Below are 111771 nucleotides of genomic sequence, written 5' to 3'. Positions count from 1 at the left end.
GCGGAACGTGCCGTCGCCCGCCGCCCCGGGGGCGATCCGTGCGCGCCATGCGGTGCCGTCCTCTCCGTGCAGCCAGAGGCTCAACGGGAGGTCGGACGCCGCACCCTCGATCCGGCCCGCGATGCCCCAGAGGTCGCCCGGCGCCGCCAAGAGGACGCCCCCCGCCTCGGGCAGGTTCTGACGCAGGTCGAGGAGGGCGGGGCCGGGGACGGCACCGGGCGGCGTGGCCTCGCGGGCGAACCGCACCAGCGCCCCCTCCGTCGCGCCCCCCGCGAAGACCTGGCCGAAGCCCTGCGCCACGAGCAGCCCGTCGCGCCCGGCCTGGACGAGGTCGAGGGTGTGCGGCCCGAACGCGAGGCCGTCGACGTCGATGGTCCCGGTGAAGCCGGAGCGCGCGGCGCCGGGATCGCCGAGGCTGTCGGCCACGTCGGGGCGGTCGTCGGGCTGAAGGACTGCGTAGGCGGTGCGCGATGGTCCGGTGAACCGCAGGTAGGTCCGCGCGGCGGGCGCGGCGTCGAGCCTGTGCAGCCAGCCCTTCACCGCGAGGTGGCGCAGCACGAGGTCGTGGCCGCCCGGGTTCGCGATCTCCCTGTCGTCGAGGCGCAGGCCGTCGCGGGCGAAGGCCAGGGTCGCGTGGGTCAGGGGGAGCACGACGGCCGGCAGGGCCCGGTCCGATGCGGGCAGATCGTCGAGGAGGGGCGTCGCGGGCCGCGCACGCCCGGTGGCACCGAGAGCGGCGGCATACGTTCCGTCCCAATGGATGTCGCGCGACACCCAGGACGGGGCGTTCACCCGCAGGCCCATCTCGGCGAGCGACAGGTCGAAGGTGACGCGCAGACGGTCCGGCACCCGATCGTGCGGGCATGGACGCGCGGCCACGAGCCCGTCGTAGACGCGGCGTACGGCCTCGAGATGCGCGGCCACGGTCGGAAAGCGCTTGGCCTGCACCGCGTTCCGCATCCGCGCGAGACGGGCAGGGTCGTAGTAGAGATCGAGGAGCCTTGCCCGCACCGCCCCCGGATCGTGGGGCGGGACGAGGAAGCCGTCGACCCCGTCCGTCACCCGCTCGGCGAGCGCGCCCAGGGCGGTCGCCACGGGGACGAGACCGGCCTGCCACGCCTCCATCAGGGCGATGACGTAGGTCTCGGGCCACGTCGAAAGATGGAGCGAGACATCGCAACCGCTCAGCAGGCCGTGGATGGCGTGCGGCTCGTAGGGACCCGAGAGGGTGATCCGGTCCGGCGCGATTCCGCGCAGGCGCCCGGCGTGGTGCGCCTCGACCCGGCCGAACACCTTGAAATGGATACGGTACTCCTCGCAGATCCGCATGAGCTCGACGATTTCGTCGCCGCCCTTGTGCGCGGCGAAGTTGCCGACCACCGCGACGGTGAGCCGGGGACCGTCGTCGCGCTCGGGCCGGAGCATGGGCACGATGGGTTTGGGCTCGACGGGGGCCAGCATCGCGATCTCGACGACGCGGTCGGCCTCGATCTCCGGGTAGAACGCCCGCAGGTAGGCCCCCGTCGCCGGAGTGCTGGTGATGAACCGGTCGACGGCGCGTACGAGGAGCGAGACGAACCCGTCGCGGCGCACCTTGGCGCCCGGCGGGTAGTTGCTGGATGCGATGAGGCAGGCATCGCACTGGTCGCGCCCGCGGTTCACCACGTCGCAGAAGCGGCCGGCATGATCGAGCAGGAGCCAGCGCTCGCAGATGAGGTGGTGGTCGTGGAGGTGGTAGACCACCGGCACGCCGCAGGCCCGCGCCACCAGGGGCAGGCTGAGCGGCAGGTGGAGCAGGTGGTGGATGTGGACGAGGTCCACGCGCTGCTCGAACAGGATGCGTTCGAACACGCCCTCGACATGGGGGTCGGTGAGCTTGGGCAGACCGATCTCGCCGCATTCGATGGTCTGGCCGAGACCACGCCCTTCGAGGCGCAGGGACCAGCGTCCATCGTGGAGCACGGGAAACAGGAACAGGATCGCGTAATCCGGCGCGAGACCCGCGAGGGCGTCCTGGTAGATCTCGACGCCGCCGCCGTCGCGATAGCCCGTGCGGTTGTGGCTGACCATCAGCACGGTGCGCGCAGCCGGCCGCTTGGCAGGCCGGGCCCGCCGGTGCGGGCCGCCCGCCGTTTCGAGGATCTCGGCGACGCGGTGATCGTAGAGATGTTCGGCCAGGGTTCGGGCGCGGGCGGCGCGTGCCGCCGCGATCCGCGCCGCAGGCCGGTCCAGCATCTCGGCGATGATCCGCGCGCCCGCCGCGTCGTCGGCGCAGAGGGCGATCTCGGCATCGGGCTCGTAATAGTCGCAGATCTCGGGCTCCGGCGAGATCACCACCTGGAACCCGCCGGCGAGCGCCGTCTCGAACAGTCGGGGCGGAGGTGTCGAGCCCTGCGCCTGGTTCGGGTCGGAGGCGGAGAACACCCGTGGCAGGGTGAGGACGACGCGGCTGCGATTGGCCAACCGCGCGAAGTCGCGGTTGCCGCAGCGCCAGTCGGTGACGAGGCCCGGATCGTCGAGTGCGGGCGGACCGATATAGGTGTTCCACGGGAGGGCGAGCTTGACCTTGAGATCGCGCGACAGGGTCGCCAGGATCGCGTTGAGGCTCGCGACCCGGTTCGGCCAGGCGGTGCCGATGAACAGCAGATCGTAGAGGTAGTCCCGGTCGTCGCCGAGGACGGGCAGGTCCTGGAACAGGCTCGCTGCCGCCAGCGGCAGGTGCCGGGCGCGCCCGCCATAGGCCGCGACGCTGGCCTTGTCGTTGGTGAAGACGAGGTCGAACCCCGTGGAGCAGCGTACGTTGTCGGCGAGCTCGTAGGGATCTTCCGTGGTCCACAGGATGCTGAGCTGCGCCCGAGCGGCGAGGCGACCGAGAACGGGCGCGTGCTTACGCGCGCCGCCGAAGGCGAGCACCGTGTCGAGCCCCTCGTCCGTGAGGGTGGCCAGGGCGTCGGCGTGCCCCGCCAGATGCACCCGCGCCACCCGCGGATGGCGCCGCAGGGCGTCGGCGATGGCGAGCACGATGTAATGATTGTGCGTGCCTGGCTCCGTGTCGAGGAGCAGGATCGAGAAATCCGCCATGGGGTGTGCGTGTTTCGTCAGCGCCGGGCCAGGGCCAGGCGCGGCCGCTCCGATCCGCCGGACAGGCCGAGGCCCGCCGTGTTGCGGCAGAGGGCGAGCATCCGGGCGGCACGCTGCGTGTAGGTGTGGTCGCGCAAGGCGCGGATCTGCGCCCGCATCGCGATGGCCTGGATCGCATCGGGGTCGTCCAGGGCCTGCTCGATGGCGCGGGCGATGTCGGCGACCCCGTCCACGAGGAGGATTTCCCGGCCCGGCGCGAAGGCGTCGCAGATCTCCAAGCCGGTGGCGAAGAACAGCTGCGCCGAACCGGCGAGCGCGACCTCGAAGGTGCGCGGCCCCGGCGTCGCTGGCGGCAGGGCGAAGCGCCGGTTGGCGATATCGAGATCGCGGCCGATGTTGAGGGTCAGGCGGGCGTCGGCGGCGTGATCCGCCATCTCGGCCGCGGTGAGGCGCCGGTTGGTGGCGCAGCGGATGTCGGAGGGCCAGCCGGTCCCGAGGATCGCCACGGGATGACGCGACAGCACCGCATCCGCACGGCGGATCAAGGCGACGCGGTTCGGGTAGGCGACACCGCAGAAGAGCACCATGGTCTCGCGCTCGGGCAGCGGCGTGAGATCACGGAGGTGCCGCGTCCGCGAGGCGGCCAGGGGCAGGTGGTGGACGTCGCCATGCCGGTAATGGTGCACCGCCCAGGAATCGTTCGAGAAGATGATGTCCGCGGTGAGTTCGGCCTTGAACGCGTAATCGAACTCGTACGGGTCGTCGTGAAGCCAGTAAGCCAGTTCAGCGCCTATACTGTCGGCGGCACGGCGAAGACCGCGCAAATCCGAAGCATCCGGTACGATACTGCCGACCGCAACCACGAGATCGGGGCAGAATACACGGATCGCTGCCGGCGCGAGGTCGAGGGGGACCGCCATCACGCGATCGGATCCAAGAACCTCAGCAAACCCTTCTGCCAGGCAGGGGCGAATCGAAGTATTCGTGTTCATTGCATCGTTGAACGTACTCGTCACGAGCACTTTCGGCCGACCAAAAATCCGGCCGTTGTAAAAATTCATCCTGCGACTCGGGCTGAACAACGGGGCCTGTCGGTTTGACTTTGTGAACGCTAGAACAATAAGTCCGGGCCCTTCGATTGTCCATGCAATCGCAAAAAAACCGCCTATTGGGCAAAAGTGGCAATAGACTATACTTCTGATCGGCAAATGAGTTGGGATATTCCGGCAGATCTTCGCGAGGCGACGCAGTCGGCGCGCACGGACATGTCCGGCACGGATCCGCGCGTGCTCCATCCCTTTCGGTCGCTCCTCACCGGTTCGGTCCTCGTCGCCGGGGGCGCGACCGCCGATCTCGTGGCGGCCCTCCGTGAGACCGCACGGTCGGTGACGATCCTGAAGGCGCGAGCGGACCAGTCTCGCTACGATGCCGTGGTGTTGCTCCATCCAACGACCTCGGCCTTGGACGGCCTCGGCGTCCCCCCCGGCGAAGGGGAAGCCGATCCAGCGCGTCGGTGTCCGCCGGATTCGGGGGCCGGGACCGACCGTCTCACCCAGGCCCTCGACCGAGCGGCCGGGCTCCTGCGGCCCGGTGGACGGCTCGTCGTGGTGGTGGCGAACGCGTCGAGCCTGCGCCACCTCACCGGCCGTTCGGAGGCGGATGCCACCCTCGACCCGGTCGGCTTCGCGGATCGCGCGCATCCCGACGGCTCGGCGCTGCCGACGCGGCGCGGCCTGCGGGACCGGCTCGCCCGCCTCGGCCTCACGCAGCAGGCATGGTGGTTTCCCTTTCCCGATCACCGCCGCGCCCTCAGCCTCGTCGGCGAACGCGGTCTCGACGCGGGTGGACCGTTCGAGCCCGGTCTCCTCGCCGCTGCCGCTGCGCCGTTCGATCCGGACGGCCCCGGACCGGGCGGGCGCTCGCTCCAGCGTGCCTGGGCGGCCGTGGCCCGCGCCGAACTCCTCGGCGATCTCGCCCCCGCCTTCGCGGTCGCGGCGTCGGTGTCGACCCTTCCGGAAGACCCGCGGCTCGCCCTGCATTTCGGCCATCGCCGCCGACCCGCCTTCGACAAGGTGGTCGGCTTCGTGCGCGTGGGCGATGCGATCCGCGTGACCCGTGCGCCGCTCCACGCGGATCTGCCGCGAACGGTGGATGGGGTGACCAACCGGTTCCCCGACGAGCCCTTCGTGCCCGGCGTGCCGTGGCAGGCGGGTCTGCAGGCCTTGCTCGCCCACGACGGCTGGACCGTGGCCGGGATCGTGGCCTGGGCCTTGGTCTGGCGGGATGCCGTGCGGGCGCACTATGCCGACGGCGCGGACCTCACCCTGGGAACGCCGCTTCCGGGCGAAGCCGTCGATGCGATCCCGCGCAATCTCCTGCACCGGGGCGGCGTCCCGGTCTTCATCGACGCCGAGTGGGAGGTCGAGGCCCTCTGCTTCGGTCATCTCCTCGTGCGGGGGCTGATCAACGCATTCACGGATGTCGAGGTCTGCGGGTCGCCCGCCCCCGGAATCGCCCCGACCTTGCTGCCGCTCGTGCTCGTCGTCGCCGAGGGCCTCGGCATCACCCTCGACGCGGCGGCCCTGGACGAGGCGCTCGCCCGGGAAAATCGGTTCCAGACGGCGGTGAGCGGGATCGAAACGCGCCGGAACCGGGCGTGGCTCGGAGCGACGTCGCTGCCGTTGCGCACGGGCCCGCCCGACCCCTTCGCCGAACGAGACCGTGCCCTCGCCCACCTGCATGGCGAGGTTGCGGCGCTCCGCGCGGACGGTGACCGCCGGGTCGCCGCGGTGACCGAGGACTTGGAGGAATCCCGCCGCCGGACCGACCGGGTGGTCCGCTACGCGGCGGAGCTCGACCGCGAGCGCGGGCGGCTGGCGCACGCCCTTGCCGCTGCGCAAAGCGCAATGCAAGGGCAAAGCCCGTCACCGGAGGAAGCGGGAGCACGGCGCGGTGCCTTCCATCGACGCGGCAGGCCGGCCCTTGCCGCCGTGGTGCGGACGGTGCTGGCGACGGGCCTCGGCCGCCTCGCATTCCGCAGGAGCGACGCCCGGCGATGACGCATCCCTATCGCGGGCTGCCCGACCGGGCGTTCTGGGGCCGTGCCTTCGCGGAGCGCTCCCCCCACGCCCTCGTCAATCCGGCCACCGACCCGCTGATTCCGCACGACGCCGCCATCATGTCCGTGGGCAGCTGCTTTGCCGCCAACCTGGTTCCGTTCCTGGAACGGGCCGGCCTGCACTACCTCCGCACCGAGCCCTTGGCCGACTGGCTGCGGATTCCCCCCGAAGCCATGGGCTACGGCCGCTACAGCGCCGCCTACGGCAACGTCTACACCGCCCGGCAACTGCTGCAGCTCCTGCGGCGGGCCTGTGGCACGTTCGCGCCGCAAGAGGATCGCTGGTGCGAACCCGACCGGATCGTCGATCCCTACCGGCCCGGCCTGCGCTACGCCGCCCGAACCGAAGCCGAGTTCGAAGCCTTGACCGCCCAGCACCTGCGGCTGACGCGGGATGCCTTCGCGCGGGCCGGCGTGCTCATCGTCACCCTCGGACTCACGGAGGCCTGGACGGCCCGGGACGGGGCGGTGTTTCCCGCCTGCCCCGGCACCGTGGCGGGGCGGTTCGATCCGGCCCGGCACCGGTTCGTCGAGTTTTCCTGCGCGGAGGTGACGGAGGACCTCGCTGCCTTCGTCGCGGACCTGCGCGCCTTCAACCCGGCGGTCAGGATCATCCTCACGGTCTCGCCGGTGCCCCTCGTCGCCATGGCGGGCGGGCGCCACGTGCTGGAAGCCTCCACCCACGCCAAGGCGGTGCTACGCGTGGCCGCCGAGAGCGTCGCCCGCGGCGCGACCGACGTGATCTACTTTCCGGCCTACGAGATCGTCACCGGGCCTCAGGCGCCGGACACCTTCTTCGCCCCCGACCGCCGCAACGTCAGCCGGGAGGGGATCGCGGCGGTGATGCGGGCGTTCCTCGCCGCGTGCGGCCGCGACCCGCCGGGCGAGACCGACCCAGCCCCATCGGCGACGCCCGTGAGCGCCGTCCTCTCCGGCGCCATCGCCGAGACCGAATGCGAGGAGGAGATGGCCGGGCATCCCGGCCCCACCGGACCACCCGCCCCCACTCACGGGTCACAGAGCCCCGAGACCGCCGCCATGCCCGACGATGCCCCCGATCCCGAGACAGCCGCAAGGATCGCCACGCTCGCGGCGGAGCACGGCCCCCTGCCGCCGGATTTCGAGGGCGCGGGCTATATCGGCCTTCACCCGGACCTCGCGGCCCTGTTCGCCCATCCGTGGCAGGGCGACCTGCACTACCTCGAACACGGACGCCGCGAGGGCCGGCTCTATCCCTCGAACGTGACGCGCGCCGAGACCAAGGTGGCACAGGCCCAGCGCATCGCCCTCGTGCTCGACGGGCTCGACGGGGCCGGCAAGTCGACGGTCGCCCGCCTCGTCGCCGAGGCCATCGGCGGCTGCGTGCTCCATCCCTACGACGGCAACGGGCCGCTCCTGGTCTGGCTCGCGCGCACGGGGCAGCACGCGCTCGCCGATGCCGTCGCTCACGCCGCCGTCGCCTGGCCATGGACCGGGTGCCCGAGGGCGTGCCCATCGTGTTCGACCGGCACTGGTTCACCGCCTCGCAGTTGCTCTCCTCGCTCTACCGCCCCGGCTGGGAGCCCCGGCCCTTCACCCTCCTGTGCTGGGCCGACCGCGAGACCACCGTCGCCCGCATGATCGCGCGCGGCGAGGACCGCGACGCCCTGGAGATGACGCAGGACCGGGTCGAGACCTACCGGCGGCTGGCCGCCGAACTCGACGTGCCGCTCCTCGACACCTCGCGCACCACGCCCGAGGCGGCGGCGGAACGGGCCCTGGCCCTGATGACCGAGCGCGGCATCCTGCCGTGGCGGGGCACGTCGTGAGCGCCATCGTCATCGCCGGCCACTCGCACCGCAAGGCACTCGGCGTGGTGAGGGGCGACCGAGCCGAGGCGCCCGCCCTCCTACCCCTCGACCCCGAGGACCGGCGCTTCGTCGGGCTCTCCGGGGGGCCGAAGCAGGCCGTGTACTGGGACCGTCTCTGCACGCACGCATCGGGGCGGCGCATCGCGCTGGCCTGGGAGGGCAACCGCTACAACGATGCCTTCCTTCTCCAGGGCAGCCCCGCCTTCGACCTCGTCGTCGCCGAACTCGCCCACCTGCCGTTGCGCGACAACGCCGTCGTCGTCCCCGAGCGGGCCGTGCGTGCGCGCTTCGCCGAGACCGGGGCGGGACTCGCGGCGTTCGTGGAGCGGCTCGCGGCCCATGGCCCCGCCCGCGTCGTTCTCGTCGGCGCGCCACCGCCGAAAGCCGATGCCGCGCGCCTCGCCGAACTCATCGGCATCGGGGCCTACGGCGCCAAGCTCGCCGCGGCTCACAGCCTCGATCCGCACGACCTCGCTCTGACGCCCGCAACGGTGCGGCTCAAGCTCTGGCAGGTGGAGCAAAACGTGCAGCGGGCGGTGGCGGACCGGTTCGGCATCGCTTTCGTACCGGCACCCGCGGCCTGCGCCGACGCCGACGGCTGTCTCCACCCGGATTACTGGGCGCACGACGTCACCCACGCCAACGCCTCCTACGGCGCCCTCATGCGTGACGAAATCGCTAACCATTTCACGTGAAAAAGGAGGCGGCGACGATGCGCCTGGTGATGACGCTGCTGATCCGCAACGAGATCGACATCTTCGCGGACTTCCTCACCTACCACCTCGCCCAAGGGGTGGATTTCATCGTCATCACCGACAACGGATCCACCGACGGCACCCTCGACGTGGTCGCGCGGTTCGTGCCGACGGGGCGGGTCTGCCTCCTCGTCGAGGAGGATCAGGATTACCGGCAATACGCCTGGGTCACCCGGATGGCGCGCCTCGCCCGCGATCTCCTGAAGGCCGACTGGATCATCAACAGCGACGCCGACGAATTCTGGCACGCCGCGGGCGGCAGCCTGAAACAGGTACTGGCGCAGGCCTCCGCCGATGTGCTCATGGTCCGCCGCCGCAACATGATCCCGCCAGAGGAAGGCAGCGGTCGCGACGTGCTCGCCGACGGGACCCTCGCCGTGCTGGCGCCGGTGGCGGATCGAAGCCGCTCCAAGCTCATCCGCACCGTCAGCGCCAAGGCGGTGTGCCGGGCGGACGGATTCGTCTCCATCGGCCAGGGCAACCACGAAGCGGCCTACGACCGCCCGGTGACGCAGGCGGCCGAACCGCGCCTCACCATCTACCACTATCCGATCCGGACCTACGCCCAGTTCGAGGCGAAGGTGATCCAGGGCGGGGCGGCCTATGCCCGCAACACCGAGTTCGACCGAAGCGTCGGCGGCCATTGGCGGCGGTGGTACGCGACCTGGGAAGCGGGCGGCCTGCGGGCCGCGTACGACGCCATCGTGCTCGATCCTGCGGCCCGCGCGGCGGCCGTGGCCGAGGGCATTCTCGGAGACGACGATACCCTGGCGCGTCATTTCCGGAGTCGGGTCCGGAGTCGGGCCGACGCCGCGCCCCCGGAGGAAGCCCGGCGCATGGCCGACCTCGTCTCCCTCGATGGTCCCCTGCCCGGGGATTTCGACGCGGGCGGCTACCTGCGCCTGCATCCCGACCTCGCCGATCTGTTCACCCTGCCCTGGCAGGGCGCGCTGCACTACCTCGAACACGGCCGGCGCGAGGGCCGGATCTACCCCTCAGCGCGTACGCGGGCGCAGGAGAAGGCGGACCAGGCCGGACGCATCGCCCTCGCCGTCGACGGGCTCGACGGCTCGGGCAAGTCGGCGGTGGCGCGCCACGTGGCGGCGGCTCTCGGCGCCACGGTGCTCGACCCGTTTGCCGGCCGGGTCGGCGCCCTGATGGTGCATCTCGCCCGCCTCGGCCAGCACGACCGCGCCGACGCCGTGGCGCACGACGCCGTCGCCCTGGCGCTGGCGGAGGCGCCCCCGGGGCCGGTGGTGTTCGACCGGCACTGGTTCACGGCGTCGCAATTGCTGTCGAAGGCCTACCGCGCCGGGTGGGAGCCGCGCCCGTTCAGCGTGATGACCTGGACCGACCGCCCCGCCACCCTGGCGCGGCTGGCCGCGCGCGGCATCGATGCCGCGGCGGAGATGCCGGAGGACCGGATCGACACCTACCGGCGCCTCGCGGCCGAGCTCGACGTGCCGCTCCTCGACACCACCTTCACAACTCCGGAAGAGGCGGCAACGCGGGTGCTGGCCCTGATGGCTCGGGGGACGCCGTCCTGAGGGAGGCCAGGGAAGACAGTCGGGCTCTGCCCGACACCCACCGAAGGGCTTGCCCTTCGGTATCCCGGGATCAGGCGGGCTGGGGGTCCACCGGTCCCTGTGGGATGCGCCGATCCCAGCCGATGTGGCGGACATAGCCGCCCCGATCGAGAATCACCGCCCGGAAGCCGAGCGCGTGGTAGTGCTGCGAGATCTGGCCCTCGTGCTTCAGCGGGCTCACGAGGATGCGGCTGAAGCTGCCGATCGCGGCATAGTCCGACAGGCGGCGCAGGCCGGGGTTGAACGTGAACCCGTGCCACTTGCCCCGGTAGCCGAAGGCGAGCACGCCGAAATCCCCCGCCGGGGAGACGAAGTGCAGGGGATGCCCGTTGGTGTCGTCCCAGGCCCGCAGCCACACGCAGATCGTCGAGGGATCGGCGGCGAGCAGGCGGCGGCTGCGCTCGATGAAACCGCCGCGATAGAATTCCCAATCGTCCTCGAGGTGGAAGATGTAGGGCGTGCGGACCTCGGCGTAGCCGGCCTCGATGGCGGCGATCTGCCCCCGCGACCGGCCGAGGCGAAGCAGGCGCGCACCGTGGCGCCGGCAGATCGCGGAGGGGTCGCCCCTCCCATCCTCGACCACGAGGATCTCGGCGATGCCTTGATCGGTGTTCCAGGCCCGGAAGCTCGCCAGCGTGCGTTCGAGAAGGTCGTGGCGCCCGCACGAGGTGAGCACGACGGTGACGTCGGGGGAGTTTGGCGCAGGCTTGCCACCCCGCAGCCACCGCCATCCGGCCTTCCACGGCATCGCGTCATCCTGTTCCAAAAAAGCAACAGGGGCCGGCTCGTGTCCGAGCCGGCCCCTGTCGTTCCGATGCGCCCGATCAGAACGTGTAGCGAACCCCGCCGCGCACCGCCTGGATCGTATCGGAGGAGGCGAGCTCGGCGTCGTAGCCGAGGAAGCCGGCCAGGCCCGGAGCCAGTTCCGTGCTCACGCCGAGGCCGACCAGAGCCCGGTCCCGGGCGAGGCGACGGCTGGAGACCGCGAACGGCACCGTCGGCACCGGGGTGAAGGACGCCCCGATGGTGCGGCTGATATCGGCGAAGTCGTGGACGTAGGCCGCCTTGACCCAGAACGAAACCGGACGCCCGTTCAGCACCGTCGTCGCCGTCTCCAAGCGGCCGCCGACCAGGGTGCGGGCCGAGAGGAAGTCCTTGGCGGCGATGGTGAGGCTGAGGGGGCCCACGCTGCCCTCGCGGACCCGGTCCTGATCGAAGGTGTTCACCTGGAACCCGACGAAGGGCGACAGCACCGTGGTGGGCGCAACCGCGAAGCGGTAGCCGAGCTCGCCCGCGGAGATGAACTGATCACCGCTGACCTTGCCCTGCGCGCCACCGGCCTGGATCTGCGCCAAGCCGAGGGACCGGTTCACGCGACCCTCCGCATGGGCGTAGCCCACGGTGGCGTTGGCGTAGAGGGCGCCGCTGGAGACGCCGCCGTAGAGACCGACCTGGGCGTTGTCGGTGTGCGCCCGCTCGCCGGTGCGGTTCAGGCCGACGTCGACGGAGCCGTAACCCGCCGCGATGCCCAGCACCGTGCCGACCTGCGGGTGGAAGTCGATGCCGCCCGCCATGCCGGCAACGGTCTCGGAGCGGCCGGCCGCGTTGGCGGTGGAGTCGACGCTTCCGAACTGGCCGTAGCCCGTGGCCCAGAGGCCGTAGCCGCGGCTCGTCTCGACGAAGCGGGGGGCGGGCACGGGGGCGCGGTTCGGCATGTCGGCGGCGTAGACCGTCGGCGGCAGGGTGAAGCCCGTCGGGCCGGCTTCCGTGCTGGCCGCATAGGCCCGCGACAGGAGCTGGCTGCCGAAGGCGCGACCCGAGCGGAGCTGCGGATCGGCCAGCGACGCGTAGCCCTGGCCGGCGACCCGGTCGAGGGTCGCGGCGATCCCGGCGTTGCTCTGGTTGTCGATGACGAGGAGCGCCTGCGGGTTGTTGGCGAGCGCCGCATCGAGGCCCCGGGCGACGTTGGCCTGGTTCGCCGTCTGCGCCATGAGGCCGAAGCTCTGCTGCACCAGGGTCACGTAGGCGTTGGTGGCGTCGGAGGAGGCGATCGCGCGGACGAGGAGCGGCAGCGTCCCGTTGTCGGTCAAGTTGGCGAAGCTGCCGTTCACGCCGCCGGCGGCGGAGAGCACGGTGTAGCGGGCGTTGGGCAGGTAGGTCCCGGCCGCCGCGATGAAGCTGGCGGTGCCGCCGAGGGTGGCGGTGCCGGTGGCGACCAGGCGGCTGGCCTGTCCATCGGCGGCGATGGCGCTCTGCAGCGTGCCGTTCGCCTGCTGGACGTAGTTGCCCGAAACGGTCAGCGTTCCGTAGGGCGCTGCGGCCGAGCCAGGAGCAACGACGCCGGCGTTGGTGAGGGTGCCGACGACGCTGCCAGTGCCGGCGAGGGCTCCAACTGTACCAACGCTTGTGTTGGCGTTGAGGGTCGAATTTACCGTGAGAACGCCGCCCGCCACGGTGGCCCCGCTCGAGAAGGTCTGGGTCGAGCCCGAGGCCAGGGTCCAGGCGCCATCGGACTGCTGCAGGGTGGTGAAGCCGCCGACGTTGCCAGCAAGCGTCCCGGTGCCCGAGAGGTTCAGGGCGTTGCTGCCGAGCCCCTGCGCGGTGATGCTGCCGCCGATGGTCGAGCCGGTGCCGAGGTTCACGGTGTTCCGGCTCGTCGCGATGTCCGCGAAGGCGATGCTGCCGGTGATCGTGCCGGTGTTGGTCAGGGTGTGGTTGCCCATGCCGTACTGGACGTTGCCACTGAGACGCCCGGCATTCGTCGTGGTGCTGTTGCGGCGGTTGGCCGTGGTGACCACCTGCGGGTCGGCGTCGGTGAAGCGCACGTCGCCGGTGATGACACCCGTGGCGGCGTTGGTGAGGAACCCATTGCCGGCACCGTAGACGACGATAGCCTGCCCGCCCGTCGGGCCGGTGATCGTTCCCGCATTGGCGATGGTGAAGGCCTGAGCCCGGCCCTGGATGGCGCGGACCCCGGTGCCGGTGCCGCTGATCGTGGCGCCGGCGCGGTTGGTGACGGTGAGCGCAGCGACATCGTCGTCGGAGTCGATGGCGGCGACCGCCGCCGTGCCGGTGCCGTTGCGGGTCGCCGAGATGGTGCCCGCGTTGGTGATCGCCATGGAGGCGATGTTCTCGCCCGCATAGATGCCACGCGAGATCCCAATCCCATTCTCCGTCACCGCGATGGTGCCGTTGTTGGTCACCGCCACGTTGGAAAAGTCGGCGCCCGTGGAATTGCTGAGCACGCCGTAGACGCGGGTAGACGCATCGTTGGCCCGGCCCGCCGCACCGGTGCCCGTGATTGTGCCGTTGTTGACGAGGCTCGTGTTTGAACCCAGAAGGTTCACGGCCTTGTTGGTCAGGGTGTTATTGACGGTGAGTTGCGCCCCTGCGCCCGTCACCTGGATCAGGCCGCCAACGGTCTGGGTCGAGCCGGCGCCAAGGGTGAGGTTGCCGCCCGCCACCGTGAGGTTACCGGACAGGGTTTGGACCGAGCCGCTTGCGGTGGTCCAGGCGCTGCCGGCGCCGGTCTGGTTGAGGCTGGTGAAGCCCGTGACCGAGCTCGTGAGGGTGCCGGTGCCCGACAGGTTGAGAGTGTTGATGCCTTGCCCCTGTGCAGTGATATTGCCGCCGATGCGGGAGCCGGTGCCAAGGTTTACCGTGTTCACGCTTGGATCCAAAACAGGCACGGGTCCAATAGCGATCGGAAGTCGCCGGTTTGACACATCCGAGAAAGAAATACCCCCAGAAATAAAGCTAGTATTATTTAGTACGTGATCACCTGCACCATACTGAATACTGCCGCTTATGATCCCCGTATTAATAGTTGTGCTGTTGCGGCGGCCGAATCTAGCAGCGACCGGCAGGTCGGTATCAATGAAGCGCACATCGCCAGTGATGATACTGCCTGAATTGTTGGTGAGCGTCGCGTTGCCGGCGCCCGAGATCACAATGGCTTGACCGCCCGCCAAGCCGGTGATCACCCCGTCGTTAACGATGGTGTAAGCCCGAGCCTGCCCCTGGATCGCGCGCACGCTCGTACCGGTGCCGATAATTTGGCCACCGGCTCGGTTGGTGACGGTGAGCGCCGCGACATCGTTGTCGGAATCGATGGCCGCGACGGCGGCGGTGCCGTTGCCGTTGCGCGTCGCCGAGATGGTGCCGACATTGGTGATCGCCATGGAGGCGATGTTCCCGCCCGCATAGATGCCACGCGAGATCCCAATCCCATTCTCCGTCACCGCGATGGTGCCGTTGTTGGTCACCGCCACATTGGCGAAGTCAGCGCCCGTGGAGTTGCTGAGCACGCCGTAGACGCGGCTGAAAACATTGTTGTCCCGGCCGGCAGCGCCGGTACCAGTGAGGGTACCGTTGTTGACCAAACTTGTGTTCGAGCCCGACAGGTTCACGGCTGTGTTGGTCAGTGTGTTGTTGACGGTGAGCTGGGCGCCCGAGCCCGTCACTTGGATCAGGCCACCAACGTTCTGGGTCGAGCCGGCGCCGAGGGTAAGATTGCCGCCCGCCACAGTGATGCTGCCAAGGTTCTGGACCGAGCCACTGGCGGTGGTCCAGGCGCTGGCGGCGCCGGTCTGGTTGAGGTTGGTGAAGCCAGTGACCGAACTCGTGAGGGTGCCAGTGCCTGTAAGGTTGAGGCTGTTGATGCCTCGCCCCTGCGCGATGATATTGCCGCCAATGCTGGATCCCGTACCGAGATTTACTGCGTTCAAACTTGGGTCAGGCGGCGTAAGCCCTATAGCAATTCCAAGGCGCCTGTCTCCCGTGTCTGAAAAGATGATATCCCCAGAAATGACACCACTATTATTTAGGGTGTTATTACCTATGCCATATAAAATACCGCCGTTAATAAGTCCTAAATTGTTAGTCAAACTGCTTCGAGCAGGTCCCTGGGTAAGAATATTTGCAGGTCGCGGCGGATCGGTCTCGGTGAACCAAATATCGCCAGCGATGACGCCGCCGGCATTGTTGGTGAGCCTCGCGGTATTGGAACGGCCATAAACGACAATGGCTTGGCCGCCCGCCGGGCCTGTGATCGCGCCATCGTTGACGATGGTAAAGCTCTGCGCTTGGCCCTGGATTGCGCGGACCCCGGCGCCCGTACCGGTGATCTGGCCACCGACCCGGTTGGTGACGGTGAGCGCCGCGACGGTGGGATCGGAATCGATGGCCGCAACCGCCGCGGTGCCGGCGCCGTTGCGCGTGGCCGAAATGGTGCCGCTGTTGGTGATCGCCATGGAGGCGGTGTTCTCGCCCGCATAGACGCCCCGCGCGATGCCGTTGCCGTTCTCGGTCACCGCGAGGGTGCCGGAATTGTTGACCGTGATGCCCTCGTACCGGGTGCCGTTCGGCGCACTCGAATTGGCGCCGTATATCCGCGTCGTGGTGTTGCCGGCGGGGGCGTTCAGGGTGATGATGCCGGAGTTGTTCAGGGTCGAGCGGTCGCCGGCCAGGTCGACACCGTAATTGTCGCGAACCTGCGTCGCACCGTTGTCGATGATGCCGGCGTTGTTGACCACGCTGGCGCCGTTCACCCGCACGTTGGCGAAGCTCGGGTTCGTGCCGGCGCTCGTCTGTTGCGAACCGATGGTGGCGCCGGATTGGATGTTGACCGTCAAGCCGGTCACGCCGGCCGGCGCGACGAAGCCCGTCGGCTGCGCATCGGTGCAGGTCACGGTCTGCCCACTCGTGGGGGTGGCGGGCTGGCACGCCCCCGAGGCTTCGGCGATCAACATGCTCCACACGGGAACGCTCACCATCAGTGAGCGGCGCAGCACTTGACCTTGCCTCGACATCGTATCCCCCAGGATTTTATGATTTTGATTGGTCGGCCACTCGCATGCGCTGCCAATGGAGCGACGATTACGGACAGCACGAGCAGAGTCAAAAAATAGTTCTGTGTTCGAGGGCCGGTGTCCGATCTTTGATTTTACGTGATGCAAATCAATCACACATTCTTTTTAAAACGCGGACTTTAGACACGAATATCACGGTATTCAGGCAGGATTTCTATTTAAAACAGGCATAACGGACAGGAAAAACTCGCAACTCGCGTCGAGAGCCCATGAATGCGAAAAGGGCCGGCCCCTGTTCGAGGCCGGCCCTTCGGGCGGAGACCCGGTCGTCACCGATGCTTGGTGATGACCGGGCGTGGGTGACTGATGACGGCTCAGTACTTGCGCACGATGGGCTCCGGCATCGGCGCGGGCGCCTCGCCGAAGGTGTAGCGGATGCCGCCGTAGACCGAGAGCGGCTGAGCGAGCGTCGTCGTGCGCACGTCATTGACGGGGTAGCGGTTGGCCACGAGGCCCGGCTCAAAGAAGGTGCCGAACGTCGTGTAGCGGTTGTTGGTCAGGTTGGTGACGTAGCCGAACAGCTCGAGGTTCCGGTTCACCCGGTAGCTCGTGTTGAGGTTGAGCACGTAGTACGCGGGCAGCTTGCGGTTCAGGTTCGACTCGTCGCCGCGATAGTAGGCGGACGAGAAGGCCTGCATTGCCATGCCGACGCGCCAGCGCGGCAGCACCTCGACGTCGAAGCCGACCTTGAACTGGTGGTCGGGGATCAGCGGGACCTTGTTGCCCGGGACCACATCGATCGCGCCGTCCACCGACAGGGGGTTGTTGGGCGAGGACAGCGTGCCGTTGAAGCGGAAGGTCGCGTCGATCAGGGCGTAGTTCGCGTAGACGGTGAGCCAGTCGGCGACGTATTCGAGGCCGACCTCGACGCCCTGGCGACGGGTCGCCGGCACGTTGACGAAGTAACCGCGTGCCGCGTTGCCCGGGGTGGCGAGCGACAGGATGTCGTTGGTCAGATCGGTGCGGAAGGCGCCGACCTTATAGTTGACCAGGCCGCCATCGTAGAAGTTCGGCAGCGCGCCGCGGAAGCCGACCTCGTAGGTCTGGCCCTCGACCTGCTTGAGCGGCGGATCGGCCACGAGGGAGTTCGGCAGCAGGCAGGGGCGGAGCGGGTTGGCGCAGGCGAGTTCGAGGGGCGTCGGCGCGCGGTTCGACTCGGAGTAGCCGCCGTAGAGGTTGAGGCCCGGGGCGAAGCGGTAGGTCAGACCCGCCACCGGGTTGATCTTGTTGAAGTAGTGCGTGCCCGTCACGTCGGGGGAGAAGCCCGTCTGGTCCTGGCTCGAGATGCGGGCGAAGTTGAGCCGCGCGCCCGCCGTCAGCGACAGGGCGTCGGTGATGTCGATGGTGTCGGTGGCGTAGAGGCCCATGTAGAGGTTCGAGCCCGTCACCGAGCTCGGCGCGATGCCGAGTGCGGCCGACGTGCGCAGGAAGTCGGTGCCGAGGCCCGGCACGGTGCCGTAGGCGGGCGTCAGCGGGTTCGTCGTCACCGACAGGTCGGGGTTGATGACGCCCAGCGTGCTCGACGACTTGTAGCCGTAATCCGCGACGTCGATGGAGCCGCCGACCACGAAGCTGTTGTTGAAGCCGAACACCCGGTCGCGGTTGGCCGCCTGGAGCGTGCCGCCGTAGCCCGTGGCCTCGGTCTTGGTGACGTCGAGGGTGCCGTAGGGAACGCCCGCCGTGAACGGGATGCCGTTCGGGGCGCCCCGGCCCACCATCAGGAACTGGTTACGGAAAGCGAGCTGCGACTGGCCGGCCGAGGGGCTGAAGCCGTCATCCTCGTAGCAGAGCCGGCCGCGGAAGCTCGAGCGCGTGCTGCAGTTCTCGAAATCGCTGTCGTTGCCGTCGATGTAGCGCTGGCTGAAGCGTCGGAAGTAGGCGGCACCGGAGATGTCCCAGGTCGGCGAGAGATCGACGCGGCCGGTGAGCTGGATGGTGCCGACTTCGGAGGTGGTAGTCTGCGGATAGGTGAAGATCGCCCGCGGCTCGATGTGGGTGAAGTCCGTGGGTGTCGCGGCGGCGGCGCCGAAATAGGTCCGCGCCATCTGGCCGATGAGGTGGAACTCCGAATCCAGCGTCCGGTAGCCGACGTCGCCGTAGACCCGGCCGATGGTGCTCGGGCTCTGGAAGCGCCAGCCGCGGTCGTTGAGGCCATCACCCGCGAAGTAGATGCTCCATGGGCCGATCATCTTGCCGTGCTGCAGGGAGCCGGCGATGCGCGCGTCCGAACCGCCGAGCGCGGTGATCTCGGTGCCCTGCCAGTTGAAGCCGTTCTTCATCTGGATGTTGATCGCGCCGCCCAGCGCGTTGAGGCCGAAGACCGGGTTGCCGGTGACGACGTCGATGCGGTTGATGGCGACCTGCGGGATGAGATCGAGGTTGACCGTATCGCCGAAGGCTTCGTTGATGCGCACGCCGTTCTGGTAGACGGCGAGGCCCTGCGGCACGCCCGTCACCGGCGAGGCCTGGAAGCCACGGTAGTTGATGTCGACGCGGTTGTTGTTGCCCTGGCTATCCGACAGGTTGAGACCGGGCACGCGGCGGGCCAGGGTCTCGACGGCGTTGAAGGTCGCGCGGTCGAAATTCAGATCAGCGGCCGTGACCGTCTCGACTGTGCTGGGAATCTTGTTGAGCGACAGAGCACCGCCACGCAGACGCGTGGTATCCGGAACCTGGAGAGCCGTTCCGCCCGGGGCCTGCAGTACCGGAATACTGGGCGCACCATTTCCGGCGGCGACGCCGATCGGTGTGGTTGCAACAACGCTGATCTCGCTGAGCGAAACCGTGCTCTGTGCCTGAGCAACGCACGGCAGCAGCGCGACTGAAGCAAATAGGCTGTACCGCAGCGAGCGCATGATTCTTTCCCGACCCAGGATTGTATTTGTAACCGTCACCTTCTGGCGACGTGTTGTTCACTCATGGGCGAGGATGCGTGGACAGGGCAAGTCCATCCCGCATCATCATCGGGAATCCTGGGCTCCCTGGCAGCGGAATGGCGGACCAAGTGGTGTTCATGCCACATTTTTCGCTTATTCGACAGAGACTTAGAGGCAACAATGGCAATCTTGTTCGGGATCATTCGGCAATCGCGGCCGGCCTAGCCACCCGAAGGCAATCGTCGTTCCGATGGAGAACCATTCATCCAGGATCCCCTGTCCGGACCGGTGGCGACCGCTCCGTCGAATCGAGGGCGATGGTGGACGAAACGGGCTCTGGACGTACGATCGTCCATTCGGCCGCTTCACCCGCGGCGTGCTATCCGTCCGTCGCCTCGGGTCACGAAACCGGAGGCATCGGATCAGCACTCGCGACGGTCTCCCATGACGCAAGACGCCGATGGACAACCGCTCAGCATCGCGCTCGGCATCGGCGGAACGATCCGCATCGGCGAGCAGCATCTCGGCGTCGCCGAAACCCTCGCCATCGTGGAGGCCATCGCGCGCACCGGCTCGGTCCAGGGCATCGCCACGGAACTCGGCTTGTCCTATCGCGCCGCCTGGGAGCGCCTGCGCACCCTCGAAAGCGCGCTCGGCCACCAGATCGTCCAGAAGACGCGCGGGCACGGCAGCACCCTGACGGAGACGGGGGTGGCGCTGCACGATGCCCTCGCGGAGGCCGCCGCGGCCCTGGCGGGGCCGTTGGCGCGCGAGGGCCGGTCGGTCCAGGCGCGCCTCGCCGGCCTCCTCGGCGACGCGGCCCCCACCCTTACCCTCGTCGCCAGCCACGACCTGCTGCTCATGACTGTGCTGGCCGATTGGCCGGGGATCGCCGTCGTCGTCGCCGGCAGCGCGGATGCCGTCGCCCGCCTCGCCGAGGGCCGCGCCGACGCTGCCGGATTCCATTGCGGTCCGGGCGGGCTCGCCCTCGCCGGCCCCGCCTTCGCCGACCTCGGCGACACGCCCGGGATCCGCGTCCGCCCCCTGTTCGAGCGGGAGCAGGGCGTGATGCTCGCCGCCGGCAATCCCCTCGGCATCCAGGGGTTCGCCGACCTCGCGCGCCTGCGGGCGCGGACCATCAACCGGCAGAGGGGGTCGGGGACGCGGGTGTGGTTCGATCGCCTCCTCGCCGAGCACGGGATCGAACCATCGGACATCCAGGGCTACGCCACGGAGGAGTTCACGCATCAGGCGGTGGCCGCGGTCATCGCCTCCGGGGCCGCCGATGCCGGCCTCGGGGCCCGAGCGGCGGCCGAGCGGTTCGGCCTTGCGTTCCTCTCCCTCGGCTGGGAATGCTACTACCTCGCCTGCAGCGCCTCGCTGCCCGACGCCCTCCTCGACCGGGTCGCCGAGGCCGTGGCGGAGGGTGCGGATCGGACGGTCGGCTACCGGCGTGCGAAGAGCGACTGAACCGATGAACGTTGTCAGACACTTGCGGACGCGGGTCCGTGTTCTCGCGGGTGCCCTCCTCATGGGCGGCCTCGCGGTTTTCCCCGCCTCGGCGCGCCCGTTCACCGACGCGGCGGGACGGGTCGTCGAGATTCCCGAACGGGTGGCCCGCATCCTCGCCGCCGGCCCGCCGGCCTCGGTGATGCTCTACAGCATCGCGCCGGGCCGGATGGTCGGCTGGGTGCGCGCGCCGACCCCGGCGGAGCGTCCGTTCCTGGCACCCGAGACGCGGGATCTGCCCGCCACCGGGCGCCTCACCGGGCGCGGCGGCACCGCCAACGTCGAGGCCGTGCTGGCGTTGAAGCCCGATCTCATCGTCGATGTCGGCAGCACGGGGCCGACCTACGCTTCCCTCGCTGACCGGGTGCAGGCGCAGACCGGCATTCCCTACGTGATCCTCGACGGCACCTTCGCGAAGACCGCCGCGACCTATCGGCAACTCGGCGACCTCATCGGCGACCCGTCCGCGGCCGAAGGTCTGGCCGCCTCTGCCGACGCGACCCTGAAGGCGGTGGCCGACACGGTCGCCACGCTTCCCGAAGCCCGGCGCCCCCGCGTCTACTACGCGCGCGGTCCCAGGGGCCTCGAGACGGCGCCGGCCGGAGCCCTCAACGCCGAACTGCTCGACGTCGTCGGCGCCCGCAACGTCGCCGTGGCGACGGGACAGACCGGCCTCGCCACCGTCTCGCCGGAGCAGGTCCTGGCCTGGAACCCGGACGTGATCGTGACTCAGGACCCGGCCTTCCGAAAGGCCATCGCCACCGATCCGCTCTGGTCCGGGGTGAAGGCCGTACGCGACGGCCGCGTCCTTCAGGCGCCGACCCTGCCCTTCGGCTGGTTCGACGCGCCGCCCGGGGCCAATCGCCTCATCGGCGTGCGCTGGCTCGCGGGCGCGCTCTATCCCGACCTGTTCCCGGAGCCCCTGACCGAGGTCACGCGCGACTTCTACCGGCGGTTCTATCATGTCGACCTCACGCCCGCGCAGGTCGATGCCCTCCTCGACGGCGCCGCGGCGCCGTGACGGCGGAGGCCATGGCCCTGCGGGGGACGCGACGACGGCGGGCCCTCGTCCTCGCCGGATGGGCACTGCCGGTCCTCGCCCTATCCGCCCTCGCCATCGTGGCGCTCGGGCTCGGCCGCTACGCCGTTCCGCCGGGCGACGTGTTCGCCGTGCTCGCCGCCAAGCTGTTCGGCTGGCCGTCCGGCGCCGACGCGACCGTCGAGACGGTGGTGCTGCGGGTGCGCCTGCCGCGTGTCGTCGCCGCCCTCGTGGTCGGATCGTCCCTCGCGGCGGCCGGGGCGACCTACCAGGGTCTGTTCCGCAATCCCCTGGTGTCGCCCGACATCCTCGGGGTCTCGGCCGGCGCCAGCCTCGGGGCGGTGCTCGGCATCTTCCTGTCGCTCCCCGTGGCGGCGATCCAGGGTCTCGCCTTCGCGGGCGGCCTCGGCGCCGTGGCCTGCGTCTATGCCGTCGGCGCCGCGGTGCGCCGGCACGATCCGGTGCTGACCCTGGTGCTCGCCGGCGTCGCCATCGGGGCGGTGCTGGGGGCGGCGATATCCCTCATCAAGGTCCTGGCCGACCCCTACAACCAGCTGCCGGCCATCACCTACTGGCTGCTCGGCAGCCTCGCGTCGGTGACGCTCGGCGATGTCGGCGCCATCCTGCCGGCCATCGTCCTCGGCCTCGTGCCCCTGGTGCTCCTGCGCTGGCGCATGAACCTGATGAGTCTCGGCGAGGAGGAGGCCCGGGCGCTGGGCGTCGAGACCCGGGCCCTGCGCCCGCTCCTCATCATGGCCGCGACCCTGGTGACGGCGGCGGCGGTCTCAATGACGGGGGTCATCGGCTGGATCGGGCTCCTCGTGCCCCACGTCGCCCGTCTCCTGGTGGGGCCGGATTTCCGGCGCCTGCTGCCGGCCTCCCTGATGCTCGGCGCCGGGTATCTGCTCGCCGTCGACATCGCCGCCCGCACCCTCGCCTCCGTGGAAGTGCCCCTCGGAATCCTCACGGCGCTCATCGGTGCGCCGTTCTTCCTCTGGCTCCTCGCCAGCGGCCGGCGGGGCTGGGCCTGACGATGTTCGGCGTCGAGAATCTCGCGTTCGGCTACGGAGCCCGGAGGATCGGGTCCGGCGTGACCTTCACCCTCGCGGCCGGCGAGGTGTTGTGCCTGCTCGGCCCAAACGGCGGCGGCAAGACCACCCTGTTCAAGACCCTCCTGGGGCTGCTGCCGAAGCAGGCCGGGCGAATCCTGCTCGACGGCGCCGACGTGGCGGGCTGGTCGCGGGCCCGGCTCGCCCGCAGCCTCGGCTACGTGCCCCAGGCGCACGGCGCGCTGTTCCCGTTCTCGGTCCGCGACGTCGTCCTCATGGGGCGCGCCAGCCGGCTCGGCGCCTTCGCCGGCCCGGGCCGGGTCGACCGCGAGCACGCCGAACGGGCGCTGGCGACGCTGGGCGTCACGCATCTTGCCGACCGCATCTACACGGATATCAGCGGCGGCGAGCGCCAGATGGTACTCATCGCCCGGGCGCTCGCCGGGGAGCCCCGCCTCCTCGTCATGGACGAGCCCACCGCGAGCCTCGATTTCGGCAATCAGACCCGCGTCCTCGATCAGGTCCGGCAGCTCGCACGCGGCGGGATCTCCGTGATCCTGTCGACCCACGACCCCGACCACGCCTTCCTCTGCGCCGACCGCGTCGCGCTCCTGCACGAAGGGCGCCTCGCCGCCCTCGGGGGCCCGGCCGAGACGATCACGCCCGCGAGCCTGGAGCGCCTCTACGGCGTCGCCGTCGCGGTGGTGCCGCTGCCCGGATACGGCCGCTCCGTCTGCGCCCCGATCCTATCCTGATTGCGAGAGGCCTTGCCGATGGTGCGCCTGAACGAGATCCGCCCCAACGAAATCGCCGTGGCCCCGCCCGCCGCCACCGATGCGGGCCTCGTCTATATCGGGCGGATCTCCACGCCCTGGACCGACCGCCTCGCCTGCCCGCGTCAGGGGCGGGCCGACGGCCCCCTGTGTCGGATCGAGGTGTTCGAGCCCTGGGTCGCCGCCCTCGACGGGCTGTCGGCCTACGCGCGGATCGAGGTGCTGTACTGGCTCGACGCCTCGCGGCGGGACCTCGTCCACCAGTGCCCGGAGAGCGACGGGGTCGCGCGCGGTACTTTCTCCCTGCGCTCGCCGGTGCGCCCCAATCCCATCGGGACATCCATCGCACAGTTGGTTTCCGTCGAGGGGCCGGTGCTGACCGTGCGCGGTCTCGACTGCCTCGATGGCACGCCGCTCCTCGACCTCAAGCCGGATCGCAGCCTGTTCACCCCCGTCGCCCCGCCGCAGCCGGGCGACTTCGAGTAGGGGCCGCGACCCGGATGCGCGCTCAGTCGACGGCGATCATCACATCCGACGCCTTGACCACGGCGTAAGCCTGGCCTCCGACCACGAGGCCCAGGGAGTCCACGGCCTCGTTGGTGATCGAGGATGTGATCACGGTGCCGTCGGCGACCTCGATCTTCACGTGGGCGGTGGTGGCGCCCTTCTCGACGGAAACGACCTTGCCCTTGAGGGTGTTGCGCGCGCTGATCTTCATCGATGGTCTCATTGGCGGGGTGGAGTGGGGCCGAGGATCTGGAAGCCCTGGGCCTCGAAATAGGGCCGGGCCGCCGCACTTCGGAGGAAGGTGAGGAAGCGGGCCGCGCCGTCCCCCTTTGCCTCGGCGGTGACGGCGAACGGATACACGACCGGCGGGTGCGAGTCCGCCGGAAACACACCCACCACCTTCACGCCGGGATCGGACCTCGCATCGCTTTCGTAGACGACGCCCAACGGAGCCTCGCCGCGCGAGACGAGCAGGAGGGCGGCGCGCACGTTGTCGGCCTGGGCCAGACGCGGCTGCAGGGCGCTCCAGAGGCCGAGCGTCTCGAAGGCCGCCTTGGCGTACTTGCCGATGGGTACGGAGGTCACCTCGCCCGTGGCGAGCCGCCCGTCGGGGCCCAGCGCCGCGTCGAAGCCCGCCGGGGTGAACGGCACGGCGGTGATCGTCGCGTCCTTCGGCGCGATGACCACGATGCGGTTGCCGAGCAGATTCACCCGGGTTCCGGGGCGCACGAGCGACTTCTTCTCGAGGTAGTCCATCCATTCGAGGTCGGCCGAGGCGAAGAGGTCTGCGGGCGCACCCTGCTCGATCTGCCGGGCCAGGGCCGACGACGCGGCGTAGCTCGTCTTCAGTGCGACGCCGTTCTCCGCCGTGAACGCCTTGCCGGCCGCGTCGAGGGCGTTCTTCAGGCTCGCGGCCGCGAAGATTGTGGCAGTCTCGGCGGCCCGCGCGGCGGGGGCCGCCACGATCAGGCCGGCGAAGACGAGGGCACGGAGGGTGGCGCGCATGCGGGCTCGGTCCTCGGGAAGGCACAGACGTTCGGGCTACGGGCCACCGGGAATATCATGCGTGGCCGCCCCCCGATATATACAGACGGACATAACGAAGGCGAGGGGCTTTCTTCCGAAGGGCTTCGTGTCGGAGCCGATCGGACGACGATGCTCTTGGAAGACGACGCTTTTGGAAAAAGAAAGACCCCGATGGCGCGCCTGAGCATCCGCATCGATCTCGGAGACGGTCACCGCATCGGGCCCGGCAAGGTCCGGCTCCTCGAGGCGATCGCGGAGCACGGGTCGATCTCGGCGGCGGGCCGGGCGCTGGGCATGTCGTATCGACGGGCGTGGGTGCTAGTGGAGGCCATGAACCACGGCTTCGGGCGGCCCGTCGTCGCGACACAGGCGGGCGGCAGGGCGGGCGGCGGCGCGCATCTCTCCGACCTCGGGGCCCATGTGGTCGCGCGCTACCGGGCCGTCGAGGACGCGGCGGAGGCGGCAGCGCGGCCGTTCCTCGACGGCTTCGCGAGTCCGGAGGATGGCGCCTGACTCTCCGTCGCAGGAACCGACATTCGGAAGCGCCGATTGATCCCGCATCAGCGAAACACGGGATCATCATGAAGCTGCAAGGCAAGCGTGCCCTCATCACCGGGGCCGATTCGGGCATCGGCCAAGCGACGGCGGAGTTGTTCGCCCGCGAAGGCGCGGACGTCGCCATCACGTACAACACGGATGCGGAGGGCGCGCGGGAGACCGCCCGTTGCGTAGAGGCGCAGGGGCGGCGCTGCCTCGTCATTCAGGACGATGTCGGCAACGCGGCCTCCGTCGAGGCGACCTTCGCGCAGGTGGCACGCGAACTTGGTGTCCTCGACATCCTCGTCAACAATGCCGGTCAGGCCATGAGCGGCATGCCCGTGGCGGAGATGGAGGAAGCGAAGCTGGAGCAGATCCTGCGGGTCAACCTGATGGGGCCGGTCTTCTGCGCCAAGGCTTTTATCGCGGTGCGCCGCGCCCAGGGCGGACGGGGCAAGATCGTGACCGTCTCGTCCGTGGCCCAGCACCTGCCGACGCCGGGGAGCGCGCCCTACGGCATGTCGAAGGCCGGCATCGGCTCCTTCTGCCGCAGCCTGTCGCGGGAGCTCGCCGAGGACAAGATCAACGTCAACAACGTCGCGCCCGGCCTGATCGAGACCCCGATGACGAGCGACCGGTTCGAGGATCCGAAGAAGCTGGAGGCATCCCTGGAGCGGATTCCGTGGCACCGCGCCGGCCAACCCGACGAGATCGCAAAGGCTGTCCTCTATCTGGCGTCCCACGACTCCGACTACGTCACGGGTCACACCCTCGTGGTCGATGGCGGACTGACCATGCAGTGGGGCGGCGCCTGATCGCCTCATGACGGGAAGCCGGCCCCCACGGCGGGCTTCCCACGACGCCGCGGCCTGAGCGCCGCAACGTCCGCGCCGGTCTACGGCGCGGCGAGCTGTCGGGCGACGTCCAGCAGCGTCTCGCCGGTCACGTCCGGCGCCCGCAGCACCGGCGAGAACGGACGCCCACGCGCGACGTATCCGCCGACGAGCCCGACGGCCTTCGCACCGTGGATGTCCCAGGGATGGGTCGCCACCAGGGCCATCTCACCCGGGGCGACACCGGCCTCCCGGACGGCATAGCGGTATACTTCCGGGCGGGGCTTCGCGAGACCGACCGCCTCGACGGACAGGACCCGTTCGACGAGCCCGGCCAGGCCCGCCGCATCGAGGAGCCCCTGGGTGGTCTCGGCGGCCCCGTTGCTGAGGGCGACGATACGCAGGCCGGCCCCGGCGAGCACTTCGAACGCCGCCCGTGCGTCGTCGTGCGGCGGCAGGGTCTTCATCAGGCCGAGCACCGCCTTCTTCTGCTCCACCGACGCCGTCACGCCCTGCATGGCGAGCAGTTCGTCGAGGCAGCCGGCCATGACGGACCGGAAGGGTGCGAAGGCCCCCGTCACACCCAAGGCGAACGTATCCCGCAAGGCGGCGGTGTAGAGGAAGTCGAGGGCGAGGGCGGGAAGCCCGAGTCCCGTCAGCGCGGTCCGCATCGGCGCCATGCTGAACACCGTGCCGATGATGTCGAACGCGACGACCTTTACGCGGGGCGGCAAGCCGGCTCCGGCTGGCTGAGCGTTGGCCATGGGTCAGACCACCCCGTCCCGGACTTGTCCGATCGGCCCTTGTCCGGTCGGTTCGTGGATGGGGCATCCGTTGAAACGCTGGCGGAAATCGGCCGAGTGCCGGTAGGGCGCGTTGCGCGCGCGGTTGATGTTGCCCAGCGGCCGATGCGCGGCGAGTCCGGTCCAGACGCCGAAGCGCATGCCTTCGTCGACCGCCGCGACACGGCCCGCGTCCCAGCTGTCCTGCGGGCGGACCGTGATGGTTGCGACGGTGTGGAACGGCGCCTCTTCCTCGTTCCAAACCACGGTCGGGTCCTCGACGGGCTGGCGTTCCAAGTCGCGGCAGAGCTGAACGCGGAACGCCCACACGGCCTCGATATCCCGCATCTCGGATCGGACGGTCTCGCGGATCGCGTCGGGGCGGCCGGAGGCATCGATCTCCCGGCCGGTCAGGGCCCGGAGCGCCGGGGCCACGGGGGCGAGGGAGAACTTGGCGATGTGGTCGCCGTACCGGAACGGCGTAACGCTGTAATAGGTCTCGCCCAGGGGATCGACGTTCGGCGCACCGCCCAGCGACCCGAGGGTCGTGCTCTCCACGCCCACCGCCTGCAGCGCCTTGTTGACGCCGCGCAGCACCGTCGAGGCCGCGACCTTCAGGGATTCCGCCCGGTCCGTCGTCTTGGCCAGCAGCTTGAGGCTGCCATGGAACGCCTCGGCGGTCTTGGCCTGGAAGCTCGGGGCGTTGACCATGATGAAGTCCTGGCTCGTCCCCTCGGCCCCTTCCAGACGCGCGCCGGGGGCATCCAGCACCTTGAGGGCGAGGCCGCGCGGCAGCGAGACGGCGTCGGGCAGGAGATCGCCGGCATTCGTGGACAGGCGCAGGTAGACCCGGTGCTCGCCCGGCACCGCGAACAGGCCCTGCGCCAGTTCCGGGGGCAACCCGGCCGCGATGGTCATCGTCCCCTCCAAGATGCCGTGCGCTTTGGCGTGCACGGACCGCACGGCGTGCCCGTAATCCTGGGCGGTCCGCTCCAGAATCGTATCGAAGGTCCGGCACAGCCCCTCGATCGTCTGCCCCTCATCGGGTTTCACGTCCTCGACATCGGCGCTGTAACGAACGGGGCTGTCGGGCATGCGAAGGTCTCCGGATGGTCTCTGCGCACAACCGGCTCAGTCGAGACCCGTTCCAGACTGGGTGGGTGGCGCGCGCTCACGATGGTGCCAGATGGAATCCCGCGCGATTTCTGAGACCGGACCGTGATCTTTCTCGTGAAAGCCCAAGTATTCGGAGCGCCTTCAGTATCTCTCACAAAACGCCCGTTGCGCCGTCGTGCTCGGAGTGCGAACCGACGATGAACGCGAGTTCTGTGAGGCAATCCAAGCCGGCGGCGCGCGGCGAGGGATGCCGGATCGCCGCCGCGATCAGGCGATTTCGGGGGCGGACAGGGCAGTGGCGGGCGGCTCCGATGCGCCCGGTCGTCCGGACCGGCCGTCGCCCCTGAGGGTCGTGCGCCGCACCGTCGAGCGGGCGGCGTCGATGGCGATGGCGGCGGCGCTCATGGTGCGGGCCTCCGTCGGGCGCTCGAGGGCGTGCCGGGCGATTTCCCCGGCGAGATCGTCGATCTCGGCCGCGAGGGCATCGAGGCCGGCGCGGTCGGTGGTCTCCCGCGCCTCGGCCCGGATGGCGAGGAGCCGGTCGGTGGCCTCCTCGACCCGCTCGCGGCGCACCCGCGACAGGCGCTGGCGGATCCAGGCCAGGGCCGAGCCGAAGCCGCCGCCCAGGAAGGCGACGAGGTAGATCCAGGTCTCGTAGCGCTCGATGAAGCCCTGCTGCTCGCGCTCGAAGAAATCGATGGCGCCGGGATGGATCGGCAGGCGGGCGCTGGTGGCGGCGGCCGTGGTCTCGTAGCTCGGCGCCAGCATGTAATCGGCCGCCGCCGTGGCGTTGGACAGGCCGCTGCGCAACTCGAACAGGTGCTGGGTCACGTCCGCCGCCACAGTGCGCGACAGGCCGGCCCGGGCCATGAGCCGGTAGGACGCCCCGATGGTGCGGACATCGTCGGCGGGCACCTTCGGGGCGCCGCCGAACAGCCCCGCCGGGATCGTCACCGCCTGGAGCCGGGGCATGCGCTCAATGATGGCGGTGCCGTCGGCGACATCGACGAAGGCGACCTTGCGGGTGCGGCTCGCGGCCTGGACGATTCCGACGATGCGCAGGGCCGTCGGTGCCGCCGGGGCGATGACCGAGACGACGGCGTCGATCCGTTTCTTCGCGAAGGCCTGGGCCAGGTCCGCCTCGTCGAGCTGCACCAGGGCGACGTGGCGGGCGGGCACCGGGCCGTCCGGGGCGCCGTCGAGGAGGGTGAGGCCGTAATGCTCCACCAGGGCCTTGATCAGGGTGTGGTCGGCGTCGCGGTGGGCCAGGATGGCGAGGCGCTTGCGGTCGAGGTCGTCGAAGGCCGTGATGCCGGAGGGCTCGGGCGAGGCGATGATCATCGCCTGATCGCGCAGGATCGCCAGGGTGAGGCCGTTCTCCGGCAAGGCGACGTCGGGGCGCACCACGGCCAGATCCGCCTTCCCCGTCTGCAGGGCGGCGGCGGAGTCGCGCACGTCGTCGAAGGGGACGACCTTCAGGCGGATCTCCTTGCGGCTCACCTTCAGGGCGTCCGCATAGGCCCGGATCAGCGCGGGTTCGGTGCCGTCGCTCGGCGCCACGGCCACCGTCAGCGTGGTGGCGCGCGACAGGTAGAAGGCGCCCGCCGCCGCGAGCACGAGGAGCACCGTGAGGGCGAGGAAGACCAGCTCGCGCCGGATGGGCATCGCTGGCAGGTGCATCCTCGGGTCCGGCTCCCATGAAGCTTCGCGGCTCGGGTATCGCAGCACCGCAACGTATCGCGCGGCGTGACGGTTGCGGGGCCGGGGCTTCCCTTGTCAAGGATCGGTCGGATCGGCGATATCGGGCCCATGCGAATCCCCGCGCGACTCGTCCTCGGTCTGGCCCTCGGCCCGCCCCTCGTCCTGCCCCTCGGCACGGTTCTGGCCGCGCCCGACGTGGCGGCCCTGGAGCGGGCTTGGACGACCTGCGTGCGCGACTCCTTCGCCGAGCAGCCTGCGCTCCAGGGCAAGGCCGGCGCACAGCGCAACGCCCTCGATGCCTGCAAGGAGCGGGAGGACGCCTACGTCGCCGCCCTCATGGCCGAGCGCGCGGGCGGGGACGGCAATCGGACCATCGTGGCACGGGCACGGGAATGGGCGTCCTCCATGGCCGCCTACGTGGTCGATCCGGTTTCCTCCTGGATCGCCATGCTGCGGCGCTGAGCGCCTCTGTTTGGGCGAGGGCCGCCGCGCGGGTTCAATCGAAGCCCGGCCCGCGATAGGGTCCGCTCCCGCCGCCCCGCCTCCCGGGGGGCTCGACCGGAGACCCGAATGCCCGGCATCGCCGCCCGTCGCACCCAGCGCCTCGTCCTCGCTGCCGCCCTCCTCGCCGCACCGGCGGCCTTCGGCCAGGGCGCCGACAATCCCGATTCCGTGAAGCCCCAGGTGAGCGTCGCCGCCGGCAAGCCGGTGCAGATCGCGGTGCTCAATCCGTTGAAGCGCGATTGCAGCCTGGGCGCCGCGCCGACCCTGCGGGTGCCGGGCCTGCCCAAGCACGGCCGGGTCATCGCCACCACGGCCAGCATCGCCACGGGCAAGAAAAACCGCTGCCCGGACCAGAAGGTGTCCGGGCAGGTCGTGGTCTACCAAGCCAACGCCCAGTTCACCGGGTTCGACGAGGTCCAGATCGAAGTCGAGACCGCGGAGGGGGAAGTCCGCCGGGCGACGATCCGCATCGAAGTCACGCAGGCGGGCCTGCCCGCGGGCCAACAGCGGCTGTGAGGGAAGCCCGGGGGCTCGCCGCCGAGTCGCGCGCGTCAGGCCTCCGACTCGATCCGGTCGACGTTCTGCTCCGCTTCGTCGGCGGTATAGCCTTCGAGCCAGTCGGCGCTGTTCTGCGAACCGGCCGGGTACGGGTTGGCGTCGTCCGACAGGCCGGCACGCTTGGCGGCCAATCCCTCTTCCATCACCGTCTGCGATACGAATGCCATGAGGGTCCCTCGCTCGATGCTTGTTCGAGGGGTGAACACCGCTCAGGGCGTTTGGGTCCGTCCGACCCCCACGCCCGTCGAACCGAAGCCGCCCGCGCCGCGCCCGGACCCGGTCTCCACCGGGCCGGACACGAGGGTGAAGGCCGGGCGGACGATGCGGGTGAAGACGAGTTGGGCGATGCGGTCGCCGGGAGCGATGGTCAGGGCCGGGCCCGGTGCCGGGTTGCGGTTCCAGGCCGAGATCATCAGCGGGCCTGTGTAATCGGCGTCGATCACCCCGACGCCGTTGCCGAGCACGAGCCCGTCGCGGTGGCCGAGACCGGAGCGCGGATAGATCAGCGCGCACCAGGACGGGTCGCGGATCGCCACGGCGAACCCCGCCGGGATCAGCACGGCCGGCCCCTGCGGCTCCAGGGTCAAGGGCGCGTCGAGGCAGGCATGCAGGTCGAGGCCGGCGGCCCCGGCGGATCCCCAATGGGGAAACCCCCAGCCGGTCAGGCGCGGGTCGAGCAGACGCAGATCGACGGCGAGTTCGGGCGCGGGCGTCACGCCGCCCGCGCCGCGATGGCCTCCGCCATGGCGACGACCCGCGCCGCCTCGACGGCGTGCAGGCGCTCGATCATCCGCCCCTCGAACGCCACCACGCCGCGCCGGGCATTCGCCGGATCGGCGAAGACCGCCATGATGGCGCGGGCCTCGGTCACGGCCGCATCCGTCGGCCCGAACACCGCGTTGGCGGGCGCGATCTGGTCGGGATGGATCAGCATCTTGCCGTCGAAGCCGCAATCGCGGCCCTGCTCGCACTCGGCCAGAAAGCCGTCGGCGTCGCGAAACGCATTGTAGATGCCGTCGATGACGTCGATCTCGTAGGCGCGGGCGGCGGCGATCACGGTCATCAGCCACGGCAGCAAGGCCGGACGCCCCGGCACGCCGAGGCGGACACGGCTCGCCTTGGCGAGGTCGTTGGGGCCGACGATGAGGCAGGCGAGCCGGGTGTCGACGTCGCGGGCGGAACTGGCGATCTCGCCGATGTGCAGGAGTGCCATGGGGCTCTCGATCATCGCCCACACGCGGGTACGCTCGGGCGCCCCGAGGCGGCGCAGGCGGGAGCCGACGGCCACGAGGGCATCGGAGTGGGTGACCTTCGGCACCAGGATCGCGTCGGGGCCGGCGGGCGCGATGGCGGCGAGATCCGCCTCGCCCCAGGGGGTGTCGAGGGGATTGATCCGGACCACTACCTCGCGCCGGCCGAAGTGCCCCGACCCGACCGTCTCGGCGACGGCCTGACGGGACGCCTCCTTCGCCTCGGGCGCCACCGCGTCCTCGAGGTCGATCATCACCACGTCCGTGGGAAGCCGGGCCGCCTTCTCGAGGGCTCGCGCATTCGAGCCCGGCATGGACAGGACGCTGCGGCGGGGGCGAATCTCGGTCATGGCGGTCAACCCTGTCGCTCGAATCCGTGCATCGGCCAGGAGCGGTACCGCCCCCGGCGCCGTGATTCAAGGCGAGCGCTCACGTACCCAGCGCGCGTGTCAGCCGCGCGGGCGCGTCGCCATGCGGGCGTCGCGGGCGACCTGCCGTTCGAACCGGCGCGGCGCGAGGTTGTCGCGGGACATGCGCCTGATTCCCAGCACGGTCAGGACGACGGTGGCGAGGGCGAAGGGCCCCCCGACGACGAGGGCCCCGGCGACCTCCGAGCCGAGCAGAGCGCCAGCCGCCTTCACCAGGAAGACGACGAAGAGCATCAGGGCGGCGAGCACGAGGAGCGACGCCGTGCCGAACGTGGCGATGAGACCCAGGATCGCCCGGATGTTGCCGTCGGTCTCCCGGCGCAGGAGCTCGAACTCGCCGCCGACGAGGTCGGCCGCATGGCGCACACTGTCGCTCAACAGGGCGCCGACACCTTTCGCCGACGGATCTCGCATGGTGGTCCTCACTGAGACTTCCCGGGGAGCCGAACGGTGCAACCGTGGCGGGGCCATGCGTGTTCCGCGAAATCGCCGACCCCGGGCAATCAGGCGCCGGCTCCGTCGAGGCGCCGCGTATCGACGAAGGTGCGCCCATCGGCGAAGCGGTAGCTCACGCTCTCGGACAGGCGGCCGTTGGTGCGAATGAGAATCGCGGCGGGGCGGGTGAGGTCGTCGGCCCGGTCGAGGGCTTCGGAGACGCTCATGGGGACATCGCGGCCGCCGCCGAACTGGCGCCACCACTGCACCGCCTTCTCGCGGGGATAGCCGGTCTGTTCGAGGCCGATCCGGACCCGGTGGGTCAGCCCGTCCTCCGTGCGGAACACCACGTCGAGGCTGCCCGACGCGATGTGGCGGGCAAGCTGCCAGCCCCGGATGCCGCGCCACACCGGCACGGCCCGCGATAGGATCGGGTGCTCGTCCTCGGCCGCCGCCTCATGGCTCGGCCCGTCGTCGGCCTCGTCCTCCGGCTCGACCCAGCATCCCTCGCAGGTGCTGGCGTTGAGGGGGATCAGCGCGCCGCAGCCCGGACAGGCTTTCGCCCGCACCTCCCCTTCGCGGCCCTTGATCAGCGCGGCGCTGCGGGCGGTGACGATGTCGACGGGGCCGTGCATCCGCACCAGCCCGGCATAGTCGAGGATCAAGGCATCGGTCTTGCCCGGCGCGGTGCGCAGCGCCCGGCCGACCTGCTGGACGTAGAGCCCGGTGCTCTGGGTCGGGCGCAGGAGGGCGATGAGGTCGACGCGCGGCACGTTGAACCCCGTCGCGAGCACGCCGACGGAGGTCAGGCAGCGCACGCGGCCCGCGCGGAAGTCGCGCACGATCCGGTCGCGCTCGCGCTTGGCCGTCTCGCCCGTCACCATCTCGCAGGAGACCCCTTGCGCCCGCACGGCGTCGCGCACGGCCTCGGCATGGGCCACACCGGCGCAGAAGGCGAGCCAGGCCTTCCTGTCCCGGCCGTAGCCGGCCATCTCCTCTACGGCCGCGCGGGTGATCCAGTCCTGGTTCACCGCCGCCTCCAGGGCGCTCGGGATGTAGTCGCCGCCACGCTTGCCCACGCCGGAGACATCGAGCGCTGTGGCGGTGGCCTTGCAGATCAGGGGCGACAGGTAGCCTTGGTGAATGAGGTCGCCGACATTGGCCTCGTAGACGATGCGCTCGAACAAGCGGCCCGCGCCCTCGTCGAGGCGGCCGCTGTCGAGGCGGTAGGGCGTGGCGGTGAGGCCGACGACGCGCAGATCGGGCCGGGCGGCCCGCAGGGCGGCGAGGAAGCGGCCGTAGCGGGTCTCGGCGGCGCGCGGAATCAGGTGGGCCTCGTCCACCACCACGAGGTCGAAGGCGCCGATGGAATCGGTCTGGTTCCAGACAGACTGGATGCCGCAGAACAGGATCTGCGTCGCCGTCTCGCGCCGGCCGAGCCCCGCCGAGTAGATCCCGGCCGGGGCCTCGGGCCAGTACGCGAGGAGTTCGCGGTGGTTCTGAGCGATGAGCTCGCGGGTGTGAGTGACGACGGCGATCCGCGCGCCGGCCTCGCGGGCAATCGTTTCCCGCACCAGGGCCGCGATAACGAAGGCCTTGCCGGCGCCCGTGGGCAGGACGATCAGGCCGTCGCCGGTCTCGGTGCGCCAGGACGCGTAGAGGGCGTCGAGGCTGGCGCGCTGGTAGGGTCTGAGCTCCATCGCCGGGTCTCTACGGCGGTTCGCACGGATGCGGAACACCGGGCGGGCGCAAGGGCCGGCTAATCGGTGCCGCGCACCACCCGGGTGATGCGCTCGACCATGCCCTGCGACAGGCGCACGAACTGCCCGGTGCCGTGGCCGCGCCCGTCCAGCAGCTCGGCGAAGACGGGTTTGGCCGGCTCGCAGGTGAGCGCTTCCACCGGCCGGGTGTTGCGGCGCTTGGCCCGCAGGCGCTCGGCCAGCGCGTCGGGAACGAAGGGATCGCGCAAGCGGGCATCTCCTGTCAGGGCCGTCCTGGGGGGGTCGACGCGGGCCTAAGCGCCCCGGGTTGCGGAGGCCTTAAGGCGGCGAAACGGAACTCCCCCTCGCGCCGCCGTGTTTGGCTCAAACCCAAGCGGAGATGGAGATTTCATGTCGGACAGCGTGCTCGCCTCGGTTGCCTTTCCTTCCCTGAACCAGGCTCGTTCGGCGCGCGACCGTCTCGCGCGGGCAGGGTTCGCCCGCAACAGCATCGACATCATCCGCCACGACGACGACTTCTCCGTCGCCATCAACACGCGGCCCGAAAACAAGGCTCGGGCGGAGCGCATCCTCACGGGTTCGCCGCTCGCCGACGACCTGCGCCGCGCCGGCGATTCCGTGGCGACGGCGGTCAGCGGCAACCGGGGTCTCGCCCTCGGCCTCGCGGCGCTCGCGGGGTTCGCGATGTTCGGATTGACGCGACGGCGTTGAAGACCCGTCAGGCCGCCAGCCGCGTCGCGAGTTCGCCGACGCGGCGCAGATCCTGGACGAAGGCCGCATAGGCCTCGTCCTTCGCCCCGTCCGGCAGGCGCAACAGGTAGGACGGGTGGACGGTGATGAACCCGGCGTAGCCCTTGCCGAATTCCGCCGGGCCCCGCGCCCGGGTGACGGGGATCGCCCGACCGGCGAGCGCCAGGACGGCGGTGGCGCCGAGGGCGACGACGAGGCGGGGCGTGACGAAGTCGAGCTCGCGTTCCAGCCACCAGCGGTAGTGGCTGACCTCGCCGGCGGTGGGGTTCTGGTGGATGCGCCGCTTTCCACGCTCCTCGAACTTGAAGTGCTTGACCGCATTGGTGAGGTAGGCGTCCCCACGCACGAGGCCGGCTTCCGCCATGGCCTTCGACAGGAGCTGGCCCGCGGGTCCCACGAAGGGGCGCCCCTGTCGGTCCTCGTGATCGCCGGGCTGCTCGCCCACGAAGGCGATGGCCGCGCCCACCCGTCCTTCGCCCAGAACCGCTTGGGTCGCCCCCGGCACCAGGGGCTCGGAGCGCCGGATGATGGCGTTCAGGGCGTCGAGGGATTCCGGAGCCTGATCCGCCATGGCTGCCACCGCCCGGACGGGATCGCGCTTGATCGCCTTCTGGGGCGCGCGCTCGATCATCGAATCCGTGCGCGACGCCGCCGCTCGGACGAGGCCCGGAATCGCGGCGGTCTCCGGCATGTTGCGCCAGTACTTCTTCGGCATCTCCGCCCGCATGGCGGCCAGGTTGGTGCGGGCGGGATTGAAGGTGCTCTCATAGTAATCGCGCCAGCCCGCTTCGAATCCGTCGCTTGTCGGCGCGTCTTCCCGCCGTCCCGGTGGGCCGAAGGTGAGCGCGGAGGTGTCCCACAGGGCAGACCCCTCGGGGGTGAGAATCGTCCAGTGCAGACTGCGGAAGCGGCCGACGAAGAACGGGGCTGCGGCCTGCAGGATATGGTGATCGGGCTCGAACCAGGCGACGAAGCGCTCCGGCCCCTCACCCTCCACAAGGCGGAAGCGCAGGAAGGCGTGCATCTTGTGCAGGTCGCGGGCGATGGCCTTGGCCATGCGCTCCAGGCGATGAACCAGGGGGTCGCTCGACACTTCGAGCAGGCGGCGCTCGCCGTGGAGGACACGCCAGACGAGGGTGTAGAGCAGGGCGTACCGCTCGGGGTCGCGATGCGGCACCACCCGGGTCACGAGGTCGGCGACCCCGCGCGGCAGGGCCAGCGGCGGCGTCTCGCCCGATTCGTCCGTTGCCCCGAACAGGCCGGGCGCCTCCCCGACGGACCAGACCACGCGTTCGGGTGGGACATCGCCGGCGACGAGGCGCCGGACGGCATTGCGGAATCCCGTGACATCCGCGCCGGCCGCGAGGGACACCGCCCGTGGGCCGGCCCCGAACAGGTCGCCCGGATCCATCGTCAGAACAGGCTCAACTGCTTCGGCGGGTCCGCGAGCCGCGCGCGCAGGTCGAGGCGATCGGTGAGCCCACCGCTTGGGCGATAATCCTCCGTGATGAGGAACGGCCGGGCGCGCTTGAGGCCGGAGGTGAGGCGGGCGACGTCCTCCAGGCGCAGGCGCGTGTGGCGCCGCGCCCGAATGATCTTGTCCACGGCGCGCGCCCCGAGACCCGGCACCCGCAAGAGCCATTCCCGATCGGCCCGGTTCACGTCGAGGGGGAAGTGCGCGCGGTGCTTGAGGGCCCAGGCGAGTTTCGGATCGACGTCGAGGGCGAACATGCCGTCCTCGGTGGCATCGGCGACGTCGTCGGGGGTGAAGCCGTAATACCGCAGCAGCCAATCGCCCTGGTAGAGCCTGTGCTCGCGCTGGAGCGGGGGCGACTTCAACGGCAGGATGGTCGAGCCATCCGGAATCGGGCTGAAGGCCGAGTAATAGACCCGCTTCAGGTTGAACGACCCGTACAGATGCGCGCTCTTGCGCATCAGCGCCTCGTCGGTAGTGGCGTCGGCGCCGACGATGACCTGTGTCGATTGTCCGGCCGGCGAGAACCGGCGCTTTTCGGCCTTCGCCTCGACAATCCGCTCGCCGATCTGCTGAATGGCGTTTTGGATGACCAGACCGTTCTTCTCCGGCGCCAGCCGCTCCAGGCTCACCTCGGTCGGGAGTTCGACGTTGATGGAAAGCCGGTCGGCGTAGAGGCCCGCTTCCTCGATCAGCCAGGGACTCGCTTCCGGGATCGATTTCAGGTGGATGTAGCCGCGAAAGCCGTGGTCGCGCCGGAGCGACTTCGCCACCCGGGTCAGCAATTCCATGGTGTGGTCGGGCGACTTGATGATGCCGGACGAGAGGAACAGGCCCTCGATGTAGTTGCGCTTGTAGAACTCCACCGTGAGGGTCACGACCTCCTCGACGGTGAACTTCGCCCGGGCGACGTTGGACGAGCGCCGGTTGACGCAATAGGCGCAGTCGAACAGGCAGTAGTTCGTCAGCAGGATTTTCAGGAGCGAGATGCAGCGCCCGTCCGGCGTGTAGGCGTGGCAGATGCCCGCCCCCGTGGTCGAACCGAGCTCACCCTTGCCGGCCGTGCGCTTGGGCGCCCCGGAAGAGGAGCACGAGGCGTCGTACTTAGCGGCATCGGCGAGGATGCGCAGCTTCTTCGCGAGGGCTTCGTCCATGGAAGAGAGATGCGCTCCGTTCGCGGTTCGTTCAATTTTTTCTTCGACGAAACACGATCGTGTGCGCTGCCGGATCGTCGCAGCCTCAGGAATCCGCGTCCGGCTCCAGCTCCGCCTCGACGATGCGGCGAGCGAGTCCGTAGGGGAAGCCCGCCCGGGCCATGGCGGCGAGATCGCGGTCGCGGTGGGCCTCGCGGGTGCCGGGCCGGCGCCAGGGTCCGAGCCGCCGGCGCTTGGCATAGGCGTTGGCGGCGGCCTCCTCGGTGTCGGTCCCCTCGGCTTCGGCCTCGTCGCGCTCCGCCGCCATGGCCTCGTCGACGAGGCCGCGCGGCACCCCCTTGGCGGCGAGCTTGGCCGAGAGGGCTCGGGCCGAAGTGCCGCGTCGGCGCAGGGCCGCCATCCGGCCGGCGGTGAAGCGAGCATCGTCGACGAGGCCGGCGCTGACGGCCCGGGCGACCACGGCGTCGATGGTCTCGGCGTGGACGGAGGGGTCCTCGTCGCGCAGACGGCAGCGCTTGTCCACCCGCCGCTGGAGAGTCCGCCGCAGCATCGCCACCGAAGCGCTGTAGCGCTCGAGGTAATGCAGGGCGGCCCGTTCCAGATAGGCCGCGCTCACGGGCCGGGTCGGCTTGACGACCGCCGGCGTGTCCCGGCTCGACCTGTCGAAAGGCGACGTTCCTTTCATGGAAGGCTTGTCATGGAAGGTTTGCTCTCAAAAAGGGCCTGCTCTCAAAAAAGGCTCGCTTCCCAGGGAAGGGGTTGCCCCTCCCCGGCTTGGGATTTGCAACGTTTGAGGCATTCATCGGTTCTTTACGCTTCGGACAGGTTTCCGGTTCAGACTCCCAATAAGGATCCGACCCGGATCGCAAGGATGGACGAGGGCTCGAGCATGCTATGCCGGCATTCCTCCTGAGACGCGAATGGCTCCTCGTCGTGCTGGCCCTCGGCCTCGCGGCCCTGGCCGGAGCGGTGGTGTACCTGTCGCGTCCGACGACGCTCACCGTGGCCGTCGGTCCGCGTGACGGTGCCGAGGCGAACCTGCTCCAGACCTACGCCCGTGCGCTGGCCCGTGGCCACGAGGATGTCCGCCTCAAGGTCATCCCCTATGACGACGTGCGCGATTCCGCCGAAGCCCTCCAGCGCAGCGAGGCCGACCTCGCAGTGGTGCGCCCGGACGTACTGCTGCCCGAGAATGGCCTGACCCTGGCGATCCTGCACGACGAGGCGCTGCTCATCGTCGCCCCCGCGGCGGCGGCCATCGAGAGCTTTCCCGATTTGTCGCGCAAGCGCCTCGGCATTGTCGAACGGCATCAGGCCGACGTGCCGTTCGTGACCAATCTGCTCGGCTTCTACGACTTCACCGCGGAGCCGATCGGCGACGCCGGACCGGACAGGGTCATGGGCCCCGCCCGCGTCGCCCTGGTGCCGTTGAAGCCAGCAGACGTGACGAGCGCCCTGCAGGAGGGTCGCGTCGACGCCGTCGCGGTGATCGCCGCCCCGGCGTCGAAGGCCGCCATCTCCACCGTACGGGCGGTCGAGGCGGCCGCGGCGGACAAGCAGGTGACGTTCGTCTCGGTGCCCGACGGCGAGGCCATCATCCAACGGATGCCCGAACTACAATCCGTGACGATCCCGGCCGGCACCTTCGGCGGGCGCCCGAAGCGCCCGGAGGAGGACGTGAAGACCGTCGGGGCGTCCTACCGGTTGATGGCCCGGGGTAGCATCAGCCGCATCACCGTCGCCTCCGTCACCCAGCACCTGTTCGAGTGGCGCTCGAAGCTCGCCCCGCAAGCCCCCATCGCCAAGCTGATGAAGGCCCCGGATTTCGATTCGAGCGTCGCCGCCACCAGCGCGCGCCTGCCCAACCATCCGGGCGCGGTGGACTATTTCGAGCGCGAGCAGCAGACCCTGTTCGAGCGCTACGAGGATTACATCTACCTCCTCGCCTTCTTCGGCGGCACCATCGGCTCGGGTATCGCCTGGCTCGGTCAGCGCCTCGCCCGTGAGCAGCGCGAGCGCATCGATGTGGTGCTGGATCGGCTCCTCGATCTCCTGCGCGAGGTGCGGTCGGCGCGCACGCGGGAAGACCTCGACGGTCTCGTGCTCGAGACCGACAGCCTAGTGGCCGACGTGGTCCAGCACGCCCGGGCCCGCAACATCGACACCCGGACGATCAGCGCCCTGATCCTCGCCATCGACGCCGTCCATGCCGCGGTCAACGATGCGCGACGGACCCTGGAAGGGCGCGAGCCGGACGCCGCGCGGACGGCGGCCCGCACCCGCACGGCCCGCCTGCTGGCGCTCAACACCCCGGCGGCCGAGTAGGCACAGCCTCAACGTCTGCGGCCGAGCGTTTTCGAAGGATGACGCGGCAGCGCCGCACGGACGGCCCTACGGCCCTTCGCTTTCCGCCAGATCTTCGCCTTCCGCCAGATCTTCGCCTTCCGCTAGGGCGCGCAGGAGGGCGAGGGCCCGGCGGCGGCGCTCCGGCGTTTCGATCTGAAACCACAGCCGCAAGCATTCGTTCGCCTCCGCGGCACTGCTCTGTGCCGTGGTATCCGCGTAGAAATACTCCGTCGGAACGTTGAGTGCGTCAGCGATCTGCCCGACGCGCGCACGAACTCTCTCGTCCCGATCCGCCCGGCGCTGTTTCTCGACCATAAGTCGCACCATGGAACCATTGCGATGGACGACACCATCTATCAAAAGACATAACCGCGCGGGCCGCAGGCCCGCGATCGCATACGCGATACATCCGCGATGATGCTGAATTGAGGCAGGAGCCGCTCAGTGATCTTCGCGATCGATCCGGTGGGCGCATTGAGCCATGTCAGCCCGGAATGGACCAAACTCACGGGCCAGCCCATCGCCGCCGCCCTGAACGAGGGCTGGCTGTCGTGCCTCCACGACCATGACCGTCCGATCGTGAAACGGATCCTGGTGCAGGCGGTCGAGACGGCGTCCGAGTTCTGCATCCAGTTCCGCCTGCGCTCCACGGATGGTGGCGCACGCTGGATCGGCGCCGGCGGTGTTCCCTCGTTCGGCCCGCCGGGCCGCACGTTTCTGGGCTACCTCGGGTCGATGACCGAATTGTCGTTGGACGGGGCGGAGACACCGGCGGCGTTCGGCAACATCGGCCGTTTCGTGCCACCGCCGCCGCACCCGATGACCACGGCGAGTGACCACCTCGAGACCATCGCCGACCATCTCCTCATCGCCAACGCACTCATCGAGAACGACGGCGCGAAGGCGGCCCTCCCGGGCCTGCGCGAGGCCCTGTACGAGGTGGGGCGGGCCCTGGCCAAGAAGGTCGAGGCGGAACGCAGGCTCAACTGATCCGTCGCAGGCGCGGACGAACGGGAAATCCGACCGGCCATCGGGTTCGCTCCGAAAACCGGCGCCCCCTTCAGGACCGATACCCCTAATATCGGATCGTCGTCCGCAGGCCGAACACCGCAGCGTTGCGGATGCGCCCGGCATCGGGATCGCGCGGGTTGGCGATGCCGCCGCTCGGCCGGAAGATGTACTGCACATCCGGCTGCACGGTCACGCCGGGGCCGAGGACCGCCTGATAGGTCGCCTCCAGCACCGCCTCGCTGCTGCGGCGCGGACCCGGGGCACCGGTGGCCAGGATCGTATCGGTGTCGAAGGCCCGTGCCGTGCGCGACACCCGTGAGAGCGCGAAGGCGATGCCGACGGTGTCGTCGGAGCGTCCCGGCACCAATCCCTTGTAGGCGATGCCGGCATCGACATAGAGGTCGATGAGGTTTCGGTCCGAGGGCCCGCCGGCCACGCGAACGAACACGCTGGCGCCGTCGTTGGGGTCGTCGGGTTCCCGGTAGATCGTCTGGTCGATGATGCCGTAGAGGCCGCTGTCGCCCCGGAACCGGCGGGCGATGCCGGTGCTGTCGGGTGAGGCCAGGGGAACGCGGTTCCCGTCGAAGCGCAGGCTGTCGAAGCGCCCGAAATGGTGCCAGCCGCCGAGCGTCACGGTTCCGGCCTCGCCGGTGCTGCCGGGTTCGATGTTGTAGGCGTAGGCGGCCTCGGCGATGACGAGGGCGGGGTCGTTGGTACGAAAGTTGGTGCCGGTGCGGTTGCGCCGCTGCGGGTCGGGACCGGCGCCGGAGCGGGCGGGACCGGCCGGATCGCCGTCGAACACGCCGACCTGCAGCGAGAAATTCGCGTTGGGCACGACTTTCGCCCGGACGCCCGGGACCGCCAGGGGATAGATCGGGCCGCCGCTCGGGATCACCACGGCCATGTTGTTGGGCCAGCCGAAGGTGGAATTGACGAACACGGTGCCGGTCTGGGTCACGGCGAATTCCGTGTCGGCGGCGAGTTGCCCGAACCGCAGCGAGAACCGGTCGTCGAACAGCTTCTGCTCGAAGGAGAGTTCGTAGACGCGCGAGGACGGCAGGGCCTCGATGCCGCTGACCGTGATGATGTTGTCGAGGGTGCCGCGCGACAGGCCCGCACCGTGGATCTGGAACAGGTTGGTGTGCAGGAGCGCCCCCTGCCAGCCGACGAGGGGCCCGAGATCGACATCGATCTCGAGGTCGAGGAGGCCTTCGAGGATCGCGCGCCGCCGCAATCCCCCGGTCGCATTACCCAGGCCTTCGCCGATGTAGGTCAGGCTGTAGGTGATGCCGCGGGTCTTGAGGAAGGCCCGCAGGCCGAACGGATCGCCGGAGGGACCGAGCTGATCCTCGATGGACGTGTCGAGGTTCGCCGAGGGCCGGGACGAGGTGACCGACTGCGCGACCGAGGTCTGCGGATCGCCGCCGGCCCCCCGGGACGACCCGATGGCGATGGGTTCGGCCGCGATTCGCGCCAGCTCCTCGGCCGGGCTCTGTGCCTGGGCGCCGCGAAGGCTCGCGAGACCGAGCAGGCAGAGGGCGAGGCGAAGGCGGGAGATGGGCGATCTTTCGGGTCGGTGTTCGAAACCGACCCTACCCTGCTTTCATGACGATCCGGAGGGCTCCTCAGCCGGCGTCGTCGAGTTCCGGGCCACGCGTGACATCGAGGCCGCCAGCGCTTCCCGGGGGAGGCCCGACGGTGACGGGACGACCCGATCGCGCGGCTTCGTAGATCGCCTCCATGAGGACGTGGTCCTGCAGGCCCTCCTCGCCGGGGGTACGCGGGCGCCGGTCCTCGAGGATGCACCGGGCCATGTGGTCGATCTCGAGGGCGAACTGGTTCTTCGCCGTCAGCATCCGCGAATCCTGCGATTCCACGGCGCCGTCCGGGTGCGACACCACGAGGTGCTGGCCGCGATACGCGAAGGCGTTGCGCAGGTCGATGTCGGCCCGTTCCGTATGGAGCTGGAGCCGGCGCGACTCGTGGATGCCGTAGCCGGTCATGCATTGGGCGATGAGGCCGGAGGGAAACCGCAAGGTGAACGAGACGGTCTCCTCCACCTCGGCGAACTTCGGATCGCCCGGTGGGGAATAGACGCTCGCCTCCACCGAGACCGGCTCCTCGCCGGTCAGCGCCCGCACGCCGTTGAGGCAGTAGAGACCGATATCCGGCAAGGCCCCCCCACCCGCCAGGGCTTTGCGCAGGCGCCACTGCTCGGGCAGTCCCGTGGTCTGCCCGTTGAAGGCCTGGATCAGGCGCGGCTTGCCGAACTCGCCGGAGCGGGCGAGGCGCGTCACCTCACGGTTGTAGGGCTCGTACTGGCAGCGATAGGCGATCATGAGCTTGAGGTTGGCCTTGGCGCAGGCCTCGATCATCTCGCGTGCCTCGGCCGAGGAATTCGCCATGGGCTTCTCGCACAGCACGTGCTTGCCCGCCTTCGCGGCGGCCACGACGTGATCGCGGTGCAGGCCGTTGGGCGTGACGATGTAGACGGCCCTCACGTTCGGGTTCTGCGCCAGGCGCTCCCACCCGTCGTAGCCGTAGACCGCATCGGCCGGTACGCCGTACTGTTCGGCGACGAGGCGGGCCTTGGCTGGCGTGCCCGACATCACGGCCGCGAGGCGCGCGCGTTTCGTCTCCCCGAAGGCCGGCAGGATTTCCTCCAGGCTGAGGCGCCCGAGGCCGACCACGGCGAAGCCCACCCGCTGAGCCGGGGGGAGGGGCGCGGGCGGCGGTGGCGGCACCCGATCGCCGGCGCCGCGCCAGTTCGGAAACATCACCTTGCCGCCCTGCACCGCGCCCGTATCGGCTGGCACGGATGGACCGGGCAGCCCTTGCGCGCCCGCAGCCCCGGTGCCGAGGCCGAGGGCCGCGCCCGTGACCGTCAGGCCGCCGGCGCGCAGAAGGTTTCGTCGGGAAACGGGAAAGTCGTCGCTCATGAATTCACGCCGCTGAAAGCCTCGGACAGGTCGATGACTGTCCGGGAACGCCATGCGGCAGCGCGTGTTCCTGCGTGTGGATGTTTCGGCGGTCAGTCGTCCAGGCCGGCGGCGGCGAGGCGTCCCCGCAGGCTGGAATTCTCCGCCCGGACCGCACGCAGCTCCCGCACCAGATCAAGGGGAACCGTGACGCCGGCGGACTTCTCGGGCGCGAAGCTGATCCCCATGGCGTCGCCCTCGCGCCAGACGAGATGCGCCGTCCGGGTCTCGCGACGGACGTCGATGGTGACCGGGAAGGTGGCGGGCACCGGCACGGCCGCGCTCACGATGAGCTTGGCTCCCTCCGGACCGACGTTGCGCACGAGGCAGGTGGTGATCGATTCACCGGGGCCGACCTGAAGGCTGGCACCGAGGAGGCTTCGCTGGCGCGGGTCCCGTCGGCGTTCTCGGGGTTCGGTCAAGCGGATCTCCATGGGTTGCGCGACCATACAACCACAACCGCGCCACAATTGATGCGTGCCCTCGTCGCCGTTCCGTCCGCAGCGTTAACGGGGTGCCGACGCCGTGCCCGGAGCCTCGACCTCGCCGCGGCGCTGGAGTTGCAGGGCGATGAACCAGCACAGGGCTGCCCAGGCCGCGCCGACGCACCAGCCGGCGAGCACGTCGCTCGGCCAGTGGACGCCGAGATAGACCCGGCTGAAGCCGACGAGCAGGGTCATGGACACGCCGACCAGCATCACCAGCACCTTGACGCCGCGCTGGCGATCGACCCGGGCGACGAGGGCCGCGAGGGTGAGGTAGGCGATGGCCGACATCATCGCGTGGCCGCTCGGAAAACTCGCGGTGAACACCTCCATGCCATGGGGCACGAGGTCCGGCCGGGGCCGGTGGTAGAACAGCTTCAGCACCGTGGAGGCGAGCTCGCCCCCGCCGATGGCGGCGACCACGAAGACGGCGATCCGGCGCCGCCCGGTCATGGCGAGGTAGGCCACGGCCGCCACCGTGACGAACACGATGGTGAAGATGCTGCCCAGTCCCGTGATGTCCCGCATGGTCTCCTCGAGCCAGCGCGGCCCGATGGGGTCGGAGAGATCAGCCGGATTGCGCAGGGACAGCAGGATCTTGCGGTCGAGGGCCGCGGTGGAGCCCTCGCCGACTTCGCTCGCCAAAGCAAAGAAGCCGTAGCCGAGCAGGCTCACGGCCAGGAGCGCCACGACGGCCCCGACCTCGTTGAGGCGCAGCGCCAGCCGCAGGGCGTTGGCCCGGCCGATCAACGGGTCGATGCGCCCGAAGGCCGTGAGGGATTTCATCGCGCCGTCGTCCTGTGCTGGCTCACCGGTTCTCTCCAAACGCGAAGGCGGCGCGGCGTTCCCACGGACCGCCGAGATAGCGCCATAGCACGAGGCCCGGCGCCGTGAAGGTGAAGGGCGCGAAGGCGGCCTCGCGCTCGGCCAGCAGCGCGCGGGCGACACCGGCCGTCACCTTGTTCTGGATGGTCACGTGCGGGCGCCAGCCCTGGGCATCCTGGGCGGTGAGGACGGACGCGAACTCATGGGCGAGGCGTCCCCGGAACGCGGAGAGGCCGGGCGCATCGAGCCCATAGGCGACCCCGCGCCCGAGGAAGCGCAGTCCCGTCACGGCCACCTCCGGCGGCGCCTGCGTCCGGGCGAGGGCCACCACCGTCTCGGTGATGCCCGCCTCGTCGAGCCCGGGCAGGTGATGGAACAGGGTGACGTGAGCCGGGATGTGGTTGAGGGCGGCGGGGAAATGCCGTCGGCGCAGGCCGTCGAAATGCGCGAAGGTCTGCGCATCCATCTCCAGGGTCAGGATCAGGGGATCGGACGTGGCGGGGGTTCGCGTCATGGAAACGGCAGATGGCGCAGGCCTAGCCCCGGGTCCAGGGCCTCCCTGTTCAGCGGCCCCTTCGGCGTCTAAGGACCGCGCATGCGGCGAAAACACCGGGAGATCGTTCATGTGGGCCGGGACGGCTGGCTCTTCCTGATCGGGGGCAGCAACGGCGTGCTCGCGCAGTACCGCGCGACCCCGTCGCGCTGGTGGCGCCTGCGCGCCTGGGCGAAGCTCATCGAAGCGCGCGCCGCCCGGGCGCGCTCCCTCGGTATCCGCTACGTCCACACCCTCGTGCCGGAGAAGCTGTCCGTCTACGACGACCGCACGGACGGGCTCGGGTTCGATCCGAAGCGCTCGCCGGCCCGGCGCCTGGCCGAGCGGCTGCGAAACGACGCGGCGTTCGTCGATCTGCTCGGGCCGATGCGGGCGGCCCGCGATGGCCCCGTGCCGCTCTACTACCGCACGGACACCCACTGGAACTACGACGGCTGCCTCTTCGCCTATCGCACCCTGCTGCGCGCCTGCGGTGCGGTGCCGCCGCCCGATCTCTTCGACCGGCCGCGCTTCGAGACGACCCGGGTGCGCGATCTCGGCGACAAGCTTCCGGGCCTGCCCGAGGAGACGGCGAGCCACGGGGTCATCGACCGCGACGCGCGGCGCCACTACGCCAGTCCCCTGGTGGAGGCCTACGAGGCGGCGGGACGCGCCCCCGATCTGCATGTCGGCGCCCACGTGATCTATCGCAACGACACCCCCGGCGCGGACCCGCGCACGGTGGTGCTGTTCGGCGATTCCTACGCCCATTTCGCGCCGATCATGCTGACGGGCCTCCTCGCCGAGACGTTTCGCGAGGTGCATTTCGTGTGGTCGTCGAGCCTCGACTGGGGCTACGTCGAATCCGTGCGACCGGACCTGCTGCTGTTCGAGATGGCGGAGCGCTTCCTCACCCGCGTGCCGGACGATGCCTTCGACATCCGCGCCTTCCAGAAGGAGGCGCCGCCGGGGCAAGCGGCACCGCAGGCCGCCTGACGGACCGTTCGTGGTGGCGAGGTCCTCTCGACCCATCGCCCCTCGACAGATCGGGACGCCACCATACATCTGCCCCATGACGCACTTTCCGATCTTCCGACTCGCCCTCGTCCTCGCACCCGTCCTCCTCGCCGGCCCCGCCCTGGCGCAGACGGCGGTCAAGCTCGAGGGCCGCTGCGAGAAACTCGTGATCGCCGGGCAGGACCTGACCTCGACGTGCAAGGGCACGCTGATGAACACGGTCTCGCGCAGCCGCACGAGCTTCGACTTCGCGGCCGAGGGACGCGCCCTCAGCTTCAGCGGCAACGGTGCCCAGCAGGAGCGTACGGAAGAGACCGATCCGCTCCAGCCCATCAACCTCGTGATCCCGAGCGAGACGACGAAGGACGGTGTGGTCCAGGGGCCCCTCGTGGCCGTGGGCGCCTGTTCGTTCAGCACGCCGACGCCGGGCAAGACCGCGATCACCTGCGAGGCCAACGCCGCCAAGGGCGCCTACGCGGGCACCTTCGTCACCGACACCAAAGCGCCCCCCGGCGCCCCGGCACAGTAGGACGCGCTCGGGACTGGTTCCGGCACCCGCGCGCGACCATCTCTTGACGGACGGGCGTCCGGATGGACAGACCCGGCTCACGACCGAACATCCCAGACGACGTTTCGAGGAACCGATGCTGAACGACGCGCCCCAGGCGGGCGAACCGACCAAGGACGTGACCACGGCGAGCTTCCGCCAGGACGTCGTCGCCGAATCCATGCAGCAGCCCGTGCTGGTGGATTTCTGGGCGCCCTGGTGCGGCCCCTGCAAGCAGCTCGCCCCCGTGCTGGAGAAGGTGGTCCAGGCCTCGGCCGGGGCCGTGAAGCTCGTCAAGATGAACATCGACGAGCACCCCTCCATCGCCGGCCAGCTCGGCATCCAGTCGATCCCCGCCGTCATCGCCTTCGACAAGGGCCAGCCGGTGGACGGCTTCATGGGCGCCGTGCCCGAGGCCCAAATCAAGGAGTTCATCGAGCGCCTGGCCGGCCCGGCAGGCCCCTCCCCCATCGAGGAGGCCCTGGCCGAGGCCGACGCGATGCTGGGTGTCGGGGACACCGCCGGCGCCGCCCAGCTCTATGCCGCCATCCTCACCGAGGACCCCGGCAACGTCACCGCCATCGCGGCCCTGGCCAAGCTCCAGCTCGACCTCGGCGCCATCGACAAGGCGAAGGAAGTCCTCGCCCTGGCGCCGGCCGACAAGGCGACCGACCCGGCGCTGGTGGGGGTTCGGGCGGCCGTGGAACTCGCCGAGAAGGCCGCCGAACTCGGCGATCTCGGCGCCTTCCAGAGCCGCATCGACGCCGACCCCAACGATCATCAAGCCCGGTTCGACCTCGCGCTCGGCCTCAACGGCCTCAACAAGCGCGACGAGGCCGTGGATCAGCTCATCGAGATCGAGCGGCGGGACCGGACCTGGAACGAAGGCGCGGCGCGCAAGCAGCTGCTCACCTTCTTCGAAGCCTGGGGCCTGATGGATAAGGCCTCGATCCGGGGCCGGCGCCGGTTGTCGACCCTGGTCTTCGCGTGAGGCCGACACTCGGCATCGAGCCAAGGTTTCGCGTGAGGCCGGATTTTCGCGTAAGGCAACGAACCGACGGGGCGACGCGATGAGCACGCATGCGGGCTATAAGGGACCGGGCGACTGCCCCGGGGTGATCCCGGTGTTTCCCCTGCCGGGCGCCTTGTTGCTGCCCCGCGGGCAGATGCCGCTCAACATCTTCGAGCCGCGCTACCTCGCGATGGTGGACGACGCCCTGCGCACGGACCGGATCATCGGCATGATTCAGCCCGACATCGAGAGCGGGACATCGCCGATGACGCCGAAGCTGTTCCGGGTCGGCTGCGCCGGACGCATCACCCAGTTCGCCGAAACGGGCGACGGGCGCTACCTCATCTCGCTCACGGGCATCGCCCGGTTCCGGGTGGAGAGCGAGATGGCCGTGGCCTCCCGCTACCGCCGCTGTCAGGTGTCCTACGATGACTTCGCCGCCGATTTCGAGCCGCGTGCCGGTGAAGACGCGGTGGACCGCGAGGGCGTCCTCAAGGCCCTCAAGGATTTCGTCGAGGTCAACGACCTCAAGGTCGATTGGGCTGGGATCGAGGAGGCGCCCAACGAGGCGCTGGTCAACGCGCTCTGCATGATGAGCCCGTTCGGCGCCCGCGAGAAGCAGGCGATGCTGGAAGCGCCCGACCTCAAGACACGCGCCGAGGTCTTGATCGCCGTGACCGAAATGGAGTTGGTGCGGGGCTCGGGCACCGAGCCCACCCTTCAGTGACCGTTCCATAGAGGATGAACGCCCATGGCCGATGACACCCAGAGCCCGGTCGAGGCGACCCGTGTCGACCCGAAGCTCCTCGAACTCCTGGTCTGTCCCCTGACCAAGGACACCCTGGATTACGACTTCGCCCGGCAGGAGCTGATCAGCCGATCGGCCAAGCTCGCCTACCCGATCCGCGACGGCATCCCGATCATGCTGCCCGAAGAGGCGCGGCCCCTGACCGACTGACCCCTCCCCTTCCTCGAAGCCCGGGCGTGCCATGACGAAACCTGCTTTCCTCCGTCGCGCCGTCCTGGCTCTCCTCGCCTGGACCCTGACCGCCAGCATGACCGCCACAGCCGCCGAGCGCCCCCTGGTCGCCATCGTCGCCACCGGCGGCACCATCGCGATGAAGAACGATCCGGCGACCGGGGCGCCGGTGCCGGCCCTGTCGGGAGCCGACCTCGTCGGCGCCGTGCCGAAACTCGGCGAGATCGCCCGGATCGAGGTGACCGAGTTCAGCAACGTCCCGAGCGACTACATGGGCCCGGAGCTCTGGCCCGGCCTGTCCGCCAAGGTGGACGAGCTGCTCGCCCGGCCCGACATCGTCGGCGCCGTGGTCCTGCACGGCACCGACACCCTCGACCAGACCGCCTACTTCCTCGACCTCACCCTGCGCAGCACCAAGCCCGTGGTGATGGTGGGGGCCCAGCGGAACGCCTCGGATGCCGACGCGGACGGCAGCCGCAACCTCCTCAACGCCGTCCGGCAGATCCTGTCGCCCGACGCCGTCGACATGGGCGTCACGGTGACCCTCAACCACCGCATCAATGCCGCCCGCGAGGTGCGCAAGACCCATACGAGCAACGTCGAGACCTTCAACTCGGGCGATGCCGGCACCCTCGGCTACGTCGACGAGGACAGGGTGATCTTTTCGCGCAAGTCCCTGCGCCGCCAGACCTTGGCGATCCCCGAGCGCATGCCGCGCATCGATCTCGTGTCGATGTATGCGGGGGCGGACGGCACGCAGGTGCGTCAATCGGCCGATGGCGGCGCCGAGGCCATCGTGGTGGAGGCCTACGGCTTCGGCAACGTGAATGCGGCGATGCACGACGCGATCCAGTACGCCATCGCCAAGGGCGTGCCGGTGATCGTGGCCACCAAGGTCTACAACGGCCGAGCCCTGCCGGTGTACGGCTTCAAGGGTGGCGGCAACACCCTGCTCAAGGCCGGGGCGGTCTTCGCCGACGACCTGACCCCCGACAAGGCCCGGGTGCTCGCTCTTCTGGCGGTGCCCCTGACCAAAGACCGGGCCGCGCTGCAAGCGTATTACAACCGCTGACCGTACCCCCGACGGCATTGGCGTGAGGCAGGGCCGAACCAACAACCGGCTCGCCCCCTCGCCCCCCAAATACCGCCAAGGTAATTCGCCGTCCCGCGCCAGTCATCGCGGGTTCAGGCCGCGTGTGACATGCCACTCACCTTGAAACGGTACAGCCCGTCATAATCCTGCCGCTTGCGTGCGTATCCTACGATCACTCTCGATTGATCGTCTGCTTGGAACCCTCGCGCCAACCGCGGCCGGGGCTGGCCGAGCCTTTCGCCAAAGGATGACGCATGACCAGACTCGTCGCACTGTTGACCCTCGGGACCGGCCTCGTCGCCCTCGCGCCGCTGCCCGGTCAGGCCCGTGAGGCCGGCAACTTCAACGGTGCGTGGTCCGTGGATCTGGTGACCGAATCCGGCATGGTCTGCGACAGCCGCTACAGCTACTCCGTCTCGGTGCAGGAAGGCCAGGTCCGCCTCGTCTCGGGGCAGAACGCCAGCATGAGCGGCCGTGTCGGACCGGACGGGACCGTCGGCCTCAGCGTCACCAACGGCACCGCCACGGGTGCGGTCTCGGGCCGGCTTCAGGCGAGCTCCGGCGGCGGCACCTGGAAGGTTTCCTCCCTGTGCTCCGGCCGCTGGACGGCGCGGCGTCACACGACGCGCACCGCCCAGGCGGATTGATCTTTAGTTGCCGGCGAGCCAGGTGCGCGCCTCGTCGATATGGGCGCGGTCGAAGGTCTTGATCGTGGCCGGAGAAACCTTGCCGAAGGTGTCGGCGATCATGCGCAGCCACGACGCGTCGGTGACCAGCGCCACATGGCTGACGCCCTTCATCATGGCGAGGCCGAAACGCGGGTCTTTGAAGAACGCCGCCGGCTCCATGCCCTTGAACTCACGGATATCCTCGAGAAGCTTGAGCTTGCCGCCCTTGTCGAGGTCCGCCTGCATGGCGGTGATGACGGTGTTCATGTCCGCATCGGTGATCTGGCCGTCGACCACGATCTCGGCGACGTTCGAATCCGGCTTCTTCGTATAGGTCAGCACGTGCAGTACTCCTTCGGGGGTCGAACGCGACGCCGAGCGAACGACGGACGCGCGTTATAGGAAACTCTGCGGGTCCACGTCGATGGCGACCTTCACGTTGCCGCGAACCTTGGGCCCGCGCGCGATCCAGTCGCGCAGGTAACTCTGCAGGTCGACGGACCGTTCGGTCTTCACGAGCAGGCGGAAGCGATAGCGGCCGCGAACCAGGGCGAGCGGCGCCTCGGCCGGTCCCAGCACCATCACGCCATCGGGCGGTTCGGATGCCCGCGCCAGGGCCTGCCCGTGGGCTTCGGCCACCTCGCGCTCGTTGGCCGAGACGATGAGGGCGGCGAGACGCCCGAAGGGCGGCAGGCCGGCGGCCTCGCGGGCGGCGATCTCCTCCTCGTAGAACCGCGCCGCATCCCCCGACAGCAGGGCCGCGATCACCGGGTGCTCGGGCTGGAATGTCTGGACCAGGGCACGTCCCGGCTTCTCGCCGCGCCCGGCCCGGCCTGTCACTTGCTGGAGAAGCTGGAAGGTGCGCTCGGCCGCGCGCGGGTCGCCCGAGGTCAGGCCGATATCGGCATCGAGCACGCCCACCAGGGTGAGGTGCGGGAAATTGTGGCCCTTGGCCACGAGCTGCGTGCCGATGACGATGTCGCAGCCACCCTCGGCCACGGTCTGGAGTTCGGCGCGCAACCGTTCGGCCCCACCGGGAAAATCGCTCGACAGGACGATGATGCGCTTGTCGGGAAACAGGGCCGTGACCTCCTCGGCGATGCGCTCGACGCCGGGGCCGCAGGGGGTGAGGTTATCGAAGGTGCCGCATTCCGAGCAAGAATCCGGGCGGCGCTCGGCGTAGCCGCATTGATGGCACACGAGCGCCTTGCGGAAGCGATGCTCCACCAGCCAGGTCGAGCAGTTGCGGCACTGGTAGCGGTGGCCGCAGGCCCGGCACAGGGTGAGGGGCGCATAGCCCCGGCGGTTGAGGAACAGCAGAGCCTGGTCGCCCGCGGCCACGGTCTCGCGCACGGCCGCGATGAGGGCGGGCGCGATGAAGCTACCGCGCTCGGGCTTGTCGGAGCGCATGTCGATGGCGGCGATGTCGGGCAGGCGCCGGCCACCGAAGCGTTCGGGCAGGACGATGTGGCGGTAGCGCCCGCGCTCGGCGTTGACCCGCGTCTCGATGGAGGGCGTGGCCGAGGCCAGCACCACGGGACAGTTCTCGATGCGCCCGCGCACCACCGCCATGTCGCGGGCGTGGTAATGCACCCCGTCCTCCTGCTTGTAGGCGGCCTCGTGCTCCTCGTCGACGACGACGATCCCGAGTTTGGCGAACGGCAGGAACAGGGCCGAGCGGGCGCCGACCACCACGGCGATCTCGCCGGCCGCCACCCCGGCGCGGATGCGCTCACGGCGCTTCCCCCCAATGCCCGAATGCCAGGTGGCCGGACGCACGCCGAAGCGCTCGGCGAACCGGTCGAGGAACTGCGCCGTCAGCGCGATCTCGGGCATCAGGATGAGCGCCTGGCGCCCGCGCCGGACGCAATCGGCCACGGCCTCGAAGTACACCTCGGTCTTGCCCGAGCCCGTGACGCCTTCGAGGAGAATCGTGGGCGCTCGAAACGGCGCGGTCTCTGGCTCAGGGGATGACGGCGGCGGGGCGGCGGCGGGGACGGCACCCTGTCCCGCATCCGTCAACAGAAACGCCTCGAGCGGTTCCCCGGGCGGAGGCGCCGGGTTCATCATCGCGATCAGCTCGCGCACGGCCTCACCTTGCGCCTCCGACAGGGGCACCCGGGCGTGGTCCGGGTCGGGCGGCAGAGCCACGGGCTCGGGCGCGAGGGCCGTCGCTTCCAGGGCGCCGTCGTCGATGAGGCCGTCGACGACGCTGAGGGAGACGCCGGCCTCCTTGGCGAGCGCGCTCTTGCCCCGCATGATTCCGTCGGCGGCCACCGCCAGCACCTTCAAGCGCGCCGCCGTCGGGCGGGCGGGCGGCTTGCCGGAGGCGCGCACGCCGATGCGGACGGTCTCGCTCTGCGCGGCCTCGTCCGGCAGACGCAGGGCCATGGCGAGGGCCGAGCCCTTGGGCGCCAGGGTGTAGCGGGCGAGCCAGTCGACGAGTTCGCGCAACGGACCGGACAGGGGCGGCACGTCGAGACGGCCCGTCACCGGGCGCAGGTTCGAGCCCGACGGACTCTGGCGCACGCCCCAGACCACGCCCACGGTCTCGCGGGGGCCGAGGGGAATCTGCACCACGTCGCCCACCGTCAGGGTGAGGCCGGCGGGCACCGCGTAGCTGTAGGCGCTGTCGAGCGCCAGCGGGATCAGGATCTCGGCGACGCTGGGCATCGGCGCGGGCTGTGCTGGAACATACCCGGAATATAAGCATGATCCGGCAATTGCGCGACGGGCATGCCTCGACCATTCCATCGTCCGACCACCCGACGAATCCGCCGCCCGACGCCGTGCCGTGAGACCCCGATGCGCCATCCAGAGCCAGGGACGATCCCGGAGACCGCCGCGCCGGAAGGCGTCCTGCTCCTGCACGGCATCGGACGCCGGGCCGCGTCCCTGGCCCGGATGGAGCGCGCCTTCCAGGCACAGGGCTATGTGACGCTCAACCTCGACTATCCGGCCCGCACGGCCGCCCTCGCGGACCTCGCGGCGCGCGTCGCCCCGACCGTTGCGGCCTTCGCCGCGCGGGTCGCCCGCCTGCACGTCGTCACCCATTCCATGGGCGGCCTCGTCGCCCGCGCGCTCCTGACCCGCCATCGTCCGGACAATCTCGGACGCGTGGTGATGCTGGCGCCGCCCAACGGCGGGAGCGAGGTCGCCGACCGCCTCCACGGCATGGCCGCCTACCGGCGTTTCTTCGGCCCGGCCGGCGCAGAATTGACGACGCGGCGGGACGCGTCCCTGACGGCGCTCCTCGGGACCGTCGACTATCCCCTGGGCGTCATCGCGGGGGACCGCACGCTCTACCCCGTCGAGTCCTGGCTGATGCTGCCCCGCCCCAATGACGGGCGGGTGAGCATCCACCGCACCCGCGTGGCCGGAATGAGCGCCCACGTGACCCTCCACACGACCCATGGCCTGATGATGTGGAACGGCCGCGTCATCGGGCAGGCCTTGCACTTCGTCCGGAACGGGCGATTTCTCGTCCCCGACGCGAGGACGCCCGAAGGATGCCCATGACCCAGTCCGACCCAGGCCGCGGCATCCCACCCCGCCTCGAACTCCGGGATGTCGGCCTGCGCTTCGGGGCCGTGCGCGCCCTCGACGGCATCGATCTCGCCGTGCGGCCCGGCGAGATCGTCGCCCTGCTGGGCGATTCCGGCTGCGGCAAGAGCACGCTGCTTCGCGCCATCGCCGGGCTGGAGCAGCCCGAGCGGGGCACGATCCGCCTCGACGGCACCGATGTGGGAGACGTGCCGGCCGAGGCCCGCGGCGTCGGGTTGATGTTCCAGGACTACGCCCTGTTCCCGCACCTGACGGCCGCCGAGAACGTGCGGTTCGGCCTCCACGCCCAGCCCGGCAAGGCGGCCCGCGTCATCGCGACGGCGCGCCTGGAGCAGGTTGGCCTCGCCCACCGCGCGGCGAGCTATCCCGGCACCCTGTCGGGCGGCGAGAGCCAGCGGGTGGCGCTGGCCCGCGCCCTGGCCCCCGGGCCGCGCATCCTGCTCCTCGACGAACCGTTCTCGAACCTCGACCGGCGCACCCGGGACCGGGTCCGCGCCGATACCCTCGCCCTCCTGCGCGAGACCGGCACCACGGCGATCCTGGTGACCCACGATCCGGAAGAAGCCCTGGGGTTCGCCGATCGCATCGCCCTGATGCGGGGCGGGCGCATCGTCCAGGTGGGCACGGGGGACGACCTCTATCGCCGACCCGCATCGCGCTTCGCCGCGCGCTTCTTCGGGGACCTCGTCGAGGTTCCGGGCACCTGCCGCGACGGCTCCGTGGCCACGCCCTTCGGCCGCTGCCCGGCGCCGGACCTGTGCGAGGGCAGCCCCGTCGTCGCCTGCTGGCGCCCGGAGGCGATCCATCTCGGGCGGGCGGGAGCCGGCGTGCCCGGCCGGATCGCGGCCCGGCGCTTCCTCGGTGCCGCCGCCTGGCTCACGGTCGAGGCCGAGGGCTTTGCCGATCCGCTGGCCCTTCCGGTATCCGGCACCGACGGGCGCCGGCCGGGCGAGGCCGTGGGGCTGGCCTGCGACGAGGGACAGGCTTTTCTTTTTGCAGGGAGCCCGGATTAAAACCCTGAGCTTGGGTTTTTCCAGCACAGCGCCTGCAGAGACCGGAGAACTCTAGTTTTTAACTGTTTTAAATCAAAGACATCGTGCTTGCCTTTTGAGTCGCGATCCGTCTGAACCTCGTCCCGCAATAGTCTGGAGAGGGACGGGATCATGGTCGGTGCGGTCAAGCGGTTCGCTGTGGCGGGTCTCGTCGCGTGGGCGGCCCTCGGGTCGGCGCGGGCGGCGGAGGTCAACCTCTACACCACCCGCGAACCCGGCCTGATCAAGCCGTTGCTGGACGCCTACACGGCCCGCACGGGAACCACCGTCAACACGGTGTTCGTGGAGAAGGGCCTGGCCGAGCGCGTGGCGGCCGAAGGCGCGCGCGGTAAGGCCGACGTGCTGATGACCGTCGACATCGGCAACCTCATCGAACTCGTGGACCGCGACCTCGCGCAGCCCGTGCGCTCGCCCGCCCTGGAGGCGGCGATCCCGCCGGCCCTGCGGGATGCGGACGGGCGCTGGTTCGCCCTCTCCATGCGCGCGCGCGTGGCCTATGCGGCCAAGGATCTGAAGGACACCAAGGGCCTCACCTACGAGTCCCTCGCCGATCCGAGCTGGAAAGGCGGCCTGTGCCTGCGCTCCGGCCAGCACCCCTACAACACGGCCCTCGTCGCCCATTATCTCGTCCGGCACGGGGCCGAAGCGACGGAGACCTGGCTCAAGGGCGTGAAGGCCAACCTCGCCCGCAAGCCCGCCGGCGGCGACCGCGACGTGGCCCGCGACATCCTCGCCGACACCTGCAAGATCGGGCTCGCCAACTCCTATTACGTCGGCCTGATGCGCTCGGGCAAAGGCGGCCCGGAGCAGAAGGCCTGGGGCGACGGCATCGCCGTGCTGATGCCGACGTTCCTCGGCGGCGGCACCCACGTCAACGTATCGGGCGCCGTGGTGGCGAAGTCCGCGCCGAACCGCGACGAGGCGGTCAAGCTCCTCGAATACCTCGTCTCCGACGAGGCGCAGGGGCTCTACGCGCAGGGCAACTACGAGTACCCGGTCAAGGCCGGCGCCCCCGTCGACCCTCTGCTCGCGGCTTTGGGACCCCTGACCATCGACACGACGCCGCTCGCCGAGATCGCCCGCAACCGCAAGGCGGCGAGCCTGCTCCTCGACAAGGTCGGCTTCGACAACTGATCGGGCAATCCTTGGTCCAGCAGCCATGAAAGGGGCCGCGCCGGCGATCGACGTCGGGGCATTGGCGGTGCCAAGCCCCACCGGACGGGTGGCGCGGGCGTGGCCCCGGACCCTCGGCTGGGCCGCGGCCGCCCTGGCGCTGGCCGCCCTGGTCCTCAGCCCCATCGCGTCCCTCGTCCTCGCGGCGGCCCGGGGCGACGGCACCCTGTGGCCGCACCTCCTCGCCCACGTGCTGCCCCGGGCCCTGGTCGATACCGGCCTGCTGCTCGCCGGCGTCGGCGTCCTCGTGGTGGTGCTCGGCACCGGCGCGGCCTGGCTCGTCTCGGCCTACGCCTTCCCCGGCCGGCGCTGGCTCGAAGCCGGCCTGCTCCTGCCCATGGCGGTGCCGACCTACATCGTCGCCTACGCCTATCTCGACCTCATGCACCCGATCGGCCCGGTGCAGACCGTCCTGCGGGAATGGCTCGGCTACGCCCGGCCCCGCGACTTCGTCCTGCCGGAACTGCGCTCCCTGCCGGGCTGCATCCTGCTCCTCGGCTTCGTGCTCTACCCCTACGTCTATCTGCCGACCCGCGCCCTGTTCCTCATGCAGGCGGCCAACCTCATCGAGGCCGGGCGGATGCTCGGGCGCCCCCCCGCCTCAGTGTTCCTGCGCGTCGCCCTGCCGCTGGCGCGCCCGGCCATCGCACTCGGCGCCAGCCTCGCCCTCATGGAGGCGCTGAACGACATCGGTGCGGCCGAGTTCCTCGGCGTCCGCACCCTGACGGTGCAGGTCTACGCCACCTGGGTGAACCGCTCCGATCTGCCCGGCGCCGCCCAGATCGCCCTGGTGATGCTGGTCGCCGTCCTGGGCCTCGTGGCGATCGAGCGCTGGGCCCGGCGGGGACGGGGGTTCGCCGGCACCGCCCAGCGCCCGCGCGACCTCGCTCGCCGGCCCCTCCACGGCTGGCGCGGCTGGGCGGCCCTCGCGCTCGGCCTCGTGCCGGTCACCCTCGGCTTCCTGATTCCGGCGAGCTATCTCGTCCACGCGGCCGTGGCGCGGGTCGCCCGCACCGGCTGGCCCGCGACCATCCTGCCGGAGATCGGCAACACCGTGCTGTACGCGAGCCTCGCCACGGGCCTCGCCGCCGGCATCGGATTCCTCGTCGCGGCCGCCCCCCGCCTGCTGCCCGGCCGCCTCGGGCGCGGCATGGTCCGGCTGACGGGCCTCGGCTACGCCCTGCCGGGCGCCATCCTGGCCATCGGGCTGCTCGGCCCCCTAGCCCTGGCCGACACGATCCTGTCGGAGGGGCTGACGCGCCTGTTCGGCGCCGCCCCCGCCCTCATCGGCCTCGGCACCGGCGGCGCCCTGGTGATCGCCTACCTCATCCGCTTCCTTGCCGTCAGCGTCGGCACCTGCGAGGCCGGGCTCGGCCGCATCCCGCGCAGCCTGCCCGACGCCGGGCGGATGCTCGGACGCGGACCCGCCGCGACCCTCGCGCGGGTGCAGTGGCCCCTGGCCTGGCCGGCGGTGCTCAGCGGGGCACTCCTCGTCTTCGTCGATTGCGTGAAGGAACTGCCCGCGACCCTTCTCCTGCGCCCCCTCAACGTGGAGACCCTGGCGACCCACCTCTACGGCGAGGCCGCGCGCGGCACCTACGAGGACGGCACGGTCGCGGCCCTCCTCATCGTCCTCGTCGGCCTCGTGCCCGTCATCGTCCTGATGCGCCTCGGCACCCGGCGCGAGGCCGCCGTGGCGGCCCGTCCGTGAAAACCTCACCCGGCGAAATTCCCGCCTTGACGGGCCGGGGGGCCGCGCCCTAGAACGCCCTCGGTTCCGGCGGCATCGCCCACGGAACGCCGTTCGCTTCGACCCTTGGCCTGCTCGCGAGAGCCGACCACGCGAACTGGCAAGAATGGCAGCGGGCGGTTGGCTCAGCGGTAGAGCGTCCCCTTCACACGGGGAAGGTCACAGGTTCGATCCCTGTACCGCCCACCATTTCCTCCATCGAACACACACCATCCACCAGATTTCGCCGCCATGCCGTGCGTGATCGGCTGTCCGGGCCGGACGCATCTCGGGTCCTCATCCCGAGGCGGCCCCTCGGGATGAACACGTTTGGCTGGGGCCATTCGGGCTGGGATCATCCCCGCGCCACCGGCACGAGCGCTTCCACGGCCGCCACCAGCTCATCGAAATGCGCGATCACCCGGTCGGGGCCGAAGGCCTCGACGGGCAGATCGGTATAGCCGAACGGCACCGCGATCACCGGGATGCCGGCGGCCTTGGCCGCGTCGATGTCCGCGCGCGAATCCCCCACCATCACCGCGCGAGCGGGGTCCCCGCCCGCGCGTTCGATGGTGAGGGTGATGTGGCGCGGGTCCGGCTTGAAATGCGCGAACGTGTCCCGGCCGCAGATGGCGGAGAAGCGCCCCGACACCCCAAGGAGTTCGAGGAGCGTGAGGGCGTGGGCTTCGACCTTGTTGGTGCACACGGCGAGGGTGAAGCCCCGGGCCGCGAGGGTGTCGAGGGCCTCCGTCACGCCCGGGAACAGGTGGGAATGGTCGCACAGGTGGCGGCCGTAATGATCGAGGAACGCCACGAACAGGGCTTCCAGGCGGTCGTCGTCGAGGTCCGCGCCGGCCGCCTCGAACCCGCGCCGGATCAACGCCTTGGCGCCGGCGCCGATCATGTCGCGGGCCTGCGCGAGGTCGAGGGTCTTCAGGCCTTCCTGCGCCAGGATGGCGTTGAGGGTTCCGACGAGGTCGCCCGCCGTTTCGGCCAGGGTGCCGTCGAGGTCGAACACCGCGATGGGCGGCAGGCTGGACGGGGATCGGCTCGGCGCGGACATGGGCTGGCTTTCTGCGAGGGCTCGGCGTTGGAGATCGGGGCCAAGCGCTATCGGGGCCGCGCGGCAGGGGCAAGACGCCCGCGCGGAGGTGCGGTTTGGGTAAGACGCTGGCGCGGGGCCACGGTTGCGCCGCAAGGCGGCGCTATCGCTCGCGCGATCCTCAAAACCGAGACATCGGGACACCCATGCGTCTGACCCACATGCGTCTGACCCAACAGGCCTCACACCTTTTCCGCGCGGTGGGGCTGCTGGCCCTCCTGACGACGACGGCCTGGGCGAGCTCCTACGAGTTCGTGCCCGCGCCGCAGATCGACCTCAACCGGGTCTACCGGGTCGACAAGGTCACGGGCGAAGTCACCTCGTGCCAGTACGGCCTGCGCGAGGGCGCGGTCGGCAGCGTCGGCCTCACCGTGTGCTACGGCGCCGGCGAGGGTGCGAGCGCCCAGGCGCCTTCCGAATACGGCCTCGTCGCCTCTCGCCACACCCGCGAGGCGGGGGTGTTCCGGGTCAATTATCGCACGGGCGAGATGAGCATCTGCTACGTCCAGCTCCAAAAGGAGGCCGTGGTCTGCACGGCGCAAGCCAATCCCACCGGACCGGAGGAAGCGGCGAGCCCCGTCCCCGGCCGGGCGAGCCCGAGCGTGACGCCCCCCCAAGGTGGTTCCGCGCGCCCTTGATCGCGCTCGTCCGCGTCGCGTTTGACGGCGCGGTCAGCCGTGCTAGGGCCTGCCGACGCCCGAAGCCCCGAGCCCGTTCCATGCGCCCTGCCGTCCCGAGCCGTCCCGTCGCCGCCGAACGACCGGCCCCCGGACGTTCGGCATGAGCGGGCCCGACCTGCGGCGCGCCGCCGCCGAGCGGGCCGTCGCCCTCGTGACGGACGGGATGCGCTTGGGGATCGGCACCGGCAGCACCGCCAACGCATTCATCGAGCTGCTCGGCGTCCGCGTCCGCGCCGGCCTCGACGTCGTCGGCGTGCCGACCTCCGAGGCGACGCGGGTCGCGGCGGAGGCCGCCGGCATCCGGCTCGCCACCCTCGAGGAGCTGCCGGAGCTCGATCTCACCATCGACGGGGCCGACGAGATCGACGGGCACATGCGCCTGATCAAGGGCGGCGGCGCCGCCCTCCTGCGCGAGAAGATCGTCGCCTTCGCGAGCCGGCGCATGGTGGTGATCGCCGACGCGGCCAAGCGCGTCGCGACGCTCGGCGCCTTCCCGCTGCCCATCGAGGTCAACCCGTTCGGCCTCGGCGCCACGCGGCGCGCGGTGGAGGCGGCCGTCGCGGCCGCCGGTTGCGCGGGCGCGATCGTCCTGCGCACGGGCGCGGACGGGGCACCGCTCCGCACCGATGGCGGCCATCACATCCTCGACGCGCATCTCGAGCGCATCCCCGATCCCGAGGCCCTCTCGGCCGCCCTGTGGGCGGTGCCCGGCGTGGTCGAGCACGGCCTGTTCCTCGGCCTCGCCACGGGGGCGATCCTGGCCGAGGCGCGGGACGGCACGGCGCACGTGACCTGCCTCGGCACCGTCTGACCGACCCAGATTTCTCGCCCGACCCGCATCGTCGAAGACTTCCCGGAGCCTCCTCCATGTTTCGCCCCCTGGCCTCCAGCTCCCACGCCCTGCGCGCCGCACTGGCGGGCGCCGCGCTCCTGATCGCCCCGGCGGTCCACGCCCAGGCGCCGCAGAAGCCGGCCGCCCCGCAGAAGGCCACGCCGGCCAAGCCCGCGCCCCCGGCGCCCGCGACCCCGGCGGCGAACAACCAGGCCCCGGCCTTCGCCCCGTCGCACATGGCGCTGGCCCGCGAGGTGATGCTGAGTTCGGGCATCGCCCGTTCGTTCGATTCCATCATCCCGGCCTTCAGCGAGCAGATCCGGCAGAACGCCGTGACGCGGCCCGAACTCGGCAAGGACCTCGACGAGGTGCTGGTCGGTCTCCAGCCCGAGATGGAGTTGCAGAAGCAGGCGATGATCGACACGGCGGCGCGCATCTACGCCACCCGCCTCACCGAGGCCGAACTCTCCGACATCGCCACCTTCTTCCGGTCGCCCGCCGGCAAGCGCTACGTCGAGACCCAGCCCCAGGTTCTCGACGGCATCGTCCAGGCCATGCAGGGCTGGACCCAGGAGGTCTCCGAATACGTCATGGTGCGCGTGCGGGCCGAGATGGTGAAGCGCGGCCACCAGCTTCAGTAAGGCGCCTCGGCGCCGCGGTGCGATCAGGCTTCTTCCCGCGCATGTCCCCGCGCATGTCCCTCGGCGAACGCCTGCGCGGCACCGGAGCCCTCGCCCTGGCCGCCCTCCCCCTGGCGATGGTGGCGGCCAACCGCTCGAGCCCGGCGGTGATCGGGCTTGCCGCGCTCCTCTTTCTCGCCGCCACCCTGATCGAGGATCGGCGCGCCGCCTGGACCACCCTCGCGGCCCCCTTGCGCACGGGAGCGGGGTTCACAGCCCTCGCCTTCCTCGGCTGGTGCCTCGTCTCCATCGCCTGGAGCCCGTTTCCCGCCCTGTCCTGGCGCACGACCGGCGAGTTCGGGCCCACCCTCCTGGCCGCCTACCTGCTGGCCCGCCTCGCACCGGGCAGGATGCCGCCCGGGACGGCCATGGCCGCCGCCTGGATGCTGGGCCTCGCCGGGCTCGTTCTCGTGGCGGACCTCGCGACCGACCTCGCTCTGCGCAAGGCGCTGGGCACGCGGGTGGCCTACTTCATCTACAACCGACCGGCCCTGACGATCCTGCTGGTCGCCGGCCCCTTCGTCGCCCTGCTCCTGCGCAGGGGGCACCGGCTGGCGGCCGGTCTCATCGGGGTCGTGTCCGCCGTCGCGATCCTGCGCTCCGTGAGCGGCGCCGCCGCCCTCGGGCTCCTCGCCGGCACCGGCATGGCCCTGGCGGCGTGGGGCCTGCCCCGGCGTGCCGGCCTCGGCCTCGCCGGGGCCGCCTTGGCGCTGGCGGTGGCGCTCAGCCCCGTGGAGGGCGATCTCCTCCATCGCCTGATGCCGGAGGCGGCCCATGAGCGCCTCGTCCAGAGCAGTTCGCGGGCGCGCGTCGCCATCGCGCGGAGCTTCGGCGCGGCGGTGGCCGCCGATCCGTGGCGCGGGGCCGGCTACGGCACGGCCGGGCGCTTCGCCTGGACGCCCGCGGCCGACGGCATCGCGCCGGAATGGCACCGGATGCTGGCGGTGGGCCATCCGCACAACAGTTTCCTGCAGGTCTGGGCCGAACTCGGGGTCATCGGAGCCGGACTGATGGCGGCCCTCCTGTTCCTGACGCTCCGCGCCATCGCGGCGATGCCCCGCTTCCAGGCGGTGACGGCGCTCGGCCTCCTCGGCGCGGCGGCGGCGGTCGCCTTCGTCGAGCACGGCGCGTGGCAGGCCTGGTGGGTGGCCGGTCTCGGGGGCGCCGTGACCTGGTTGCGCGAGGGGTGGCTGCAGGAAGGCGGGGCCGAGACGGGCTGAGGCTCAGGCCGCCGCCGCCTCGACGCGGTTGCGGCCGGCATTCTTGGCCCGGTAGAGGGCGAGGTCCGCGCGCTTGAGCATGTCGGCCGGTCCCACGTCCTCGGGCCGGCGCCAGGACACGCCGATGGACACGGTGACGCCGATGGCCCGGGTGTCGCGCTGGATCGAGAACGGCACGGCCTCGATCCGCTCGCGGATGCGCTCAGCGATGGCGTGAGCCTCGGGTGCCTCGGCGTCGGGCAGGATGATCACCACCTCCTCGCCGCCGTAGCGGGAGACGATGTCGATGCCCCGCGTGTGCGTGCGGATGCGATCGGCGAAGGCGCGCAGCACCTCGTCGCCGGCCTCGTGGCCCCAGGTGTCGTTGATGGTCTTGAACCGGTCGATGTCGAGCATAAGCGTCGCCACCGGGCGGCCGCGCAGCGCTGCCTCGGCGAACAGGGCACCGAGATGACTGTCGAGGTAGCGCCGGTTGTGCAGGCCCGTGAGCCCGTCCATGATCGCCAGTTCCATGGAGGCCTGGACGGCGCCCCGCAGGGTGTCGGAGAAGCGGCGGCGGCGCACCTGCGTGCGGACGCGGGCCACGAGCTCGTTCCGGTCGACGGGGCGCATGAGGTAGTCGTGCACGCCGAAATCGAGGCCCCGCACCACGCGCGCCTTGTCGTGCGGCTCGGCGATCATCACCACCGGCATGGCCCGGGTCCGGTCGAGGGACCGTAGCTGGCTGCACAGGCGCAGGCCGTCGAAATCGGCGAGATCGAGGCTGACGAGGGCGAGGTCGAAACCGCCCTCGGTGGCCAGCACCAGGGCCTTGTGCGGATCGGCCTCGACGGTGACGCTGTGGTGCTGGCCGAGCGCCGTCGCGAGGCGGTCGGCGGAACTCGCGCGGTCCTCCACCAGCAGTATCGTGGCGTTCTGCCCGGTCTCGGCGGTGGCGAGCGCCAGGGGGTCGCCCATGCCGAAATCCCGGGAGGCCAGGGCGCGGCTGCGCAGCTCGTCCGTCACCGCCTTCAGCCGCACGAGGCTGCGCACGCGGGCGAACAGGGCGATGTCGTCGATGGGCTTGGTCAGGAAGTCGTCGGCGCCGGCATCGAGGCCGCGCAGGCGGTCGGAGGGCTGGTCGAGGGCGGTGACCATCACCACGGGCAGATGGGCGGTGTTGGGGTCGTTCTTGAGCCGGCGACACACCTCGAACCCGTCCATGCCGGGCATCATCACGTCGAGGAGGACGAGGTCGCACAGACCCTTGGCGCAGATCGCCAAGGCATCCGGGCCGTTCATGGCCGCCAGCACGTCGAAATACTCCAGGGAGAGCTTGGTCTCCAGGAGCTTCACGTTGGGGAAGAGATCATCGACGATCAGGATCCGGGCCGACATCTGTCCTCACGCGTTCGGATCGAAGGGGACACGCCCGATCAAACGGATATGCCGGGTCACGACGACTTGCCGTCACCGAGATATTGACGGACGGTGGCGAGGAATTTGGCGACCGAGATCGGCTTCGACAGGTAGGCCTCGCAGCCCCCCTCGCGGATGCGCTCCTCGTCGCCCTTCATGGCGAAGGCCGTGATGGCTATGACCGGGATCGACTTGAGGTCGTCGTCCTCCTTCAGCCACTTCGTGACTTCGAGGCCGGAGACCTCGGGAAGCTGGATGTCCATCAGGATGAGATCGGGCCGGTGGGCGCGGGCGAGTTCGATGGCCTCGATCCCGTTGGCGGTCTTGAGCGTTGCGTAGCCGTGCCCTTCCAACAGGTCGTTGAAGAGCTTCATGTTCAGCTCGTTGTCCTCGACGATGAGCACCGTCTTTGTCATGGCCCATTGTTCCCGGCGTTCGAGCGGCTCATTGTTCTTCGAGGCATGGCCCGCGCAATGAGATGTAACGGATACATGTTGACGAAACGCAAATCCGCCAATGACCGTGATTCGGCCGAGCGCCTCGCCCTGGCGATCCTCGCCTGGATGGCCACGGACGACGAGCGGCTCTACCCCTTCCTCAACGCCACCGGGGTGACCCCCGACACCCTGCGGGCGAGCGCGCAGGATGTCGGGTTCCTGGCCGGGCTCCTCGACCACGTCATGGGCGACGAAGCCACCCTGATGGCCGCGGCGGAGGCCCTGGCGGTGCCGCCCGAGCGGATCGCGGCGGCCTGGCGCCGACTCTCGCCCATGGAGTTCGACGACGGATTTTCGGATCAGGGGACGCGGGGCGACGACGTCTGACGGCGCCGCGCGTCCGCCCATTCGAGGCAGGTCCGCTCGACCGATCGATCGGAGCGGTGGACGGGCCACTCCCGTGGCGGTGAGAGGGGCGCCGCCGCATCATCCGCCCTGCCGGCGGATCGACGCCGCTCCGGGAGCCGATGCCCTCGCGCTGCGCCCGACCGCGTTGGGTCGGGCCACATCGCGAGGCCTTCGCTTTGCCGCGCTCTTTTGCGCCGAACCGGCATCCACTTCGACGGAGAGTGCTCTAGGACTTGCAGTCGGTGGCGGCCGGGAGCTTGTCGAGGCGGCTGAGATTGCCCGCCACGGCGAATTCCCCGTAATCGAGGCGCAGGTTGCCGCTGACGCCGTTCTCGTAGAGGTCGAAGGTCAGCACGTAGATCGGCGTGCGCTCGCCTTCGCCGGCGGTGAAGTAGCTCAGGGTCACCGGCCAGTGGGTCATGCCCGCCATCTCCCCCTCGCGCAGGGGCTTGTCGCGGTCGGCTTTCGGCTTCGCGGCGACCTCGCCCACGGCTCCCTCCTGAGGCGCCCCTTCCTTGACGGAAGCGGTCGTGGCCGGGCGTCCGATCACCGCCAGGGTGTCGTAGACCTTCCGGCCGTCGTCGGTGCCGTCGTAGACCTTCACCGAGAGGGTCGTCCGGCCCTCGCGCGCCGCCGCGATGAGGCGGCGCATGTGGACCGTCGGGAACAGCACCTCTCCGCTCGCCTGGAACCCGTCGCGCTTGGGCTCCTTCAGGCGAACCTTGAGGGCATCGGCCACCGTCTCGGCGGTGCCGTCCACGGATTGGCCGGGCGTGCCGTTGAGCAAAGTGCTGACCTTGAAGCGGTAGCTGCGCCCGTCGGCGCTCTCGAAGGTGGTGTTGCGCAGGTCCGAGATGCGGCTGCCGGTCTCGCCGCTTTCCAGCACCGTCACCTGCCGGGTCTGCATCGTGTAGCCCTTGCAGGCGTCGCCCGAGAAATCGATGACGATGCGCCCGCGCGCGCTCTCCACCGCCCGGGTGCCGCCGCTCTGGGCGAGCGACAGGTCGTAGACCGCGCGGTGGCTGGCGAGGGGCACGGGCTCGGCGGCCGACGCCCCGCTGGCGGACAGGATGAGGCAGGCCGTGGCGCGGGACAGACGCATGAAGTCTCCTGCCGGGGGGTTGGCGGGGTCGGACCGGCGCACCGTTCGGCACGCATGGACTGCCCGTCAGATAGGCCGCCCGTCACCCACCGGCAATGCGAGTCCCTCGCGGCGGAGAGAGCCGGGCACGGCTTTGCGAACTCGTCCTTGCAAACCTGGGTTTGCAAACTTGGCTTTGCAAACTTGGCTTTGACGGTGAAAACCCCGTCGCCCGCCCGGACGCGGTCAAGGCCGCTCTTGCCTCGGACTCGGGCGCTCCTGTACGGTTCGACCGTCGCCGAAGAGAGCCCGAGGCGAACGTCACCTGTCCGGTCCCGGGACCTTACGCTGCGGAGCTCCGCCGCCGGTCCTTCGCGCCCGTGATACATGCGGTGATCGGTGCACGATGTCGGAGGGGGCGATGACCGAAACGGTTCCGAGCTGGTCGGACGAGCGCGTCGATCTCCTGCGTCGCCTGTGGCAGGACGGCCTGAGCGCGAGCCAGGTCGCCACGCAACTCGGTGGCGTGACCCGCAACGCCGTCATCGGCAAGGTCCATCGTCTCGGCCTGTCCGGCCGCGTGGCGAAAGGGCCCGACACCCTCCCCCGCAAGAAGCCGGCCCGCGAGGGCGCGGGCCAGGAGCCCGGACAACCGGAATCCGCGGACCACGAGACCGGGCATCGGGACACCGAAATCCAAGGGCTCGGCATCGATGCCCCCATGCTCGGGACCGTGGGCCGGGACAGCGAACCGTCCGGAACCGCGGCGGTCGAGGCCGGATCCGTCGTCGCGATGCAGCCCGCTCCCGCGGATACGCGCGCCGCGCCGGTGCCCGTGGCCCGGATCGAGGCCGTGGGCTTGGCGGCCTCGCGCAGGGTCACGATCATGGATCTGCGCGAATCCATGTGTCGCTGGCCCCTCGGGGACCCGACGTCGCCCGATTTCCACTATTGCGGCGACCGCGCCATCACCGGCCTGCCCTACTGCACCCACCACGCCCAGATCGCCTACCAGCCGGCGGCCGAGCGCAAGCGCGACCGCAGGGTCGGCGGATTTCGCTGAGGCGATCGCGATCGTCGTGCCGCCGGGAATCCGAGCGGGTCATGCTCCGCGCTTGCGGCCGGCGCGTCACTCGGTGCCGGCGAACATCTCGTCGAACGAGTAGCCCGAGCCCCGGACCGTGCGGATCGGGTCGCTCTGCCGGGGCCGGTTCAGGGCCTTGCGCAAACGCCCGACGTGCACGTCCACGGTACGCTCGTCGATGTAGACGTCGTGCCCCCAGACGCCGTCGAGCAGCTGCTCGCGCGAGAACACGCGCCCGGGACTGCGCATGAGGAATTCGAGGAGCTTGAACTCCGTCGGACCGAGATGGATCTCGCGGCCCTCGCGGCGGATGCGGTGGCTGAGACGGTCGAGCTCGATGTCGCCGGCCACCAGCAGGTTGGCCACGTGGGCCGGCTTGGCCCGGCGCAGGAGCGCGCGCACGCGGGCGAGCAGTTCCGGCACGGAGAACGGCTTGACGATATAGTCGTCGGCCCCGGTGCCGAGGCCACGGATGCGGTCGCCCTCCTCGCCCCGGGCCGTCAGCATGATCACCGGCAGGCGCTCGGTCTCCCGGCGCGCCCGGATCCGGCGGCACAGCTCGATCCCCGACAGGCCGGGCAGCATCCAGTCGAGCAGCACGAGGTCGGGCACCTGCTCCTGCATCCGCAGGTCGGCCTCGTCGCCGCGCGCGGCGGAATCGACCTCGAACCCTTCGGCCTCGAGATTATAGCGCAACAGGAGGGTCAGGGCCTCCTCGTCCTCGACGATGAGGATCCGCGTACTCATCACAACCGCCCGCTCATGCGGCCCGGAACCCTGCCCGACCCATGGCGGGGCGGGCAGGGCTCGAACCCTTGGTCTTTCGCGCCCTCGACGAGGGCTCCCCTCAGGCCCCCGTGGTTAGGCCGAGGGGCGGCATGTCCACCGTGGCGTAGTTCGAGGCGTCGTTCTTGGGACGATCGCTCTCCGCCAGGCTGTTGGCGCCGGTGACGAGGTAGTGAATCGTCTCGGCGATGTTGGTGGTGTGGTCGCCGATACGCTCGATGTTCTTGGCGACGAACAGCAGGTGCGTACAGAACGAGATGTTGCGCGGATCCTCCATCATGTAGGTCAGGAGCTCGCGAAACAGCGAGTTGTACAGGGCGTCGATGGCGTCGTCGCGCTCCCACACGTCGAGGGCCGCCTTGGTGTCGCGGCTGGCATAGGCGTCGAGGACGTCCTTGAGCTGCTCCTGCACCAGGTCGCTCATGTGCTGGACGCCGATGACGATCTTCTGCGGCTGGATCTGGTCCGCGATCGCCACCACGCGCTTGGCGACGTTCTTGGCGAGATCGCCGATGCGCTCGAGGTCGTTCGAGACCCGGATCGCCGACACGGTCTCGCGCAGGTCGATGGCCATGGGCTGGCGCCGGGCGATGAGCAGGATCGAGCGCTCCTCGATCTCGCGCTGCAGGGTGTCGAGGCGGTGATCGGCGGCGATGACCGCCTGGGCCAGGGGCACGTCGCGGCGCACGAGGGCGTCGCTCGCCTCCGTCATCATCTTCTCGGCGATGCCGCCCATCTCGGAGATGGACCGGCGCAGGTCTTCGAGGTCGGTGTCGTAGGAACTGACGATGTGGTCGGGCATGTCGCACTCCTCGGTCAGGTCTCGTTCGGGGAAACCTGCCACAGGGCGGGGTGGGGCGGGCTGCGGCGGAGGAGCCGCCCCCTCTCCCAAGAAATCAGCCGAAGCGGCCGGTGATGTAGTCCTGGGTCTGGCGCTTCTCGGGGTTCATGAAGATCCGCGTGGTCGGACCGAACTCGACGAGTTCGCCGAGATACATGAACGCCGTGAACTGCGAGATGCGCGCCGCCTGCTGCATGTTGTGCGTGACGATGACGATGGTGAATTCGGACCGCAGCTGCTCGATGAGCTCTTCGATGCGGCCCGTCGAGATCGGGTCGAGGGCCGAGGTCGGCTCGTCGAACAGGATCACCTCGGGGCGCTGCGCCACCGTGCGGGCAATGCACAGGCGCTGCTGCTGGCCGCCCGAGAGGCCCATGCCGGACTGCTTGAGCTTGTCCTTCACCTCGTCCCACAGGGCGGCCTTGCGCAGGGACTCCTCCACGCGCACGTCGAGATCGGCTTTCGGCAGCTTCTCGTAGAGGCGCAGGCCGAAGGCGACGTTGTCGTAGATCGACATCGGGAACGGCGTCGGCTTCTGGAACACCATGCCGATGCGCGAGCGCAGCTCGTTCAGGTCGACCCTGGCGTCGAGGACGTTCTGGCCGTCGAGCAGGATCTCCCCTTCGGCGCGCTGGTCGGGGTAGAGGCTGTAGATGCGGTTGAAGGTGCGCAGCAGGGTCGATTTCCCGCAGCCCGACGGACCGATGAGTGCGGTGACCTGCCGGTCGTGGAAGTTGAGGTTCACGGATTTCAGGCCGTGGAAGGTGCCGTAGTAGAAGTTCAGATCCTTCACGGCGATGCGGACGGGGGAACTCTCGTCCGCCTTGTGGCGGCCGGTGAGCTGCGCGGAGGTAATCCCGTTGGCGGCGTTCATCGGTTGCGGGTCCTTCAGGTCGAACGGGGGCGGGGCGAACGGGGCGCGGATCAGCGCGCGCGCTCGCTCTTGATGACGAAGCGGGCCACGATCGAGAGGGCGAGGATCGTGACGGTGATCAGGAGGGCGCCGGCCCAGGCGAGCTGCTGCCAGTTGCCGTAGGGCGAGAGGGCGAACTGGTAGATCATCACCGGCAGGTTCGGCACGCCGCCCATGAGGTTGGGTGAGAACCAGCTGTTGTTGTTCAGCGCCGTAAACAGGAGCGGCGCGGTCTCGCCGGCGATGCGGGCGAGCGCCAGGATGATGCCGGTGACGATGCCGGCGGAGGCCCCGCGCCACGTGATGGCGGTGATCACTTTGGAGGGCGGGGCCCCGAGCGCCGCGCCGGCCTCGCGCAGGGTCGAGGGCACGAGGCGCAGCATGTCCTCGGTGGTGCGGACGATGACCGGGGTGGCGATGATGGCGAGCGCGACGGCGCCGGCCCAGCCCGAGTAGCTCCCCATGGGCCGCACCATCAGGGTGTAGACGAACAGGCCGATGAGGATGGAGGGTGCCGAGAGCAGGATGTCGTTGAGGAAGCGGATGAGGTCGGCGAGCTTCGAGTTGCGGCCGTACTCCGCGAGGAAGGTGCCGGCCATGACGCCCACCGGCGTCGCGACCAGGATGCCCAGGAAGGTCATCACCAAGCTGCCGAGGATCGCGTTGGCGATGCCGCCGCCCTCGGAGCCGGGCCCGGGCGTCGGCTCGGTGAAGAGGAGCGGCGAGAACCCCTTCACGCCCTCGATGATCAGCATGGCCAGGATCGAGCCGAGCACGAGGATGCCGATGAGGGTCGCGACCGTGCTGGCGCCGATGAGCAGCTTGTCGGCGACCCGGCGTCCCGAGCGGACCCGGCTCGCCTGGAGGGGCGGCGCGGCGGTGACGGTGTTGAGCGCGTCCATGGTGGTGTCTCCGGCCGGACTCAAGCGACCTTCACGCGCCGGACGAGCAGGCGGGCGACGATCAGGACGAGGAAGGTGATGACGAACAGGATGCAGCCGAGCGCCATCAGGGAGTTCAGCTGCAGGCCGTCGGCCTCGTTGAACTCGTTGGCGATGCGGGACGCGATGGTGGAGCCCGGATCGAACACCGAGGCCGAGAGGCGGTTGGCGTTGCCGATGACGAAGGTCACCGCCATGGTCTCGCCGAGGGCGCGGCCGAGGCCGAGCATGATCGCGCCGATGATCGAGACCGAGGCCTGGGGCACGAGGACGTGCCGCACCACCTCCCAGGTGGTGCAGCCGATGCCGTAGGCGCTCTCGCGCAGCACCGTCGGGATCTGGTCGAGCATGTCGCGGGTGATCGAGGCCACGAACGGCACGATCATGATGGCGAGGATGATGCCGGCGGTGAGGATGCCGACGCCCGAGGGCACGCGGGCGTAGAACAGGGTGCCGACGATGGGCATCCCCTCCACTAGGTTCGACACCGGCATCTGCACGAAGCGGGCGAACAGGGGCGCGAAGATGAACAGGCCCCACATGCCGTAGATGATGCTCGGCACCGAGGCGAGGAGCTCGATGGTCATCGCCACGGGCTTGCGCGCCCAGCCGGGGCAGAGCTGCGTCAGGTAGATGGCGATGCCGAGGGACAGCGGCACGCCGATGAGGAGAGCGAGGATCGCCGAGGCCAGGGTGCCCACGATGGCGACGAAGGCACCGTATTGCTCCTGGCCGATGTTCCAGGCGCTCGAGGTGATGAAGCCGGGGCCGAACTCGGCGAAGGCCGGCCAGCCGCCATACGCGATGGAGGCGAGGATGCCGAAGAGAACGAGGAGGACGAGGATCGCCGAGGCGTAGGAGGCGGTCCGAAACAGGGTGTCGCCGAGGCCGCCGGGCTTGCGCCGGGCCGGAGCGGCGGTCCGCGTCAGGGAGATCTGTTCAGTCAAGGCGCCCATCCGAAATCGTCTCTTCTCTCTGCGGCGTCTACAGCGCGGCGTGCCCCGACGCGAGCCCACCGTCGCCGGGCCCACTTTCGCCCATGGGACGGGCCCGGCGCATGCACCGGGCCCGTCGATGGATCACCTGTCCTCCGTGAAGGAGGGCTCAGTTGTTGTAGACGGGCTTGCCATCCTTGGTCTTGATGGTCTTCCAGGCCTCGTGGATCAGGCCGACGACGTTGTCGGGCAGCGGCACGTAGTCGAGGTCGACGGCGAGCTTGTCGCCGTTCTTGTAGGCCCAGTCGAAGAACTTGAGCACGTCGGCGGTCTTGGCCGCGTCGGCCGGCTCGCGGTAGACGAGGATGAAGGTCGCGGCGGTGATCGGCCAGGCGTCCTCGCCGGCCTGGTCGGTCAGCGAGATGCCGAAACCGGGGGCGGACTTCCAGTCGGCGCTGGCGGCTGCGGCCTGGAACGCCTTGTCGTCGGGCTGCGGGAACTTGCCGGCCTTGTTCTGGAGCAGGGTGTGGCTGAGCTTGTTCTGCTTGGCGTAGGCGGACTCGACGTAGCCGATGGCGTTGGGGACCTGCTTGACGGTGGCGGTGACGCCCTCGTTGCCCTTGCCGCCCTGGCCCACGGGCCAGCTCACCGTGGTGGCGGCACCGAACTCCTTCTTCCAGGGCTCGGACACCTGGGAGAGGTAGGTGGTGAAGATGTTGGTCGTGCCGGACGCATCCGAGCGGTAGACCGGGGTGATGTTGGCGTCGGGGAGCTTCACGCCTTCGTTGAGCTTGGTGATGCGGGCATCCGACCACTTGGCGATCTTGCCGGCATAGATGTCGGCGACGATCTCGCCGGTGAGCTTGAGCTTGCCCGGCTCGACGCCCGGGATGTTCACCACGGGGACGACGCCGCCCATCACGGTGGGGAACTGGACGAGGCCGTCCTTCTCGAGGGCCGGTCCCTTCAGGGGCGCGTCGGTGGCGCCGAAATCGACGGTCTTGGCCTGGATCTGCTTGATGCCGCCGCCCGAGCCGATGGACTGGTAGTTCAGGCCCATGCCGCTTTCCTTGCGGTAGGCCTCGGCCCACTTGGAATAGACCGGGAACGGGAAGGTTGCGCCAGCACCCGTGATGTCGGCAGCCAGGGCGGAGGTGGCGAGCTGGGCGGTCGCGAGCCCGAGGGCAAGCGCGTAGGCGAAGGGTTTCACGAGGCTCTCCGTGTCTGTCGAGCGGGAGGGGGGACCGAAGGGCCCGCGCGATCCGCGCGCCCTCGATCCGCCACGACCCGTTAGCCGCCCGATGGTGCGGCTCTATGACCACGACGTGACATACGGATGACAGCGCCCGCCCATTCCCCGCGGCGGCGCGGCGGAATGGCACGGTCCTTGGACTTCGTGCGTTGGCAACACCTGCGCTCAGCACCGTGTCTTGGCGCCGTGTGGTGGCACGATGCGGCTCGGGGGAAACGATGGCGATGAACGAAGCGGACCGCGAAGAGGCGCCGTCGGGCGGCGATCCGGTGGGCGATCCGGGCGAGGGCGCGTTCCTCGACCTCCACGTGCAGCGCGAGGCCCTGGAGCGCAGGCTCGTCCTCGTTCAGCAGCAGCAGCAATTCGGTACGAATGCGGAGGCGATCGCGCAGGCCGGCACCGAGGAGCGCGAAGCCCTGCTCGACCTCGATCGGGTGCTCACCCTGATCCGGGCGGCGGAATATCGGCGACGGCCGGGCGCGCGGCGCTGGTAGGCCCGCGCAGTCAGGGGACGTTCAGTCCATCCGGCGGCGGTCGCGCTCCTTGTGGCGCAGGCGCAGCAGGAGGTCGATCTGGCTGTCGGGGATCGGCAGCGTGTCGCAGGTCTCCTCGTAGAGGGAGCGCAGGGCGTTGCCGAGGCGGTAGCGCGTCTCGTCGGTCAGCGTGGGATGCGCGTCCCCGTCGTGTTCGTGGTCCATGCCCATTCCGGTGATTCTCTGGTCCACGTCGCAGTCCCTCGTCTCGAGCGATGTTCAACGCCGACGCCGAATCAGGCGCGTGCCCGTCACCACGTGAGAGTCCGCGATCATGGTAAACAAAATCTTAACGCTGTCCGTGTCCCAGGTGCATCACGCATCCGCCGATTGAAGCAGGCGGGCGGCCGCCGCGCGGGCCTCGTCGGTCACGGTGGCGCCGGCGAGCATCCGGGCGATCTCCTCGCGCCGGGCCGGGGCGGCCAGGGACGCGACCCGGGTGGCGACGCGGTCGCTGCCCTTCACCGGGTCCTTGGCGATGAGGAAATGGGTCTCGGCCCGGGCGGCCACCTGAGGCGCGTGGGTGACGGCCACCACCTGAACCCGGGTGGCGAGGCGCCCCAGGCGGGCGCCGATGGCGTCGGCCACGGCCCCGCCGACGCCGGTGTCGATCTCGTCGAAGATCAGGGTCGGCGCCGAGCCCTTGTCGGCGAGTACGACCTTGAGGGCGAGCATGAAGCGCGACAGCTCGCCGCCGGACGCGACCTTCATCATCGGCCCGGGCCGGGTGCCCGGATTGGTCTGCGCCCAGAACTCGACGCGGTCGTAGCCCGCGGCATCCCGCGAGTCCGGGTCGGTGCTGATCTCGGTGATGAAGCGGGCGCGTTCGAGCTTGAGCGGCGGCAATTCGCCCTTCACCGCCGCGTCGAGGGCCTTGGCCGCCTTGCGGCGCCCCTCGGTGAGCTTCGTCGCCGCCTTGGCGTAGGCGGCCTCGGCCCCCGCCAGGGTCTTTTCCAGGCCGCCGAGGGCCTCCTCGCCGGCATCGATGGCGGCGACGTCCGACGCGTAGCGCTCGCGCAGCGCCGCGAGATCGTCCACGGGCACGTCGTACTTTCGCGATGCGGCGCGGAGCGCGAACAGCCGCTCCTCGACCCGCTCCAACTCGCGCGGGTCGAACTCGGCCTCGCGCAAGGCGGCGTCCAGAACCGTATGGGCCTCGTCGAGGGCCGTCAGGGCGGCATCGAGGGCGGCGACGCAGGGCTCGACCAGGGCGGGCAACTGTCCGGCCCGGCGCTCGAGCTTGCGCAGGGCGGAAGAGAGGTGGGCGACGCCCGGACCACCCGACGCCTCGATGGCCTCGTTGAGTTCACGGGCGACCTTCTCGCCCTGCTGCATCACCGTGCGGCGCTCGGCCAGGGCCGTCTCCTCCCCGGCCTTCGGATCGAGGGTCTCCAACTCGTCCACGGCGTGGCGCAGGAAGTCGACCTCCTTGCGCGCGGCCTCCACCCGGGCCCGGTGCTCGGCGAGGCTGGCGCGGGCGGCGCGTACGCGCTTGGCGGCCTCGCTCACCTGACCGAGGGGCGCCTGGAGGCCACCGAAGGCGTCGAGGATGGCGCGATGCGTCCCCGGATCGGCGAGCGCGCGATCGTCGTGCTGGCCGTGGATCTCCACGAGGGCGAGGCCGATGGCGCGCAGGACCTGCACACCCACGGGCTGGTCGTTGACGAAGGCCCGGGTGCGGCCGTCGGCCATCTGGATGCGGCGCAGGATGAGATCGCCCTCGGTGTCGAGGTCGGCCTGCGCGGCCAGCGCCCGGGCGGGGTGGTCGAGGCCGATGTCGAACACGGCGGTCACGGCGCCCTGCGCCTCGCCGTGGCGCACGAGCCGGCCGTCGCCGCGCCCGCCGAGCGCCAGGGCGAAGGCGTCGAGCAGGATCGACTTGCCCGCCCCCGTCTCGCCGGTCAGGACGCTGAGGCCCTCGCGAAAGTTCAGGTCGAGCTTGTCGATGAGGACGATGTCGCGGATCGCGAGCTGGCTCAGCATGCTGCGGCGCGGGTCCTCTCCACTGGGACGGGTCCTCTCCACCGGATACCTGCGTCCCAACGCACCGTGATGTCCGGTCGAGGGACGGCGTCAGGTACGGATTCTGTCAGGGGCACTCTTAGCCATAACGCTTCCCGGGTTCACGCGCAAAATGCAGTTGGGCATCCTTGGCGCCCGTTCCGCTCAAGTGATCAGTGGGGAAGCAGCGCAGCGAAATCGAACGCTTCGATCTGTCGCTGGAAGTCCGGATTCCTCTCGCGAACCGAGCGGGCGATCAGATCCGTTTCGAAGGTGGGCCCCGGTGCGGCCGCGACCTCACCGGCTCGCAGGAATTGGTCCGCGTAATGCCGATCGCCTTGAGCGATCGACCCTCGCGCGATCGCTTCGGCAAGAAAATCCGCGACGGAGTCGGAGGGCATGTCCGACGGAACCAAACCCTTGGCCTTCAGGTGCCTGAGAACTCGCATTCTGGCCTGCGTGGAGCCAAGATTCGAGACATGGAGCACCCCGATCCGGCCGCACGCGTCCGGCCGGATGCGCGCGGCAACGTCCCCAACGTGGAGATTGTGACCGACATGGGTGAGATCGGGGCAGATGTTCGAACGCACGATCGCCTTTCCGTTGAAGGTCCCGGCCGCGATCGCATCCCGTGAGACATCGAAGCGCAGCGGTCCTTGCCACGCACGGTCATCGGATCGCTCCGCCGGCGCGGCGATGTTCTGATACCAGGTGCCCGGATAGATTGGCTCATCGCCCTCCGACAGAATCGAGAGCAGATTGTCCCCCCCGATGGTCCCGTCCCGGTAGCCGAACACGAACTCGTCCGCATCGACCACACAAAGATACTTGCAGCTTCGTGATACAAATCGATAGAAATTCAAATTGAACGCAACGTCGTGCAGATTGTCGTAGTAATGTGGATATGAGAACAGCAAAACTCGTTCTCTATATTCCGCAAGCAGGCTCAGATACGCCTCATCTCTCGACCCACAGTCCATGACGATGATATTATGCCACCCAACGAGACGACCATAGTAGTCCATCCATTTCGGCAGCAAATACGCGTCATCCTTTATCTTAAGAACGACTTTTAGATAGGTATTCAACCCTGCGCCGAATTCGAGCCCGCGGGTGCGACCGACGGCGAGCCAATCCCGATATGCGTCCCGGCGTGAAAAAAAGCGTTTCCGGCGGCTGTTCTCGTAGACGCGTTTCGAGAAGAACGGGGTCTCGTGCCGCAGGTCCGAGCCGCAGCGGTCGAAGTGCCGCTCCTCAGGACGCTCTAGGAGATACTGATAGGTATCGTGGAACCGCGGCCTAGCAGCAAAGCATCGTATGCGCTGCCAAGCATGGAACGTCCAGCGCTGCAGGTCCATCGATGGCAGTCGCTAGACCAAATCAACCAGATGAATGGGATCCGGCTTGTAAGGCTCCGACTCCGCAACGCGGCGCTCAATTGCTTCGATGGATTCGGCGGGGCGCGACACATCGATCCCCTTCAGCTGCCACGGCGCGAGCGTCCACCAATTCGAGGCGAGCAGACGCGCGATGAGCGCCTCATCGAAGCGGTAGCGGACGACCCGGCCCGGATTCCCCACGACGATGGCATACGGCGGAACATCACGGCTCACCACCGCGTAGGCACCAATGATCGCGCCCGTTCCGATGGTCACGCCGGGCCGGACATAGGCACGGTGGCCGATCCAGACGTCGTTCCCAATCACGATGGTACTGCCTTGAACGAACCCCGCGCTTCCGGCCGTGTCCGGATCGAACGCATGGTAGGCGTCGGCGTCTGCGAAGTCGCGACCGACTGGAATGATCGTCTCGTGCAGATAGAAGAACGGCGAGGTGCTCAGCCAATCGATCGAGTGATCGCCCCGTCCCATCTGGACCTCGTCGCCGATGGAGACGTACCGCCCAATCGTGACGTTGTTGAAGTGACCGGAGACGCCGTAGCTGAAGCTGCCCACGGAAATCCGGCCTAGGATATCCATCCACTGCAGGGAGCAGGGCGGCTCGAAGACGCTGTTGGGCGGAAGCACCCGGCCGTCCGGCGGCGGCGCGGAATCGACGCCGCGTGCATTCAGCGTCGCCTTGAGTTCGGCAGTTATGACGTAGCGACCATCCGCCGTCATCCGCGGCTGAACGGGTGCAGGAGCGTCATCGATCGGGACCGAAACCGGCGTCGGCATCGGTCGATGAATCGGAGGGAGGATGCCGACCTTCCGCAACAGCCGGGTCGTTCTGCGTACGAGCATGAGGCGGTGACGTCGCTCCAAAAGCAGAGAACATGGACCCAAGCGGTGGATCTCCGCTTTCGGAAAAGGTGATACAAAGTCGATGATCGGCGGTGGTATGGTCCGCCTCGGAAACCGCGGTAACTTCGAACTGGAAGCCCCCCCTCCTACCTGGGTCGGGCGGTCGAACGGCGGCCCCGAGCGGGGCCGCTGGCTCAGGTCACTGCGCTTCGGCGGTCCGGCCGACGACGCCGCGATAGACCTTGCTCAGCCACGAGGACTTTTCCTCGCGCGGCTCCAGGCCGCCGTTCTGCAGGAGCGCGAAGGCGTCCTTGTACCAGGGGCTGTCGGGGAAGTTGTGGCCCAGCACGGCGGCGGCTGTCTGCGCCTCGGCGGTGATGCCGAGCGCCATATAGGCCTCGACGAGGCGCTCCAGGGCTTCCTCCGCGTGGCGGGTCGTCTGGTACTTGCTCACCACATCGCGGAAGCGGTTGATGGCGGCGGGGAAGTTGCGACGCTCGAGGTAGAAGCGGCCGACCTCCATCTCCTTGCCGGCGAGCTGGTCGCGGGTGATCTGGATCTTGGCCTTGGCGTCGGTCGCGTATTCCGAGGTCGGATACTTCTGGACGAGCTCCTGCAGTCCGGCGAGCGCCTTCTCCGAGCGATCCTGATCGCGGGTCACGTCGGGGATCTGCTTGTAGTGCGACATCGCCATCAGGTACTGGGCGTAGGCCGCGTCCTTGCTCGCCGGGTGGCGCTGGAGGTAGCGCTTCGAGGCCGAGATGGCGTCGTCGTACTTCTGGCCCTCGTAGTTCGAGTAGGCCGTCATCAGCAGCGCACGGCGCGACCAGTCGGAATAGCTGTAGGCCTTGTCGAGCTCGCCGAATTTCTTCGAGGCGCCCTCGTAGTCCTTGTCCTCCATCCGCGCCAGGCCGTCGCTGTAGAGCTTGTCGGCAGGAACATCCGGCACGACTTCCGGCTTGTACTTCTCAGCGAAGGGGTTGATCGAATCGAGGGCGTCGCAGCCGCCGAGGCCCACGCCGCAGAGCGTGAGAAGCACGGCCGCCATCGCACCGCGGTTCGGATGAGTGAGGCGCATTCCGGTACTTCCCCCAACAGGCGGCCCGCTCGGGACGCGCGTCGTCAAGCCATCACAGGTGTCGGTCGCGTGGCTGACGGCGTGATGCCACGGTCCGGCTGCGTTGCCCAGCGGACCTTGCCCCGTTTCACGGACGATTCACCGTGGCGCGCGATTTGGGCGTGAAAACGGCGGCCGGCTCGGCCTTTGCCCTGAGCCCACCGATTTGCGGACCGGATGTTGCGGGCCCGCTACAGATCCCGATGTCAGAGTTCGCCCGCGAAGGCGGCGAGGCCGAGGCTGTTGCCGAATTCGGCGAGGCTGGTCTCGCGGCGCGGGCTGGCGGCTTCGACGATGGCGTAGTTGGCCCGGTCGGAGAACAGGGCGGTCAGCACGCCGACGTTCATGCGGTGGCCGCCGCAATAGGAGCGGTAGGCGCCCTGGAGCGGCAGGCCGGCAAGCGCGAGGTCGCCGACGGCGTCGAGGAACTTGTGGCGGACGAACTCGTCGGCGTAGCGCAGGCCCTCGGGGTTCACGACCGCCGTCTCGCCCACCGCGACGGTGTTCTCGAGGGAGGCGCCCAGGGCAAACCCGGCCTTCCAGTAGCGTTCGACGTCGCGCATCATCCCGAAGGTGCGCGCGCCCGCGATCTCGCGGCGATAGGCGGAGGGGGTGAGGTCCATGGCCTTGCGGCTGCGGCCGATCACCGGGTTCTCGAAATCGATCTCCACGTCGAGGCGGAAGCCGCGGTCGATGGGGCGGAGTTCGGCGAAAGCGCGGTCCACCTCGATGCGGACGGGGCGCAGAACCTTGATCCAGCGCCGGGCGGCGCCGCAGGTGGTGAGGCCGACGGCGTCGATGGCCTGCACGAAGGGACGGGCGCTGCCGTCGAGGATCGGCATCTCGGGGCCGTCGATCTCGACGAGGACGTTGTCGAGCCCGAGCCCGTAGAGGGCGGACATCAGGTGCTCGATGGTGGCCACGGCGCCCGTCTGGACATCGCCGATGACGGTGCAGAGTTCGGTGGCGGACACGCAGGCGTGGTGGGCTTTGATGAGGCGATCGTTGCCGGTGGGCATGCCGGTGCGGAGGAACGCGATTCCGTGGTTCGCCGGCGCGGGGTGGAGGGTGATCTCCGCCGGGTTCCCGGAATGCACGCCGATCCCCCTGAGGGTGGCCGGTGCCTTGAGTGTCGTTTGATGGTTCGTTCGCATTCCATAGCCCTCGGCCGTGATCGAACGCAGGCCTCCTTCGAGGGAGGCAAGTCGTTCCCGTGATCCGTCCGCTGCTTGAAGCCCCGCGAGCGCGGGCGGCGAAACCGCCGCGCTTTTCGTTCCAAAATTCGTATAGCCCCGCCCCAAACCGGGACCAAATCACGGATTCTTACGCTGTGTTACAATGCAGCGTTTGGAGAGCGATCGAAAAACCTCTGCGCGATCAATCGCTTGACCACGCACGTCACCCGAGGTCGCAAGACCCCGGGTGCGTTGCAAAAACACATCAGACCGGACGGAGATGGGCCCCGTCCGGGGCGTTCAGTTGGCCTGGCGACGGAGGAAGGCCGGGATCTCGAGCTGATCGTCGTCCATCATCCGGGCCTGCGGGGCCTGTACCCGGCCCTGCGGGTCGAGGTTGCCCTGGGCCGGGCGGTAGCCCTGGGCGACGGGCGCGGGCGCCCGCTTGGCGTAGTCGGCGGGGGCCTGCGGCACAGGGCTGGCCGGAGCGCGCACCGGCACCGGCACGGGGGCGGCCTCGGCCTCCTCGCGGCGTCCGCCGAAGCCGACGGTGGCGAGGCGGCGCAGGAGCGTCATCCGCTTGGTATCGGCGGCGGGCTCCGCCGGCTCTTCGCCGCGGCTGGCGCGGAGCTGGGCCTGGGCCGGCATCGGCAGGTCCTGGATCTGCGGCATGCGCGGCGCGCGGGCGACGGCAACGGCCGGGCGCGGCGGCACGAACGGGCCGGCGGCCTGGAGGGGAGCCGGCTCCGGCAGCGGCAGAGGGGCCGGCTCGTACGCCATGGCGGCGCGGGGCTGGGTCTGGGTCAGCACGACCTCGTCGCGGATGACGGGGGCCATCTCCATCCGCACTGGCTCGACGGGGGCCATGGCCTCCGACAGGGCGGGGCGCGGAGCCTGGACCGGCGCCGGAGCGACGGGGGCGACGACCGGGGCGGCTGCGGGAGCGGTCAGGGGCTGGTCTTGTCCGGGGGCGCGAAAGGTGGTGGCGGGCTGCGCCGCCCGGGCCCTCGCTTCCGCCCGAAGCCGCTCGGCCACCTCGGCGATCCGCTGCTCGGTCTGCTGGATCTCGGGGTTGTTCTGCGAATGGGCCGTGATCAGGGCCGGCTCGATGCCGGTGGCGACCACGGAGACGCGGATGATGCCGTCGAGGCTCTCGTCGAAGGTGGCGCCGAGGATGATGTTGGCGTCCGAGTCGACCTCCTCGCGGATGCGGGTGGCGGCCTCGTCGAGCTCGTAGAGGGTGAGGTCGTTGCCGCCCGTGATGGAGATCAGCAGGCCGCGGGCGCCCTTCATCGACACGTCGTCGAGGAGCGGGTTGGCGATGGCCGCTTCCGCCGCCCGGTTGGCGCGGTTCTCACCGGAGGCCTCACCGGTGCCCATCATGGCCTTGCCCATGCCGCGCATGATCGCGCGGACGTCGGCGAAGTCGAGGTTGATGAGGCCTTCCTTGACCATGAGGTCGGTGATGCAGGCGACGCCCGAGTAGAGCACCTGGTCGGCCATGGCGAAGGCGTCGGCGAAGGTGGTCTTCTCGTTGGCGACCCGGAACAGGTTCTGGTTCGGGATCACGATGAGCGTGTCGACGGCGGCCTGGAGCTCCTGGATGCCGGCCTCCGCCGTGCGCATCCGGCGCACGCCCTCGAACTGGAAGGGCTTGGTGACGACGCCGACGGTGAGGATGCCCATGTCGCGGGCCGCGCGGGCGATGACGGGGGCCGCACCGGTGCCGGTGCCGCCGCCCATGCCGGCGGTGATGAAGCACATGTGGGCGCCGGACAGCTGGTCGCGGATCTCGTCGATGACCTCGTCGGCGGCGGCCGAGCCGACCTCCGGGTGCGAGCCGGCGCCGAGCCCCTGCGTCACGCCGAGACCCATCTGGATCACGCGCTCGGCCTTGGAGGAGGTGAGGGCCTGGGCATCCGTGTTGGCAACGACGAACTCGCAGCCGAGCAGGCCGGATTCGATCATGTTGTTGACGGCGTTGCCGCCGGCTCCACCGACGCCGAAGACGGTGATGCGGGGCTTCAGTTCCCGGATGTCAGGTGCCTGCAGACTGATGGCCATGGGTGTCGAGCCTCTCGTGCCTTTCACGTTTCATTTGACGCCTCGATGGAGGGAGGCGCCGATTCTCGTCTGGCCGTTCGCGCCCACCCCCGATGCCGGGGGTTTGGGGCGCGACGGCGGTCGTTCCTCTAGAAACTCTCGCGGAGCCAGCGTCCGACGCGCGAGAAGTAGCCGTCCGTTCCGGTGCCCGCGAAGGCGCCGTGCCCACGTGGTTCGAAGTGCTCCGCGTGGGCCACCTGCGGGTAGACCAGGAGCCCCACCGCCGCCGAGAAGGCGGGTCCCTTGGCGGCCTCGGGGAGGCCGCGGATGCCGAGCGGCCGGCCGATGCGGACCTGCCCCTCCATCACCCGGCGGGCGACTTCCGGCAGGCCGACGAGCTGGCTCGCCCCGCCCGTGAGCACCACCCGGCGCCCGGCCTGGGCCGAGAAGCCTGCGTTGCGCAGGCGGTCCCGCACGAGTTCGAGGACCTCCTCGACGCGCGGGCGGATGATCCGCACGAGCTGCGAGCGCGGCACGTGGGTGGGGGCGTCGCCCTCGTCCTCGCCGACCCCGTGGATCGCGATCATGTCGCGGTCGTCCGACGCCGTGGGAAGCGCCGAGCCGTAGAGGGTCTTCAGGCGCTCGGCGGCCGCGACCCGGGTGGAGAGGCCGCGGGCGATGTCCATGGTGACGTGGTGGCCGCCGACCGCGATGGCGTCGACATGGACGAGGTGGCCGCCGGAGAACACGCCGACGCTGGTGGTGCCGCCGCCCATGTCGACGACGCAGACGCCCATCTCGGCCTCGTCGTCGACGAGCGCCGACAGGCCCGCGGCGTAGGGGGTGGCGATGACCGCCTCGACGCCGAGGTGGCAATGCTCCACCGCCAGCATGAGGTTGCGGGCGGCGGCGGCCTCGCCGGTGACCACGTGGAGATCGACGCCCAGCGCGTCGCCCATCATGCCCGACGGGTCGATGACCGCGCCCTGGCCGTCGATGGCGTAGCCCGTGGGCAGGGCGTGGAGCACGGCCCGGCCGGGGCTGACGCCGTGGGCGGAGGCCGTCTCCAGCACGCGCTCCACGTCCGTCCCCGTGACGGTGCCCGTGCGGGTGTTGACCCGGGCCTCGAAATGCTGGGAGCCGATGCGGCCGCCCGACATGTTGACGATGACGGACTGCACCTCGACCTTGGCCATGCGCTCGGCGGCGTGGACCGCCTGGCGGATGGCGCCCTCGGCGGCTTCGAGATCGACGATGGCGCCGCCCTTCAGCCCCTGCGAGCGCTGGTGGCCGATGCCGATGATGCGGGCGAAGTGGGTGCGACCGCGCAGGGTCGAGAGCGCCTCGGCCGGCTGAAGCTCGGCGATGAGGCAGACGATCTTGCTCGTCCCGATGTCGAGCACCGAGAGGGTGGTGCTCCGTCGGGCGGAGAGCGGCTTGAGCCGCGGGGTGAGGCCGTGCTGGTGGTGCATGGTGCTACCGGGCCGGGAACGCGGGGACAGTCGGCGTGGACGCGGGATGCGCCGGACGGATCGTGCGGCTCATGTCGCGGGTCACGTGGCGGCTCCCTTGGCCTTGGGCTTCTTCTGGGATTCCGCGCGGGCGGCGGCGGCTTCCTCGGTGAGCCGCACCACCACCCGGTCGGGCATGCGCAGGTCCACCGCGATGATGTCCTTCTCGAGGATGCGGTTGTCGCGCTCGAGGCGCACGAGGCGGGCGAGCGCGTCCGCCGCCCCGGTCTCGGGCAGGCGGATGTCGACGCCGTCGAGCTTGAGCGTCCAGCGCCGGCCGGAGACGTAGGTTCCGGCCTTGACCCGCTCGGCGAGGGTGCCGGCGGCCTCGATGAGGGCGAGGTAATCCTTGAGGCGCTCGTTGGCGCCCTCCCCCACCACGAGGGGGAGCGCGGCGTAGCGGTCGTCCCGCATCTCGTCGATCACCTTGCCGTCGGCGGCGATGACCGAGATGATTCCGTTGCGCTGCCACAGGGCGGCGGGCTCGCGCTCGACCTGGGTGATGACGATCTCGTTCGGGTACACCTTGCGCACGGAGGCGCTGGCGATGAGGGGCACCTGCATCAGCCGGTCGCGGACCTCGTTGACGTCGAGGAACACCACCGACGAGTGGCCGTCGATGCCGGCGGCCTGGAGCACTTCGCGCTCATAGAGGCGAGCGATCCCCGCGATGGTGACGCGCTCGACGCCGAAGCCGGCCAGGCGCGCGAGAATGTCGAAGGGGCGGCCGTTCTCGAGGACGAAGCGCTCGTAGCGGCCGCTGGCGACGAAGCCCGTCAGCGCCAGGGCGGCGAAGGACACGGACATGGCCAGGGTGCCGAGGTGGCGCGGGATGCGCCGCTCGATGGGCAGGGCGAGGCGCGAGCGGCGGCCCGGACCCAGGCGCCGCAGGCGTGCGGTCACGGCGTCGCGCAGGGCGCGGGCCGGGGCGAAGCCTGCGCCGCCGGAATGACCCGACCCGCTCAGCGGCCCAACGTTGCGTCCTCCACCATCCATTGGACGAGCTCACCGAAACTATGACCAGCGTGGGCTGCGATCTCCGGCACAAGGCTCGTCTTCGTCATGCCGGGTTGCGTGTTGACCTCCAGGACGACGAGGGCACCGGTTCCACCCGGTGTGTCGTCGAAGCGGAGGTCCGCACGGCTGATGCCCCGGCACCCGAGTGCTTGATGCGCCGTTAACGACAACTCTTGGACACGCTGGTAAAGATTTGGTTTAATTTCTGCCGGGAGGACGTGGATCGACCCCCCTTCGGCGTACTTCGCATCGTAGTCGTACCAGTCCCCCGAGGCGGTCTTGATCTCGATCACCCCGAGGGCCTTGTCGCCCATCACCGCGCAGGTCAGCTCGCGTCCGGCGACGTAGGTTTCGATAAGGATATCATCGCCGTAGCCCCAATCCGCCCGGCCGACGTCCCGGGGCGGCGGGGCGCTCGCGTCGCGCACGATGACGACGCCCATGGACGAGCCCTCGGCCACCGGCTTGAGCACGTAGGGCGGCGTCAGCAGGTGTGACTTCGCGGCCGCATGACGGTTAACGACGCGGCCCTCGGGAACGCTCACACCGGCCGCCCGCATGATCGTTTTGGCACGTTCCTTGTGCATGGCGAGCGCCGAGGCGAGCACGCCCGAGTGGGTGTAGGGAATGCGCAGCAGCTCCAGCAGGCCCTGGATCGTGCCGTCCTCGCCCGCCGGCCCGTGCAGGGCGTTGAAGGCGACGTCGGGCTTTAGGTCGGTGAGCACCGTGGCGATGTCCGGTCCGACATCGACGCGGGTCACCCGGTAGCCGCGGCCCTCCAGGGCCTCGGCGCAGGCGTTGCCGGAATTGAGCGAGACCGGGCGCTCGGAGGACCACCCGCCCATGAGGACGGCGACGTGCTGAGACATGGGAGGCTCCGGAAGGCGGATGCGGACAGGACAAGGGATCAGACGGGACCAATCCGAATGCGGACGGCGTCAAAGACCGCCTCGGCGGCATGGACCGGCAAGGCGCCGATTCGGCGCAGGATGCGCGACGGCTCGATGCAGGCAATCTTGGACGGGCGCACCATCGAAGCGGTTTCGAGACCGGCAGCTTCGAGGTCCGAAATCGGAAGGTCTCCCGCCCTGTTCGCATGGCGTGCGCTGGTGATCATGGCGATCCAAACCAAGCCGGCCTCGGCCACGGCGGGACCGGAGACAACGACGGCCGGGCGGCGCTTTTCCGCGAGACGATCGGAGTATGGAAAAGGCACGACAATGACGGTGCCGGCGACGAGCGCCTGACGGTCAGAGGTTGGCATAGTCTTCGTCGTCGATGGGGCTCGCCCATTCCGTGAAGGTCACGAACGGGTCCTCAACCTCCGGCTGCGCCTTCTCGATCCGGATCCCATCGGCCGTCAGCACATAGCGAAGGCGGTCTCCGGGCGCGATCCCGAGCTTGGCGCGAACCTCGGCGGGCAGGACCGTCTGGCTTTTCACGGAAACCTTGGAATAGGCGGTTCGAACGGCGTGGGCCATGGCTGTACTCCAGAAGCGTCCTTACGACTTACCGACTTACAGCGGAGGCGTCGAGGCCGATGCGCTTGATCTCCCAATGTAGGTCGACGCCGCTGGTCTCGCGCACGCGCCGGCGCACCTCCTCGCCGAGGCCCTCGATGTCGGCCGCCGTGGCGCCATCGCGGTTGATCAGGAAGTTGCAGTGCATGGGCGAGACCTCGGCACCGCCGACCCGCAGGCCCCGGCAGCCGGCGGCGTCGACGAGCTGCCAGGCCTTGCCGCCGGGCGGGTTCTTGAAGGTCGAGCCGCCGGTGCGCTCGCGGATGGGCTGGGCGGCCTCGCGCGCCGCCGTGACCCGATCCATCTCGGCCTCGATGCTTTCGCGATCACCCGGACGGCCCCGGAACACGGCATGGGTGAAGATCACGTCGTCGGGGGCCCCGCTGTGGCGGTAGGCGAACCCCATCTCGGCGTGGCCGAACGTCCGCCGGTCGCCCTTCCGGTCGACGCCCTCGGCAACGATCAGCACGTCCGTGGTCTCGCCGCCATGGGCCCCGGCATTCATGCGGAGCGCCCCGCCGATGGAGCCGGGGATGCCGCGGAAGAACGCGAGCCCGTCGAGGCCGGCTTCCGCCGCCGCCTTGGCGAGGCGCATGTCGGGCACGGCGGTACCGACGCGCAGGTGATCGCCGTCGATCGCGACCGACCCGAAGGCCTTGCCGCCGAGGCGCACGACCACGCCCGGCACGCCGCCGTCGCGCACGATGAGGTTCGAGCCGAGGCCGATCACCGTGACGGGGATCTCCGGGTCGAGGCCGGCCAGCAGGGCGGCGAGATCCTCCGCATCGGCCGGGGTGAACAGCACCTGCGCCGGCCCGCCGACCCGGAACCAGGTCAGGTCGGACAGGGGCTGGTTGGCGATGAGGCGCCCGCGCAGGGCGGGCGCGGCCGCGCGGATGGCGGGGGTGAGATCGGGGAAGGCGGGGGTGAGATCGGGGAAGGCGGTCATGGGTGCTGGTGCCTTTCGGCATAATCAATTAAAAATTGCAGAGCCGATGGGCGGGTGGGGGCATGGACAGGGCGATCGTTTTCACCCGCCCGGCGGCCTGTGCCCTGAGCCGGATGCCGGCGACGACGGAGGCCCTGATCCGCGCCAAACTGCGCCAACTCGCCGAAGATCCGGACGCCCTGGTCAACAACATCAAGGCCCTGAAAGGTCAGGACGGCTGTCGCCGCCGCGTCGGCGATTGGCGGGTGATTTTCACGAACGAGCCCGATCGGGTCATTGTGCATGATGTCGGACCGCGTGGGTCGATCTACGATTAGGACCAGCGACATGACCACCGTCCGCACGAGAACGCCGGCCGGCGAAGCGATCGTCATTCTTCCCGAAGCCGAGTTCGAACGCCTCGTCGCCCTGGCCGAGGACGCGTCGGATCCACGCGACCTCGCCGCTTCGCGGAGGCGGCTCGATACAGGCGCCGACGAGCTGTTGAGCGAGGCCGACCTCGATGCCCTGCGCGCGGCGCCGACGCCCCTCGTTTTCTGGCGCGAGCGCCGCGGCATGGCTGCGGCGGCGCTGGCCGAACGGGCCGGCATCACGGAGCCTGATCTCGCGGCGATGGAGCAAGGCGCATACGCGGGCGACACCACGGACTACCGATCTCTCGCCGCAGTGCTCGGCGTCGATCCGGACGATCTTCTGCCGGACGCCAAGGCCGCGTGAGCGTCTGTCACCCCGCCACCCCCCCGAGCGCCGCCAGCTCGCCCGGCAGGGCGTAGGCCCATTGGGTGATGTTGCCCGCGCCCAGGCACACGACGTAGTCGCCCGCCTTCGCCCGCCCGGCGACGATGCCGGCGAGATCCTCGGAGCGGTCCAGGGCGATGGCATCGCGGTGGCCGCGCGATTTGAGGCCCGCGACGAGGCCGTCGCGGTCCATGCCTTCGATGGGGGGTTCCCCGGCGGCGTAGACGGGGGCGACGATCACCGTGTCGGCGTCGTTGAAGCAGGTGCAGAAATCGTCGAACAGGGAGGCCAGCCGGGTGTAGCGGTGGGGCTGGACGATGGCCACCACGTTGCCGTCCGTGGAGGCGCGGGCGGCCTTGAGCACCGCCTTGATCTCCACGGGATGGTGTCCGTAATCGTCGAAGATCAGGGCGCCGTTCCACTCGCCGGTCTTGGTGAAGCGGCGCTTGACCCCGCCGAAGCCGGCGAGCGCCTTGCGGATCGCCTCCGGCTCGACGCCGAGCTCGTGCGCGACGGCGAGCGCCGCCGTGGCGTTGAGGGCGTTGTGCTTGCCCGGCATCGGCAGGACAAGGTCCTCCATCTCGATGCGGAAGCCCGGCCGCCGGTCGCGGATCATCACCCGGAACTTGCTCTGGCCGCCACGCAGATCGATGTCGATGAGGCGCACATCGGCCTGCGGGTTCTCGCCGTAGGTGATGATACGGCGGTCCTCGATGTGCCCGACGAGGTCCTGCACCACCGGGTGGTCGATGCACATCACGGCGAAGCCATAGAACGGGATGTTGTCGATGAAGCGCCGGAACGCGTCCTTGACCGCGTCGAACGAGCCGAAATGGTCGAGGTGCTCGGGGTCGATGTTGGTGACGATGGCGACATCGGCCGGCAGCTTGAGGAAGGTGCCGTCGGATTCGTCGGCCTCCACCACCATCCACTCGCCCTCGCCCATGCGGGCGTTGGTGCCGTAGGCGTTGATGATGCCGCCGTTGATGACCGTGGGGTCCATGTTGCCGGCGTCGAGCAGGGTCGCGACCAGGGACGTCGTGGTGGTCTTGCCGTGGGTGCCCGCGATGGCGACGCACGACTTGAAGCGCATGAGCTCGGCCAGCATCTCGGCCCGGCGCACCACCGGCAGGCGGCGCTCGCGGGCGGCGACGAGTTCGGGGTTGTCGCGCTGGATCGCCGTGGAGACGACCACGAGGGCGGCGTCCTCAACGTTCGAGGCGCTGTGGCCGACGAAGGTGCGGATGCCTTTCTCGGCCAAACGTCGGACGTTGGCGTTGTCCGAGGCGTCGGAGCCCTGGACGGTGTAGCCGAGGTTCATCATCACCTCGGCGATGCCGGACATGCCGATGCCGCCGATGCCGATGAAGTGGATGGGGCCGAGCTTGTCGGGCAGCTTCATGGGATGAACCAGTCCAGGCCGGGCGCACCCGAGGCGGCGCCCATGGAGGGGAAGATCAGGTGCGGGCGGCCGTGGCGACGACGATGTCGGCGAGGCGTTCGGCGGCGTCGTGGATGCCCGCGCTTTTGGCCGCTGCCGCCGCCGCGGTCAATTTCCCACCCTCCGTGAAGCGGTCCACGAGTTCGGCCGCGAGGCGATCGGGCGTGAACTGGCTCTGGGGAATCGCCAGGGCCGCGCCGATGGAGGCCAGGGTCGCGGCGTTGGCGGCCTGATCCTGATCCAGCGCCCCGGGGAGCGGCACCAGGATCGACGGCCGGCCGATGGCGGCGAGTTCCGAGACCGTGGAGGCGCCGGACCGCCCGACGACGAGGTGGGCGGCGGCCATGCGGGACGGCAGGTCCTTGAAGAAGGGCGCCGCCTCGAAACCGCCGAGGCCGAGGCCGAGATAGAGGTTCTGCACCGCCGTGAGATCTTCGGCCCGCACCTGCTGGACGAGGTGGAGGCGGGCGCGCAGGTCCGCCGGCAGGCTCGCGATGGCTTTGGGCACCACCTCGCCCATCACCCGCGCGCCCTGGCTGCCGCCGAAGACGAGGAGGTGGAGGGGGTCGCCTGGCCCGACGGAGGGATAGGGCGTGGCCGCGGCCGCGATCACCGCCGGGCGCAGGGGATTGCCCGTGTGGGTGTGGGGCGCCAGCGCCTTGAGGGGCACGCCGCGGACCTCCCGGAAGCCCGTGGCGATGGCCCGCGCGCCGCGGGCCAGGAAGGCGTTGGCCCGGCCCATGACGGCGTTCTGCTCGTGCAGAACCGTCGGCACCCGCAGGATCTGCCCGGCGAGCATGGGCGGCACCGTGGGGTAGCCGCCGAAGCCCACGATGGCGGCGGGATCGAGGCGCTTGATCTGCCGCGCGGCGACGCCGAAGCCGCGCCCCAGGGTGAGGAGGGCGAGGCCGCGCTTCACCGGGGACCGGCCCGAAGGCGTGGCCGACGCGATGGTGACGATCTCGGAGGCTGGAAACCCCGTGGCGATGGAATCGACCCGCGCGTCGGTGGCGAGCACCACCCGCATCCCGCGCGCGCGCAGGACGTGGGCGAGGCTCTCGGCCGGAAACAGGTGGCCGCCCGTGCCGCCGGCACACAGGAGGATGGTAGCGGTGGCGACGGTCAACGCATCACTCCGGCGACGGTCGCCGGGGCGGTCCCCGGCGGCTTCTGGCTCAGGGTGGTGGTGCGCGGGCGCTTGCGGGTCAAGGCGACGAGGAAGCCCATGCCGAGGGCCAGGGACAGCATCGACGAGCCGCCGTAGGAGACGAACGGCAGGGTCATGCCCTTGGCGGGCATCAGCTGGACGTTCACCGCCATGTTGATGCAGGCCTGGAGCCCGAACAAGGTGACCAGACCCGTGATCGCCAGGCGCGAAAAGGTGTCGTCCGTGCGCCGGGCGAGTTTCAGGCCGCGCATGACCAGGTAGGCGAACAGCGACACGAGGCCGAGGCAGACGAGGACGCCGAACTCCTCGCCGATCACCGAGAACAGGAAGTCGGTGTGCGCGTCGGGCAGGTGGCGCTTGGCCAGGCCCTCGCCCGGCCCGACGCCGAGCCAGCCGCCGGCGTTGAACGATTCGTGCGCCCAGAAGCCCTGGAAGTTGTCGCCGGACTCGGTGTTCATGAACCGGTCGATGCGCTCGCGCACGTGGTACAGGAAGCGGTAGGCGACGCCGACGCCGAGCAGTCCGGCGATGCCGAGGCCCGCGACCCAGAACCAGTGCAGGCCGGCCACGAAGAACAGCGCGCACCACACGATAGTGATGAGCATGGTCTGGCCGAAATCCGGCTGGAGCACGAGGGGCACGATGGTGATGGGCAGGAGCAGGATCGCCAGCAGGCCGCCAGGCATGTCGCGGCGCTGGGCGCCCTCCGAGAAGGCCCAGGCGGCCACCACCACGAAGGCGGGCTTGACGAATTCCGACGGCTGCAGGCCGAAGGGGCCGAACTGGATCCAGCGATGCGCGCCCTTGATCTCCGGCCCGAACTTGCCGGCGAGCACGCACAGGACCACGCCCATGAGCCACGTCGCCAGGGCCACGCGCCGGATGTGGCGCAGGGACAGGAACGACACGGCCACGATGATCAGCAGGGTCGGCGCGAGGTAGAGCGCCTGCCGGTTGAGGAAGTGGAAGGTCGGCAGGCCGATCTTCTCGGCCACCGGCGGACCGCCGCCCATGAGGAAGACGAGGCCGGCCACCATGAGGGCGCCGAGGCCCGCCAGCAGGCCGCGATCGACGGTCCACCACCAATCGGTGAGAGGCGTGCGTTCCGCGCGGGACATCATGGTGAGCGCTCTCCGTGAGGCCTGGGCGCTCGAAGGAGCAGCCGCCGGCCGCCGGCAGCATCGGGAGCCGGCACGGCGCGATCCTGTGCCGGAATGGTAAACCAATCCTTTGCGGTCAGGCCCCATCCTCGGGATGGCGCATCATCCGTGTCGCCACCCAGCCCACCGCGATGGCGACGGTGACGCCCCAACCGACCTCGAGGAGGCGTGAGCCGAACATCTGCTGGGCGGTGCCGACATGGGGCACGAGCAGGATGATGGTGGCGGTGATGCCGGCGAGGCGCCCGGCGCTCGCGACGTTGAGGAGCCAGCACGCGGTGAGCGAGAGGATGACGGCGACCGCGTAGGCGACGAGGTCCTGACCCACGGTACTGAGCACGCCAAGACCGATGAGGCCGCCCGTGGCTGCGCCCAGGAACTGGTCGCGGGCCATGGTGCGGGTGGCGCGGAACTCCGTCTGCACCACCGCGATGGCCGTGATGGCGCTCCAGAATCCCTCGCGGAGGTTCAGCGCCTGGGTCGGCATGTAGGCGATGAGGGCGGCGGACGCCGACATCAGCCCGTGCGCGGCCCCGCCGACGAGGCGCCGGCGCAAGGGCATACGCTTGCGCAGGCGACCGATCTGCTGGCGCAGCCAGCCGATGCGGACCTCGTCCCGCGTCGCCTCGCCCGGCAGGACCGGGGGCTCGCGCAGCTCCTGCTCCACGGGACTCACTCCACGGAACTCACTCGATGGGACTCACTCGATGAGGCTCAGGCCGCCGCCTTCGTCGCGGAAGCGAGGCCGGGGGCGACCTGCGCGGCGATCTGACCTGAGGCGAGATTCTTCGATTTCGCCTCGATCTCAAAATCCGCCCAGGCGAGGTGCCGGCCGACGAGGGCGTTGACGGCGCGGTTCCACATCATGTCCGAATGGGCCGCGAGGTCGCGGCGGGAATGGCCGGCGGCCGAGAGCGCGACGAAATCGGGTGCGGCCTCGGGGTCGGTGTCCGCCAGGAGATTCTCCCGCGAGACGCTGATATGCGCGATGGGGCGCACGCCGCGCCACGAATCGCGCACCTGCGCGATGCGCGGATCCTCGGGCTCGATGTAGGCGCCGCCACTCTCGACCCAGTGGTGATGGAGGTCGAGCACCACTGGTACGACGTCGGCGAGTTGCAGCACCGTGTCGAGGCCGAAGGCGTTCTCGTCGTTCTCGACGGTGATGAGGTCGCGCGCCGTTTGCGAGAGCAGGGGCAGGCTCGCGCGAAACCCCTCGACGCCGGGGTCGCGGGCGCCGACATGGATGTTGATGTGCGCCCCATACGGGTGCCACCCGGAGCCGTACCCCATCAGCGCCATCACCTCGGCGTGATACTCGAACTCGGCGATGCCGTTCGCCTGCGCGGACGGGTTGCGCGAGGCGATGACGCAGAACTGACCGGGATGGAAGCTGAGGCGCACGCCGGCCGCCCGGGCGAGATCGCCGATGCGGGCGAGCCCCGGCTCGATCAGGGCGCGCAGGCCCGGCTCGGCGTAGATGTCGCTCGCCACCGGGTGCGTGTAGCCGGGGAGCACGTTGCTCGCCATGCGCAGCAGCCGCTCGAGGGGCGGACGCGCGGCGACCCAGGCGATCTGCCGCTCTAGGGCGCCGAGGTTGTGGCGGGCCAGATCCTCCAGCTTCACTCGGCGGTCCGCAGGCGCGAGGCGCGTGAGGTTGGCCATGGTGACGTGGCTGAGGTTCATCTCCAGGGCCGCCTCGCGGGCGGCCTTCAGGGTCTTGAAGCTCTCCGGCGGGGCTTCGAGGATGAACTTGCAGCAGAAGCCGAGGCGCGGTTCGCCATCGGTCAGGGGTGCGGGAAGGTTCGGGGTCTGGGTCATCGTCTGAGTCATCCTGGCCCCAACGCCGCTGGGCCGGTTTGGTCCCGCCCGACCCGACGCGTGCGGGCCACAGCCCCGATGAAAAACGTCGCGCCCGGCCTCCGCTCCCCGGACAGGCATTGACGGGGCGGCGGGCCTCGCCTTTACCCGCTTCCATGCAGGCAGATCGGCCCAGGGGAGCGAGCCGCCGCGCGATCATCGCCGTGATCGCGCTCTACGCCCTGTGCCTGCAGGCCATCCTGGGGACCGCCGTGCCCCTGTCGCCCCCCGGGGTGGACCCCGCCCTGTGCCTGCACGAGGCGGGCGAGGCCGGGCCGGACGCGCCCGCTCCCGTCCACGTGCACGTGTCCTGCTGTACGGCGGCCCAGGCCGTGGCGAGCCTCGACCTGCCGTCCCTCATGCCCACCGGCGTCGTCTGGCCAAGCCGGCGCCGCGTCGCCGTGGCGTGGCGCCCGCACGCGGCCGCGCAGCCCCGGGCGCCCCCCGAACGAGACGCACAACCGCGGGCACCGCCCGTCGCCTGAGGGCGCCCTTCGTCCGCCGCCGAGCTTCGGTGCGGCCGGCGCCCCGATCCCCGACCGACCGTCCGCCAGACCGGACGGGTTCGATGGATCGGCCGTGCCCGCGAGGCGCGGCCCCGAGCGCTCGCGACCGTCCAGGACGACCATGCCCTCCCCCCTCACCGGCGCCGCCGCGTCGTTCGCCGCGCCCATTCGCCTCTCCCGCGAGGCGGTCTACCGCGCCGTGTGGCGCTGGCACTTCTATGCCGGGCTGATCTGCCTGCCGTTCCTGATCCTGCTCTCGACCACGGGGGCGCTCTACCTGTTCAAGGACGAGATCAACGCCGCCCTGTTCACCCGGCGCTTCGTCGTCCCGGCCTCGGACGGAGCGTCCCTGGGCCCGGACCGCCTCGTCTACGTGGCGAGCCAGGCGGTGCCGGACGCCACCCCCCTCACCTACCTCGACCCGGCCGGCCCGACATCCCCGGCGGTGGTCACCCTGGTGAAGGACGGGGCCAGGACCCTGGTCTCCCTCGACCCGTGCAACGGCGACATCGTCGGCCACGTCGCGGCGGATGGCGACGTGATGGCGGTGATCCGGCGCCTGCACAGCCTGTCGTATTTCGGGCCGGTGGCCAACGGGATCGTCGAGGTGGTGGCGGGCTTCCTCGTCGTGCTCGTGATCACCGGCACCTACCTGTGGTGGCCGCGCGGCCAGTCCGGCGGGGTCGTCGGCGTCCGGGGTACGCCGCGCCGCCGGGTGTGGTGGCGCGATCTCCACGCGGTGACGGGCTTTGTGGCCGGAGGCGGCCTGCTGTTCCTGGCGCTCACCGGCCTGCCGTGGTCCATCGTCTGGGGCCACCAGCTGCGGGCGCTGTCCAACGCCGCCGGCCTCGGCCAGCCGAGCGCCCTCTGGGCGCGGGTGCCGGTGTCGACGGTCCCCATGGGCGACGCCCTCACCACCGCCGGCTGGGCCCTTGAGAACGCCCCCGTGCCCCTGTCGCGGCCGGCCCCCGGCCAGTCCATCGGCCTCGACCGGGCGGCGGCGATCCTCGTGGAGCGCGGCATGCCGGCGGGCTACGAACTCGCCCTGCCGGTGGGCGAGACCGGCGTCTACGCCGCCGCCGCCTACCCGCGCGACGTCACCCGCCAGCGCATGATCTCCCTCGACCAGTACACCGGCCAGGCCCTCGTCGACGTGCGCTTTTCCGAGATCGGCATCGTCGGCCGGGCGATCCAGTGGGGCATCGGCCTGCACAAGGGCGAGACCTTCGGCCGGCTCAACCAGCTCCTCATGCTCGCTGTCTGCCTCGCCGGCCTCCTCCTGAGCGTCACCGCCGGGGTGATGTGGTGGAAGCGCCGACCCTCGGGGAGTCTCGGCATCCCGCCCTGGCCGCGTGCGCCCCGCGTCGTCGCCGGGGTCACGCTCCTGGTTCTCGGCCTCGGGGCCCTGTTCCCGCTCACGGGCGCGGCGATCCTGGCGATGATCCTCCTCGATTGCGGCGGCCGTGCCCTCGCCGGGCGGATCGCGGCCTGAAGCCGACCCTTACCGGGCGCGTCGCCCGTGTCTTCCCGCGCCCTCCGGGACCGCCTCGGAACCGTCCTTCTCATTCTGGCCCTCTGGCTGCAGGCCCTGGCGCCGGGGGCGGCCCTGCGCCTGCCCCCGCCCGATCCCCTGGCCCACGCGATCATCTGCGGCCATGGCATCGAAGCCGCCGTCGCGGCGGAGGACGGGATGCCGGGCCCCTGTGCGGCCTGCCCGTTCTGCACCGGCATCGCCCTCGCGCCCCTCGTCCCGACCGGCCCACGGGTGGCCCGCACCGCCCGGTGGCACGCGGTCGCCTGGGCGACACCGCCCCCGATCCCCTCCCTCCGCCGGCCCCGGCCCGCCGGCCAGCCCCGGGCCCCGCCCCTCTCGTCCTGATCCCGTCGCCCCTCCCCCTTCGACCGATCGGACGCGTTTTCCCATGTTGCTGTTCTCTCCCGCACGACGGCGCCTCGCCGCCTTCCTCCTCCCCGCCGCCTGCCTGCCCGCCGCCGCGCAGGCGCAGGTCGCGCCCAGCGTCACCCTCGACGAGGTCTCCGTCGTCGGCGACGGCACCGGACGGCCGACCGGACGCACCGGCTTCGGCGTCGCCGCCCTGCCGGGTTCGGCCGCGAGCGTCATCGAGAATCCCGTTGGCCAGATCGTCACCGCCGTCGGGCGGGACAGCACCATCGCCAACCGGCCGGCGACGAACATCGGCTCGGTGCTGCTCGACAGCCCCGGCGTCACCGTGCGCCAGGGCAACGGCGCCCGCGACGTGATCATCTCCGTACGCGGCAACAACGCCCGCTCCACCGGGGTCACCCGCAACATGGTCGTCCTCGAGGACGGTTTCGTGCTGACCCAGCCGGACGGTTTCTCGCGGTTCGATCTCGTCGACCCGCGCGCCTATTCCCGCATCGACGTGTTCCGGGGGCCGCAATCGGCGCTGTTCGGCAATTACGCCACGGGCGGAGCGCTGGCGTTCCGCACCCGCACGGGACGGGAGATCTCGGACGGGAAGATCTTGGGCTACGAGGTCGGCGTCGATGCCGGCAGCTTCGGATATCTCAGCAACTACTTCACCGTCGGCGGCGTCAGCGGCCCAGTGGAGATCAGCCTGTTCGCCAGCGACGTCCGCGCCAACGGCTACCAGGACCATTCGTCCTACGACACGCAGACCGTCAACCTGCTGGCGAGCTACACGCCGACGCCCGACAACCGCTTCACCCTGAAGGTAATCAACAACGAGCTCCACGCCGACATCGCCGCGCGCGCCTCCCTGAACCAGTACCGGATCAACCCGTACCAGCGCGGCTGCGCCTCGGCCGCCACCGCGGCTTCGGGCTGCACCACCTACAGCTTCTTCCGCAACGGCGCCTTCGGCGCCACCTCCCCCGTGACGGCGACGGAGGTCGGGCTGGAGCGCAAGGACCGGCGCACCATCGTAGCCGCGCGCTGGGAGCACGACATCGACGCCCAGACCACGTGGCGGACCCAGGTCGGCTTCGACGAACGCAACATCAACCAAGCGTTCTTCACGAGCTCCGGGCGCGGCAGCGTGCCGTCCTACAACGCGATGAGCGACATCACCCACCGCTCGGAGCTGTTCGGTCTGCCGGCGGTGAGCTACGCGGCGCTCGCCTTCAGCGCCCTCGATTCCCACGCCACCACCTTCAACTTGACACCGTTCGCGGGGCCGACGCTCGGCGCCCTCATCGGCGATCAGTTCGCCGTCCAGTCGAACCTCGGCGGCCGGGCGCGGACGGAGGTCGCCCTGTCGGACACCTGGACCGGCGTGGTCGGGATCAGCGCCGAGAACACCTGGATCACCGGGCGCAACCTCGCCTACGCCTACTCGGCGGCCGGGCGGACCACGAGTCCGGCCCTGGCCGACCGCAGCTTCCTCAACGTCGCGCCGGAGCTCGCCCTGGTCTACCGGCCGAGCGCCGAATGGGCGTTCCGCGGCCGGGCCGCCACGGGCTACACCGCCCCGGCCGCCGGCAGCCTGTTCGTGACGCCGGCCGGGGTGCCGGGCAACAACACCCAGCTGCAGACCCAGCAGAACCTCGGCTTCGATCTCGGCGCCGACTGGACTCCGTGGGAGGGCCTGCGCTTCAGCCTCACCGGCTTCTACGAATTCTTCCGCAACGAACTGGTCTCGCAATCGCCCGGCGCCGGGCTTCTGGCCTACACCTTCAACGCCCCGGCCTCCGAGCACCGCGGCATCGAGGTCGCGGCGGACTGGGCCTTCAGCCCGGGCTGGCGCGCCACCCTCGCCTACACCTTCGACGATCAGTTCTACACCCGCTACGTCGAGCAGCTGAGCGGGGTAAGCTTCACCGCGCGGTTCGACCGGGCCGGCAAGCTCATCCCGGGCGTGCCCGCCCACCAGCTCCTCGCCCGCCTCGGCTACGAGCAGGTCGGCGGCCCCCTCTCGGGACTCGGCGGCTTCGTCGAGGTGGTGGCGCAGGACGATTTCTTCGTCGACAACGCCAACCTGCTCAAAGCCCCGGGCTACGCCCTCGTCAACGCCAACGTCCACTACGTCACCGACCTGACCGGCGGCTACGCCCGGCGTCTCAACCTCTACGTCGAGGCACGCAACCTTCTGGACCGCACCTACGCGTCGTCGGTCCAGAACCTCGCGAACAGCCTGAACGCCGGGACCGGCGGTCTCAACGGTGCCGGTGTCCTCGCGGGCATCACCGGTTCGGTCTATGCCGGCGCGCCGCGCATGGTGGTGGCGGGCATGAAGCTGTCGTTCTGAGACGCCGAGGGCGTACGCCGGCGTCGCCCGCCTGCGCGAACGGGCTTTTTCGCGCCCATTCGGCAGGGTGGCGTAGGGTCGGGTGTCCGGGGAGGCCGGTCGCCGGGTCGGGACGTCCGGAATCCTCGGTCCCCGTGTTCCGATCCGCGCGGGCGCCCCGGCCCTATTTCAACTGGCGCCGGCGGAACGGGATCGGACGGCGCCCCCGGCGCGTTCGGTTCCAGACTTCGTATCGGTTCCAGACTGGTCGCCCCCTTGTCCGTGCGGGCTTCGGATTGGCCGGGCGATCGATCGCGAGAATGCAGGGGACCAGCGCATGAGCGACGAGACCGCCCGCGAGATCGGGTCACGTCGGCCCGTCCCGCATGGGACAGGGCTTGAGACAGGGCTCGGGGTAGGACTTGAGACAGGGCTCGGAGTAGGACTTGGCTCAGGGCTTGGCTCAGGGCTTGGACCGAGCCGCCGCAGGGTCATGGAGGGGGCCGCCGCCCTCGCGGCCTTCGGGGTCGCCGGGTTCGGCACCGTCCGGCCGGGTCTCGCCGCCCTCGCGACGGCCCCCGGCGACCCGGCCCCGCAGACTCTGCCGGTGCGCCTGACCATCAACGGCGAGGCACGCGACCTCGTCCTCGACACCCGCACCACCCTCCTCGACGCCCTGCGCGAGCACCTCGATCTCACCGGGACCAAGAAAGGCTGCGATCACGGCCAGTGCGGGGCCTGTACGGTATTGGTCGATGGACGCCGCATCAATGCCTGCCTGACCCTCGCGGCCATGCACGAGGGTGACGCCATCGAGACCATCGAGGGGTTGGCCAAGGGCGACACCCTACACCCGCTCCAGGCGGCCTTCCTCGATCATGACGGCTACCAGTGCGGCTACTGTACGCCGGGACAGATCTGCTCGGCCAAGGGCATGCTGACCGAAGTCGAGGCCGGATGGCCGAGCCACGCCAGCGCCGACCTCCTGGCCGCCCCGCAACTCACCGAGGCCGAGATTCGCGAGCGCATGAGCGGCAATCTGTGCCGGTGCAGCGCCTACCCGAACATCGTCGCGGCCATCGTCGACGCCGGGGGCCGCAGCGGCTGAGTTAACGGAGTGTTTCACGGGAAACACCGTCCCGTCCCATCCCCTTGCTGTCCCTTCGGGATTCGGACGGACGGGTATCTTGTCCACAGGACCCCACCAGAACGGGTACCGCGCCGATGAAAGCCTTCACGTACGCCCGACCGAAGACCGTGGCGGAAGCGGCCGAGATGGCGGCCGCGCAACCGAACACCCGCTTCATCGCCGGCGGCACCAACCTGCTCGATCTGATGAAGCTGCAGGTCGAGACACCGGCTCGCCTCGTCGACGTGAACCGGCTCGGCCTCGCGGAGGTCACGGAGACCGGTGACGGCGGCGTGCGCGTCGGCGCCCTAGTGCGCAATGCCGACCTCGCTGCCCATCCCCGCATCCGCAGGGATTACGCGGTGCTGTCGCGGGCGCTGCTGGCCGGTGCCTCCGGGCAGTTGCGCAACAAGGCGACCACCGCCGGCAATCTGCTCCAGCGGACCCGGTGCCCGTATTTCTACGACACAACGCAGGCCTGCAACAAACGGGCTCCCGGCTCCGGCTGCGCCGCCATCGGCGGCTTCACCCGCATCCATGCCGTGCTCGGCGCGAGCGAGGCCTGCATCGCCACCAACCCGTCCGACATGGCGGTGGCGATGCGGGCCCTCGACGCAACTGTCGAGACCGTCGACGCCAAGGGCACGGAGCGGACGATCCCGCTCGCCGACTTCCATCGCCTGCCCGGCGACACGCCCGAGATCGAGACGGCGCTGCGGCCGGGCGAGCTCGTCACCGCCGTGACCCTCGGCGAGCCCGTGGCCGGCACGCATCTCTACCGCAAGGTCCGCGACCGGGCCTCCTACGCCTTCGCGGTGATCTCCGTGGCGGCGGTGATCGACAAGAACGCCGATGGCCGGATCCGCGCCGCCCGCCTCGCCTTCGGCGGCCTCGCTCACAAGCCCTGGCGGGTCCCGGCGGCCGAGGCGGCCCTCGTCGCCTCCAACGGCGATCCGGACGCGGCCGCCGATGCGGTCCTGGCGGGGGCCAAGGGCCAGGGCGGCAACGACTTCAAGATTCCGCTCACCCGCCGGACCCTGCGCGCCGTCGTGACCGAGGCGCTCAGGGCCTAAGACCCTTCGAGCCTCCCGCGACGCCCAATCCCAGAAGAGTCAGGAATCGTCCGATGGACATGAACCAGCCGATCGGCCACACGCCCCTCGACGACAGGCCCGACGGCCTGCTGGGCAAGCCCATCGACCGGATCGAGGGTCGTCTGAAGGTGACGGGCGCGGCGCCCTACGCCTACGAGACGCGCGAATTGAAGAACCCGGCCTACGGCGCCCTCGTGGAGGCTGGCATCGCCAAGGGTCGGATCCGCCGGCTCGACGTGCGGGCGGCCGAGGCAATGCCGGGCGTGCTCCACGTGATGACTCACGAGAACGTGCCGCCCCAGGGCGAGAAGAAGGAGCAGGTTGCTCCGGTCCTGGCCGGACCCGAGATCCGGCATCATGGCCAACCCATCGCTTTTGTGGTGGCCGAGACCTTCGAGCAGGCGCGCGCCGCCGCCGCTACGATCAGGGCCGAGTACGCGCGGGAGACCGGCGCCTATAGCCTGCGGGCCGGCATAGCGGGTGCCGTGATCCCGAAGCAGCTGCAGAGTCCGCCGGATTCGGCGCTGGGCGATTTCGAGGGCGCCTTTGCGGGAGCGCCCGTGCAAGTCGACGTCGAATACACCACACCGGTCCAGACCCACGCGATGATGGAGCCGCATGCCACCATCGCGTCGTGGGAGGGCGACCACGTCACCCTGTTCACGTCGAACCAGATGCTGAACCGCGGCCAGGCCTCCCTCGCATCGGTGTTCGGCCTGCCGCCGGAGAACGTGCGACTGGTGAGCCGCTACATCGGCGGCGGTTTCGGCGGCAAGCTCCAGCCCCAAGCCGACGCGATCTTCGCCGCCCTCGGCTCGAAGGCGGTGGGCCGGCCGGTGAAGGTGGCCCTCACGCGCCAGCAGGAATTCCACGTCACCACCCGGCGCTCGGACACGATCCAGCGCCTGCGCCTCGGCGCCGGACCGGACGGCCGGCTCGTTGCCATCGGGCACGAATCCTGGTCGGACACCACGCCGGGTGACGGGTTCTACGAGACCTCGGCCAATGCCACGCGCTCCCTCTACGCCGCGTCGAACCGGATGACGAAGCATCGGCTCGCCACCCTCAACCTGCCGCTCGCCTCGGCCATGCGGGCGCCGGGCGAGGCGGTGGGCATGCTGGCGCTGGAATGCGCCATGGACGAACTCGCCGAGCGCCTTCGCATCGATCCCATCGAGCTGCGCATCCGCAACGAGCCGACCCAGGACCCGGAGAAGGGGGTGCCGTTCTCCACCCGCCAACTCGTGCCGTGCCTGCGCGAAGGCGCCGCGCGCTTCGGATGGGACAAGCGTCGCGCGGCCGGCACGACGCGGGAGGGGCAGTGGCTCGTCGGCCTGGGCGTGTCGGCGGCCGCCCGCCTCAACCCGCTCAGGCCCTCGTCGGCCGCCATCCGCCTCGAAGGCGACGGCTCCGTCACGGTCCGCATGGCGATGACCGATATCGGCACCGGCACCTACACGATCCTGGCACAGATCGCCGGCGATATGCTCGGCCTGCCGGTGGAGCGGGTTCATGTCGAACTCGGCGACACGCGCCTTCCGAAAGCCGCCGGTTCCGGCGGCTCGTTCGGCGCCGGCAGCGCCGGGTCGGCCCTCTACGTCGCCTGCGAGGCTCTGCGGGCGAAGATCGTCGCGGCGGCCGAACTCGGCCCGGAGGAAGCGCGCTTCGCGGACGGGCGCGTCGTCTCCGGAAACCGTTCGGAGAGCCTGGCCGACATCGCCGGCCGCGCCGGGGACATCGAGGCCACGGGGGAGATCAAGCCCGGCGCCATGACCGAGGCGTTCTCGCAATATTCCTACGGCGCGCATTTCGCCGAAGTCGGCGTCGATGCCGATACGGGCGAGGTGCGCCTGCGCCGGATGCTCGGCGTGTTCACCGGGGGGCGCATCCTCAACCGGAAGACCGCGCGCTCGCAGGCCATCGGCGGGATGGTGTTCGGCGTCGGCGCCGCCCTGATGGAGGAGGTGGTGATCGACTCGCGCACGGGCCACTTCGTCAACCACGATCTCGCCGAGTATCACGTGCCGGCCCATGCAGACATTCCCGCCATCGACGCGGTGTTTCTCCCCGAACTCGACGACAAGGCCAACCCGCTGAAGAGCAAGGGGCTGGGCGAACTCGGCATCTGCGGCGCCGGGGCGGCCCTCGCCAACGCCGTCTACAATGCCACCGGCGTCCGTATTCGCGACTACCCTCTCACCCTCGACAAGGTGTTGCGCGGTCTCGAGGCCCGCGATCGGTCACCGGTACGGCCGACCTGACACGTTCGGACCGACGATTTCATGATGATCGGCGTAAGATCCGCACCGAATGCGGAGCGCGACGACGTCGTGCTCCGGGTCGTCTCCCTCCGTTTGAAGCGGGCGGGCCGAGCTTCGCGCAGACAACCTTGTGCGATGCTGCCCGGCAGGCGCGGAATGCAAGGGGTTCGAAAGGAGCAGGGGGGCAGGTAGAGCGTGCGCACCGGATCGCGGTGCGAGCCCGAAGCCCCGTCGCCCCATGGTCCCCTCGCCTCACCTTCCCAGCCGGGCCCTCACGCCGCAGACGCTGGTCAGCCGGTTCCGGCATGCCCGCGCGGGTGCCACGGCGGTGGAGTTCGCCATCCTGGCGTTTCCGTTCCTCGCCCTGATCACCGGCATCATCGACATGTCGATGATGTTCTGGGCGAGCCAGACCCTCGACGACGCCCTCGCGGACGCGACGCGCACGATCCAGACGGGACAGTTCCAGAGTGCTAATTCCGGCGTCACCGACCCGGCGACGATCTTGGAGAACCTGCGCCAGAAGCTGTGCCAGGTGAACGGGGCCGAGCGCCTGACCCTGTTCCGGTGCACGGACGTGAAGCTGGAGGTGCGGGTCTACGCATCCATGACCGCGGGTACGAGCACCAATCCCGTCGATCCGTCGACCCGGGACTGGTCGACGGGGTTCGGCACGGCCTACGCGAACGCCCAGGCGAGCACCATCGTGGTGGTGCAGGCGGCCGTGAAGTACCCGAGCTTCACACTGATGTTCCCCATCACCCAGAGTTTCGCGGACGGCTCGCGCCTGCTGCACTCCGTCCAGGTCTTTCGCACGGAACCGTTCTAGGCCCGAGGATGCTGCGCACCCCCCTGCCCCCGAGCCGCGTTTCCGGCGCGTCTCTTCCCGCCACCGACCGGCCGGCCCCGGGCGCCTTCGGCCGCTTCCGGCGGGCCCGGGACGGCGTGGCGGCCGTCGAGTTCGCCCTCATCGCCCCGTTGCTGCTGCTGGTTTATGTCGGCAGCGCCGAGCTGGCCCGCGGCACCATGGCCCAGCGGCGCACCACCCTGCTGACCCGGACCGTTGCCGACCTCACGTCCCTCGGCGACACGACCTCACCCATGACGCGCACGACCATGGACAGCATCCTGGCGGCCTCGAAGCTAGTCTACAGTCCCTTCGACGCGACGAAGGCCGTCATCCGGGTCGCGGCCATCGGCATCTACATGCAGGGCACGACGCGGACGGTGCGGATCTGCTCGAGCGACGCATCCCCGGCCACCGCCAAATGGCCCGTCGGCCTCGCCCCCGCGAGCCTGACCATCCCGGCGAGCTACAACCGCCACGGCATGCGCCTCGTGGTCGCCCAGGTCACGACGCCCTACACACCGGTTCTGGGCGCCGCGTACGTCAGCTTCACCCGGGCGAGCACCGCCGAGTTCCCCCTGGAGGACACGGTCGTCTGGCCGACCCGCCAGGGCAAGGCGGTCACCGGCGGCGCCGACGACGAGGTCGTCCTGCCCGCCGGCGTCGCCTGTCCGGCGACCGCGAACTGAGAGGCGCGGTCCGCCCGCCGGGTCAGCGCACGATGCGCAGTTTGCCGATGCTCTTGGCGATGTCGTCGAAGGCCGCGATCAGGGCGGTGGACGAGTTGGCGACGTAGGCCTGGGCCGGAACCGTCGCGCAGTCCCGCAGCAGATTGATGCCCGCCTGGTCGATGGGATCGTTCGGCACGCTGAAGCCGATGGTGAACACGGCGATGTTGCGCGCCTTGGCGTTGGTGCAGGCCTCGCGCGTGAGGGCATCGAGGGCGGCCCGGGCCTGAGCCAACGTCGTTGGCGTCCCCGTCCCGGACGTGAGACGGCTCGGCAGCCCTGGGCTTCCCGACACCTTGGTTCCGTTGGCGTTGATCATGTAGCTGAACGGACTGAAGATGGAGTTATGCATGTTTGTGAGATCGAACGCGGAATTCGGGTACCATGAGTTCTCGCCGTCGGTCATGAGAACGATGACCTTCCGAACGCTCGTGTCGCTGTAGGCCGTCGCCTGACCGAAGACGCTGGTTGGGGAGATCGTCCGCCAAGCCCACATGAACCCTTCGAAGATGTTCGTACTGCCGCTGGCGATCAGACTGTCGATGAGGGTCTTGAGCTTCCCCGTCTCGTTGGTCAGGGTTTGAAGCGGCTTGCTCGTGCAACCGTTGTTCGGGCCATTGGGCAGTTGCAGCACGTTCTTCGAGGTGGGGGCGGACCACACCGGCTTGTAGTATTTGCAGACACGCATCTCCGCCTCGGTCAGAGTCATCGCTTTGAAGGCGCAACTCGGCTCGTTCGTATTATCGTCGAGATAGCTATTGATGTAAGTTTGCGCTTGCAGCGGAAGCCCCGTGTAGCTGTTCTTCGTGTCGGGACTCTTGGAAAGGACACTGAGGGTCACCTTGCCCGTCGTGTCACCGCCGGGTTCGTCCGGGGCGAACATCGGCACGAAATAACTGTTGGGGTCGTCCAAGGTGGGGGCCGAATCCTGGACGTTGAGGGGGTAGGGCAACGTCTCGAGGCAGCCAGCCCAACCCCAGCTGGAATCGAGTTTCCTGAGCTGATCGAAGATATCGAACCGGCTCCTGATCGCCGTCTTGACGGTGCTGCTGGCCGCGGAAAAGTCGACGTTGGTCCAGTGATAGGCCGACTTCGCGGCTCCATCGATCCAGGGCGTCGTCGACCCGTAGGTCTTGGGGTCCACCGCCACCCCTCCGGCGAAGGGAACGATGGAGATCCGGGTCTGCGGGCTGAAGGCCGGCTTGGTGTAGACGTAGTCGATGAACTTCTTGGCGGCGTCCTGAGCCGCCGACATCTTGGTGCCCGAGCCGCCCGCCACGTCCATCGAGCCCGTCGTATCGAGGGCGATGGCGATCTCGAAGGTCTGCGCCATGGGAGTCGCGCATTGCGACGCCGCACCGACATCGATGGTGTTGATGCGCAGGAGGCTGGCGAAGGCGGTCCGGTAGGTGGCGCTGGCCTTGACCAGGATCGTGCGCGGATTAGCGCCGATGGCCAGCGGCGTCTCCAACGTCGCCCCCGGCATGTAGGACGCGATGAGCTTCGTCGCCTGATCCTCGAGGGCGGCGCTGGTCGTAGCCGTGCCGGTCTGGCACAGGCTCAGGGCGGTCCCGTCGACGGCGTTCTGCAACCGGGCGCGCATGGACGAAGCGCGCCCGTAGTCGATGCCGGTTCCGGCCAGGAACATCAGCGGGAGAAAGCTGAGTCCGAAGATGACCGCGATATTGCCGCGCCTGTCGCCGAGAAATCGACGTGTAAGAGACATCGCTCGAGTCCTGATCGATCTCCGGACACATCCATCAGGTTTCGATTAATACCTCGTGTACGATTTCGAACAGCCGCTACACTACCATTGATCGGATCGAAATCACGATACAACTCCGCGGCCAGACCTAGAGCTGCGCCCGACCACGTTGGGTTGGGACACATCTCGAGCGCGGCCTTTGTCATGCCGCGCTCTTTTCGCCGAACCGGCATCCACTTCGGCGGAGAGCGCTTTGGCACCGCAGCGGTCGCGTGTGGTGGTCGGTCCGATCCGCAGGGGCCGCGCGCATCCGTGCATGATGCCGTATGACCGCGCGCGGGGCACGCATCGCCCCGGGCGGGAGGCCGGCACCATGCGCAAGAACGATCCCTGTATCGCCGTCTGCCGCTTCGACGGTCGGACCGGCTGGTGCGTGGGATGCGGTCGGACGATCCCGGAGATCCGCGCCTGGATGAAGCTGACGCCGTTCCGGCGCACGGCGCTTCTGCGCGAATTGCCCGCCCGGGTCCGGAAGGTTCAGGATGCCCCCCAGCCGGATTGAACGGATCGCCGCTCCCTCGAATGTAACCCCGATCAAGATTTCGGGGCCGCCGTGCTCCGTCGCAGACAGGCGCGGCGCGATCCCGTAAGCCTGTCTCAAGGGCCGCGCCGCAGGAACGTGGGACGACGGCTCAGCGGAGGACACCCCCATGATGATGCGCCGCGCACTCCTCGGCCTCGCCGCCTTCCTGCCCCTGGCCGTCCTGGCGATGCCCGCGCAGGCCGACCCCATGCCCTTCGAGGCCGGCGCCTTCGCGGCGGCTCAGAAGGCCGGTCGGCCGATCCTCGTCGAGGTCAGCGCCCCGTGGTGCCCGATCTGCAAGACGCAGAAGCCGATCCTCGCCAAGCTCGCACAGGACCCGCGCTTCAAGGACCTCGTGATCTTCGATGTCGATTTCGACAGCCGCAAGGATGTGCTGCGCCGCTTCGATGCCCGCATGCAGAGCACGCTGATCGTCTTCAAGGGCGAGACCGAGACCGGGCGCTCGGTGGGCGAGACCCAGCCCGAATGGATCGAGGGCCTGGTGGAAAAGGCGCTCTAGGCGTGCCCGACAATCCGCGCGATCGCCCCGGGATCCCGCTTCGGTGCGGCGGGCGTTCCGTGAGAGACGCGTAAGGCGACCCATGGGCACCTCCCTCGGCCTCGCCTTCCTCGCCGGACTCCTGTCGGTGCTCTCGCCCTGCGTGCTGCCGCTGCTGCCCCTCGTCCTCGGCGCGGCGAGTTCGGAGCACCGCTACGGGCCCGTGGCGCTCGCGGGCGGCCTCGCCCTCGCGTTCGTCGCCATCGGGCTGTTCGTCGCCACCATCGGCTTCGGACTCGGCCTCGATACGGATGTGTTCCGCAAGGGCGCCGCCCTGCTGCTGGTCGGTCTCGGCCTTGTCCTGATGCTGCCCGCCGCCCAGACGCGCCTCGCCGTCGCCGCCGGCCCGTTGAGCGACTGGGTCCAGGCGCGATTCGGCGGCGTGTCCTCCACGGGCCTCGGCGGACAGTTCGGCGTCGGCCTGTTGCTCGGCGCGGTCTGGAGCCCCTGCGTTGGCCCGACCCTCGGGGCCGCCTCCCTGCTGGCGGCGCAGGGCCGCGACCTCGCCGCCGTGGCCCTGACCATGGTGACGTTCGGCCTCGGGGCCGGGCTGCCCCTCGTCGTCCTCGGCACCCTGTCGCGGGCGACGCTGCTGCGCTGGCGCGGCCGGATGATGGGCCTGGGCCAGGGTCTGAAGGCGGTTCTCGGGCTGATCCTGGCGGCGACCGGCCTCGCCATCCTGACGGGCCTCGACAAGGTCCTGGAGACCACCCTCGTCGACGCCTCGCCCGCCTGGCTCACCGCCCTGACGACGCGGTTCTGAACACCCGCTCCTCGCGGGCGCTCGCGACGGGACGGCGCACGACCGGGCGGCAGACATGATTCCCAAGAAAGGCGAAGCATCGGGGATCTCGCGCGGTCTCGACAAGACAGCCTGCGACCCAGACACCGGGAACACAGAGCTTCGGCGCATCGTCCCGGAGCAACGGACCCGGTTGCGGTCCAGACCCATCACGCCCCCGACAGGCGAGGACTGGCGGAGCGGCGATGCGCACCGAACCGCGCCCTCCTTCTTCATCGCAGATCTTCACGAAGTTCGGATGTTTCTGGAATAGCACGTGGTTATTCAATCGTTACGAAATCCAGCTTCGGCTGCGAATGGTTCGATCGTGGTAAACGGTCTCTTAATGAAGCCCACCCCATAACCGCCGGAGGATCAACCCGGGAATGGGGAGCAGGCACGAACGGTCATGGGAATCCCGGCATCCCTCGGTCTCCTCCTGGCGTTCGGCGCCTCGGCCCTCGGCCTTGGCGCCGCGACGGCGGCCGAGCCCGATGCCGTCTATGGCCGCCCGGTTCCGCCGGCCGAGTCGGTGTCGCGGCGGGGGACCGACCAGTTCATCGGCGGCGTACCCGAACAGGCGGTGGAGTTCCGCCCCGGCGTCGTCAGCCTGAACCTCGTCGAGGTGCCCATCGCCGTCGCCGCCAAGGCGGTCCTCACGGATGCCCTCGGCTGGGGTTACACCCTCGACGAGCGCGCCTCCGGCACCATCACCCTGCAGACGGCCGGGCCCGTGCGCCGCGAGATCCTCCTGCGGATGTTCGAGAGCGCGCTGTCGAGCCGCAACCTCACCCTGCGCCGCCGGGGCACCACGGCGCAAATCGTACCGGCGGGGCCCGCCACCGGCGCCGTGCCGGTGCAGGGGCTCGGGGCCGCCGGCGGCGGCGCCCAGGCCGTGCCGCTCCGCTGGATCGCCGCCGCAGAGATGCAGGCGATCCTCTCCTCGGTGGCGCCCCGCGACGTGGTCCTGCGGGTCGACCGGGTCCGCAACCTCCTCATCCTGTCGGGGGACGCCGCCCAGATCGAGGCCCTGCGTCAGACCATCAGCGTGTTCGACGTCGACTGGATGCGCGGGATGTCGACGGCGATCCTGCCCGTCCGCAGCGCGAATCCGGCCGCGATGGCGCGCAACCTCACCCAGATCTTCGGCGGCGAGACCGCCGGCACCGGCGACATCATCCGGTTCGTTCCCAACGAGGCGCTGGGCGCGGTCCTGGTGATCAGCACCCGCGCGGCCTACCTCGACCGCGCGCGGGACTGGGCGACGCGCCTCGAATCCGTCGCCGCCGACCGGGAGCGCCAGCTCTTCGTCTATCGCATCCAGAATCGCTCGGCCAAGGAGTTGGCCGCCGTGCTGCAGGGCGTCATCGCCGCCGAGATGGGGGGCGGGGCGAACGCGGGCGGCTACGGCGGCGGGGGCTATGGCGGTGCGGCCTATGGCGGGCTCGGCGCGGGCGGACTCGGCGCTGGCGGGCTCGGCGCCTATGGGGGCGGAGGCGGCGGTTACGGCGGGGCGGGTCTCGGGGCACCGGGGCTCGGAGCACCGGGTCTTGGCGCCGCCGGTCTCGGCGCGGCGGGCTTCGGCGCGGCAGGTGCCGGCGCGTCCGGTTTCGGAGGGGCGGGCGCGGGCTTTCCCGGGGCCGGCGGTGCGTCGGGAGCCGGCGGCTTCGGCGGCGAGGCGGGCGGGGCCGGAGCGGGCGGCATCGGTGCCACCGCCACGGGTGCGGGAGGTTTCGGTGGCGGCGCGGGTGCGGCCGGTTTCGGCGGCGGTGGCGGCGAAGCCTGGGGCGGCTCGCCCGCGACCGGGGGCGGCGTCTTCGGTGCCGCCGGACACGAGGGGGGCTACGGCGGGGGGGCCGGCTACGCGGGTCAGGCGGCGCATGCGGGGGCCATCATCGGCGTCGTCGCCGACGATGCCAACAACAGCCTCGTGATCTCGGCCACCCGCACCCAGTACGACAAGCTCCTGCGCATCCTCGCCAGCCTCGACGCGATGCCGACCCAGGTTCTCCTCGAGACGGTGATCGCCGAGGTCACCCTCAACAACGAGCTCCAGTTCGGCGTGCAGTGGTTCCTCAAGAACCAGGGTTCGCGCTTCAACCTCACCCAGGCGGCGACCATCGGTGCGGCGAGCGCCGCGACGGGCGGCACCGCCGGGCTCATCGCGGCGGCGACGCGCGGCGTCACGGGCTTCAACTACCTGTTCAACAACCCCGACTTCAGCGTGGTGCTCAACGCCCTGCAGGGCATCACCCGCGTCAACGTCATCTCGTCGCCCAACATCACCGTCCTCGACAACCGCACGGCCAAGCTCCAGATCGGCGATCAGGTGCCCATCGTGAAGCAGACGGGCCAGAGCGCGCTCGCGGGCAACGCCCCGATCCTCAACCAGATCGAGATGAAGGACACCGGCGTGATCCTCTCGGTCACGCCGCGGGTGAACAAGAACGGCCTCGTCGTCCTCGACATCAACCAGGAGGTCAGCGACGTGGTGCCGACCACCACCTCGACCATCAACTCGCCGACCATCCGCCAGCGCCGGGTCGCCACCAGCATCGCGGTCCACGACGGGCACAGCCTCGCCATCGGCGGTCTGGTGCAGGAGCGGGCCCTGATCACCAACGAGAGCCTGCCGGTGCTGGGCGACCTGCCGCTGATCGGGCCGGCCTTCCGCAACCGCATCGACAGCCGCATCCGCACGGAACTCATCATCTTCATCCGCCCGCGGGTGATCCGCGGCACCGTCGATGCCGACCGGATCAGCCAGGATTTCCGGGCCCAGCTCCGGACCATGATGCCGGTGCGCCCCGTGCCGGCGCCGATGCCCATTGCCGCCGCACCGGCCGGCCCCCCCGGCTTCCTGCGCCGGATGATCGACTGACCCGGGATCGGGCGGAGCGGCGCCCCCCGGTGCGGATCAGGGCCGGGGCGGCGTGATCGGGATCGTGCGCACGCGCGCCGGCACCGCCTCGGGGGCGAGCCGGAGGGCG

107 protein-coding genes and 1 tRNA gene (2 of these 108 running past the window's edge) are annotated in these 111771 nt (G+C 70.0%); 51 read left to right on the top strand and 57 right to left on the bottom strand.

Features of this window, described 5'->3' with window-relative positions; genetic code table 11:
* A protein-coding gene (locus ASF22_RS13455; protein ID WP_056265101.1) for a glycosyltransferase crosses the window boundary here: on the bottom strand, positions 1–3081 show its 5' portion. 525 nt of this gene lie to the left of the window's left edge; the window shows 3081 of its 3606 coding nt (coding positions 1–3081); it begins with the start codon at positions 3079–3081; the stop codon falls past the left edge of the window.
* 17 nt (positions 3082–3098) lie between these two features.
* Positions 3099–4001, bottom strand: coding sequence for a glycosyltransferase (locus ASF22_RS13450; RefSeq protein WP_244474280.1), 903 nt, complete (start codon positions 3999–4001; stop codon positions 3099–3101).
* 366 nt (positions 4002–4367) lie between these two features.
* Here ASF22_RS13450 and ASF22_RS13445 point away from each other — a divergent pair, with 366 nt between their 5' ends.
* Genes ASF22_RS13445 through ASF22_RS23115 form a run of 5 tightly spaced genes read left to right on the top strand, consistent with a single transcriptional unit; the run spans position 4368 to position 10351 of the window.
* Positions 4368–6140 carry a hypothetical protein gene (locus ASF22_RS13445; RefSeq protein WP_156647698.1) on the top strand — a complete coding sequence of 591 codons (1773 nt, stop codon included), beginning with the start codon at positions 4368–4370 and terminating at the stop codon, positions 6138–6140.
* Positions 6137–7819, top strand: a complete 1683-nt coding sequence (locus ASF22_RS13440; protein ID WP_056265090.1) for a GSCFA domain-containing protein — start codon at positions 6137–6139, stop codon at positions 7817–7819. The genes ASF22_RS13445 and ASF22_RS13440 overlap by 4 nt, the downstream gene beginning before the upstream one ends.
* Positions 7816–8007, top strand: a complete 192-nt coding sequence (locus ASF22_RS24375; protein ID WP_056265088.1) for a hypothetical protein — start codon at positions 7816–7818, stop codon at positions 8005–8007. Before ASF22_RS13440 ends, ASF22_RS24375 begins: the two co-directional genes overlap by 4 nt.
* Complete coding sequence (locus tag ASF22_RS13430) at positions 7989–8744, top strand: hypothetical protein (RefSeq protein WP_056265086.1); 756 nt, start codon at positions 7989–7991, stop codon at positions 8742–8744. The genes ASF22_RS24375 and ASF22_RS13430 overlap by 19 nt, the downstream gene beginning before the upstream one ends.
* 17 nt (positions 8745–8761) lie before the next feature.
* Entirely contained in the window at positions 8762–10351 is a 1590-nt protein-coding gene (locus ASF22_RS23115; RefSeq protein WP_156647697.1) for a glycosyltransferase family 2 protein, read from the top strand.
* Positions 10352–10421: 70 nt separating this feature from the next.
* Here the strand turns inward: ASF22_RS23115 and ASF22_RS13420 are convergent, their stop codons facing one another.
* From ASF22_RS13420 to ASF22_RS13400, 3 genes are all read right to left on the bottom strand, one after another.
* Positions 10422–11138, bottom strand: a complete 717-nt coding sequence (locus ASF22_RS13420) for a glycosyltransferase (protein ID WP_056265083.1) — start codon at positions 11136–11138, stop codon at positions 10422–10424.
* A gap of 76 nt (positions 11139–11214) precedes the next feature.
* Complete coding sequence (locus ASF22_RS13415; RefSeq protein WP_210166656.1) at positions 11215–16140, bottom strand: autotransporter domain-containing protein; 4926 nt, start codon at positions 16138–16140, stop codon at positions 11215–11217.
* Positions 16141–16574: 434 nt separating this feature from the next.
* Positions 16575–19115, bottom strand: coding sequence for a TonB-dependent receptor (locus tag ASF22_RS13400; RefSeq protein ID WP_056265069.1), 2541 nt, complete (start codon positions 19113–19115; stop codon positions 16575–16577).
* A 465-nt stretch (positions 19116–19580) separates the two neighbouring features.
* On the opposite strand from ASF22_RS13400, the gene ASF22_RS13395 reads away from it, so the two are divergent.
* The 5 genes from ASF22_RS13395 to tsaA all read left to right on the top strand — a co-directional run bounded on the left by ASF22_RS13395 (position 19581) and on the right by tsaA (position 23992).
* On the top strand, positions 19581–20606 hold the full coding sequence (locus ASF22_RS13395; protein ID WP_056265066.1) for a helix-turn-helix transcriptional regulator: 1026 nt from the start codon (positions 19581–19583) through the stop codon (positions 20604–20606).
* A gap of 61 nt (positions 20607–20667) precedes the next feature.
* Positions 20668–21666, top strand: coding sequence for an iron ABC transporter substrate-binding protein (locus ASF22_RS13390; RefSeq protein ID WP_156647719.1), 999 nt, complete (start codon positions 20668–20670; stop codon positions 21664–21666).
* Between the two features lie 11 nt (positions 21667–21677).
* Positions 21678–22715 (top strand): iron ABC transporter permease, encoded by a 1038-nt coding sequence (locus ASF22_RS13385; RefSeq protein ID WP_082483706.1) that lies wholly within the window; start codon positions 21678–21680, stop codon positions 22713–22715.
* A 2-nt stretch (positions 22716–22717) separates the two neighbouring features.
* Complete coding sequence (locus ASF22_RS13380) at positions 22718–23488, top strand: ABC transporter ATP-binding protein (RefSeq protein ID WP_056265059.1); 771 nt, start codon at positions 22718–22720, stop codon at positions 23486–23488.
* 18 nt (positions 23489–23506) lie between these two features.
* Complete coding sequence (tsaA, locus tag ASF22_RS13375) at positions 23507–23992, top strand: tRNA (N6-threonylcarbamoyladenosine(37)-N6)-methyltransferase TrmO (protein ID WP_056265058.1); 486 nt, start codon at positions 23507–23509, stop codon at positions 23990–23992.
* A 22-nt stretch (positions 23993–24014) separates the two neighbouring features.
* Here the strand turns inward: tsaA and ASF22_RS13370 are convergent, their stop codons facing one another.
* Together ASF22_RS13370 and modA are read right to left on the bottom strand one after the other, a co-directional pair.
* On the bottom strand, positions 24015–24224 hold the full coding sequence (locus tag ASF22_RS13370; protein ID WP_056265055.1) for a molybdopterin-binding protein: 210 nt from the start codon (positions 24222–24224) through the stop codon (positions 24015–24017).
* 8 nt (positions 24225–24232) lie between these two features.
* Entirely contained in the window at positions 24233–25018 is a 786-nt protein-coding gene (gene modA / locus ASF22_RS13365; protein ID WP_056265053.1) for a molybdate ABC transporter substrate-binding protein, read from the bottom strand.
* Between the two features lie 192 nt (positions 25019–25210).
* On the opposite strand from modA, the gene ASF22_RS13360 reads away from it, so the two are divergent.
* Complete coding sequence (locus ASF22_RS13360) at positions 25211–25552, top strand: LysR family transcriptional regulator (RefSeq protein WP_056265050.1); 342 nt, start codon at positions 25211–25213, stop codon at positions 25550–25552.
* A gap of 68 nt (positions 25553–25620) precedes the next feature.
* Entirely contained in the window at positions 25621–26391 is a 771-nt protein-coding gene (locus tag ASF22_RS13355; RefSeq protein WP_056166014.1) for a glucose 1-dehydrogenase, read from the top strand.
* Positions 26392–26471: 80 nt separating this feature from the next.
* On the opposite strand, the gene ASF22_RS13350 is transcribed toward ASF22_RS13355, so the two are convergent.
* From ASF22_RS13350 to ASF22_RS13340, 3 genes are all read right to left on the bottom strand, one after another.
* Positions 26472–27143 (bottom strand): haloacid dehalogenase type II, encoded by a 672-nt coding sequence (locus ASF22_RS13350; protein ID WP_056265244.1) that lies wholly within the window; start codon positions 27141–27143, stop codon positions 26472–26474.
* Between the two features lie 33 nt (positions 27144–27176).
* Complete coding sequence (locus ASF22_RS13345; protein WP_056265048.1) at positions 27177–28286, bottom strand: catalase family protein; 1110 nt, start codon at positions 28284–28286, stop codon at positions 27177–27179.
* 288 nt (positions 28287–28574) lie between these two features.
* Positions 28575–29972, bottom strand: a complete 1398-nt coding sequence (locus tag ASF22_RS13340; RefSeq protein ID WP_156647696.1) for a TAXI family TRAP transporter solute-binding subunit — start codon at positions 29970–29972, stop codon at positions 28575–28577.
* A gap of 144 nt (positions 29973–30116) precedes the next feature.
* Here ASF22_RS13340 and ASF22_RS13335 point away from each other — a divergent pair, with 144 nt between their 5' ends.
* A complete protein-coding gene (locus tag ASF22_RS13335; protein ID WP_056166004.1) occupies positions 30117–30470 on the top strand; it encodes a hypothetical protein in 354 nt (117 codons plus the stop codon).
* Positions 30471–30578: 108 nt separating this feature from the next.
* Positions 30579–31028: a hypothetical protein gene (locus ASF22_RS13330; RefSeq protein ID WP_056265041.1), complete on the top strand. Its 450-nt coding sequence runs from the start codon at positions 30579–30581 to the stop codon at positions 31026–31028.
* A 35-nt stretch (positions 31029–31063) separates the two neighbouring features.
* Here the strand turns inward: ASF22_RS13330 and ASF22_RS24530 are convergent, their stop codons facing one another.
* The 6 genes from ASF22_RS24530 to ASF22_RS13305 form a co-directional block, all read right to left on the bottom strand.
* Entirely contained in the window at positions 31064–31237 is a 174-nt protein-coding gene (locus ASF22_RS24530) for a hypothetical protein (RefSeq protein ID WP_200918676.1), read from the bottom strand.
* Positions 31238–31279: 42 nt separating this feature from the next.
* Positions 31280–31786, bottom strand: coding sequence for a dUTP diphosphatase (gene dut, locus ASF22_RS13325; RefSeq protein ID WP_056165998.1), 507 nt, complete (start codon positions 31784–31786; stop codon positions 31280–31282).
* On the bottom strand, positions 31783–32670 hold the full coding sequence (locus tag ASF22_RS13320; protein WP_056265037.1) for a CoA ester lyase: 888 nt from the start codon (positions 32668–32670) through the stop codon (positions 31783–31785). The genes dut and ASF22_RS13320 overlap by 4 nt, the downstream gene beginning before the upstream one ends.
* 99 nt (positions 32671–32769) lie before the next feature.
* On the bottom strand, positions 32770–33162 hold the full coding sequence (locus tag ASF22_RS13315) for a phage holin family protein (protein WP_056265033.1): 393 nt from the start codon (positions 33160–33162) through the stop codon (positions 32770–32772).
* A gap of 89 nt (positions 33163–33251) precedes the next feature.
* Positions 33252–34883 carry a DEAD/DEAH box helicase gene (locus ASF22_RS13310; protein ID WP_056265029.1) on the bottom strand — a complete coding sequence of 544 codons (1632 nt, stop codon included), beginning with the start codon at positions 34881–34883 and terminating at the stop codon, positions 33252–33254.
* Positions 34884–34942: 59 nt separating this feature from the next.
* A complete protein-coding gene (locus tag ASF22_RS13305) occupies positions 34943–35152 on the bottom strand; it encodes a hypothetical protein (RefSeq protein ID WP_056165982.1) in 210 nt (69 codons plus the stop codon).
* Between the two features lie 142 nt (positions 35153–35294).
* On the opposite strand from ASF22_RS13305, the gene ASF22_RS13300 reads away from it, so the two are divergent.
* The gene (locus ASF22_RS13300; RefSeq protein WP_056265027.1) at positions 35295–35615 is read left to right on the top strand and encodes a hypothetical protein; all 321 of its coding nucleotides are present in this window, start codon (positions 35295–35297) and stop codon (positions 35613–35615) included.
* Positions 35616–35622: 7 nt separating this feature from the next.
* On the opposite strand, the gene ASF22_RS13295 is transcribed toward ASF22_RS13300, so the two are convergent.
* The 3 genes from ASF22_RS13295 to ASF22_RS13285 form a co-directional block, all read right to left on the bottom strand.
* Positions 35623–37065, bottom strand: a complete 1443-nt coding sequence (locus ASF22_RS13295; RefSeq protein WP_056265024.1) for a UdgX family uracil-DNA binding protein — start codon at positions 37063–37065, stop codon at positions 35623–35625.
* Positions 37066–37067: 2 nt separating this feature from the next.
* Positions 37068–38282 (bottom strand): putative DNA modification/repair radical SAM protein, encoded by a 1215-nt coding sequence (locus ASF22_RS13290; protein WP_056265020.1) that lies wholly within the window; start codon positions 38280–38282, stop codon positions 37068–37070.
* Between the two features lie 85 nt (positions 38283–38367).
* Entirely contained in the window at positions 38368–38898 is a 531-nt protein-coding gene (locus ASF22_RS13285) for a RecX family transcriptional regulator (protein WP_056265241.1), read from the bottom strand.
* A 278-nt stretch (positions 38899–39176) separates the two neighbouring features.
* Between ASF22_RS13285 and ASF22_RS13280 the strand changes: the two genes are divergently transcribed.
* Entirely contained in the window at positions 39177–40607 is a 1431-nt protein-coding gene (locus tag ASF22_RS13280) for a TAXI family TRAP transporter solute-binding subunit (RefSeq protein ID WP_056265018.1), read from the top strand.
* Between the two features lie 66 nt (positions 40608–40673).
* Here the strand turns inward: ASF22_RS13280 and ASF22_RS13275 are convergent, their stop codons facing one another.
* On the bottom strand, positions 40674–40943 hold the full coding sequence (locus tag ASF22_RS13275; protein ID WP_056265015.1) for a hypothetical protein: 270 nt from the start codon (positions 40941–40943) through the stop codon (positions 40674–40676).
* A gap of 129 nt (positions 40944–41072) precedes the next feature.
* Between ASF22_RS13275 and ASF22_RS13270 the strand changes: the two genes are divergently transcribed.
* Positions 41073–41618, top strand: coding sequence for a PAS domain-containing protein (locus ASF22_RS13270; protein ID WP_056265012.1), 546 nt, complete (start codon positions 41073–41075; stop codon positions 41616–41618).
* Between the two features lie 85 nt (positions 41619–41703).
* On the opposite strand, the gene ASF22_RS13265 is transcribed toward ASF22_RS13270, so the two are convergent.
* The 5 genes from ASF22_RS13265 to ASF22_RS13245 form a co-directional block, all read right to left on the bottom strand.
* On the bottom strand, positions 41704–43116 hold the full coding sequence (locus ASF22_RS13265) for a carbohydrate porin (protein WP_244473668.1): 1413 nt from the start codon (positions 43114–43116) through the stop codon (positions 41704–41706).
* A gap of 148 nt (positions 43117–43264) precedes the next feature.
* Positions 43265–44578: a Gfo/Idh/MocA family oxidoreductase gene (locus ASF22_RS13260; protein ID WP_056165959.1), complete on the bottom strand. Its 1314-nt coding sequence runs from the start codon at positions 44576–44578 to the stop codon at positions 43265–43267.
* A gap of 92 nt (positions 44579–44670) precedes the next feature.
* Complete coding sequence (locus ASF22_RS13255; protein WP_156629930.1) at positions 44671–45039, bottom strand: hypothetical protein; 369 nt, start codon at positions 45037–45039, stop codon at positions 44671–44673.
* 84 nt (positions 45040–45123) lie between these two features.
* Positions 45124–45888: a phosphatase PAP2 family protein gene (locus ASF22_RS13250; protein ID WP_056165954.1), complete on the bottom strand. Its 765-nt coding sequence runs from the start codon at positions 45886–45888 to the stop codon at positions 45124–45126.
* A gap of 22 nt (positions 45889–45910) precedes the next feature.
* Positions 45911–46441 carry a 2'-5' RNA ligase family protein gene (locus ASF22_RS13245; RefSeq protein ID WP_056165951.1) on the bottom strand — a complete coding sequence of 177 codons (531 nt, stop codon included), beginning with the start codon at positions 46439–46441 and terminating at the stop codon, positions 45911–45913.
* 81 nt (positions 46442–46522) lie between these two features.
* On the opposite strand from ASF22_RS13245, the gene ASF22_RS13240 reads away from it, so the two are divergent.
* The 7 genes from ASF22_RS13240 (at position 46523) to ASF22_RS13210 (ending at position 51754) form a co-directional block, all read left to right on the top strand.
* Positions 46523–47455 carry a hypothetical protein gene (locus ASF22_RS13240; protein ID WP_056165948.1) on the top strand — a complete coding sequence of 311 codons (933 nt, stop codon included), beginning with the start codon at positions 46523–46525 and terminating at the stop codon, positions 47453–47455.
* A 76-nt stretch (positions 47456–47531) separates the two neighbouring features.
* Positions 47532–48005 (top strand): hypothetical protein, encoded by a 474-nt coding sequence (locus tag ASF22_RS13235; RefSeq protein ID WP_056265009.1) that lies wholly within the window; start codon positions 47532–47534, stop codon positions 48003–48005.
* 115 nt (positions 48006–48120) lie between these two features.
* Positions 48121–49014, top strand: coding sequence for a thioredoxin (trxA, locus tag ASF22_RS13230; RefSeq protein ID WP_056165943.1), 894 nt, complete (start codon positions 48121–48123; stop codon positions 49012–49014).
* Between the two features lie 79 nt (positions 49015–49093).
* Positions 49094–49762 (top strand): LON peptidase substrate-binding domain-containing protein, encoded by a 669-nt coding sequence (locus tag ASF22_RS13225; protein WP_056165941.1) that lies wholly within the window; start codon positions 49094–49096, stop codon positions 49760–49762.
* Positions 49763–49786: 24 nt separating this feature from the next.
* Positions 49787–49993, top strand: a complete 207-nt coding sequence (locus ASF22_RS13220) for a Trm112 family protein (RefSeq protein WP_056165938.1) — start codon at positions 49787–49789, stop codon at positions 49991–49993.
* A 97-nt stretch (positions 49994–50090) separates the two neighbouring features.
* On the top strand, positions 50091–51086 hold the full coding sequence (locus ASF22_RS13215) for an asparaginase (protein ID WP_156369084.1): 996 nt from the start codon (positions 50091–50093) through the stop codon (positions 51084–51086).
* Positions 51087–51361: 275 nt separating this feature from the next.
* Positions 51362–51754, top strand: a complete 393-nt coding sequence (locus ASF22_RS13210) for a hypothetical protein (protein ID WP_056165932.1) — start codon at positions 51362–51364, stop codon at positions 51752–51754.
* A gap of 3 nt (positions 51755–51757) precedes the next feature.
* Here the strand turns inward: ASF22_RS13210 and ASF22_RS13205 are convergent, their stop codons facing one another.
* Both ASF22_RS13205 and ASF22_RS13200 read right to left on the bottom strand, forming a co-directional pair.
* Positions 51758–52117, bottom strand: coding sequence for an STAS/SEC14 domain-containing protein (locus ASF22_RS13205; protein WP_056166902.1), 360 nt, complete (start codon positions 52115–52117; stop codon positions 51758–51760).
* A gap of 54 nt (positions 52118–52171) precedes the next feature.
* The gene (locus ASF22_RS13200) at positions 52172–54448 is read right to left on the bottom strand and encodes a primosomal protein N' (RefSeq protein WP_056165929.1); all 2277 of its coding nucleotides are present in this window, start codon (positions 54446–54448) and stop codon (positions 52172–52174) included.
* A gap of 132 nt (positions 54449–54580) precedes the next feature.
* Between ASF22_RS13200 and ASF22_RS13195 the strand changes: the two genes are divergently transcribed.
* The 5 genes from ASF22_RS13195 to ASF22_RS13175 all read left to right on the top strand — a co-directional run bounded on the left by ASF22_RS13195 (position 54581) and on the right by ASF22_RS13175 (position 59503).
* On the top strand, positions 54581–55294 hold the full coding sequence (locus tag ASF22_RS13195) for an alpha/beta fold hydrolase (RefSeq protein WP_056265007.1): 714 nt from the start codon (positions 54581–54583) through the stop codon (positions 55292–55294).
* Positions 55291–56352, top strand: a complete 1062-nt coding sequence (locus ASF22_RS13190) for an ABC transporter ATP-binding protein (protein ID WP_056265004.1) — start codon at positions 55291–55293, stop codon at positions 56350–56352. The genes ASF22_RS13195 and ASF22_RS13190 overlap by 4 nt, the downstream gene beginning before the upstream one ends.
* A gap of 150 nt (positions 56353–56502) precedes the next feature.
* Entirely contained in the window at positions 56503–57525 is a 1023-nt protein-coding gene (locus ASF22_RS13185) for an extracellular solute-binding protein (RefSeq protein WP_056265001.1), read from the top strand.
* Between the two features lie 25 nt (positions 57526–57550).
* Entirely contained in the window at positions 57551–59275 is a 1725-nt protein-coding gene (locus ASF22_RS13180) for an iron ABC transporter permease (RefSeq protein WP_082483694.1), read from the top strand.
* 153 nt (positions 59276–59428) lie between these two features.
* Positions 59429–59503: transfer RNA gene (locus ASF22_RS13175), tRNA-Val, on the top strand.
* A gap of 145 nt (positions 59504–59648) precedes the next feature.
* On the opposite strand, the gene ASF22_RS13170 is transcribed toward ASF22_RS13175, so the two are convergent.
* The gene (locus ASF22_RS13170; protein ID WP_056264998.1) at positions 59649–60356 is read right to left on the bottom strand and encodes an HAD family hydrolase; all 708 of its coding nucleotides are present in this window, start codon (positions 60354–60356) and stop codon (positions 59649–59651) included.
* Between the two features lie 185 nt (positions 60357–60541).
* On the opposite strand from ASF22_RS13170, the gene ASF22_RS13165 reads away from it, so the two are divergent.
* From ASF22_RS13165 to ASF22_RS13150, 4 genes are all read left to right on the top strand, one after another.
* Positions 60542–61033, top strand: a complete 492-nt coding sequence (locus ASF22_RS13165; RefSeq protein ID WP_082478766.1) for a hypothetical protein — start codon at positions 60542–60544, stop codon at positions 61031–61033.
* 142 nt (positions 61034–61175) lie between these two features.
* The gene (gene rpiA, locus ASF22_RS13160; protein WP_056264995.1) at positions 61176–61886 is read left to right on the top strand and encodes a ribose-5-phosphate isomerase RpiA; all 711 of its coding nucleotides are present in this window, start codon (positions 61176–61178) and stop codon (positions 61884–61886) included.
* A 56-nt stretch (positions 61887–61942) separates the two neighbouring features.
* The gene (locus ASF22_RS13155; protein ID WP_056264992.1) at positions 61943–62548 is read left to right on the top strand and encodes a DUF2059 domain-containing protein; all 606 of its coding nucleotides are present in this window, start codon (positions 61943–61945) and stop codon (positions 62546–62548) included.
* A 41-nt stretch (positions 62549–62589) separates the two neighbouring features.
* Positions 62590–63807 (top strand): O-antigen ligase family protein, encoded by a 1218-nt coding sequence (locus tag ASF22_RS13150; RefSeq protein WP_056264989.1) that lies wholly within the window; start codon positions 62590–62592, stop codon positions 63805–63807.
* Between the two features lie 3 nt (positions 63808–63810).
* Here ASF22_RS13150 and ASF22_RS13145 read toward each other — a convergent pair whose 3' ends face one another.
* Together ASF22_RS13145 and ASF22_RS13140 are read right to left on the bottom strand one after the other, a co-directional pair.
* Complete coding sequence (locus ASF22_RS13145; RefSeq protein WP_056165909.1) at positions 63811–65184, bottom strand: PleD family two-component system response regulator; 1374 nt, start codon at positions 65182–65184, stop codon at positions 63811–63813.
* 56 nt (positions 65185–65240) lie between these two features.
* Positions 65241–65621: a response regulator gene (locus tag ASF22_RS13140; RefSeq protein WP_056165906.1), complete on the bottom strand. Its 381-nt coding sequence runs from the start codon at positions 65619–65621 to the stop codon at positions 65241–65243.
* 75 nt (positions 65622–65696) lie between these two features.
* Here ASF22_RS13140 and ASF22_RS13135 point away from each other — a divergent pair, with 75 nt between their 5' ends.
* A complete protein-coding gene (locus ASF22_RS13135; protein ID WP_056264987.1) occupies positions 65697–66029 on the top strand; it encodes a DUF3572 domain-containing protein in 333 nt (110 codons plus the stop codon).
* 247 nt (positions 66030–66276) lie between these two features.
* Here ASF22_RS13135 and ASF22_RS13130 read toward each other — a convergent pair whose 3' ends face one another.
* Positions 66277–67152 carry a cell envelope integrity EipB family protein gene (locus ASF22_RS13130; RefSeq protein WP_056264984.1) on the bottom strand — a complete coding sequence of 292 codons (876 nt, stop codon included), beginning with the start codon at positions 67150–67152 and terminating at the stop codon, positions 66277–66279.
* Between the two features lie 400 nt (positions 67153–67552).
* On the opposite strand from ASF22_RS13130, the gene ASF22_RS13125 reads away from it, so the two are divergent.
* Complete coding sequence (locus tag ASF22_RS13125) at positions 67553–68194, top strand: GcrA family cell cycle regulator (RefSeq protein WP_056165897.1); 642 nt, start codon at positions 67553–67555, stop codon at positions 68192–68194.
* 66 nt (positions 68195–68260) lie between these two features.
* Here the strand turns inward: ASF22_RS13125 and phoB are convergent, their stop codons facing one another.
* From phoB to pstS, 6 genes are all read right to left on the bottom strand, one after another.
* The gene (phoB, locus tag ASF22_RS13120; RefSeq protein ID WP_056165894.1) at positions 68261–68962 is read right to left on the bottom strand and encodes a phosphate regulon transcriptional regulator PhoB; all 702 of its coding nucleotides are present in this window, start codon (positions 68960–68962) and stop codon (positions 68261–68263) included.
* A gap of 100 nt (positions 68963–69062) precedes the next feature.
* Positions 69063–69803 (bottom strand): phosphate signaling complex protein PhoU, encoded by a 741-nt coding sequence (gene phoU / locus ASF22_RS13115; protein ID WP_056165889.1) that lies wholly within the window; start codon positions 69801–69803, stop codon positions 69063–69065.
* Between the two features lie 94 nt (positions 69804–69897).
* Positions 69898–70716, bottom strand: a complete 819-nt coding sequence (pstB, locus tag ASF22_RS13110) for a phosphate ABC transporter ATP-binding protein PstB (RefSeq protein WP_056165883.1) — start codon at positions 70714–70716, stop codon at positions 69898–69900.
* Between the two features lie 50 nt (positions 70717–70766).
* Positions 70767–71657: a phosphate ABC transporter permease PstA gene (gene pstA, locus ASF22_RS13105; RefSeq protein WP_056165880.1), complete on the bottom strand. Its 891-nt coding sequence runs from the start codon at positions 71655–71657 to the stop codon at positions 70767–70769.
* Positions 71658–71677: 20 nt separating this feature from the next.
* A complete protein-coding gene (gene pstC / locus ASF22_RS13100; RefSeq protein WP_056165877.1) occupies positions 71678–72652 on the bottom strand; it encodes a phosphate ABC transporter permease subunit PstC in 975 nt (324 codons plus the stop codon).
* Positions 72653–72800: 148 nt separating this feature from the next.
* Complete coding sequence (gene pstS, locus ASF22_RS13095) at positions 72801–73841, bottom strand: phosphate ABC transporter substrate-binding protein PstS (protein WP_056264982.1); 1041 nt, start codon at positions 73839–73841, stop codon at positions 72801–72803.
* Between the two features lie 266 nt (positions 73842–74107).
* Here pstS and ASF22_RS13090 point away from each other — a divergent pair, with 266 nt between their 5' ends.
* Positions 74108–74377, top strand: a complete 270-nt coding sequence (locus ASF22_RS13090) for a hypothetical protein (RefSeq protein WP_200927133.1) — start codon at positions 74108–74110, stop codon at positions 74375–74377.
* 21 nt (positions 74378–74398) lie between these two features.
* On the opposite strand, the gene ASF22_RS13085 is transcribed toward ASF22_RS13090, so the two are convergent.
* The 13 genes from ASF22_RS13085 to murB all read right to left on the bottom strand — a co-directional run bounded on the left by ASF22_RS13085 (position 74399) and on the right by murB (position 87992).
* Positions 74399–74581, bottom strand: coding sequence for a hypothetical protein (locus ASF22_RS13085; protein WP_244473096.1), 183 nt, complete (start codon positions 74579–74581; stop codon positions 74399–74401).
* Positions 74582–74731: 150 nt separating this feature from the next.
* Entirely contained in the window at positions 74732–76399 is a 1668-nt protein-coding gene (recN, locus tag ASF22_RS13080; protein WP_056264977.1) for a DNA repair protein RecN, read from the bottom strand.
* A 191-nt stretch (positions 76400–76590) separates the two neighbouring features.
* The gene (locus tag ASF22_RS23110) at positions 76591–77775 is read right to left on the bottom strand and encodes a glycosyltransferase family 2 protein (protein WP_082483693.1); all 1185 of its coding nucleotides are present in this window, start codon (positions 77773–77775) and stop codon (positions 76591–76593) included.
* A 12-nt stretch (positions 77776–77787) separates the two neighbouring features.
* Positions 77788–78594 (bottom strand): CatB-related O-acetyltransferase, encoded by an 807-nt coding sequence (locus ASF22_RS13070; RefSeq protein ID WP_162239560.1) that lies wholly within the window; start codon positions 78592–78594, stop codon positions 77788–77790.
* Between the two features lie 265 nt (positions 78595–78859).
* The gene (locus ASF22_RS13065; protein WP_056165863.1) at positions 78860–79738 is read right to left on the bottom strand and encodes an outer membrane protein assembly factor BamD; all 879 of its coding nucleotides are present in this window, start codon (positions 79736–79738) and stop codon (positions 78860–78862) included.
* A gap of 245 nt (positions 79739–79983) precedes the next feature.
* Positions 79984–80931: a UDP-3-O-acyl-N-acetylglucosamine deacetylase gene (gene lpxC / locus ASF22_RS13060; RefSeq protein ID WP_056264968.1), complete on the bottom strand. Its 948-nt coding sequence runs from the start codon at positions 80929–80931 to the stop codon at positions 79984–79986.
* A 321-nt stretch (positions 80932–81252) separates the two neighbouring features.
* Positions 81253–83016 carry a cell division protein FtsZ gene (gene ftsZ / locus ASF22_RS13055; RefSeq protein WP_056264965.1) on the bottom strand — a complete coding sequence of 588 codons (1764 nt, stop codon included), beginning with the start codon at positions 83014–83016 and terminating at the stop codon, positions 81253–81255.
* Between the two features lie 128 nt (positions 83017–83144).
* Entirely contained in the window at positions 83145–84467 is a 1323-nt protein-coding gene (ftsA, locus tag ASF22_RS13050; protein WP_056264962.1) for a cell division protein FtsA, read from the bottom strand.
* Between the two features lie 81 nt (positions 84468–84548).
* Positions 84549–85502, bottom strand: coding sequence for a cell division protein FtsQ/DivIB (locus ASF22_RS13045; protein ID WP_056264959.1), 954 nt, complete (start codon positions 85500–85502; stop codon positions 84549–84551).
* A complete protein-coding gene (locus ASF22_RS13040) occupies positions 85469–86392 on the bottom strand; it encodes a D-alanine--D-alanine ligase (RefSeq protein WP_056264956.1) in 924 nt (307 codons plus the stop codon). The genes ASF22_RS13045 and ASF22_RS13040 overlap by 34 nt, the downstream gene beginning before the upstream one ends.
* Before the next feature lie 38 nt (positions 86393–86430).
* Complete coding sequence (locus ASF22_RS13035) at positions 86431–86787, bottom strand: type II toxin-antitoxin system PemK/MazF family toxin (protein WP_056264953.1); 357 nt, start codon at positions 86785–86787, stop codon at positions 86431–86433.
* Positions 86774–87004, bottom strand: coding sequence for an AbrB/MazE/SpoVT family DNA-binding domain-containing protein (locus ASF22_RS13030; RefSeq protein ID WP_056165843.1), 231 nt, complete (start codon positions 87002–87004; stop codon positions 86774–86776). Before ASF22_RS13030 ends, ASF22_RS13035 begins: the two co-directional genes overlap by 14 nt.
* A 28-nt stretch (positions 87005–87032) precedes the next feature.
* A complete protein-coding gene (gene murB, locus ASF22_RS13025; RefSeq protein ID WP_056165841.1) occupies positions 87033–87992 on the bottom strand; it encodes a UDP-N-acetylmuramate dehydrogenase in 960 nt (319 codons plus the stop codon).
* 62 nt (positions 87993–88054) lie between these two features.
* On the opposite strand from murB, the gene ASF22_RS13020 reads away from it, so the two are divergent.
* Positions 88055–88309, top strand: coding sequence for a type II toxin-antitoxin system RelE/ParE family toxin (locus ASF22_RS13020; RefSeq protein WP_082483690.1), 255 nt, complete (start codon positions 88055–88057; stop codon positions 88307–88309).
* A 10-nt stretch (positions 88310–88319) separates the two neighbouring features.
* The gene (locus ASF22_RS13015) at positions 88320–88709 is read left to right on the top strand and encodes a helix-turn-helix domain-containing protein (protein WP_056264950.1); all 390 of its coding nucleotides are present in this window, start codon (positions 88320–88322) and stop codon (positions 88707–88709) included.
* Positions 88710–88716: 7 nt separating this feature from the next.
* Here the strand turns inward: ASF22_RS13015 and murC are convergent, their stop codons facing one another.
* The 5 genes from murC to ASF22_RS12990 form a co-directional block, all read right to left on the bottom strand.
* A complete protein-coding gene (gene murC, locus ASF22_RS13010) occupies positions 88717–90132 on the bottom strand; it encodes a UDP-N-acetylmuramate--L-alanine ligase (RefSeq protein ID WP_056264947.1) in 1416 nt (471 codons plus the stop codon).
* Between the two features lie 55 nt (positions 90133–90187).
* Positions 90188–91297, bottom strand: a complete 1110-nt coding sequence (locus ASF22_RS13005; protein ID WP_056264945.1) for a UDP-N-acetylglucosamine--N-acetylmuramyl-(pentapeptide) pyrophosphoryl-undecaprenol N-acetylglucosamine transferase — start codon at positions 91295–91297, stop codon at positions 90188–90190.
* Positions 91294–92460, bottom strand: a complete 1167-nt coding sequence (locus tag ASF22_RS13000) for a putative peptidoglycan glycosyltransferase FtsW (RefSeq protein WP_056165829.1) — start codon at positions 92458–92460, stop codon at positions 91294–91296. Before ASF22_RS13000 ends, ASF22_RS13005 begins: the two co-directional genes overlap by 4 nt.
* A 115-nt stretch (positions 92461–92575) precedes the next feature.
* On the bottom strand, positions 92576–93166 hold the full coding sequence (locus tag ASF22_RS12995; RefSeq protein WP_244473097.1) for an FUSC family protein: 591 nt from the start codon (positions 93164–93166) through the stop codon (positions 92576–92578).
* Between the two features lie 47 nt (positions 93167–93213).
* The gene (locus tag ASF22_RS12990; protein ID WP_056264939.1) at positions 93214–94320 is read right to left on the bottom strand and encodes a UV damage endonuclease UvsE; all 1107 of its coding nucleotides are present in this window, start codon (positions 94318–94320) and stop codon (positions 93214–93216) included.
* A 203-nt stretch (positions 94321–94523) separates the two neighbouring features.
* Between ASF22_RS12990 and ASF22_RS12985 the strand changes: the two genes are divergently transcribed.
* From ASF22_RS12985 to ASF22_RS12945, 9 genes are all read left to right on the top strand, one after another.
* The gene (locus ASF22_RS12985) at positions 94524–94844 is read left to right on the top strand and encodes a hypothetical protein (protein WP_244474279.1); all 321 of its coding nucleotides are present in this window, start codon (positions 94524–94526) and stop codon (positions 94842–94844) included.
* A gap of 142 nt (positions 94845–94986) precedes the next feature.
* Entirely contained in the window at positions 94987–96357 is a 1371-nt protein-coding gene (locus ASF22_RS12980) for a PepSY domain-containing protein (RefSeq protein ID WP_056264932.1), read from the top strand.
* A gap of 27 nt (positions 96358–96384) precedes the next feature.
* A complete protein-coding gene (locus ASF22_RS12975) occupies positions 96385–96744 on the top strand; it encodes a hypothetical protein (RefSeq protein ID WP_056264926.1) in 360 nt (119 codons plus the stop codon).
* A 43-nt stretch (positions 96745–96787) separates the two neighbouring features.
* A complete protein-coding gene (locus ASF22_RS12970; protein ID WP_056264923.1) occupies positions 96788–99115 on the top strand; it encodes a TonB-dependent receptor in 2328 nt (775 codons plus the stop codon).
* A 472-nt stretch (positions 99116–99587) separates the two neighbouring features.
* Complete coding sequence (locus ASF22_RS12965; protein ID WP_056264919.1) at positions 99588–100202, top strand: 2Fe-2S iron-sulfur cluster-binding protein; 615 nt, start codon at positions 99588–99590, stop codon at positions 100200–100202.
* Positions 100203–100318: 116 nt separating this feature from the next.
* A complete protein-coding gene (locus ASF22_RS12960) occupies positions 100319–101296 on the top strand; it encodes a xanthine dehydrogenase family protein subunit M (protein WP_056264916.1) in 978 nt (325 codons plus the stop codon).
* A 53-nt stretch (positions 101297–101349) separates the two neighbouring features.
* A complete protein-coding gene (locus ASF22_RS12955) occupies positions 101350–103578 on the top strand; it encodes a xanthine dehydrogenase family protein molybdopterin-binding subunit (RefSeq protein ID WP_056264913.1) in 2229 nt (742 codons plus the stop codon).
* A gap of 238 nt (positions 103579–103816) precedes the next feature.
* Positions 103817–104407 (top strand): TadE/TadG family type IV pilus assembly protein, encoded by a 591-nt coding sequence (locus tag ASF22_RS12950; RefSeq protein ID WP_082483688.1) that lies wholly within the window; start codon positions 103817–103819, stop codon positions 104405–104407.
* Positions 104408–104415: 8 nt separating this feature from the next.
* Positions 104416–105114 carry a TadE/TadG family type IV pilus assembly protein gene (locus ASF22_RS12945; protein WP_056264911.1) on the top strand — a complete coding sequence of 233 codons (699 nt, stop codon included), beginning with the start codon at positions 104416–104418 and terminating at the stop codon, positions 105112–105114.
* 22 nt (positions 105115–105136) lie between these two features.
* On the opposite strand, the gene ASF22_RS12940 is transcribed toward ASF22_RS12945, so the two are convergent.
* Positions 105137–106879: a pilus assembly protein gene (locus tag ASF22_RS12940; protein WP_056264908.1), complete on the bottom strand. Its 1743-nt coding sequence runs from the start codon at positions 106877–106879 to the stop codon at positions 105137–105139.
* A 352-nt stretch (positions 106880–107231) separates the two neighbouring features.
* On the opposite strand from ASF22_RS12940, the gene ASF22_RS12935 reads away from it, so the two are divergent.
* The 4 genes from ASF22_RS12935 (at position 107232) to gspD (ending at position 111662) form a co-directional block, all read left to right on the top strand.
* Positions 107232–107420: a DUF1289 domain-containing protein gene (locus ASF22_RS12935; protein WP_056265222.1), complete on the top strand. Its 189-nt coding sequence runs from the start codon at positions 107232–107234 to the stop codon at positions 107418–107420.
* Positions 107421–107568: 148 nt separating this feature from the next.
* Positions 107569–107961 carry a thioredoxin family protein gene (locus tag ASF22_RS12930; RefSeq protein ID WP_056165796.1) on the top strand — a complete coding sequence of 131 codons (393 nt, stop codon included), beginning with the start codon at positions 107569–107571 and terminating at the stop codon, positions 107959–107961.
* An 82-nt stretch (positions 107962–108043) separates the two neighbouring features.
* Entirely contained in the window at positions 108044–108763 is a 720-nt protein-coding gene (locus ASF22_RS12925; RefSeq protein ID WP_056264905.1) for a cytochrome c biogenesis protein CcdA, read from the top strand.
* A gap of 427 nt (positions 108764–109190) precedes the next feature.
* Entirely contained in the window at positions 109191–111662 is a 2472-nt protein-coding gene (gene gspD / locus ASF22_RS12920) for a type II secretion system secretin GspD (RefSeq protein WP_056264902.1), read from the top strand.
* 36 nt (positions 111663–111698) lie between these two features.
* On the opposite strand, the gene ASF22_RS12915 is transcribed toward gspD, so the two are convergent.
* Positions 111699–111771 carry the final stretch of a hypothetical protein gene (locus tag ASF22_RS12915; protein WP_056264898.1) on the bottom strand. 575 nt of this gene lie beyond the right edge of the window, so 73 of the gene's 648 nt are visible here — the last part of the coding sequence; its start codon lies off the right edge, out of view — the gene reads right to left on this strand; it ends in the stop codon at positions 111699–111701.

Origin of the sequence: Methylobacterium sp. Leaf87, from assembly GCF_001422775.1 — a bacterium.
Taxonomy (GTDB): Bacteria; Pseudomonadota; Alphaproteobacteria; order Rhizobiales; family Beijerinckiaceae; genus Methylobacterium.
The sequence above is the reverse complement of the archived record's forward strand: the minus strand, read 5'-3'. Positions and strand labels throughout refer to the sequence as shown.

Excerpts from the sequence above, each read along its gene's own strand:
- ASF22_RS13275 (WP_056265015.1), bottom strand. The coding sequence starts at position 40,943 with ATGGTCGAGAAACAGCGCCGGGCGGATCGGGACGAGAGAGTTCGTGCG.
- ASF22_RS13150 (WP_056264989.1), top strand. The coding sequence starts at position 62,590 with ATGTCCCCGCGCATGTCCCTCGGCGAACGCCTGCGCGGCACCGGAGCC.
- ASF22_RS13390 (WP_156647719.1), top strand. The coding sequence starts at position 20,668 with ATGGGCGGCCTCGCGGTTTTCCCCGCCTCGGCGCGCCCGTTCACCGAC.
- ASF22_RS12965 (WP_056264919.1), top strand. The coding sequence starts at position 99,588 with ATGGAGGGGGCCGCCGCCCTCGCGGCCTTCGGGGTCGCCGGGTTCGGC.
- ASF22_RS13220 (WP_056165938.1), top strand. The coding sequence starts at position 49,787 with ATGGCCGATGACACCCAGAGCCCGGTCGAGGCGACCCGTGTCGACCCG.
- ASF22_RS12960 (WP_056264916.1), top strand. The coding sequence starts at position 100,319 with ATGAAAGCCTTCACGTACGCCCGACCGAAGACCGTGGCGGAAGCGGCC.
- ASF22_RS13235 (WP_056265009.1), top strand. The coding sequence starts at position 47,532 with ATGACGCACTTTCCGATCTTCCGACTCGCCCTCGTCCTCGCACCCGTC.
- ASF22_RS23110 (WP_082483693.1), bottom strand. The coding sequence starts at position 77,775 with ATGGACCTGCAGCGCTGGACGTTCCATGCTTGGCAGCGCATACGATGC.
- murC (WP_056264947.1), bottom strand. The coding sequence starts at position 90,132 with ATGAAGCTGCCCGACAAGCTCGGCCCCATCCACTTCATCGGCATCGGC.
- ASF22_RS13395 (WP_056265066.1), top strand. The coding sequence starts at position 19,581 with ATGACGCAAGACGCCGATGGACAACCGCTCAGCATCGCGCTCGGCATC.
- ASF22_RS24530 (WP_200918676.1), bottom strand. The coding sequence starts at position 31,237 with ATGGCATTCGTATCGCAGACGGTGATGGAAGAGGGATTGGCCGCCAAG.
- ASF22_RS13280 (WP_056265018.1), top strand. The coding sequence starts at position 39,177 with ATGCCGGCATTCCTCCTGAGACGCGAATGGCTCCTCGTCGTGCTGGCC.
- recN (WP_056264977.1), bottom strand. The coding sequence starts at position 76,399 with ATGCTGAGCCAGCTCGCGATCCGCGACATCGTCCTCATCGACAAGCTC.
- lpxC (WP_056264968.1), bottom strand. The coding sequence starts at position 80,931 with ATGCGAACGAACCATCAAACGACACTCAAGGCACCGGCCACCCTCAGG.
- ASF22_RS13135 (WP_056264987.1), top strand. The coding sequence starts at position 65,697 with ATGTTGACGAAACGCAAATCCGCCAATGACCGTGATTCGGCCGAGCGC.
- ASF22_RS13440 (WP_056265090.1), top strand. The coding sequence starts at position 6,137 with ATGACGCATCCCTATCGCGGGCTGCCCGACCGGGCGTTCTGGGGCCGT.
- ASF22_RS23115 (WP_156647697.1), top strand. The coding sequence starts at position 8,762 with ATGCGCCTGGTGATGACGCTGCTGATCCGCAACGAGATCGACATCTTC.
- ASF22_RS13045 (WP_056264959.1), bottom strand. The coding sequence starts at position 85,502 with ATGGATGGTGGAGGACGCAACGTTGGGCCGCTGAGCGGGTCGGGTCAT.
- ASF22_RS12980 (WP_056264932.1), top strand. The coding sequence starts at position 94,987 with ATGCCCTCCCCCCTCACCGGCGCCGCCGCGTCGTTCGCCGCGCCCATT.
- ASF22_RS13360 (WP_056265050.1), top strand. The coding sequence starts at position 25,211 with ATGGCGCGCCTGAGCATCCGCATCGATCTCGGAGACGGTCACCGCATC.
- pstC (WP_056165877.1), bottom strand. The coding sequence starts at position 72,652 with ATGGGCGCCTTGACTGAACAGATCTCCCTGACGCGGACCGCCGCTCCG.
- ASF22_RS13300 (WP_056265027.1), top strand. The coding sequence starts at position 35,295 with ATGTCGGACAGCGTGCTCGCCTCGGTTGCCTTTCCTTCCCTGAACCAG.
- ASF22_RS13130 (WP_056264984.1), bottom strand. The coding sequence starts at position 67,152 with ATGCGTCTGTCCCGCGCCACGGCCTGCCTCATCCTGTCCGCCAGCGGG.
- ASF22_RS13335 (WP_056166004.1), top strand. The coding sequence starts at position 30,117 with ATGCGAATCCCCGCGCGACTCGTCCTCGGTCTGGCCCTCGGCCCGCCC.
- ASF22_RS13340 (WP_156647696.1), bottom strand. The coding sequence starts at position 29,972 with ATGCCCATCCGGCGCGAGCTGGTCTTCCTCGCCCTCACGGTGCTCCTC.
- ASF22_RS13085 (WP_244473096.1), bottom strand. The coding sequence starts at position 74,581 with ATGGACCACGAACACGACGGGGACGCGCATCCCACGCTGACCGACGAG.
- ASF22_RS13260 (WP_056165959.1), bottom strand. The coding sequence starts at position 44,578 with ATGAGCGACGACTTTCCCGTTTCCCGACGAAACCTTCTGCGCGCCGGC.
- ASF22_RS13145 (WP_056165909.1), bottom strand. The coding sequence starts at position 65,184 with ATGTCGGCCCGGATCCTGATCGTCGATGATCTCTTCCCCAACGTGAAG.
- ASF22_RS12935 (WP_056265222.1), top strand. The coding sequence starts at position 107,232 with ATGCGCAAGAACGATCCCTGTATCGCCGTCTGCCGCTTCGACGGTCGG.
- ASF22_RS13315 (WP_056265033.1), bottom strand. The coding sequence starts at position 33,162 with ATGCGAGATCCGTCGGCGAAAGGTGTCGGCGCCCTGTTGAGCGACAGT.
- ftsZ (WP_056264965.1), bottom strand. The coding sequence starts at position 83,016 with ATGGCCATCAGTCTGCAGGCACCTGACATCCGGGAACTGAAGCCCCGC.
- murB (WP_056165841.1), bottom strand. The coding sequence starts at position 87,992 with ATGACCGCCTTCCCCGATCTCACCCCCGCCTTCCCCGATCTCACCCCC.
- ASF22_RS13000 (WP_056165829.1), bottom strand. The coding sequence starts at position 92,460 with ATGATGTCCCGCGCGGAACGCACGCCTCTCACCGATTGGTGGTGGACC.
- ASF22_RS13420 (WP_056265083.1), bottom strand. The coding sequence starts at position 11,138 with ATGCCGTGGAAGGCCGGATGGCGGTGGCTGCGGGGTGGCAAGCCTGCG.
- ASF22_RS13210 (WP_056165932.1), top strand. The coding sequence starts at position 51,362 with ATGACCAGACTCGTCGCACTGTTGACCCTCGGGACCGGCCTCGTCGCC.
- ASF22_RS13195 (WP_056265007.1), top strand. The coding sequence starts at position 54,581 with ATGCGCCATCCAGAGCCAGGGACGATCCCGGAGACCGCCGCGCCGGAA.
- ASF22_RS13240 (WP_056165948.1), top strand. The coding sequence starts at position 46,523 with ATGCGGCGAAAACACCGGGAGATCGTTCATGTGGGCCGGGACGGCTGG.
- modA (WP_056265053.1), bottom strand. The coding sequence starts at position 25,018 with ATGCGCGCCACCCTCCGTGCCCTCGTCTTCGCCGGCCTGATCGTGGCG.
- ASF22_RS13180 (WP_082483694.1), top strand. The coding sequence starts at position 57,551 with ATGAAAGGGGCCGCGCCGGCGATCGACGTCGGGGCATTGGCGGTGCCA.
- trxA (WP_056165943.1), top strand. The coding sequence starts at position 48,121 with ATGCTGAACGACGCGCCCCAGGCGGGCGAACCGACCAAGGACGTGACC.
- ASF22_RS13310 (WP_056265029.1), bottom strand. The coding sequence starts at position 34,883 with ATGGAGCTCAGACCCTACCAGCGCGCCAGCCTCGACGCCCTCTACGCG.
- ASF22_RS12930 (WP_056165796.1), top strand. The coding sequence starts at position 107,569 with ATGATGATGCGCCGCGCACTCCTCGGCCTCGCCGCCTTCCTGCCCCTG.
- ASF22_RS13380 (WP_056265059.1), top strand. The coding sequence starts at position 22,718 with ATGTTCGGCGTCGAGAATCTCGCGTTCGGCTACGGAGCCCGGAGGATC.
- ASF22_RS13035 (WP_056264953.1), bottom strand. The coding sequence starts at position 86,787 with ATGCCAACCTCTGACCGTCAGGCGCTCGTCGCCGGCACCGTCATTGTC.
- ASF22_RS12950 (WP_082483688.1), top strand. The coding sequence starts at position 103,817 with ATGGTCCCCTCGCCTCACCTTCCCAGCCGGGCCCTCACGCCGCAGACG.
- ASF22_RS12970 (WP_056264923.1), top strand. The coding sequence starts at position 96,788 with ATGTTGCTGTTCTCTCCCGCACGACGGCGCCTCGCCGCCTTCCTCCTC.
- ASF22_RS13065 (WP_056165863.1), bottom strand. The coding sequence starts at position 79,738 with ATGCGCCTCACTCATCCGAACCGCGGTGCGATGGCGGCCGTGCTTCTC.
- ASF22_RS13165 (WP_082478766.1), top strand. The coding sequence starts at position 60,542 with ATGCGTCTGACCCACATGCGTCTGACCCAACAGGCCTCACACCTTTTC.
- ASF22_RS12925 (WP_056264905.1), top strand. The coding sequence starts at position 108,044 with ATGGGCACCTCCCTCGGCCTCGCCTTCCTCGCCGGACTCCTGTCGGTG.
- ASF22_RS13030 (WP_056165843.1), bottom strand. The coding sequence starts at position 87,004 with ATGGCCCACGCCGTTCGAACCGCCTATTCCAAGGTTTCCGTGAAAAGC.
- pstA (WP_056165880.1), bottom strand. The coding sequence starts at position 71,657 with ATGGACGCGCTCAACACCGTCACCGCCGCGCCGCCCCTCCAGGCGAGC.
- ASF22_RS13225 (WP_056165941.1), top strand. The coding sequence starts at position 49,094 with ATGAGCACGCATGCGGGCTATAAGGGACCGGGCGACTGCCCCGGGGTG.
- ASF22_RS13070 (WP_162239560.1), bottom strand. The coding sequence starts at position 78,594 with ATGCCGACGCCGGTTTCGGTCCCGATCGATGACGCTCCTGCACCCGTT.
- ASF22_RS13190 (WP_056265004.1), top strand. The coding sequence starts at position 55,291 with ATGACCCAGTCCGACCCAGGCCGCGGCATCCCACCCCGCCTCGAACTC.
- ASF22_RS13330 (WP_056265041.1), top strand. The coding sequence starts at position 30,579 with ATGCCCGGCATCGCCGCCCGTCGCACCCAGCGCCTCGTCCTCGCTGCC.
- ASF22_RS13250 (WP_056165954.1), bottom strand. The coding sequence starts at position 45,888 with ATGAAATCCCTCACGGCCTTCGGGCGCATCGACCCGTTGATCGGCCGG.
- ASF22_RS13345 (WP_056265048.1), bottom strand. The coding sequence starts at position 28,286 with ATGCCCGACAGCCCCGTTCGTTACAGCGCCGATGTCGAGGACGTGAAA.
- ASF22_RS12945 (WP_056264911.1), top strand. The coding sequence starts at position 104,416 with ATGCTGCGCACCCCCCTGCCCCCGAGCCGCGTTTCCGGCGCGTCTCTT.
- ASF22_RS13040 (WP_056264956.1), bottom strand. The coding sequence starts at position 86,392 with ATGTCTCAGCACGTCGCCGTCCTCATGGGCGGGTGGTCCTCCGAGCGC.
- ASF22_RS13355 (WP_056166014.1), top strand. The coding sequence starts at position 25,621 with ATGAAGCTGCAAGGCAAGCGTGCCCTCATCACCGGGGCCGATTCGGGC.
- ASF22_RS12955 (WP_056264913.1), top strand. The coding sequence starts at position 101,350 with ATGGACATGAACCAGCCGATCGGCCACACGCCCCTCGACGACAGGCCC.
- ASF22_RS12940 (WP_056264908.1), bottom strand. The coding sequence starts at position 106,879 with ATGTCTCTTACACGTCGATTTCTCGGCGACAGGCGCGGCAATATCGCG.
- ASF22_RS13125 (WP_056165897.1), top strand. The coding sequence starts at position 67,553 with ATGACCGAAACGGTTCCGAGCTGGTCGGACGAGCGCGTCGATCTCCTG.
- ASF22_RS13090 (WP_200927133.1), top strand. The coding sequence starts at position 74,108 with ATGAACGAAGCGGACCGCGAAGAGGCGCCGTCGGGCGGCGATCCGGTG.
- ASF22_RS13200 (WP_056165929.1), bottom strand. The coding sequence starts at position 54,448 with ATGCCCAGCGTCGCCGAGATCCTGATCCCGCTGGCGCTCGACAGCGCC.
- ASF22_RS13415 (WP_210166656.1), bottom strand. The coding sequence starts at position 16,140 with ATGTTGATCGCCGAAGCCTCGGGGGCGTGCCAGCCCGCCACCCCCACG.
- phoB (WP_056165894.1), bottom strand. The coding sequence starts at position 68,962 with ATGAGTACGCGGATCCTCATCGTCGAGGACGAGGAGGCCCTGACCCTC.
- ASF22_RS13295 (WP_056265024.1), bottom strand. The coding sequence starts at position 37,065 with ATGGATCCGGGCGACCTGTTCGGGGCCGGCCCACGGGCGGTGTCCCTC.
- ASF22_RS13170 (WP_056264998.1), bottom strand. The coding sequence starts at position 60,356 with ATGTCCGCGCCGAGCCGATCCCCGTCCAGCCTGCCGCCCATCGCGGTG.
- ASF22_RS13020 (WP_082483690.1), top strand. The coding sequence starts at position 88,055 with ATGGACAGGGCGATCGTTTTCACCCGCCCGGCGGCCTGTGCCCTGAGC.
- ASF22_RS13140 (WP_056165906.1), bottom strand. The coding sequence starts at position 65,621 with ATGACAAAGACGGTGCTCATCGTCGAGGACAACGAGCTGAACATGAAG.
- ASF22_RS13155 (WP_056264992.1), top strand. The coding sequence starts at position 61,943 with ATGTTTCGCCCCCTGGCCTCCAGCTCCCACGCCCTGCGCGCCGCACTG.
- ASF22_RS13015 (WP_056264950.1), top strand. The coding sequence starts at position 88,320 with ATGACCACCGTCCGCACGAGAACGCCGGCCGGCGAAGCGATCGTCATT.
- ASF22_RS13215 (WP_156369084.1), top strand. The coding sequence starts at position 50,091 with ATGACCGCCACAGCCGCCGAGCGCCCCCTGGTCGCCATCGTCGCCACC.
- ASF22_RS13370 (WP_056265055.1), bottom strand. The coding sequence starts at position 24,224 with ATGAAGATCAGCGCGCGCAACACCCTCAAGGGCAAGGTCGTTTCCGTC.
- tsaA (WP_056265058.1), top strand. The coding sequence starts at position 23,507 with ATGGTGCGCCTGAACGAGATCCGCCCCAACGAAATCGCCGTGGCCCCG.
- ASF22_RS12990 (WP_056264939.1), bottom strand. The coding sequence starts at position 94,320 with ATGACCCAGACCCCGAACCTTCCCGCACCCCTGACCGATGGCGAACCG.
- ASF22_RS13245 (WP_056165951.1), bottom strand. The coding sequence starts at position 46,441 with ATGACGCGAACCCCCGCCACGTCCGATCCCCTGATCCTGACCCTGGAG.
- ASF22_RS13320 (WP_056265037.1), bottom strand. The coding sequence starts at position 32,670 with ATGACCGAGATTCGCCCCCGCCGCAGCGTCCTGTCCATGCCGGGCTCG.
- gspD (WP_056264902.1), top strand. The coding sequence starts at position 109,191 with ATGGGAATCCCGGCATCCCTCGGTCTCCTCCTGGCGTTCGGCGCCTCG.
- ftsA (WP_056264962.1), bottom strand. The coding sequence starts at position 84,467 with ATGCACCACCAGCACGGCCTCACCCCGCGGCTCAAGCCGCTCTCCGCC.
- ASF22_RS13290 (WP_056265020.1), bottom strand. The coding sequence starts at position 38,282 with ATGGACGAAGCCCTCGCGAAGAAGCTGCGCATCCTCGCCGATGCCGCT.
- ASF22_RS13385 (WP_082483706.1), top strand. The coding sequence starts at position 21,678 with ATGGCCCTGCGGGGGACGCGACGACGGCGGGCCCTCGTCCTCGCCGGA.
- rpiA (WP_056264995.1), top strand. The coding sequence starts at position 61,176 with ATGAGCGGGCCCGACCTGCGGCGCGCCGCCGCCGAGCGGGCCGTCGCC.
- ASF22_RS13450 (WP_244474280.1), bottom strand. The coding sequence starts at position 4,001 with ATGGCGGTCCCCCTCGACCTCGCGCCGGCAGCGATCCGTGTATTCTGC.
- ASF22_RS13185 (WP_056265001.1), top strand. The coding sequence starts at position 56,503 with ATGGTCGGTGCGGTCAAGCGGTTCGCTGTGGCGGGTCTCGTCGCGTGG.
- ASF22_RS13400 (WP_056265069.1), bottom strand. The coding sequence starts at position 19,115 with ATGCGCTCGCTGCGGTACAGCCTATTTGCTTCAGTCGCGCTGCTGCCG.
- pstB (WP_056165883.1), bottom strand. The coding sequence starts at position 70,716 with ATGAACGCCGCCAACGGGATTACCTCCGCGCAGCTCACCGGCCGCCAC.
- ASF22_RS24375 (WP_056265088.1), top strand. The coding sequence starts at position 7,816 with ATGATCGCGCGCGGCGAGGACCGCGACGCCCTGGAGATGACGCAGGAC.
- phoU (WP_056165889.1), bottom strand. The coding sequence starts at position 69,803 with ATGCCCGACCACATCGTCAGTTCCTACGACACCGACCTCGAAGACCTG.